The sequence below is a fragment of the Stenotrophomonas sp. genome, from assembly GCF_032061965.1.
GTDB lineage: Bacteria > Pseudomonadota > Gammaproteobacteria > Xanthomonadales > Xanthomonadaceae > Stenotrophomonas.
Genome location: NZ_DAMBEF010000012.1, coordinates 1 through 111,222, shown reverse-complemented (window position 1 = coordinate 111,222; position 111,222 = coordinate 1). Strand labels below are relative to the sequence as shown.

The following is a 111,222-nucleotide window of genomic DNA, read 5'->3' as shown; positions in this document are numbered from 1 at the left end:
AGAAGCTTTCCCGATAAACCCACCGGGTAGTGCCGAGCCATGCTCGGCAGAAGCTCTCCCGACAAACCCAACCGGGTATGCCGACCTAAGCCGCAGCCACCGCCTCACCGGCAATCAAGGCATCAAAGTAATCGCGCGTCAGCCGCAACTGGGCGTCCGCACTCTCCGCGGCATTCACTACCGCGCGGAACGCGGCATTCTCAGGGCGATCCTTGGCATACCAGCCCAGATGCTTGCGGGCGATACGCACGCCCTGCGGTTCACCGTAAAACCCGTGCAGGTCGTTGAGGTGACCGAGCAGGATGTCGCGAACTTCCTGTAGCGAGGGCGGGGGCAATTCCTCGCCGGTTGCCAGGTAATGCGCGATCTCGCGGAAGATCCATGGCCGGCCTTGCGCGGCGCGTCCGACCATCACCGCATCGGCGCCGGTGTGCTTGAGAACCTGCTCGGCCTTGCGTGGCGAATCCACATCGCCGTTGGCCAGCACGGGGATCTTCAGCATGGCCTTGATCCCGGCGATGGTGTCGTATTCGGCGACGCCGGTGTAATGCTGGTCGCGGGTGCGACCGTGGATGGCCAGCGCGGCAATGCCGCTGGCCTCGGCGATGCGGGCAATGGTCGGCGCATTGCGGACTTCGGCACACCAGCCGGTACGGATCTTCAACGTGACCGGTACATCCACCGCCTTGACCACGGATTCAAGAATGCGTGCGACCAGCGCTTCGTCGCGCATCAGTGCCGAGCCGGCCCAGGCGTTGCAGACCTTTTTGGCCGGGCAGCCCATGTTGATGTCGATGATCTGCGCGCCGTGATCGACGTTGTAACGCGCCGCATCGGCCAGTTGCTGCGGCTCGGTGCCGGCGATCTGCACGCTGATCGGCGCCGGTTCACCGGCATGGTCCATACGGTGGATGGACTTGCGGGTATTCCAGAAGCGCGGATCGCTGATCGTCATTTCCGAGGCAGCAAGACCCGCGCCCAGCCGTTTGCACAGCTGGCGGAAGGGCTTGTCGGTGACGCCGGCCATGGGCGCGAGCACCACGTTCGGTGCGATGGAGTAGGGGCCGATCTGCATGGCGCTATTGTAGTGCCGGGCCATGCTCGGCAGGGGAGACTGCCCAAGCGGAGCTTGGCTCCGCTTCATCCGGCTACCCGGCGCAGTCTTGCTGCGCCTTACAGGGCTTTTGCGTCGGCAGGCGTCATCCGCGGCATCGACACCGCAGCGCCTTCGCTTTCGGTCGAACGCGCCGCGTACTGGTTGGCAAAGCGCACGTGCTTGATGAACGACGCTTCCGGTGCCTGTGCCAAGGAGGCGGCGAGGGCACCATTGAAGGCATCGCCGGCACCGGTGGTATCGACCACCTGCACCGATTCGGCACCTACGCGGTAATACGGCTGGCTGTCGCCGCGCAGCTTGTCCTCGTCGTGCGAGACGAAAACGCCGACCGCACCCAGGGTCACCACCACGGTGTTGCCGGACAGCTTGCGGCACAGCGCATGCAGGCTGGCGCCATCCAGCGCGGCGACGTCATCGGCCTCCACGCGCTCGCCGACATGACGGCCGAGCAGGGCGGCAAACTCGGTTTCGTTCGGGGTCAGCACATCGGCCAGCTTGAGCAGGCTGATGGTGGACGGGGCATTGGCCGGTGCTGCGTTGAGCATGGTCAGCACCCCAGCCTCGCGGGCCTGGGCCAGTGCCGCCTCGATCGATTCCACCGGCGACTCCAGCTGCGCCAGCAACACTTTGGCGTTGCTGATCAGCGCCGCGTTGGCAGCCATGAAGTCGCTGCTCAGCGAGGCATTGGCGCCGGCGCCGATAACGATGGAGTTGCGGCCGCGACCATCGACGTAGATGCCGGCGGTGCCGGTGGGCTCGCTGCTGGCCTCGGCGACCAGCTGGATGCCGTCGTCGTTGGCCAACTGCCGGGCCAGGCTGCCGCCGGCATCGTCGCCCAGCGCGCAGACGAAGCTGATCTCAGCGCCGGCACGGCGGGCGGCCACCGCCTGGTTGAAGCCCTTGCCGCCGGGGCCGGTGCTGTAACGCCCGGCGATGGTCGCCCCCGGTGCGGGCAGGGCATCACAACGCCACACGTGGTCGACATTGAAGGAACCGGCAACGACAACAGAACTCATGGAATCTACGTCTCAAAGATGGCTAGGAATCAGCCGAAATGGGTCAGCACGCCAGCAATGGTGGCCGTCATCAAGGTGGCGATGGTGCCGCCCAGCACGGCGCGCAGGCCGAACTTGGCCAAGTCCTGGCGACGGTCCGGGGCCAGCCCACCGATGCCACCCAGCTGGATGGCAATCGAGCTGAAGTTGGCGAAGCCGCACAGTGCATAGGTTGCGATCAGGCTGCCTTCGGCGCTCAGGGACACGCCCGGTACCTGGCCGTTGATGATCTTGGACAGGTCCATGTAGGCGACAAATTCGTTGATCACCAGCTTCTGGCCAATCAGCGAACCCACCGTGGTGGCATCGGCCCACGGGGTGCCGATCACCCAGGCAATCGGTGCCAGCACGTAGCCGAAGATCGTGGCCAGGTTGGTCGGCTTGCCGATGGCGGCAGCCAGGCCGGTGATGTCACCCAGCCAGGTCAGCGGTGCATTGAGCAGGGCGATCAGGGCGATGAATGCCAGCAGCATGGCGCCGATATTCAGCGCCAGGCGCAGGCCGTCGGCAGCGCCACCGGCAGCCGCGTCGATGATGTTGGAGGCGGTTTTTTCCACTTCCATCTTCACCGTGCCGCGGGTCAGCGGGGTCTCGGTTTCCGGGACCAGCATCTTGGCGATCACCAGGGTGGCCGGGGCGGCCATGATCGAGGCGGCCAGCAGGTGCTTGGCATAGAAGGCCTGCGCCACCGGGTCGCCACCGCCGAGCATGCCGACATAGGCCGCCAGCACGCCACCGGCGATGTGGGCCATGCCGCCAATCATCATGGTGATCAGCTCGGACTGGGTCATCTTGGAGATGTACGGGCGCACGGTCAGTGGCGCCTCGGTCTGGCCGATGAAGACACTGGCGCAGACGCTGGTGGTTTCGGCGCCGGACACGCGCATCACCTTGGTGATGGCCCAGGCCATGACCTTGACGATGGCCTGCATGATGCCCAGGTGGTACATCACGCCCATCAACGCCGAGAAGAAGATGATGGTCGGCAGCACCTGGAACGCAAAAATGAAGCCGTACTTCGGCACATCCATCAGGCTGCCGAAAATGAAGTTGGAGCCTTCATTGACAAAGCTGAGGATCTTGACGAAGCCTTGGCCCAGCCAGTCGAACACGTCACGACCGCCCGGTACCAACAGGACCAGTGCGGCAAAGGCGATTTGAAGGGAGATGCCGGTGACGATGAGCTTCCAGTCCACCGCCTTCTTGTTGTTGGAGAAGAGCCAGGCGATGCCGAGCAGCACCACCAGGCCGAACAGGCCGAAGCCGATCCTGCCCAAACCTTCGACCATGAGTAATCCCCGGGCATGCCCGCAAAAGACGCAAGCCTAGTGCAGCGGCTGATGACGGGCAAGAATTACCGTTGCATAAGCCGGCATTTGCCGCGATTGCGCCGGTATCGGCAAGGTCCCCGCGCTTAACGCGACAAAGGCCGCGGTTACACTGTTGGGCCCGGCGCGCGACCTGCGCGGGCCGTTCATCTGGAGCCAGCCATGCAATATCGTCGTCTCGGGTCATCCGGCCTGCAGCTGTCCGCCCTGTCCTTTGGCGCCTGGGTCACCTTTGGCAGCCAGATCAGCCGGGATGAGTCGCGCAACCTGATTGCCGCGGCCTGGGACAACGGGGTCAACTTCTTTGACAACGCCGAGGGCTATGCCAACGGCCGCGCCGAGCAGGTGATGGGCGATGTGATCGCCGACCTGCGGTTGCCACGCGATGGCTACTGCGTCTCGTCCAAGGTGTTCTTCGGCTCTGCCGAGGACCCTGCGCCGACCCAGCGCGGCCTGTCGCGCAAGCACGTCACCGACGCCTGTCATGCCGCACTCAAGCGCCTGCGTGTCGATTATCTGGATCTGTACTACTGCCACCGCCCCGACGCAGAGACGCCGATCAGCGAGACCGTGCTGGCGATGGACGCACTGATCCGCCAGGGCAAGGTGCTGTATTGGGGCACCTCGGAGTGGTCCGGGGCGCAGATCGCCGAGGCGGTGGCGTACGCCCGTGCCAATCATCTGTATGCCCCGACCATGGAACAGCCGCAGTACAACCTGCTGCATCGCAAGCGGGTGGAGCAGGAATATGCACCGCTGTATGCCGATGCCGGGCTGGGCACCACCATCTGGTCGCCGTTGGCCTCGGGCCTGCTGACGGGCAAGTACAACGATGGCATCGCCGCCGACTCGCGGCTGGGCCAGCCCTCGCTGGAGTGGCTGCAGGGCGCGGTGCTGGGTGAAGCGGCCGATGACCGTCTGGGCAAGGTGCGTCGTTTCACCACGGTGGCTGCCGAACTGGGCGAATCGCCAGCGCAGTTGGCCATCGCGTGGTGTTTGCGCAACCCGCAGGTGTCGAGCGTGATCCTGGGTGCCAGCCGGGTGTCGCAGTTGGAAGAGAACCTGCGCGCGCTGGATGTGTTGGCGCGGGTGGATGAAGGTGCCTGGCAGAGGATCGAGACGATTTTCGGCTGAGCCGGCCTTGTTCCCTCCCTTGCGCTGAAGCTGTAGGGGAGGGGGCTTTGGGCCTGGGTGCATGTTGCCCGCTTCGCGGGTCCCTGTAGTGCCGAGCCATGCTCGGCATATATGCCTCCGATCAGGCGGATTGCCGAGCATGGCTCGGCACTACGAGGTCGGAGGTGTGGCCATGGCTGAAGCAGCTTTGACGCCGTGGCTCACGCCATTCCTGCTGGCGTATTGAAAATAGTTCTTGCATCGCTATTGAGAATCATTATCATCAACTCCGTCCCCAGCACGGAATCACGATGATGTCCGCTCAGCCCATCCTGCTACGCCCGCGTACCCTCCACCTGCCGCAGCGCCCGGCCCAGTTGATGTCGGCTGACGGTGTAATCGACAGCAGCGCCCTGCTCAAGGGCCAGCGTGAAGTGCTGATCCAGCACGGCGACAAGGTCTATCGCCTGCGCCATACCAGCAATGACAAGCTGATCCTGACCAAGTAATTCCTGGCCGCGTTCGCCCGCCAGCTGGCGCGTGCGCGCCGTGCCCGCCTGAATCGCAAAGCTCTCTCCCCCCTTGGCCGCGACCGGTCTGCAGTGCAGGCCGGCCGTCCCGCCAAGGGTTTTGTTTCCCCAACGATTCCAGGCTCCCATGATCCGTCCAACTGCCTTGAGTGCCGCCCTGTGGGTGGTGCTTTTTCCTGCGCATGCCGAAAGCGCGGCCGCGCCCGATGTCCACGACTTTGACCGAGTGCAGGTCACCGCGACCCGCACTGAGCGGGCAATCAGCGATGTTGCCGCCACCGTTGACGTGATCGATCGCCAGCAGTTGGACAAGCAGCTGGCCAACGATATCGCTGACCTGGTGCGCTATGAGCCGGGGGTGTCGGTAACGCGCAGCGCCACCCGTTTTGGCCTGGGTGGGTTCCGCATCCGCGGGCTGGATGCGAACCGCGTGCTGATCCAGACCGACGGCATCGCCATGCCGAAGAGCTTCGAGATTGGCAGCTTTGCCAACAGCAACCGCAATTTCACCGATCTGGAAACGCTCAAGCGCGTTGAGATCGTGCGTGGCCCGGCCAGTGCGTTGTACGGTTCCGATGCCCTTGGCGGGGTGGTGGCCTTTGTCACCAAGGACCCGGCGGACTATCTGAAGGCGGGCAAGGACAGCTATGTCGGCCTGAAGTTTGGTTATGACGGTGAATGGAAGGGGCTGCTCGGCAGTGTGACCACCGCGTTTGGCGGCGAGCGTTGGAGCGGCATGGTCAACGTCAATCACCATCAAGGCCAGGAAACCGACAACAAGGGTGACGTGCGCAGCCAGGACTACACCCGCACTGCCGCCAATCCGCAGCAGCGCAATGGCCGCAGCCTGTTGTCCAAGCTGGTCTACGCGCCGGATGAAAGCCAGCGCTTCCGCTTGACCGTGGAAGGCAACGAGGACATCACCGATACCGATGTGTACTCCTCGGTCAACGCCAACCATCCCGTCATGGCCACGCGTACCACCACCGACATGCGTGCACACGACAAGCAGACCCGTGCGCGGATCTCTTTCGGCCACGAAATGGATGCGCTGGATGCCGCGTTCGCCGACAGTCTGCAATGGCAGTTGTACCGTCAGGACAGCGAGACCACCCAGGTCACCAACGAAGGCCGGGGCAACGGCAGCCGACGCCACCGGGAATTCAACTTCGACCAGCGCGTTTATGGCGCGCAGGCGCAGTTCAACAAGGCCTTGCACGGTGGCAGCATCGAGCACGCGCTGACCTGGGGCTTTGATGGCGCCTGGACCGAGATCCGGCAGAAGCGGGATGGTTTCCAGGTGCTTGCCAACGGCACGGTCAGCAACATGATCATGCCGGATGACTTCCCGGTGCGCGATTTCCCGATCAGCAAGACCACGGAATTGGGCCTGTACGTGCAGGATGAAATGCGCTTGGCGGATGGACGCCTGTCGTTGGTACCCGGGCTGCGCGTTGACCAGTACCGTCTGAGTCCGGAGCTGGACACCATCTTCAGCGAGGACAACCCCGGCATGGCCGTGGCCTCGCTCAACAAGACCAGTGTGTCGCCCAAATTCGGCATGGTCTGGCGCTTCGATGAGCAGTGGTCGCTGTTCGCCGGTTATGCGCATGGCTTCCGCTCGCCGCCGTACAACGACGTCAACCTGGGCTTCACCAACCTGAGCTTTGGTTACACCGCCATCCCCAACCCGGACCTCAAGCCGGAAACCAGCAACGGCCTGGAGTTGGGCATCCGCTATATCAGCCCGGTGGCCTACCTCAGCCTGAGTGGTTACTGGAACGACTACCGGGACTTCATCGAGTCCCAGCGCTACGTCGGTCGCAACGCGGAGGGCTTGATGGTGTTCCAGTCGCAGAACATCGCCGATGCGCGCATCTACGGCAGTGAGCTGAAGGCCGGCGTCGACTTTGGCGAACTGTCGCCCGCGCTGGCCGGCTGGGGGCTGCGTGGTGCGGTGGCCTGGTCGCATGGTCAGAACCGCACGGAAGACCTGCCGTTGGATTCGGTGGATCCGCTGCGCGCCACGCTGGGGCTTACTTATGACCGCGAGCAGTGGGGCGTGGAACTGGCCGGCAGTTTCGCCCGCCGCAAGGACCGCGTGGCGGCGGATGACGCCTTCCGCCCGGCCGGTTACGGGGTGCTCGACCTGATGGCGCATTGGGAATTTGCGCCGGGAGCGAAATTCAATGTGGGTGTGTTCAACCTCGGGGACCGCAATTACATCGACTGGTCCAGCATCGGTTCGACGCTGGCGGCGAACAGCACCGTGATCGACCGTTTCAGCAACCCAGGACGCAGCGTGTCGGCCAGCGTTTCGGTGTCCTGGTAAGTACCCGGTTCCTCCAGGGGCCAGGCGATGGATCGCCAACCGGCCAAGGACGGCCTTCTTCCATTCGTAAAAGGAAACTTCCATGAAGTTGCTTTCTGCCAGCCTGCTGCTGTTGGGTGCCACCAGCGTCAGCGCCAGCGCTGCCCCGGCTGATATCGCCCGCGACCACGACAGCATCCTGAAGATGCAGGGTGAATACACCGTTGATTTCGCCTTCGATGAGACCGTGCTGCTCAAACCCGGCTACGAACGTGCGCCCGCCATGCGCAGCGGCGGCAACGAGGTGGTGATCGTGGTCGAGGACAGCCCGCAGCGCATTGTCCTGCAGCACCTGCTGGTGGATGCCAAGAGTGGGCATGTGACCAAGCATTGGCGCCAGGATTGGGTGTACGAGGCGCCGACCCGGTTCGAGTTCAGTGCCGAGCAGACGTGGCGCGTGCGGCCCATCCCGGCGGCATTGAACCAGGGCGCGTGGACCCAGTGCGTCTACGAGGTCAGCGATGCGCCCCGTTATTGCGGGACCGGTCTTTGGCGCTATGACAACGACGTAGCCACCTGGACCAGTGACCTGAGCTGGCGCCCCTTGCCGCGTCGGGAATACACCAAGCGCAGCGACTACAACGCGCTGGCGGTCGTGAACCAGCACACGCTCACCCCCAATGGCTGGACGCACGAACAGTTCAACACCAAGGTGCAGCGCAATGCCGATGGCAGCCAGGTGCAGATCGCGCGCGAGTTCGGTTTCAACGACTACATCAAGACCAACGAGGTGGACTTCAGCCCCGCGCGCAATTACTGGGCGGCGACAGCACCGTTCTGGGCGCAGGTGCGGCAGCGTTGGGATGGCTTTCTCGGCAAGGCGCCCGGCGTGCACCTGAAGACCAAGCTCGATGGCATGGCGATGATCATTCCGTTGTTTGAACAGGCGCAGGCAATCCAGGACGGTGCGGCGCTTGAACCGGCCAGGATCGACGCCGTGTTTGCCCAGTACGTGGAAGCAGCGAACTGAGTAGGTCCCGGCAGGAGTGGCGCAAGCCGCGGAGCCCACAAAGCGTCCGCTGACCAGGTTGGCAGCGATGTGGGCATTGGGGTTCCGCGACCGACGTTGTTCCTGCCGGCTTGACTCATTCCTTGAACATCAACAGTGCAGCCACCAGGATCAGGGCGAACGCCGCCCAGTGATTCCATTTCAGCGGCTGTCCCAGGTAAGTGGCGGAGAACACCGCGAACACCACCAGGGTGATGACCTCCTGCATGCCCTTGAGCTGCGGCGCTGAATACACCGCGCTGCCCAGGCGATTGCCGGGCACCTGCAGGCAGTACTCGAAGAAGGCGATGCCCCAGCTCACCAGGATGACGGTCACCAGCGGGGCGGACTTGTATTTCAGATGCCCGTACCACGCCACGGTCATGAACACATTGCTGGCGATCAGCAGGAGCACGGGGTACAGGTAGGCGGTGAAGGGCGCGGCAGGCATGTGCAGATTCGTCAGATCGGGCCGATAGGATAGGCGGCTGGAGGTGCTCCGTGCGGGTGCCTGGAGGGCAGTTGGTTTCACTGGAAATCAATGCTGCACAACAGTCTTCACATGATTTCTACTCCCGGTGGGGCATCTTTCACAAAGCTGAAGACTAGGAGGCGCCATGCGACAGACAAAGGAATCGGCAGGACTCGTGTTGGTTGTCGAAGACAACCGCAACATCTCCGAGATGATTGGCGAGTACCTGGAAGGCAAGGGGTTTGAGGTGGATTACGCGGTCGATGGCCTGGACGGCTATCGCCTGGCTGCCGAGAACAGCTACGACGTGGTGGTGCTGGACCTGATGCTGCCGCGCCTGGATGGCATCGAGGTGTGCAGGCGCCTGCGCAACGAGGCCCGCAAGTCCACCCCGGTGTTGATGCTCACCGCCCGCGACACCCTGGACGACAAGCTCACGGGCCTGGGCTACGGTGCCGACGACTATCTGACCAAGCCCTTCGCCATCCAGGAACTGGAAGCGCGCCTGCGCGCCCTGATCCGGCGTGAACGCCGCCAGGTGGGGGCCGAGGTGCTGAAGGTGGCAGACCTGGTGCTCGACCCGGTGAGCATGCGTGCTACCCGTGCGGGCAGCGAACTGCAGCTCTCGCCCATCGGCCTGCGCCTGTTGACCATCCTGATGCGCGAATCGCCGCGCGTGGTCACCCGCCAGGAAATCGAGCGCGAGATCTGGGGCAATGGCCTGCCGGACTCGGACACGCTGCGCAGTCACCTGTACAACCTGCGCAAGATCATCGACAAGCCGTTTGACCGGCCCCTGCTGCACACCGTACAGAGCGCGGGCTACCGGATTGCCGACATCGGCCAGCCGATGGGCTGAGCCGTTACCTGCGCGCCGAGAGCTGTGAAATCCGCCGCTGCCGGCCAGGCGTGGCGGCTTTCCTCAGCTGTACCCCCGCAACGGATGGCCCTGAATCCCTATAATTGCGCCAGCTTCGGGGGGGAGCGGAATGCCTTACGGGTTGCCGCGCAAATTAAAACGGGCGTTTATCGTGCAGGCGCTGCTGGCAAGTCTGGCAGTGCTGGTGGGCGGCTATCTGGTCGCCTTGGTGATCAAACACGGCCTGGTCAAGGAAGTGCTGCGCGAGGAAGCGGAGCACTACTGGCGCGCACGCGCCGAGAATCCGCACACGCCTGCGCCCGACACGCTCAACCTGCAGGGCTACCTGCAACCGGCAGGTGCGACGACCGCGCCGTTGCCGGCGCCCTTGCGGCCCCTGGCCCCGGGCTTCCATGAGCTGAAGGACGCAGGTCTTCTGGTCCTGGTGGACGAGCGGCCGGCCGGCCGTCTGTACCTGGTGTTTCAGCGCGCCCAGGCGCAGCGTGCCGCCTTCTGGTTTGGCGTGGTACCGGTATTGCTGGTGCTGCTGGGTATCTACGGCGCCAGTTGGATCACCTACCGGGCCTCGTGGCGGCTGGTGTCGCCGGTGGATTGGCTGGCGCGGCGGGTGGCGCAGTGGGACCCGCGCCACCCCGATGTGCATGAGCTCTCGCCCGAACGCCTGCCCGCCGACGTGCAGGGCGAAAGCCGGCAGTTGGCGCTTGCGCTGCATGCCATGGCCGGCAAGGTCAGCGAGCATGTGGCCCGCGAACGCAACTTCACCCGCGATGCCAGTCATGAGCTGAGAACCCCGCTGACCGTGATCCGCATGGCCAGTGACATGGGCCTGGCCGATCCGGCGCTTACCCCGCGCCAGCAGCGCAGCCTGCAGCGCATCCAGCGCGCAGGGCGCGATATGGAGGCGGTGATTGATGCCTTCCTGTTGCTGGCCCGGGAAGTGGATGTGGAGCCACAGTCGGAGCTTTTCGACGTGGGCGACGTGGTGCGCTATGAGGCCGCCAATGCGGCTGAGTTGCTGCAGGACAAACCGGTGCGCCTTCTGGTTTCGATCGAAGGCAGCCACCCGTTGGTCGCCCCGCCGCGGGTGATGCACGTGGTAGTGGCCAATCTGCTGCGCAATGCCTGCCAGTTCACCGATGTCGGCCAGGTCGAGGTGCAGGTTGGCGGGGGTAGGGTGGTGATCAAGGACACCGGCATCGGCATGAGTGCAGAGGCCTTGAGTCGTATCTATGAGCCATTTTTCCGCGCCGACCGTAATCAGGACCAGGGCGTGGGCCTGGGGCTGCCGATTGTCCGTCGCCTGTGCGAACGCTGCGGCTGGCGTATCGAGCTGGAAAGCAGTGAAGGCCAGGGCACCACGGCCACGCTCGTTTACAACTGAGCGCCCGGCATACCGCTGTAGCCGGTAAGCCACGGACAGATGTGGCAAAATTGACGATTGTTTATCCCACCGCTGGTAGCTGCCCGATGACGGTTCTCCCGATTTGCCCCTCCTCGCTCTGCCACGACACGGCAGCTGGCATGGTGTACCGTGGCTGATCAGACCGGGCATATGCCACGCGGACCGGGGCGCATCTTCAAGGCGGCGAAGTGGTCCTGGCAGGGCTTGAAGGCGGCGTGGCTGCACGAGTCCTCGTTCAGGCTGGAAGTGTGGCTGTTCGTGGTGCTGGCACCGGTGGCGATATGGCTGGGACAGACGCCGGTCGAACAGGTGCTGCTGATCGGTTCCATGTTGCTGGTCCTGGCCATGGAGCTGGCCAATTCCGCCATCGAGGCGGTGATCGAACGCTATGGCCCCGAGTATCACGTGCTGGCCGGGCGCGCCAAGGACATGGGCTCGGCGGCGGTGTTCGTGCTGATGATGAATGTGCTGCTGTGCTGGGGACTGATCCTGGTGCCGCGCCTGCTCTGATTTCAAACCGACGCCGGGTGGCGTGGGTGTCTGGTTTTACTGAAGGATTTTTCACATGTCTTTAGAGTTTCTGGCCGACCCGAATGTATGGGTAACCCTGTTCATGCTCAGCGCACTGGAAATCGTGCTCGGCATCGACAACCTGGTGTTCATCTCCATCGCCGTCGGGCGCCTGCCCGAACACAAGCGCCCATTGGCGCGCCGTGTCGGCATCGCGGTGGCCTGTATCACCCGCATCATGCTGTTGATCTCGCTGGCCTATCTGGCGCACATGGAGAACAACCTGTTCACCGTGGCGGGCATGGGTATTTCCATCCGTGACCTGGTCCTGATCGTGGGTGGTCTGTTCCTGCTCTACAAGGGCATCAAGGAAATCCGCGAGCTGGTCAGCGGTGGCGAAGATGCAGACCCCACCACGACCAAGGCTTCGGCCGCATTCGGCATGGTCATCGCCCAGATCGCGGTGATCGATATCGTTTTCTCGCTGGACTCGGTGATCACTGCCGTCGGTATCGCCGATCACATTCCGGTCATGGTCTGTGCGGTGTTGCTGGCCGTGGCGGTGATGCTGCTGGCGGCCAACCCGCTGGGCCGCTTCATCGATGCCAACCCAACCGTGAAGCTGCTGGCGCTGGCCTTCATCCTGATGGTGGGTGCGGTGCTGGTGCTTGATGGCCTGGATGTGCATGTGCCCAAGCCGTACATCTACGCAGCGATGGGCTTCTCGGTGCTGGTGGAATGGCTGAACCTGCTGATGCGTCGCAACGCCAAGGCGCACCACATCCCGGGTTCGGACAACTGGTAAGCGTGCAGCGGGCCGGCATTGTCGGCCGCTGACAGGACGCGAAGGGCCGGCTCTGCCGGCCCTTTGTCTTTTGTAGCCCGGGTAAGCGCAGCGCACCCGGGAGGTGGAGTGCCTGTTGTTATTACTGGCTCGCGGCGGCGGCCCCGGGTGCGCCGTGGTTACCCGGGCTACGCAGTGCTCCGGCCGACGACCCGATCCGCAGGGGGGCGCTGGCGTCGTTGCGTCTTTGCAGACCTTGAACGGGCAACGTGGCATGCTCGGCACTCCTGCCACCTAGGGCCCGACCCATGCGCCAGTACCTTCGCCTGATGTTGCTTGTCATCGCGGTGATTTCCATTTCCGGCTGTGGCTACAACGCCATCCAGCAGAAGGACGAGGCGGTCAAGGCCGGTTGGTCCGAGGTGGTCAACCAATACAAGCGCCGTGCCGACCTGATCCCCAACCTGGTCAATACCGTGCAGGGCTATGCCCAGCAGGAACGCCAGGTGTTGACCGAGGTCACCAACGCCCGCGCCAAGGTGGGCCAGATCCAGGTCAATGCGGACGACGCCGATTCACTCAAGCAGTTCCAGCAGGCCCAGGGCGAGCTGGGCAGCGCGCTGTCGCGGTTGCTGGTGGTCAGCGAGAACTACCCGACGCTGAAGTCGGACCAGAACTTCCGTGACCTGCAGGCACAGCTGGAAGGCACCGAGAACCGCATCACCGTGGCCCGCGGCCGCTACATCCAGCTGGTGCAGGACTACAACACCTATATCCGCTCGTTCCCGCAGGTGATCACCGCCAAGATGTTCGGCTACGCGGCCAAGCCCAACTTCACCGTCGACAACGAGGCGCAGATCGCGCAGCCGCCGGCTGTGAATTTCGGCACCCAGCCGGCCGCGCCGCAGCAGACCCCGCCGCAGCCCGCACCGGCACAGTGAGCCCGCAGCGTTGAACGCGCTGCTGCCACGGCTATGGTTGTTGCTGGTCTTGCTGGGCCTGGGCTTGCCCGGGACCTTGCTGGCCCAGCAATTGGCGCCGATCCCGCCGCTGGATTCGCCGGTGGTCGATACCACCGGCACCCTCGATGCGGCGCAGAAGCAGGCGCTGGAGCAGCAGGCACTGGCTCTGCAGCAGCGCAAGGGTGCACAGCTGCAGGTGCTGATCGTGCCGACGACGCAGCCGGAGGACATCGCCCAGTACAGCACGCGGGTCTTCGACCAATGGGCGATTGGTCGCAAGGGCGTGGATGATGCCGTGCTGCTGCTGGTGGCCAAGGACGACCGGCGGGTGCGGATCGAGCCTGGCTATGGTTTGGAAGGCGCCATCCCCGATGCCATCGCCAACCGGGTGATCCAGGAATACCTGGTGCCGCATTTCCGCCAGAACGACTACGCCGGTGGCATTACTGCTGCCAGCGGGGTGCTGGTGAAGATCATCGATGGTGAGGCGTTGCCGGAGCCGGTGAGCAGCAACCGCGGAAGTGGCGGCAGCGGCAGCGGTGACTCGAACTTTTTCTTCGCTGTCATGCTGGGCGTGTTCGCGTCCGCCATCATGCGCGCGTTGCTGTCAAAGCTGCCCCGGCCGGTACGCGGCCTGGTCGCTGGCCTGATTGCCGGTGCTGCGGGCTGGCTGCTGCTGTCCATGCTTGGCGGCGGTATTGCTGCGCTGGTGGCGTTCTTCCTGTCACTGGGCAAGGCCTCGCCGGGCGGCTTTGCCCGTGGTGGCGGCTGGGGCGGTGGCGGCTTCGGCGGTGGTGGATTTGGTGGAGGCGGCGGCTTCGGCGGCGGTGGAGGCGGCTGGGGTGGAGGCGGTGGGCGTTCAGGAGGCGGTGGCGCCTCGGGGAGCTGGTGATGCGCTGGTTGCGCCATCTGTTTGCGCCGGCGGCGCAGTCTGCCTTTCCTCCCGCCAGCCTGGATCGCATTGCCCAGGCCATTGCCGAGGGTGAACGCCGGCACGGTGGGCAGGTGATGTTTGCGGTCGAGTCGGACCTCTCGCTGGGCATGCTGTGGCAGGGGGTTAGCTCCCGCCAGCGGGCCGAGCATGCCTTTGCCGTGCTGCGCACCTGGGATACACAGGCCAACAACGGCGTACTGATCTATCTGCTGCTGGCCGACCACGCCATCGAGATCGTGGCCGATCGTGGCCTGCGCGTGCTCGTGGATCAGACGCAGTGGCAGCAGGTGTGCGATCACCTGCGCCAGCAGCTGAACGAACGGGGGCGCGAAGCCGCGGTGTTGGCGGCGGTGGCCGAGGTCTCGCAATTGCTGGCGGACCACTTCCCGCCTGACCCTGCGGGGCGCAGCGCCAACGAGTTGCCTGATCGGCCGCAGCTGCTTGGCTGAACCGGCTTGAGTAGCCGGGGTGCTGCCCCGAGAATAGGAGTTCGTTCGCTTGGCAGTGTCTACATGATCTATCTCCACGACATCGACCCCATCGCCTTCTCGCTGGGGCCGATCAAGGTGCACTGGTACGGCATCATGTACCTGCTGGGTTTTGCCGCCGCCTGGTGGCTGGGACGCAGCCGCATCCTCGCCGGACGCCTGCCGGGCGTGGGCATGAATGGTTTTTCCGACCTGCTGTTCTACGCCATGCTGGGTGTGGTGCTGGGCGGGCGTATCGGCTACATGCTGTTCTATGCCACTGCCGAGTTCCTGCACAACCCGTTGATCCTGTTGCGGGTATGGGAAGGTGGCATGAGTTTCCACGGCGGCCTGCTGGGTGTGCTGATTGCCGGTGCCTGGTGGACGCGCAAGCACAAGCTGCATTTCTTCGACACGATCGATTTCGTCGCGCCGCTGGTGCCGTTGGGCCTGGGCCTGGGTCGGCTGGGCAACTTCGTGGGCGGGGAGCTGTTCGGCAAGTTCACCAACGCTGGCTGGGGCGTGATCTTCCCGCATGCACCCCTGAAGGACATTCCGGCGGGCCTGCCCAGCATGCAGCAACTGATGTCGGCCGCGCAGATCCAGCAGGATTACGCCGCAGGCCTGCTGACCCAGTACGCGCGCCATCCTTCGCAGCTTTATGAAGCATTGCTGGAAGGCCTGGTGATGTTCGTGGTGCTGTGGTTCTACTCGATGAAGCCGCGCCCGCGTTACGCCGTGTCCGGCCTGTTCGCGCTGATGTATGGCAGCTTCCGCTTCCTGGTTGAGTTCGTCCGCATGCCCGACAACGGCGTGTATGTCGCGTTTGACTGGTTGACTCGTGGCCAGATCCTGAGCTTGCCGTTGATCGTGCTGGGCTTGGTCTTGCTGGCAATGTCGCGCCGCGCGCCGGTGTTGCAGCCGGTGCTTCCACTGGATGAAAAGGCATGAAGCAATATCTGGATCTGCTGCAGCATGTGATGGAGCACGGTACCGAGAAGTCGGACCGCACCGGCACTGGCACGCGCAGCGTGTTTGGTTGGCAGATGCGCTTCGACCTCAACCAGGGCTTCCCGCTGGTCACCACCAAGAAGCTGCACCTGCGCTCGATCATCCATGAGCTGCTGTGGTTCCTGAAGGGCGATACCAATATCGGCTACCTGAAAGACAACAAGGTCAATATCTGGGACGAGTGGGCCGACGCCAATGGCGATCTCGGTCCGGTCTACGGCAAGCAGTGGCGCAGCTGGGCCACCGCCGATGGCCGCGAGATCGACCAGATGCAATGGCTGGTGGAAGAGATAAAGCGCAACCCGGATTCGCGGCGGCTGGTGGTGAGCGCGTGGAATGTGGGTGAGTTGTCGCAGATGGCCTTGATGCCCTGCCACAACCTGTTCCAGTTCTATGTGGTCGACGGCAAGCTCAGCTGCCAGTTGTACCAGCGCAGCGGTGACATCTTCCTCGGCGTGCCGTTCAACATCGCCAGCTATGCCTTGCTGACGCATATGGTGGCGCAGGCCACCGGCTTGGGCGTGGGTGATTTCGTGCACACGCTGGGCGATGCGCATATCTATTCCAACCACTACGAACAGGCGCGCGAACAGCTGTCACGCACGCCGCGCGCGCTGCCCAAATTGTGGTTGAACCCGGAGGTCACCGACCTGTTCGGCTTCCAGTTCGACGACATCCGCATCGATGGTTACGACCCGCATCCGGCCATCAAGGCGCCGGTGGCGGTATGAATTCGGGGACGGCGATCGGGATTGGGGACGAGCGGGATGTGCAGGAGAAAAATGCGGCAGCACCTGCATCCCCAATCTCCAATCCCCAATTCCGGCTGTCGATGATCGCTGCGTTGGATCGCAATCACGGCATCGGCCATGAAAACGCGATGCCGTGGCATCTGCCGGATGACTTCAAGCACTTCAAGGCGCTGACCCTGGGCAAGCCGATCCTGATGGGGCGCAAGACCGCACAGTCGCTGGGTCGCGCGTTGCCGGGGCGAACCAACCTGGTGCTGACCCGCAGCGGGCAGGTGCCGTTCGCCGGCATGCGGGCGGTGGCTTCGCTGGATGAGGCGCGCGCGATTGCAGTCGGCGAAGGTGCTGATGAGTTGTGCGTGATCGGCGGCGGCGAGATCTATCGCTTGCTGATGGATCAGGCCACCGATCTGTACCTGACCCTGGTGGATGCCGAGGTGGTGGCTGATACGCATTTTCCGGATGTTGATCCGGCGCTGTGGCGTGAGCTGGACAGCCAGGTGCATGCAGCCGATGAGCGGCATGCGTTTTCTTTCCGGTTTGTGCATTACGTGCGGCGCTAAGCCCGTTTCGCGCTGAAGTTCAAAGCTTACCCCTCCCCAGCCCGCCCGGCCCGAAGGCATAGCCTTCGGTCGTTCATCAGGCCGCGCGCCAGTGGCGCGCAAGCAGCCTTCTTCACCCCCTTGGCTACGCCAAAGGGAGGGGGCGGATCTCGACGGCTGCACCATCCCGCGCAGCCAAGGCGGTAACCCCCTCCCTTTGGCGTAGCCAAGGGGAGGGCTGGGGAGGGGTTGCTCTTCGCTCTCAGCTCTCAGCCCTTCGCTGCAACCCAATCCCAACCATCAGCCCGGCATCCGGTAATGCCCGATGATCGTGTGCCGGAACAGCAGGTCCTGCTCCTGCGTGCCCTGTGCGATGTTGTGCAGTACCAGCGGCGTGCCATCGGCCAGGCGCCGATCCGAAACGATCCCCACGTGCAGCAGACCGTTGCCATTGAGCTTCCAGGCCACGATGTCGCCTGCGGCGTAGTCATCTGCGCGTGTGCTGATCGGCAGTTCCCAGCCTTGGCGCTGGAACCAGCGCATCTGGTTGGGGACGCGGCGGTGGTCGATGTTCCTGTCGGGGCGCGACAGCCCCCACAACTGCGGATAGGCGGCGAAATTCCCACGCATGTCCTCGTGGATGCGCTGCTGCAGATCCAGCTGCTGCGTGCGCAGCGCGCGGATCACCACATCGGTGCAGACGCCGCGATCCGGCGGCGGATCACCGTTGGGATAGGACAGGGAAAAATACGCCGGGTCGTAGTGGGTGGTTATTCCGATCTGCGTGCGGGCGGCCGCAACCAGCGGCGGCGAAGCGCGCGACAGCGCTGCCGGTTCGGGCGAGGGGTGTGTTTGCGGGGCAGCGTGGTTGCCTTCGCTTTGTGGGCGGCAGGCAGCAAGCAATGCGGTGGCCATCAGCAGCAAGGCTGATGGCCAGCGACTCACGCGGCAGGTCCGTTGCTGTCGGGCGAGGGCGCGCCGTTGTTGCCGTTCCTGCCACGTGGGCGGTGGCGACGCGGTCGGCGGCGCTGCTCGCCGCTGCGCTCGGGGCGCGCTGCTTCCGGCTTGGCTTCGGGCTTGGCGTCCGTTTTCGCTTCCGTGCGTGGCTTGCGCGGCGGATGCTGGCCTGGCACCGGTGCCGGCACATCGCGGCCGGGGACCTGCACGATGCGCAGGTCGTCACTGTCCAGCTGCAAAGCCGTGAGCTTGCCGCCCCACACTGCGCCGGTGTCGATGGCGTGCACGCCCTGGGTGATGGTCAGGCCCAGCGCCGACCAATGGCCGCAGACCATCTTCAGTTCACGCTCGACCCGCCCCGGTACTTCGAACCACGGATACATGCCCTGCGGCTGGGTGCCGGGCGTGCCCTTGTCTTCCATGCCGATGCGCCCACTCGGGGTGCAGTAGCGCATGCGGGTGAAGATGTTGATGATGGCGCGCGAACGGTCGTAGCCACTCAGGCCCGGCGACCAGGCCGGCTTGTCGCCATACATGTTGCGGAACAGCTTGCGGTAGCCATTGCCATGCAGCTGCTGCTCGACTTCGCGGGCGTGCTTCTCGGCCAGCGCCACGGTCCACTTTGGTGCCAGCCCGGCATGGAACATCATCCAGCCGAGCTCGCGGTCCACGTGTACCAGCTTCTGCAGGCGCAGCCAGTCCAGCAACACATCGCGGTCCTCGGCCAACACGATGCGCTGCAGGTCAGGGTTGACCTTGCGTTGCTCCTCTTCACTGCGGGCGCCAACGGCCAGCAACGAGAGGTCATGGTTGCCGAGCACGGTGATGCTGTGCTCCCGCAATGAGTGCACCAGCCGCAGTGTCTCCAGCGACTGGCCGCCACGGTTGACCAGGTCGCCGGCAAACCACAGTTTGTCCGCGGCAGGGTCGAAGTTGATCTTCTCCAGCAAGCGCTGGGTGACGTCGTAGCAGCCCTGCAGGTCGCCGATTGCCCAGGTCGCCATCAGTGCAGCGTCCTGGGAATGGCGAGTACGAACGGCGCGATCGGCGCGGAAAACTCGGTACCGTCGTCGGCAAGCATGTCGTAGTGGCCCTGCATGGTGCCGTGCTCGGTGCCGAGCATCACCCCGGAGGTGTAACGGAACTCTTCGCCGGGGCGCAGCCTTGGCTGTTCGCCGACGACGCCGTCGCCGTCCACGTGCTCGACCCGGCCTGCGCCGTCGGTGATGCGCCAGTGGCGGCTGATCAGGCGGGCCGGGACAGTGCCGCGGTTTTGGATGCGGATCGTGTAGGCGAACGCAAAGCGCCCGTCTTCAGGGGCCGACTGGTCGTCGATGAAACGAGGCGAGACCTCGATCTCGATCGCGTAGTGGCGGGTGTCTTCCATGGGGGGAGTGTAAGCAAAAGCAGGTGATCGGGTTGCGTGGATGCCGCGTTCAGTCACGCGGCAGGTTGGCAAGCCTGATGAAATCGGCAACTTCCAGCTGTTCGGCGCGGGCATCGCTGCGTACGTCGGCCGCTTCGAACTGCGCTTGGTCGATGACGCCATTGAGTGCATTGCGCAGTGTCTTGCGACGCTGGCCGAAGGCGGCTCGCACCACGTCGGCAAAACGCTTGCGGTCGTTGATGCCTACCGTGGCCGGATCGCGCGGGATCAGCCGGACCACGGCCGAATCCACTTTCGGCGGCGGCCGGAAAGCGCCCGGCGGCACCACGAACAGCGACCTGACCTCGCAGAATGCCTGCAGCATCACGCTCAGGCGGCCATAAACCTTGCTGCCAGGGCCGGCGGCCATGCGGTCGACCACTTCCTTCTGCAGCATGAAGGTCATGTCCGAGATCGCGGCGGCGTGGTCCAGCGCATGGAACAGGATCGGCGAGGAGATGTTGTAGGGCAGGTTGCCGACCAGGCGGATCTTGCTGCCGGCTGCCAGTTCGGTGAAATCAACGCGCAGCACGTCACTGTGAACGATGGTCAGCTCGCCCAGCGGGGCGGCGGCCTCGGTCAGCGGCACGATCAGGTCGCGATCGAACTCGATCACGGTCAGCTTGGGGTGGCGGCGCAGCAGCGGGAAGGTGATGGCGCCCTGGCCCGGGCCGATCTCGACCAGGCGGTCACCATCCTTCGGATCGACCGCCATCACGATCTTCTCGACGTAGTACTTGTCGGCCAGGAAGTGCTGGCCAAGCTGCTTTTTCGCCGGGGCGGTGAAGCCGGTGCGCAGGGAGTGTTCAGAATTCATTGGCTCATTTTACGTTGTGCAGCCAGTTGGGCGCACAGTGCGGTTGCGGCAAACAGGCTGGAAGGGTCAGCCAGGCCCTTGCCGGCGAGGTCCAGGGCGGTGCCATGGTCCACGGCGACGCGCGGGTAGGGCAGGCCCAGGGTGATGTTGGTGGCCTGTTCGAAACCGCTGTACTTGAGTACCGGCAGGCCCTGGTCGTGGTACATCGCCAGCACCGCATCGAACCCGGCCAGCTTGGCTGGCAGGAAGGCGGTGTCCGCGGGCAACGGGCCGATCAGGTGCATCCCCTCGCCACGCAACTGCTCCAGCAGCGGAATGATCAGGTCGAGTTCTTCACGGCCCAGATGGCCATCTTCGCCGGCATGCGGGTTGAGCCCGAGTACGGCGATGCGGGGCGCGGCCAGGCCGAAGTCACGCTGCAGGGCGGTGTGGAGGGTGCCCAGGACCTTGCGCAGACCGCTCGTGGTGATGGCATCGGCAACCTCCCGCAAAGGCAGGTGGGTAGTGGCCAACGCCACGCGCACGATGTCATTGGCCAGCATCATCACCACTTCGACCCCGGCCTGGTTGGCCAACAACTCGGTGGTGCCGCTATAGGCGATGCCGCCCTGGTTGATCACGGCCTTGTGCACCGGGCCCGTGACCACGCCATCAAGGCCGCCATCCAGGCAGGCTTGGCCAGCGCCGAGCAACGCATCGATCACCGCCCGCGCATTGCGCGGATCTGCCTGGCCGAAGTGCGAGGGGACGGCATTGCGGATTTCGCGCAGCCGCAAGTCGCCGGGTTGGCGGGCGTCAACGTGTTCGGGTAGCAGGCGCAGTGGCAGGTTCAACGCAGCGGCGGCGGCCTGCAGCGTATCCGGGTCTGCAAACGCCAACAGCCGGCAGTCACTGCGCGGCTGTTGGGCAAGACGAATGCAAAGTTCCGGGCCGATCCCGGAGGGCTCGCCCGGGATCAGAGCGAGCTGGGGAATCATCGGTCAGGGCTTGGCCGGTTCGGCCGGCGTGGTCGCAGTCTCGGCGTTGCCCTCGGCACGGTCGCCGCTGCGGAAGCTGACGTAGGCTTCGCCGCGCAGCTCCTGCAGGAAACGGTTGTACTCGTCGTCCAGCTTGCGGCGGCCGATCTGTTCACGGATCTGGGCACGCTTGTTGTTGTCGCTGACGTCGGTCTGACGGGTGGCCACGCGCTGCACGATATGCCAGCCGGCATCGGTGCGGAACGGGGTGCCTACGCCGTCGTCGGCCAGGCCTTCGACCTGCTTGCCGAAGTCGGGACCAAACGCGTCGGCCGGGAACCAGCCCAGGTCGCCACCCTGGCCGCGGCTGTTGGCGTCGTCCGAGGACTCCTTGGCAACGGTCTGGAAATCGGCACCACCGGCAATGCGGGCACGCAGGGTGTCGATCTTGGCCTTGGCGGCGGCATCATCCACCTGGTCGGTGACCCGCACCAGGATGTGGCGGGCGTGGTATTCGGTGACCTTCTGGCCATCACCACCACCGGCGCCGGCATCACGCACTTCCACCAGCTTCAGCAGCTGGAAGCCGCTCGGCCCACGGATCGGGCCCAGTACGTCGCCGGCCTTCATGCTCTTGATCTGGTTGGCGAACGCGTTGGGGATTTCATCGGCACTGCGCCAGCCCAGGTCGCCGCCTTCCAGCGCGTTGGGGCTGTCCGAATAACGGACGGCAGCAGCGGAGAAATCCAGCTCGCCCTTGTCCAGCAAGCCCTTGACGCCATCGACCTTGCTCTGGCCGGTCGCGATCTGTTCGGCGCTGGCACCTTCGGGCAGTGCGATCAGGATGTGGGCCAGGTGGAACTGGGTGCCGCCGGCATTCTGCTGGGCCAGCGCGGCATCCACTTCACCTTCGCTGACGCTGATGCGGCTCTGCGCGAAGCTCTGGCGCAGGCGCTGGGTGACGATTTCCTCGCGCACCGAGTTGCGGAAATCGGAGAAACCGATGCCGTCCTGGGCCAGGCGCTGGCGCAGGCCATCGACCGTGGTGCCGTTCTGCTGGGCGATGCTGTTGATCGCCTGGTTCAGCTCTTCGTCGCTGACCCGGATGCCACTGCCATCGGCACGTGCCACCTGCAGCTTGACCAGGACAAGGCGTTCCAGCACCTGGCGCTCCAGCACCGCTTGCGGCGGCAGCTGGGCTTCGCGGCCGGCGTACTGGGTCTTGATGTTGTTGACCGCGCGCTCCAGCTCACTCTGCAGGATCACGTCCTCATCGACGATGGCGGCGATGCGGTCCAACGGCTGGCTCTGCTGGGCAAAGGCCGGGGGGGCAACACCAGAAAACGCCAGCAAGGTGGCGAGGACAGCGGGAAGGGTCTTGGTCATGGAATCAGGTTGGGATCGTAGTCGTCATCGCTCGCCTCGATGTTGCTCGGGGGAACGAGGTACAGGTCGTCGCGGTTGTAGCCGAGAATAGCACGGCGCAAGGTGCGGTCCGTGTCCTGGCCAAAGGAGCTCAGGCCCTTGAGCTCGAACTCAACCTGGAAGGAGTTGTTCAGGTCGCCATCGCGGTTGCGCACATAGCGGCGGGCCAGGGCGCGTACGGTCAGGCAGCAGCTGTCCCACTGCACGCCGCCGATGATTTCCAGTGGCTTGCTGTCCTTGATGGAGTAGTAGTACCGGCCCACCACGCTCCAGCGCGGATTGATCGGGTACAGGAAAGACAGGTCGGCCTGCTCAAGCTGGTCGTTACCGTTGTTGGGGTTGCGACGGTAACGGTAGGCAAGATTGACCACGCCATCCTGCGGCATCAGGTAGCGCGCGCGGATGCTGGCCAGGTCTTCCTTGCGGTACTTCGGGTTCCATTGGTAGGTAGAGCCCAGCGTCCAGCGATCAGTGATGGCCCAGTTGACGTCCGCCACCCAGGCGGATTTGCCCTGCTCGACCGGAGCCTCGCGGTTGTTCAGGGTGACCAGGGAGTCTTCGAAATAGGTGATCTGGCCGATGCTGGCCGACAGCTTCTCGCGGCCGTCTTCCTGGCGGATCAGGCGCGTGGTCAGTGCGGTGGTCAACTGATTGGCGTCATTCTGACGGTCAGCGCCCGAATAGCGCGAGTCGCGGAACAGCTGGCCCCAGCTGAAAGTGAAGGCGCGGGTGTCAAACAACGGGATTGCCGACTGGTCGCGATAGGGCGTGTTCAGATAGAACACCCGCGGTTCCAGTGTCTGCAGGAAGGATTTGCCCTTGATGCTGGTTTCGCGATCGAAGAACAGCCCGGCATCGATGGTGGTGATCGGCAGGCTGCGGGTGGGGGTGCGGTCGCCCCCCAGGGTGGCCGCAAGTTCGCGGTCCAACTGGTAGGCGGTGTAGCGCCAGGCCAAGGTCGGGGTGATGTACCAGGAGGCGCCGCCCAACGGCATGGAGATATAGGGCTTGATGTCCAGGCGCGACCCGCCCGGCCTCTCAGTCACCACGCCGTTGCGAACGTATTCGCCATCATCGTCGATGCGCTTGCCGTGGATGTCATCATGGGTGAAACGTACCGCTTCGGCATACACGCCTGCCTCGAACCAACGGCCGAAATCTTCTTCCCAGGTCGCGAACAGGCGGGGTTCGCGGTTGTAGGGCAGGGCGGCTTCGGTCAGCGTGTAATCGGTGAGCTGGGCGTGATCGGCCATCAGCCCCGCGGTCCAGCTGCGACCGGTGCCGTAGATGCCTGCCGTGCTCTTGATGTTGGAGGAGGTGATACCCAGAAGACGGCTGGAAAAGTCTTCGGTATAGCGTTCGTCGCTGACCCAGTTGATGTTGGCGCGCGCCTGCCAGTTCTTGTTCAGGTTGTGGTGGCCCCGATACATGACCTGGCCGCGGTCCTTGTCGCGCAGCGAATCGTTTGGAAGATAGCTGGTGGTGAGCTCACCGCGACCACTGCCGTACAGGTAGCGGAACTCGTTTTCCAGCATCAGCCCGCGTTTGCTCATGTAGCGCGGGGTCAGGGTGTCGTCGAAATTGGGCGCCAGATTGAAGTAAATCGGCTGCGCATAATCGAAGCCATTGCGCCCGGACATGCTGAGCTTGGGAAACAGCAGGCCGGTCTGGCGGCGGTCGTCGATCGGGAACTTGAAGTACGGGGCGTACAGCACCGGGACCTTGCCGATGCGCAGCACAGCATTGCGTGCAGTGCCGAAGCCTTCCTCGTTGTCCACGTCGATCTGCGGCGCGATCAGCTTCCACAGCGGCTGCGAAGGGTCACAAGTGGTGTAGGTGGACTGATGCATCTGGCCGACCGAGCCCTGCAGGTCGATCGATTCCGCGCCACCGTTGCCACGACGCGAGACCAGTTGGTACTTGATGTTGCTGATCTTGTGCGCGTCCGATTCCTGGTTGCCCTCGGCCCGCTCCGCAACCACGCGGATGGAGGAGTCCGAATAGCGGACATTGCCCTCGGCGATGTAGTTGCCGGTTTCGGTGTCGATGCGCAGGTTGTCGGTGCCCATGAACTGGTCACCGCGCTTCAGGATCACGTTGCCCTGGTACTGGGGCACGGTGCTGGTCCCGCTGAGCTCGTTGCCCTCGACCTCGGTCGGGAGCTGTTCGCGCGGGGTGGTTGCATTGGGATCGGGTGGCGGGGCCTCGTCAAAGGCCGGCAGCGAGTCGGTAACCGGGCACAAGCCCCAGTTCACCGGCTTGTCACCCGCCCACGCCGGCAGGCAGATGGCAATACCCAAGGGAAGAGGTAGCAGGCGGAAGGCTCGGCGCACGCGGTTCAGATTCAGGGAAAACGGTCGCTAGCTTGCCGCATCACCTGCATGGGGGCAATGAAGACGCGCCCCTGGAGCCGGGTTGGGTTCATCCGTCAGGCGGTTGCCAGCAGCGCCTGGACATGGGCGACACTGCATTCGCGCAGGGCCTGCAGGTCATAGCCGCCCTCCAGCATGGACACCACGCGGCCGCTGCAATGGCGCTGGGCCAGCTTGACCAGTTCGGTGGTGAGCCAGCCGAAATCCTCGGTTTCAACCATCAGGTCGGCTTGTGGATCGCGCATATGGGCGTCGAATCCGGCCGAGATGAACAACAGCTGCGGCCGGAAGGCCTCGATCTGCGGCAGCATCTCGTCGGCCCAGGTATTGCGGAAGCGGAACCCGCCGCTGCCCGGCGGCAGCAGGATGTTGCAGATATTGCCGACGCCGCGTTCGCGCATGCTGCCGGAAAACGGGAACAGCCCTGACTGGTGGCTGCTGTAGTAGGCCACGTGCGGGTCGGTTTCGAAGATGGCCTGGGTGCCGTTGCCATGGTGGACGTCGAAATCGACGATGGCCACCCGCTCCAGGCCGTACTTGTCGCGGGCATAGGCAGCGGCCACGGCGATGTTGTTGAACAGACAGAAGCCCATCGCGGTATCGGCGGTGGCGTGATGCCCTGGTGGGCGTACTGCACAGAACACGTGCTGGTTGCCGTCTTCCAGCATTACCGCATCCACCGCGGCTACACCGGCCCCGGCAGCGTGCAGGGCGGCGCTGGCCGAGCCGGGCGAGGTGAAGGTGTCCAGGTCGATGCGCCGCAGGGGTGCGGTCTGCGCCTGCAGCATGGCGTCGATCAGCTCGCGGGTATGTACCCGCGCCAGCTCGCCGAGCTTGGCAGGCGGGGCGTTGCGCCATTCCAACTGGTCCGGAAATTCGGCACGCAGGGCTGAAATGACGGCGTGCAGGCGCTCCGGCGACTCGGGGTGGTCGATACCGGGATCGTGTTCAAGGCAGGCGGGGTGGGTGAATACCAGCATGGCCGCACTGTAACCGGCGACGCCGCGCAATGCGCGGCGTCGTATTGGGAGGAAGGGATCAGCCGTGGCGGCGTTCGTGGTTCCACAGTACTTCGCCATGGCCATCGGCCCGGGCGAGTACGCGTGACAGCACGAACAGCAGGTCCGACAAGCGATTCAGATAGCGCACCGCTTCGGCGCGGATATCCTCGACCCGTGCCAGGGCCACGGTTTCGCGCTCGGCCCGGCGCACGATGGTGCGGGCCAGGTGGCAGCGCGCCGCGCCCTCACCGCCGGCTGGCAGGATGAAATCCTTCAGCGGCGGCAGGTCGTCGTTGTAACGGTCCAGGTGCTGCTCCAGCGCGTCGATGTCGGCGGCATGGATGGCCGCATGGCCGGGGATGCACAGCTCGCCGCCCAGGTCGAACAGCTGGTGCTGGATGGTGGTCAGCAGGTCGCGGACGTCCTGCGGCAGGTCCACCGCCAGCAGCACGCCGATGGCCGAGTTGGCCTCATCGACAGTGCCGTAGGCATTGACCCGCAGCGAATCCTTGCCGGTGCGGCTGCCATCACCCAGGCCGGTGCTGCCATCGTCGCCGGTGCGGGTGTAGATCTTGGAGAGGCGGTTACCCATTGCTCGGCGCGCCCTTAGTGGGCAATACGGCCAGCGGCCGACTGCTTGCTGCTGGCCTCAACGGCAACCTGTACCAGCGCGGCGGCACCGATGTAGATGGCGGCGGTCTGCATGTAGGGCAGCAGCCAGTCGCTGTAGTTCTTGGCCCAGCCGGCGAAGCTCGGCTCGGCGACCGAGGCGCTGATCCAGTAGAAGCTGCCCTGCGCGATCAGGTGGCACAGCGCGACCGAACCGATCACGGTGGCAGCCAGCAGGCCCAGCGACTTGAGGCTGGCGCTGCGGTAGTAGCGACGCAGCAGCATGCCGCCGGCCCACATGGCGAAATAGGCCGGGACCAGCATCCAGTAGGCGGCCGAGACGCAGTAGTGCTGCCAGAAGCTCATGCCCTGGCTGGAAATCACCGCCCAGTCGACCACCACGGCCAGGCCCATCAACAGCGGGAACGCCCAGCGGGTCCAGTTGCGCAGGTAGAAACCACCGATGAAGAACACCGCCCACGATGCATCCGGGACCGGCGCGAAGTGGTTGATGCGGGTGCCGGCCATCAGCAGCACGAGCAGGGACAGGATGAAGGCACGTTGGGCGTTGGCGGTCATGGGTGGCGGTTTCCGTTAATCAGGCCGCCATTCTAGCCGCAGTGGGGGTGAACCTGCGGTTGCGCTGCGGCATGGGCCGGCGCAACCGTAGGGGTGATCCCCCGTATCATTGGCCCATGAGCAAGAACCATGACGTAGTGATCGTGGGTGGCGGGCTGGTCGGTGCCAGTCTGGCCATCGCACTGGACCGGCTGGGGCTGGACGTGGGCCTGGTCGAGGCGACCCCGGGCGGGGTGATGCCGGCGGTTTTCGACCAGCGCAACCTCAGCTTTGCCGCGGCCACGGTCAATGCCCTGACCGCGCTGGGGGTGATGCAGAAACTGTCCAACCCGGCCGGACCGATCCGCCGCATCCATGTCAGCCGCGCCGGCGATTTTGGCCGGGTGGTGATGCAGGCCAGCGACTACGGCCGTGAGGCCTTCGGCCAGGTGGTGGTGGCGCGCGATTTTGGCGAGGCGCTGGAAGCCCGGCTGGCCGAGCTGCAACACCTGACCCGCTACCGCCCGGCCCGCTTTGTCGGCCTGGGCGCAAGCCGCGATGGCCGCCGGGAGCTGATCATTGCCGACGAAACCGGCGAACAACGCTTGCAGGCGCGGCTGGTGGTCGGCGCCGATGGCACCCGCAGTGCGGTACGCCAGGCGCTGGGCATCGACGTCAGCGAGCACGATTACCAACAGACCTTGTTTGTGGCGCGGGTGCGCGCGGCGAAGGCACCGGATGGCAGCGCCTATGAGCGCTTCACCGATACCGGGCCCACTGCGCTCCTTCCACGCGGCGATCGCCATTACGGCGTAGTGCACGGTGTTGCCCGCGACCAGGCCGATGCGGTGATGGCGCTGGACGATGCCGCCTGGCTAGCGCGGCTGCAGGAGGCAGTCGGCTGGCGCGCTGGGCGACTGCTGGAAAGCGGTCCACGCAGCGCCTACCCGCTGATCCAGGTGCTGGCGCAGAAGCTGGTGGGCGAGCGTGCGTTGCTGCTGGGCAATGCCGCGCAGACCATCCATCCGCTGGGCGCGCAGGGCTTCAACCTGGGCCTGCGTGACGCGTTGACCCTGGCTGAGCTGATTGAAGATGGCGCACAGGATGCGGGCAGCGATGCACTGCTGCAGGCCTATGTGGCACGGCGCGGGCCGGACCGCGAGCAGACCTTGGCGTTCTCCGACGGGCTTGCACGTCTCACCAGCAATGCCACGCCGCTGATACGGCCGCTGCGCAGCCTGGGTTTTGTTGCCGCGGCGCAGGCTCCGGCGCTGCAGTCCTTCCTGGTGGGGGGCGCGATGGGCTTCCGTGGCCAGGTGCCTGAACTGTGCAGGAGCGAAGCGCGATGAGCCGACGTGGGCAATGGGATGCGGTGATCGTGGGTGGTGGTGTCGTCGGTGCAGCCTGCGCGCTGGCCTTGGCCCAGGAGGGCCTGCAGGTAGCGATGGTGGAAGGCCGCGAGCCGTCACCGTGGTCGCCGCAGAAGCCGGACCTGCGGGTGTTCGCCTTTGCCGCAGACAATGCTGCGTTGCTGGATGCCTTGGGTGTCTGGAAACAGGTGGACCAGGCCCGCGCGCACGCCTATCGGCGCATGCGGGTGTGGGATGCCGCCGGTGGTGGCGAGTTGAGCTTCGATGCCGACACCTTGGGCCGCCGCGAGCTGGGTTGGATCGTCGAGAACGGCCTGCTGGTCGACCGTCTGTGGGCGGCATTGCCGGCGGCAGGCGTGCAGTTGTACTGCCCGGCGCGGGTGGAAGCGATGGAACAGGATGCGCAGGGCGTGCGCCTGCGCCTGGATGACGGACGCCGTGTCGACGCATCCATTGCGATTGCTGCTGACGGTGGCGAATCCACGCTGCGGACCCTGGCCGGTCTGGAGGTCAGTCGTCACGATTACGGCCAGCGCGGCGTGGTGGCGTATGTGGACAGCACCTTGCCGAACGAAGACACCGCCTGGCAGCGCTTCCTTGATACAGGCCCGCTGGCGGTGCTGCCCTTCGAGCGCAACCGCAGTTCCATCGTCTGGACCCTGCCGGAAGCAGAAGCCGAGCGCGTGCTGGCGCTGGATGAGGACAGCTTCAATCGTGAACTGACCAATGCCTTTGCCGGCCGTCTGGGGGAGATGCGGCTGGCGTCTGCGCGCGCTGCCTTCCCATTGCGTCGGCAGTTGGCCAAGGCCTATGTGGCGGGGCGCGTGCTGACCTTGGGCGACGCTGCGCATGTGGTGCATCCGCTGGCCGGGCAGGGCGTGAACCTCGGTTTGCGTGATGTGGCTGGGCTGCGTGATCTGGTGCGTGCGGCAAAGCAGCGGCGTCAGGATTGGAGTGCCCCGCATCGGCTGCAGCGCTGGGCACGCACGCGCCGTAGCGAGAATGCCGTGGCCGCTTACAGCTTCGATGCGATCAACAAGGTGTTCTCCAATGACGAGATGCACCTGACCCTGGCACGCGGTGCGCTGCTGGGTTTGGCAGGAAAGATGCCGCCGTTGATGTCGATGTTCTGGAAGCGCGCGTCTGGGTTGTAACCCAGACGCGTCCAGAGCAACGCGATCCTGTAGTGCCGAGCCATGCTCGGCAGGCTTTCCGAGCCATGCTCGGCTACGGGTAACGCCCTTGCCGAGCATGGCTCGGCACTACAGGTGATGCTTCAGCGCAACCAACCGGCCAACTGCTCGCGTGACAGCTTGCCGCGACGCGCGGTGTCCAATGCATTGAACTCATCTGCCAAGGCCGGGTTGGCCTGCGCTTCGTCGCGGCTGATAAAGCCGTCTCCATCCACATCCATTGCGTCGAAATCGATGCGGTAGTTGCCGATCACGCTGTCCGGCTGGATCGAGCGCACGGTGACCTGCGCCTGGTCGGTCGGCATCAGGATCTGGGTGGAATGGGTGACCTTGCCCGTGGACAGAGTTTGTTCGCGCACGTTCACAGGCGCGTCGCCCAGCGGCATGCTCTCCGCAGGTGCAGGGCGCTGCACGGTCTGCGCGATGGCAGCGACAGGCAGCAGGCAGGCAAAGGCCAAGGGCAGGGTGAAACGTAGCGTGGGCATGGCACGGCTCATCATTGACGGAAGCGGCCCCGCCGAGGTGGTGGGGTGCCTGCGATGGTAGTGCGGCATGCCTGAACAGGCGAGCGCTCACCCCGGAATGAAGGGGAACACCAGTTTGAGCAAGCCCTTCAGGCCGCCTTCGGCGGTGGAGCTGATGGCTTTGGCGCCCAGGCTGTTGAGCGCACGGCGCAGATCGTCCCAGCGCAACTGGGTGACATCCTTCTTCAACAGGTCGGCGACTTCCTCCGAGGCCGGTGCCAGCTTCTTCAAGGCGTCGAGCGTAGCCTGCGGATCGGGTTGCAGGTAGTTCCAGCGTTCGGCGATCTTGAGCAAGGTGTCGAAACGCACCGCCACCACTTCACGGTTGCGCTCGTATACCGGGATGGCGCCGACATCCAGGATGGCCTGCTCGAAGCGCTGGGCATCGTCCGGGTGTTCGATGCGGATAGCGAGGAAGCCTTCCTTGCGGCTGCGCTCGGTGACGTGCTTTGCCCCTGAACGCAGGTTGGCTTCGGTGAGTACCGCCGCGACGATGCGCTGCAGGGCTACGTCGCCTTCCTCCGGCACCAGGGCGCGCCAGCGCGCATAGCCATCACGGCGCAGGCCCTTGACCTTGGCGGGGGTGACCCGCAATTGCAGGGCCACTGCCGCATTGGAGTCGCTGCGGTTGACCGCACCATCGCGTTCGAGCAGCACGAAGATCAGCAGTTCCAGGTCACGCTTGGTCAGCGACTGGAAACCCTGCATCAGGGTCAGCCGCAGGAACTCGGTGCCGAAGCCGGCCGGATCCTTCAGTTCGATGGTGTGCATTGCCTTCCTCCCATGGTCTACAGCATGCCTGATATGGATTGCAGGAGCTGAGACGGCTTGCCTCAGGGTTTGGCCGATGGCTGCAACCCGTATTCACGCCCTGGCCGATCGGCTTGGAAGGTCTCCACCGCGCCCCGGTCCTGCAGGGTGACGAAGACCTGACGGCCATCGCTACCACCGAAGGCGACGTTGCTGGGCTTGCGGCCCTTGAGCGGAACTTCGCGCAGCAGCGCGCCTTCCGGCGACACCACCGCAATCAGCCCGGCGTCGTAGCGGGCGATGTAGAGATTGCCATCGGCATCGCAACGCATGCCGTCCATGCCGTGGTCATCGAAGCGGATCAGCAGGCGCTTGTTGGCAAGGCTTCCGTCGTCCGCGAGGTCGTAGGCCCAGACATTGCGTTGCACGCTTTCATTGACGTACAGGCGCTTGCCGTCGGGGCTGACCTCGATGCCGTTGGTGGTGCCCATGCCGGATTCGAGCCGTTGTACCTTGCCATCGCGGTCGATGCGCCACAGCTGGCCTTGGTCGGTCTTGGTCCAGTTCGGGTCGCTGGCATAGAGCGAACCGTCGGGAGCAAGCGCGATGTCGTTGGGCTGATGGGCATCGGGCAGGTGGGCGAACACGCTGGCGCTGGTGCCGCCGGGTGCTACGCGCAGGATGTTGTGGCGTGCATAGTCGGCGATATACATCGTGCCATCAGCACCAAAGCGGATGCCGTTGCCGATGCTGCCTTCAGGCAGGGTCAGGAAGAGCGTCGCCTTGCCGTCTGCGTCGACGCGGCCGATGGTGCCGTCCTTGCCGAAGTTGACGACATACAGTGCGCCGTCCGGGCCGCTGGCGGGGCCTTCGATGCCGGTGGTGAAGGTGCCATCGCTGACGTGGTCGCGGGCGATGAAGTCATCAGTGGCGATGGCGGCGCTGCTTACGGCGATGAGCGCAGAGGCGGCGATGCGGGCAAGGGTGATCTGGCGGGCGATGGCGGCGGCCTCCGTGTTGGTGGAAGCGGGAGTGTGCCAGAGGGTTGGGGCGGAGCGGAGGGTGGTTGCTTGGGCAACCTTGGGGCGACGCAGGTAGTGTTGAGCCATGCTCGGTAGAGGCTTTACCGGTAAGGCCCATGCCGAGCATGGCTCGGCACTACAGGGAGTCCCTTGGCTGGAAACGGTGGCAGAAGCTGCCGCCACCCCAACCCCTCTCCCGGGAACGGGAGAGGGGCTTTAGGCAACAGCCTTATCGCCGCGGGGTCACAAACACCGTGATTTCCTCACGGTCGTGATACAGCTGCTTGGCACGGATGGTCAGCGGCTTGCCAGCCTTGTCGGCAAACAGGTCCAGGCACAGGCGGGTTTCATCCCAGCGCTTCTTCATCGGCAATTTCAGGTTGAAGATGGCGTGCTTGCACCAGCCCTCGCGCAGCCAGGTGGCCATGCGTTCGGCAACGCGGCGCGGCTGTTCGACCATGTCGCAGACCATCCAATCCAACCCCGTCTCCGGCTGCCAATGGAAGCCGTCAGCGCGCAGGTGCTCAACCAACCCCGTATCCAATACATGCTGCCGCAGCGGGCCGTTGTCGATGCTGCTGACGTGCACATGCTGGCGGGTCAAAACCCAGGTCCAACCACCCGGCGCTGCCCCCAGATCGGCTGCGCGCATGCCAGGTACCACCAGCGCCTCGCGCTCTTCCGGCGTCAGCAACGTCATCAGCGCTTCTTCCAGCTTCAATGCCGAACGTGACGGCGCATCCGGCAACAGCTTCAAGCGCGGGATGCCGAGCAGCCAGGGAGCGCTGTCGCGGGTATCGGCCACGCAGACGAAGGCATGCGTGCCATCCACAAACACCACGTGCAGGCGCGGCAGCTTGCCGTTGGGCTTGTCGGTGAGCAAGCCGGCCTTGCGCAAGGCCGGGCGCAGCGCATTGCCGAAGGCACGGGCCAGCCCGGCCAGTGGCTTGCCGGCGTCCGAATCGGGGTGCTCAACCCACAGGTCACCAAAGCGCTGCTGGCCTTCCAGCGCGGCAATGATCGGGGTGATGCGGTCGCTGGCATCGAGCTGCGGCAGCTCAGCCAGTACCCGCAGTTTCTGGCGGGCGAATATCAGCTCGCGCCAGGGCAGGCGCTGGTCCAGTGCTTCGGCCTCGTCGGTGACAAACATCACGTAGCCATCGTTGCGCTGGGTGCGGGCATAGCCGGCAATACCGGCCAAACCTGCCCGTTCGTTGAGTTCGCCGGCCAGTTCCGGTTCAAAGCCTTGGCGGCAGTAGCAGAGCAGGCCGGTCATGGAATTCCTTGGTGTGGAGCGGATTGGGTTCCTTCTCCCTGTTGGAGAAGAGCTTGTCCCCGCGAAGGCGGGGATGCACCGCAGGGTCGGATGAGAGTAGGTCACGGCTCGGTGGCAGAGAGCTTGAGGCCTGCCGGATCCTCACCCCAAGCCCCGCTCCGCGCCCCGGCCCTTGCGCTGGCGCTGGCGCAAGTGCGTTCGATGGGCAGCGAACCAATGGTTCGCAAGCTGCCCCTCTCACCCCGGAGGGAGAGGGGCTTTCAGAATCAGTAGTGTGCGCCGTCGTTCTTGCCGTAGCTGTGCAGCACCGCGCGGGCGTCGTCGCGGTGGATGCCCTGTACGACCTCGATGCCGCGCTTGTTCAGTTCACCGGCCCAGTCTGCCGGCAGCGGGCCTTCATCGAACGGGGTGAGTTCTTCCACGTCGGCGGCGCTGGCGCCGATCAACAGGCGGTCGATACCGGCCCAGACGGTGGCGCCATAGCACTGGCAGCAGGGCTGCGAGGATGTGGCCAGGGTAATCGGCGACAGCAGCGCGTTCAGACGCGGGGTGTTGAGCTTCTGCTGGGCCAGCATATAGGCCATGTTCTCGGCGTGGGCCAAGGAGGTGGCATGCGGCACAACACGGTTGACGGCGGCAGCAATCACCTTGTGATCCGGGCCGAACACCACCGCGCCGAACGGGCCGCCGCTGGCGTGTTCAACGTTCAGGCGCGACAGCTCGATCGCCAGCGCTACCTTGTCCGCATCGCTGGTATAGGCGCGGTCGGCGTCGACGGCGTCGTGGATCCAGACGGGGAGGGTGAGGTGAACCTGGGCGTGCAGCATGATGATGACCGGCGTTGTGGCAAAAAACGGCGGTCAGTTTAGCGGACTGGGGCGCTGGGGCGGGGTTGCTGGCGGGGGTTGTTCAGGTGTGGGAATCAGCCGCGCGCGCGGAACTGGAGCGGAGCCATGCTTAGCTCCCTCCCTTTCGCGCAGCGAAGGGGAGGGTTGGGGAGGGGTTGGCTGTTGTTTGTGACTTTTTCGGTTGATGCGAAGAGCACCCCTCCCCAACCCTCCCCTTGGCCTTCGGCCAAAGGGAGGGGGCCAGAGGCTTAAAACTCCGCACCTATCGTCATGAAGATCTGCCGCGGCGCACTGGCGTGGATCGCGTAACGGGTGCCGGTGGGATCGGTCGGGGCGAACGAACTCAGCTGGCCGGCGTAGCGTTTGTTGGTCAGGTTGGTCACGTTCAAGGACACCTTGACGTTCTGCAGGCCCAGCCCGGGGCCGAAGCTGTAGCCGCCGCCGGCGTCGAAAGTGGTCACGCCCGGCACCGACTGGTCGTTGGTATAGGTGTAGTAGCGCTTGCCGGTGTACTTGCCGCGCAGGCTGGCAAACCAGCCATCGCGGTTCCAGCTCAGCTCGCTGGAGGCCATGCGTTGCGGCGTGTCGACGGTGATCTTTCCGGCGACCGGCACCACCGCGCCACCGGAGACATAGTCGTCCTCATAGGTGGTCTTGTTCCACGACAGCGCGTTGTACCACTGCAGGCCATCGACCGGCTTGAAGATGAAGGTCAGCTCAGCACCCTGGCTCTTCACCGAGCCGACGTTGATGAAGCGGGTGATGCATTCCGGGCGCGTGCCCACTTCAATGCTGGTGCAGGGATTGAGCGAGAGCAGGCGGTTGTCGAACATCACATGGTAGGCCGCCAACGAGGCCTGGTACTTGTCACCGAAGCTGCGGAAGCCGGCTTCGAAGGTCTTGGACTTCTCCGGCTCCAGGCCGGCGCTGGCGGCAAAGGATTCCGGTGACACCTGCAGCGGGCCGCCGCTGCCACCACCGACGAAGGCGGCAATGTTTTCGGCATAGGACGCAAACAGCTCGTTGTTGGCATTGAGCTTGAAGCCGACGCCGAGCTGCGGCAGCAGTGATTCCTTGGCGGTCAGCGTGCCCGAGGCGAGCTTCTGCTCGGTGCCGGGTTTGGCGGTGGCGCGCATGCGGGTGTTCGGGCTCTTGATGCCGACATCCACGGTCAGGCGCTGGTCAAGAAAACGCATGCGGTCCTGCACGTAGAACTGGCGGGTGCGGATATCGAAATCCTGGTCGAACAGGCGCCGGTCCGGATTCTTCAGGTAGGTGTCGTCGAGGAAGGGTCCGTCGATGTAATAGAAGTTGCGCTCGACGTTGTGGTCGTTGTGCTCGAACCACAGCCCGGCCTCCAGCTCATGGATGCCGACGCTCCATGCGAGCGCGGCGGTGACGCCTTGCCGGTCGATGGTGTAGTTGGTGCTGCGGATGGAGATCGGCAGCATGCGATCAGTGCCAGGATAGGACGGCTGGCCCGGCGCCCACCAGTGGCCTTGGCCGCGGTTGTCGTGATGGTAGGCCAGCAGCTTGAGGTCGAGCGTGTCGGCCAGGCGCAGGTCGGCATCGATCGAGTACAGGTTGTCATCGCGCAGGGCGCGGCTCTGGTAGTAGGCATCGTCGATGCTGTTGACGCCGCCTGAGAAAGCGCAGCGATCCGCATCGAAGGTGGCGGGGGCGCAATAGGCCGCCGCCACGGCGCGGTCCCAATCCGGTGCGTAGATGTTCCAGTCATAGCCAAGTCCACGTTGCAGCATGCTCTTGGACAGATAGGCGTAGTTGGCCTGGCTGGCGCGCGAGGTCGCCACGAAGGCGCCGAAGCGATGATCGCCTACGTTCCACACCGCCTTGGCGTTGAACTGGCGCGTGGTCTGGTTCTGGTAGGGCGCGGCCCACATGTCGGCATCCTGGTGCACGCCGGAGACATAGGCGGAGAAGCCGTTGTGGTCACCTGTATCCACCCGCAGGTAGCCACGACGCTGGTTGTCGTCGCCGACGGTGACGCTGGCGCGGCCACCGAACACGCTGGAGGGATCCTGCGAGAAATACTGGATGGCGCCGCCGAGGTTGCTGGTGGAGGCCACACCCAGCGAGCCGATGCCCTGCGATAGTTCGGCGCCGCCCAGGTTCTCGGCGATGATGGCGCGGGCGATGCTCAGGCCGTTGTAGTTGCCGTAGCTGTTGTCGCCCAGCGGGATGCCATCAAGCGTATAGCCCAGGCGGGTCTTGTCGAAGCCGCGCAGGCTGATGGTCTGTGATTCCTCGTTGGCGCCGAAGGCGTCATTGGACTGCACCGATACGCCGGGCAGGCGATCAAGAATCTTCTGGCCGCTGCTGCCCGGTGGCAGCACCTGCTTGTCGATCTCGCCGATACGCTGCACCTGACGGGTTTGGCCCTGGCCAATCACCGAGATGGTGTCCAGTGTCTGGGCAGAGGTGCTGTCGGCTGCATCAGCCTCGGCATAGACGTGGCTGCTGCACAGGGCAAGCGAAATGGCGAGGCAGAGGCGTTTGCAATTCATTGTTCACCGGATCCATGGAAAGCCGGCGTGCGCCGGTCATGGAAGGGTGTCGCTGGATTGTTAAAGCTCCTTTACGGTTTTCCGTATTGCATGAAAGCGGCAGAACATCGATGGCATGAATACGCAGAACGCCGCGACACGGCGCGGCGTTCTGCAAACGATGCGCAGATTGTGATCAACCCATGTACAAGCCGCCGTTGACCGGATAATCAGCGCCGGTCACATAGGCCGCATCGTCGCTGGCCAACCACGCACATAGCGATGCCACTTCCTCCGGTTTGCCGAGGCGGCGGATCGGCACCGATGCCGCGAGCCTGTCCAATACGTCTGGGGGAAAGCTGCTGATCGCCTGGCTGGCGATATAGCCCGGCGAGATGGTGTTGACAGTGACACCACGCGCTGCGACCTCTGCGGCCAAGGCACGGCTGAAGCCATGCATCGCAGCCTTGGCGGTGGCGTAGTTGACCTGGCCAATCTGGCCCTTCTGCGCGCTCACCGAGCCGATGTTGATGATGCGGCCCCAGTTCTGGTTGGTCATGCCATCCACCACCTGCTTGCTCAGGTTGAACAAGGTATTGAGGTTGGAGTTGATCACCGCGCTCCAATCCTCGCTGGTCATCTGCCGGAACAGCATGTCGCGGCTGCCACCGGAGTTGTTGACCAGTACGTCCACCTCGCCAACCTCCGCGCGCACCTTGGCAAACGCGGCAGCGGTGGAATGCCAGTCGGCGGCGTTGCCTTCGGAGGTGATGAAGTCGAAGCCAAGTTCGCGCTGTTCGCGGATCCAGTTGGCCTTGCGGGGGGAGTCCGGTGCGCAGCCGGCCACCACGGTGTGGCCGGCGCGTGCCAGGGTCTGGCAGATGGCAGTGCCGACACTGCCCATGCCACTGGTGACGTATGCGATACGTAGCGTCATGCTGCTCTCCAATGCGTCAGGTAGGTGCCGCTCAGGCGGCCAGGGGATACAGGGCGAACAGCAGGCTGCCGGCCATCAGGATCAGCGAGATCAGCACCGCCCACTTCAAGGTGAACTTCTGGTGGTCGGCGAAATCCACCTTGGCCAGACCGACGAGCAGATAGGTCGAAGGCACCAGCGGACTCAACAGATGCACCGGCTGCCCGGCCAACGAGGCACGCGCCATTTCCACCGGGGTGATGCCGTAGTGGCCTGCCGCTTCGGACAGGATGGGCAGCACGCCGAAATAGAAGGCGTCGTTGGACATGAAGAAAGTGAAGGGCATCGATGCCAAGGCGGTGATAACGGCCAGATACGGGCCCCAGGCTTCCGGAATCACCGCAAGGAAGCCGCGTGACATGGCTTCGACCATGCCGGTGTTGGACAGGATGCCGGTAAAGATGCCCGCGGCGAAGATCAGCGACACCACCGACAACACATTGCCGGCATGGTTGACCACGCGGCGGCGCTGCTCGGCCAGGTTCGGGTAGTTGATCACCAGCGCGATGGCGAAGCCGACCATGAACAGGATCGGCATCGGCAACAGGCCGATCACCAACGCCGCCATCAAGGCCAGGGTCAGTACCAGATTGACCCACAGCAGCTTGGGCCGCTTGGTGTCCTCGGCATCTTCCATCGTAGGCAGCGCGTCGCTGTCGTCGGAGACGCTGGCATCCATCCACGAGCCGCCCTGTGGCAGGGCAACCACACCCAGACGGCGGCGTTCCTTCATGCCCAGGTACCAGGCCAGCGCGAGGATGCCGGCACAGGCCAGCACCATCGCCGGAATCAGCGGCACGAATACATCGGCCGGGTCCACATGCAGGGCGGTGGCGGCACGCGCGGTTGGGCCGCCCCAGGGGGTGAGGTTCATCACGCCACCGGCAAGGATGGTCACGCAGGTCATGCTCAGCGCGTTCATGCCCAAGCGCCGATACAGCGGCAGCATCGCCGAAACGGTGATCATGTAGGTGGTTGAACCATCACCGTCGAGCGAGATCAGCATGGCCAGTACGGCGGTGCCCATCACGATTTTCAGCGGATCGCCCTTGACGATGCGCAGGATGATGCGCACCAGCGGATCGAAAAGACCGGCGTCGATCATCACCCCGAAGTAGAGGATGGCGAACATCAGCATCACGCCGGTGGGCGCGATCTTCTTGATGCCGTCCAGCATCATTTCGTCGAGGCCGGCACCGAAGCCGCCAATCAGTGCGAACACAATGGGTACGGTGATCAGGGCGACCAGCGGCGACAGTCGTTTGCTCATGATGAGATACATGAACGTCAGGACCATGCCGAAGCCGAGGATGGTCAGCATCATCTGCAGACTCCTTGAAGGGGCGGAGTGGGGGACACGGGTTTAGAAATCGAACTGCAGGCGGCCCGTCACCGCGCGGGTACGGTCCAGCGTGATATCGGCAAGGCGGTCGCGATTGCGGCTTTCGATCAGGTTGAGCATGAAACGCAGGTTGTCGCGCAGGTACCAGTTGCCGGCCAGGGTCCAGCCTTCGGTGCTGCCGTTGCGCAGGTCGGGCTGGCCGTTCAGGTGCTGGCTGCCACGCATCTGGTCATACCGCAGGGCGAGCTCGAAGGCGCCGGCCTTGTGACGGATGTCCTTGATGCGGGCGAAGCGGCCGGTCTTGCGGTCGTAGCTGCGCGACTCGCCAGTGACGAACCAGCTGAGCATGCCGTAGGCAGCCATCACGTCGCCGCGCTGTGCGCCGTCATCGAAGGTGGCGCCACTGAACTCGCCCTGCCATGACAGCGGGCCGCGCACCTGCGCATATTCCAGCGACCACTTGTTGACATCGGTGTCGCGGCCGGCCGAGAAATCGACCAGCGTCAGGCGGCTTTCGTCGGACAGATGCCCGGCCGGGCGTGGGCGGATGCGCAGGGCTGGCACGCCATTCACGCCGGGGTTGTCGTAGGCCTCGCGCGCCAACGACAGGCCAAGGTGCAGTACGTCGCCCGCCGCCGGGCTGGGCGCCCAGCTAACGCGGCCGCCAGCGGCGCGGCCTTTCACCTGCCAGGCATCAATGCTTTCCAGGCTGTAGATGCTGGCCGCCCAGGTCATGTCGCCCGGATTGGCCTGCCAGGAAGCGCCCAACCGGTACAGCGGTGCCAAGGTGGTGCCGGCATTGCCGCGTTCCAGGAAGCTGCCGTAGTTGGAGCCGGTGCGGTCATCCAGCGAGTAATACTGCTTGAACTGGCCCACCGTCAGGCGGCCGGCATCGCCGAAGCTGCGGCTGATGTAGACATCCTTGGCCTCGGGGCGGTCGCCGGAAAAATCGGCCTCCAGCTTGTAGTCAACGGCGAAGAACTTGCCGGATACATCAAGCCAGGCGCGACGGATCTCGGTGTCATCCTTGTTGGGCGTGCCGCGGCCGTCATTGTGGAAACTCGCGAAATCCAGGTGGATGCGGCCACCTATCGTCGCGGTGACAGGTCCCTCGGACGCGGCCAGCAGCGGTGAGCTCAGGCTCAATAGAACTACCGCAGCAGTGCTGCGCTGAAGTAATACGCGTGAATCCACAAACCCTCCCAGGTACGCGCCGGGCGCGTGGCAATCGTGGGCACCTGCTGGTGCGTGGCCGCAGTCTGCAACCGCGAAGCTGTCATCCACCTGTCAGCGGCTTGTGCGTTGCCGCGAACAAGGCATCACTGCGCAGGCGACACGCTTCGCGTTAGCATTCGCGCATCCTTTGCCTGACACCTGACCGATGCGCCTGCTGCTGGTTGAAGACAACGCAGACCTGGCCGACGCCATCATCCGGCGCATGCGCCGTAGCGGCCACGCGGTGGACTGGCAGTCCGACGGCATGGGCGCTGCCAGCGTGCTGCGCTATCAGAGTTTTGATCTTGTGGTCCTCGATATTGGTCTTCCCAAGCTTGATGGCCTGCGGGTACTGGCAGGCATGCGCGAGCGTGGCGACAGCACCCCGGTGCTGATGCTGACCGCGCGCGATGGCATCGAAGACCGCGTGCAGGCGCTGGATGTAGGCGCCGACGACTATCTGGGCAAGCCCTTCGATTTCCGCGAGTTCGAGGCGCGCTGCCGGGTGCTGCTGCGGCGCGGTCGCGGTCAGGCCAGCGAAGTGGTGCAAATCGGCGGCTTCCTGTTCGACAACGCCGCGCACCGGGTCAGCCTGGACGGCGAGGTGATTGAGCTGCCCAACCGGGAATTCCGTCTGCTGGAGATCCTGATGGGGCGCGTGGGGCAGGTGGTCGGCAAGGATGAGATCGGCAAGGGACTGTTTGGTTTCGACGATGAAGCCGGGCCCAACGCGATCGAGCTGTACATCGGCCGGTTGCGCAGGAAGCTTGCCGCCGCGCCACTGCGCATCAGCACGGTGCGTGGCGTCGGCTACATGCTGGAGGCCGGCGACGGCAGCGCTGATGGCGGCTGAGGTCCGCGCCTCCGGTTCCTTGCGGCGCACCTTGATGCTGTACCTGGGGGCGTTGCTGGTGGTGTTTGCGGTGGTCCTGTTGTTTGCCGCCCGCGACTACGGGCAACGTGCCGCAAACCGCTCCTATGACCATCTGCTGGTGTCCTCGGCGCTTTCCATCGCCGATTCGGTGGCATTGGTCGATGGCCAGTGGCAGGTGGATCTCCCGTATGCGGCGTTGGATCTGCTATCCATGGCCGAGGAGGACCGGGTGTTCTACCGCGTCGCCGATAGCCGTGGCCGCACCATCACCGGTTACGAGGATCTGCCGGTGGCACCGCGCAAAGCGGGCAGGCAGCCACAGTTGTTCGACGCGGCCTATAGCGGCGAGACCGTGCGCTTTGTGGTGGTACGCCGCAGTTTTGCCGCGGCCTCGGCACAGGGAGAAGTGCAGGTGCAGGTAGGGCAGACGCGCCGCGCCCGTGCTGCCTTGGCGCAGGAAATGGTCAATCGCGCGTTGATCGCCATCGGCGTGTTGTCAGCCTTGCTGTTGGCCTTGGTGGCGTTTGGCGTCCACCGTGCGTTCCGGCCGCTGGTGCGGCTGGAGCGTGAGCTGTCGCGGCGCGAGCCCTCTGATCTGAAGCCGCTGGACACGCGCGTACCGCGTGAGATGGACCAGATGGTCGCGGCCTTGAACCGCTTCATGGCGCGCCTGTCGAGCAGCAATGAAACCCTGCGCGCGTTCATGGCCGAGGCGGCGCACCAGATGCGCACGCCCTTGGCTGCGTTGCGCGCCCAGGCACAGCTTGCGCTGGATGAAGAGGAGCCGGAGGACATGCAGCGCAGCCTGCGCGCGATCGAGCGCAATGCCAGCCATATGAGCCGTCTGCTCAACCAGCTGCTGAGTGACGCCAGCGTCATCCACCGGTCCAACCTGCAGCGCTTCGTGCCGCTTGACCTTGCTGAAACCGTACATCAGGCCTTGCATGAAGCGCTGCCGCAGGCAGGCCCGTTACCGCGCGTGCAGCTGGCAATCACCACCGGTGCGGTGCAGGTCAAGGGGGACGCGCTGTTGTTGCGCGAGGCAATCAAGAACCTGATCGACAACGCGTTGAAGTATGGCGGTGATGGCCCCCTGCAGATTGCCTTGACCGTGCAGCAGGCGCTGGCCGTGCTGACCATCGCCGACCACGGCCCGGGTATCAGCGCGGGCGATGCCGAGCGTGTGTTCGAGCGCTTTGGTCGTGGCGAAGACGCGCCAGCCGGTGGCGCCGGGTTGGGCCTGGCCATCGTCAAGCGCGTGGTCGAAAGCCATGGCGGCCGCATCGACTTGAGCAATCGTCCACAAGGTGGCCTGGTCGCCACCATCTACCTGCCGAGGCATGCCGCATGAGCCGCTGCTTGATCCTGTTGTGCGGGCTTCTGCTGGCGGCTTCGGTGAGCGCTGCGCCAGGCGATGTACAGCGCTTCCCGGCCAAGGGCGAGGCGACTGCGCAGCTGCGCATCCACGGCACCACCGATATCGAAGTGTTCGCCGTGGTGATCGCCGACTATCAGCGCCTGCATCCGGGTACGGAAGTGGTTTATGAGGACATCATCACTCAGGACCTGTACGCGCGCTTCCTGCGCGACCGCAACACCGCGGCGGCGCCGGACCTGCTCATTTCCAGTGGCATGGACCTGCAGACAAAGCTGGTCAACGACGGCAATGCGCTGGCGCATCGCTCGCCGCAGACCGAAGCGGTACCCGCATGGGCAAAGTGGCGCAATGAGGCGTTCGGCATCAGCTACGAGCCGGTGGTGATGGTCTACAACACCCGCGCCCTGCCGCAGACCAAGGTGCCGCATACGCGACGCCAGTTGCTGGATCTGCTGCGCGCCGACGACGCACCGCTGCGTGACAAGGTGGGCACTTACGATATCGAGCGCAGCAGTGTGGGGTACCTGCTGGCAACCCAGGACGCGCAACGTGGCAGCATTGCCGGCGCCTTGCTGGGCGCGTTGGGTGACAACGGCGTGGTACGCGAAGAACGCACCGGTGTGCTGCTGGACCAGGTGGGTAGCGGCAGGTTGTCGCTGGTGTACAACGTGCTCGGTTCCTATGCGCAGGCGCGTATCGATGCGGGAGCGCCATTGGGCGTCATCGAGCCGGAAGACTACACGCTGGTGGTGTTGCGCACGGCCATGATTCCGCGCACCAGTCCGCATCCGAACGAAGCCAAGCAGTTCCTCGACTACCTGCTATCGGCGCGTGGCCAGCAGGTGCTGTCGCGTGAGGCGAGGCTGATGCCGATCGTCCGCACCGGCGGTGATGGTGATCCCGGACAGAACCGGCGGCCGATCCAACTCGGGCCAGGTTTGCTGGTGTACCTGGATGCACTCAAGCGCCGTCAGTTTCTCGATGCCTGGCGCAGCAGCGTCGAGGCCAAGCAGCGCTGAGCCGGCTCAGCGCACCGGTGCCGGATTTTCGGACATTGGCTGGCGCAGTGGATTGGACGTGCCGGCCGCGGCGCATTTGCCCTGCACGCAGTACCGTAGCCCGGGTAAGCGTAGCGCACCCGGGAAAAGGATCTAGTTGTGATCTCTCAGGCGGTCTGCAGCCGGCCCCGGGTGCGCTGCGCTTACCCGGGCTACGCGACTGCACTTGCTGCGCAACGCCCTGCATTTCCAGCTGAAGCAGGGTGCTGATCAGCCGCCGCGCCAAGCGTGTTCAGCGCACTGGCGCAGGATTCTCCGTCATGGGTTGGCGCAGTGGATTACTGCTGCCCGCGGCGGCGCACTTGCCCTGCACGCAGCTGCAGCCCTGGATCTCCGGGAAGCCACAGACGCTCATCATGCCCTTGGCCTGGCAGCTGGCCTGCACGCCAGCCGGGTCGGTGGCGCTGTTGACGTTGACGCAGGACGGGTAATAACCGCAGCAGTTGCCAACGTTCTTCACCGTGCAATCGGCGTCAACCTTGCAGCTGGTATCGACCACGACGGGCGGGGTGGCAGGTTTGGCGGGGGATGTCTGCTCGGTGACCGCAGCAGGGGGAGTCGATTGCGCGCTGACTGGCGCGGTCGCGGCGGGAGCCGTACAGGCGGTCAGGGCGAACAGCAGGCTGAGCAGCAGTGACAGACGGAGCATGGGTCAATCCTGATCTGGGCACGCGGCCATGGTAGCCGCGTTGCCCGTGAGCAGGGGGTTATCGCGCTGTCAGCCGATAACCCCGACCGTCCTGATCAGGCCGACCAGGTATCGCGCAGCGTCACGCTGCGGTTGAACACCGGCTTGGCCGGGGTGTGGTCGCGGCGGTCGGCGACGAAGTAGCCGGTGCGCTCGAACTGGTAGCTCTGCTCCGGTGCGGCGGCAGCGGCAGCCGGTTCGACATAGCCGGTGACGACCTTGCGCGATTCCGGGTTCAGGTAATCGCGGTAGGTCTTGCCTTCGGACTCGTCGTCCGGGTCGGCCACCGAGAACAGGCGGTCGTACAGGCGCACTTCGGCTTCCACCGCGTGCTGGGCGCTGACCCAATGGATGGTGCCCTTGATCTTGCGGTTGGCGCCTTCCATGCCCGGGCGCGATTCCGGGTCCAGCCAGCCACGCAGCTCGACCACTTCGCCGGCGTCGTTCTTGACCACTTCATCGACGCGGGCAATGCCGGCACCGCGCAGGCGCACTTCGCCGCCCGGCACCAGGCGCTTCCAGCCCTTGGGCGGTACTTCGGCGAAGTCTTCGCGCTCGATCCACAGCTCACGTGCGAACGGCACTTCGCGGGTGCCGAAGCTCTCATCCTTCGGGTGATTGCTGAAGGTGAGGGTTTCTTCGTGGCCCTCCGGCAGGTTGGTCAGCACCAGCTTGATCGGGTCGATCACCGCCATGCGGCGGGCAGCGGCACTGTCCAGGTCTTCGCGCAGGGCGCCTTCCAGCACGCTGAAATCGATCTGCGAGTTCTGCTTGGAAATACCCACGCGCTCGGCGAACAGGCGCATGGCGGCCGGCGTGTAACCACGGCGACGCAGGCCCTGCAGGGTCGGCATGCGCGGGTCTTCCCAGCCATCGACCAGGTTTTCGGTGACCAGCGCCATCAACTTGCGCTTGCTCATCACCGTGTAGTTGATGTTCAAGCGCGAGAACTCGATCTGGCGCGGCTTGGCGGCTTCACGCGGCAGGCCGCGATCGACCAGCGGCTGGGTCAGCGCGTTGTCGTGGGCGAAATCGACGTTGTCCACGCACCAGTCGTACAGCGGGCGGTGGTCTTCGAATTCCAGCGTGCACAGCGAGTGGGTGATGCCTTCCAGCGAATCGCCCAACGCATGCGCGAAGTCGTACATCGGGTAGATCGGCCAGGCGTTGCCGGTGTTCTGGTGCTCGACGTGCTTGATGCGGTACAGCGCCGGATCGCGCAGGTTGATGTTGCCGCTGGCCATGTCGATCTTGGCGCGCAAGGTGCGGGCACCGTCGGCGAACTCGCCGGCGCGCATGCGTGCGAACAGGTCCAGGTTTTCCTCGACGCTGCGGTCGCGGTACGGCGACGGGCGGCCCGGCTCGGTCAGGCTGCCGCGGTAGGCGCGCACTTCTTCGGCCGACAGGTCGCAGACATAGGCCTTGCCGTCGCGGATCAGCTTCTGTGCGGCCAGGTAATAGGCATCGAAGTAGTCCGAGGCGTGGCGCAGCTCGTTCCACTCGAAGCCCAGCCAGCGCACGTCGTCCTGGATGGCATTGACGTACTCGGGGTCTTCCTTGGCCGGGTTGGTGTCATCGAAGCGCAGGTTGCAGACGCCGCTGAATTCCCCGGCGATGCCGAAGTTCAGGCAGATCGACTTGGCGTGGCCAATGTGCAGGTAGCCGTTGGGCTCGGGCGGGAAGCGGGTCTTGATGGCCGTGTGCTTGCCGCTGGCCAGGTCCTCACGGACGATCTGGCGGATGAAGTCGCGCTTTTCAGGAGCGGTATCCGGCGTGGCAGCGGCGGCAGGCGTGTTCTCGGACATGGGGGACGCAGCGTATTGAAGTAAACCGCAAGTTTAGCCGAGCCGGGCCGAGGCTGCCCGGAGGGGGCTATGCTGGGGTTCTTCCGCCCCGTGGATCGTGCCGATGGACCGTCCCGTCCTGGTGATAGGCAACAAGAACTACTCCTCCTGGTCGCTGCGCCCGTGGCTGCTGCTGCGCCATTTCGGGGTGGCGTTCGACGAAGTGCGGCTGGCCCTGGACACGGCGGACTTTGCCAGCCAGGTGCGGCAGCATTCGCCCACCGGCAAGGTCCCGGCCCTGCGCGACGGGGCCCTGCAACTGTGGGATTCGCTGGCGATCTGCGAATACGCCAACGAGCGCTGGCTGGACGGACATGGCTGGCCGGCCGATCTGGCGCAGCGGGCGCGGGCCCGGGCTGCGGCGGCGGAGATGCATTCAGGTTTCACCGCGCTGCGCACTCAGCTGCCGATGAACAGCCGGCGCCAGCCCGGTGGCTACCGCTGGGATGCGGCCGCGCAGGCCGATATCGATCGGGTCTGTGCCTTGTGGGGCACGTTGCGCGGCGACCATGGCGCGGGCGGGGACTTCCTGTTCGGGCAATTCGGCATTGTTGATGCGATGTATGCGCCGGTAGCGATACGTTTTGATGGCTATGGCGTGATGTTGGAGGGCGAAGCCGGGCGCTATCTGCAGGCGCTGTTGGCGCTGCCTGCTGTGCGTGAGTGGCGCCAGGCCGGGGCCGGGGAAAGCGAACAGCTTGCCGCCACCGACGCGCTGCGCAAGCCGCTGTGAACGGAGAATACTGATGCAGCTGATCTACCAGACCAACAACCTGTTCGACGCACACCTGGTCAAGCATGCGCTGGAGGCGGCCGACATACCGGCCTTCGTGTTCGGCGAATCCCTGCTGGGCGCGGGCGGCGAACTGCCGCTGTTCGGCCTGCTGCGGGTCTGCGTGCCGGATTCGGCCAAGGCCGAGGCCGAAGACATCGTGGCCGCGTTGGGCTTGGACGAGGGCGGCGATGCCCCCATCTTGGATGACGATGAAGCGCCGGGATTCCTCCCGGCCTGAGGAACTGACCATGTTGGGAATCGGCCAAGGTATTTTGGGTATCGGTGCATTCAAGCAGCGCCTGCCGCGCCCGGAAGAAGCATTGCCGGGGCGGGACACGCCGCTGCCGCTGCACAACGTGCATTTCGTCAACGGCCAGCCCTTGCAGGGCGACTTCGCCGGGCTGCAGGTGCTGGATGTGGGCCTGGGCTGTTTCTGGGGCGCCGAGCGCAAGTTCTGGCAGCTGCCGGGCGTGGTGACCACGGCGGTCGGCTACCAGGGCGGTGTCACCCCGAACCCGACCTACGAAGAGGCCTGTTCCGGGCTGACCGGCCATGCCGAAGTGGTGCGGGTGGTGTTTGATCCGACACAGGTAACACTGGACACCGTGCTGCGCACCTTCTGGGAAAACCACGACCCCACCCAGGGCATGCGCCAGGGCAACGACACCGGCACCCAGTACCGCTCCGCGCTCTATTGCCATACGCAGGAACAGTACGACGCGGCCATCGCCAGTCGAGATGCTTACCAGCAGCAGCTGTCAGCGGCGGGCTACGGCGAGATCACCACCGAGATCATGTTCCCGGCGCCGCCGTTCTACTACGCCGAGGATTACCACCAGCAATACCTGGCCAAGAATCCGAATGGCTATTGCGGCATCGGCGGTACCGGCGTGAGCTGCCCGATTGGCCTGGATGTCTGAGCCGTGAGTGCCACATCGCGCCGTCTGCTGGTGGTGTGGCACAGCATTACCGGCGCTACCGAAGCGATGGTGGGCGCCTTGCTGCAGGGCGCGCATGCGGCAGCCGGTGATGCCGTGCAGGTGAGCGCAGTGCGCGCTGCCGATGCAGTTGCCGACGATGTGTTGATGGCCGATGCGGTGGTGTTTGCCACCCCGGAAACGCTGGCCTCGATGAGCGGTGCGATGAAGGATTTCTTTGATCGCAGCTACTACCCCTTGCTGGGGCGCTGCGAGGGCAAGCCGTATGCGCTGCTGGTGTGTGCCGGCTCGGACGGTCATCCGACCATCGCGCAGTTGCGGCGGGTAGCCTTGGGTCTGCGATTGAAAGAAGTGGCCGAGCCGCTGCTGGTGTGTACGCAGGCGCAGACGGCGGAGGCGATTCTGGCGGCGAAAACAGTGCCGGAGGCAGAGTTGGCAAGAGGCCGCGAGCTGGGTGCGCTGCTGGCAGCAGGGCTGGAACTCGGGGTGTACTAGCTTTTGCTTCAGCTTAAGCCCCTCTCCCGCATGCGGGAGAGGGGTTGGGGTGAGGGCGCTCTTAAAGCACGTGGAGCAAAAGCTTTTGAAGCTCCCCTCATCCGCCCCTTCGGGGCACCTGCATTCGGCACATCCATGTGCCTCACCCTTCGGGCGGCTTCGCCGTGCAACCCGGCAATCCTGCCGGGTTGTCGTCCCGCAGGCGGGAGAAGGGAGACATCAGGCATCAGCTTTTGCTGTCAGCCGCCCAGCTCATCCGCAATCCGCTGACGCAAGGTCTGCAGATCCTTGGCAAACGCTTCGATACCGGTAGCCAGCTTTTCCGTGGCCATCGGATCCGCTGCCATATCCGCATCAAACTTGGCTTCATCAATCGCAGCCACGTTCACCGCTTCGGCGGCACCGGCTACCAGCTTGCGCGGCAGCTCGCCGAAATCAGCGTCCAGCTTCTCCAGCAGGTCCGGCGAAATCGTCAGACGATCACAACCGGCCAGCGCTTCGATCTGCGCGGTCGAACGGAACGAGGCGCCCATCACCACGGTGTTGGAACCCCGGCGCTTGAACTCGGCAAAAACGCCGCGCACGAATTGCACGCCCGGGTCTTCGTCGATGCTTGCCGGGGTCTGGCCGTTGGCCACGTACCAGTCCAGGATGCGGCCGACGAACGGCGAGATCAGGAAGGCACCGGCTTCGGAGCAGGCCAGGGCCTGGGTCGGGTTGAAGATCAGGGTCAGGTTGCAGTCGATGCCCTCGGCCTGCAGCACGCGGGCGGCTTCCACGCCGGCCCAGGTGGCGGCGATCTTGATCAGCACCTTGTCGCGCGGCACGCCGGCCGCTTCGTACATGGCGATGAATTCGCGCGCCTTGGCAATCGTCGCCTCGGTGTTGTGGGCCTGGTCGGCATCCACTTCGGTGGACACGCGGCCCGGCACCAGCTCGGCCAGCATCGTGCCGACGCCAACGGTCAGGCGATCAACCACGGCGTTGGCAACCGCCTGCCTGTCACCGGACTGGGCCCGGCCCCACTGCAGCTCGCGCTCGATCAGGCCGGCATAGACCGGCAGGTCGAGGGCTTTCTTCACCAGGGTCGGGTTGGTGGTGCAGTCGACCGGGCGCAGGCGCTTAATGGCGTCGTAATCACCGGTATCGGCGACGACGACGGACAGTTCACGCAGCTGGGCGAGCTTGGAGTGGGCCTGGGTCATTACGGTTTCCTGTGGCAGGGGCAGCGCGGGGCGCGCTCAGCGGTGGAAGTCACCAGCCGCTTCAGGCTGGTAGTGGACGGCGGTGACGCGCAGGCGCAGCTGGCGGCCGCCGGGTGCGGTCCAATCGATGGTCTGGCCAACCGACAAGCCCAACAGGGCACTGCCAACCGGCGCCAGGATCGACACGCGGCCCTTGTCGAAATCCGCTTCGTGCGGATAGACCAGGGTCAGGGAATGTTTTTCGTTGTGCAGTTCGTCTTCGCAGTCCACACGGGAATGCATGGTGACGATGCCAGCGGGGATTTCTTCCGGCGGCAGCACCTGCGCGCGCTCAAGCTCCTGCGCAAGGGCAACGGCGGCCGGGTGGCGGCTCAGCGCCGGGGAGTCCAGCAGGGCCTCAAGGCGGGCCATGTCGCGGGTGGAAACAATGATGGATGGCGGCAGACCGCTGTGGCTGGTCATGGGAATTCCTTATCTGATTGAAGAACAAGCAAAAGGCGACGCTTGTTCGGCGCCGCCCGGGTTTCTATTGTGCTGGTGAAGCGGGCCGTAGGCGACCCTGTGAAGATCATGGGGCCGGTGCGGCCCGGATGCAATGTGGGGCAGGGGAATGTTCAGGTTTTGGGCTGCTGCGCGCGTAGCGGTCGGCAAGCTGCTTTTCCCTTCTCCCCTTGCGGGACTGCAGCCCCCTTCTTGGGGGAAGGTGCCCCGAAAGGGGCGGAAGAGGGGAGCGCAAGGCGTGCTTTTGGAGCTTTTCCAGTCCAAGTGGAGGTTCCAAGCCTCTGACTTGGTTTGCCCGCTCCCCAACCCCCGCTCCGCGCCCCGGCCCTTGCGCTGGCGCAAGGGCGCTCGACAAGCCGCGAACCGTTGCTTCGCAATGCCTCGTCCCTCCACAGGGAGAGGGGCTTAGTCCGCTCGCGCCTCAGCTTGACGGGGTTGAGCCGCATCCGCCGTCAACAAACCCACCGGCAGCTGTTTGAACAACTGCGCGAACTGTTCCAGGAAACTGCCCATCGCCGAGCTGCGGCGCCAGACCATGGCAATGCGGCGATTGGGATGCGGGTCACCTTCGAACGGGATCAGCCTGACGTTCTCCGAACGCGCCACCGGCGGCTTCACCGCCAGCATCGGCAGCAGGGTGACGCCGACATTGGCGGCTACCATCTGCCGCAGGGTCTCCAGGCTGGTGGCCTGGAACTCGGATTTCTCCAGCGCGCCGGCCATATGGCAGACGTCCAACGCCTGGTCGCGCAGGCAATGCCCGTCCTGCAACAGCAGCAGGCGCTGGTCGGACAGGTCGTCCAGGGTCAAGGAGGATCGCGCGGTCAGCGGGTGGCCCTCGGGTGCAGCCAGCACGAAGGGTTCCTCGAACAGGAACTCGGTATGCAGCTGATCATCGGCCACTGGCAGTGCCAGCAGCGCAGCGTCGAGCTGGCCATTGCGCAGCTGCGCCAGCAGCACGTCGCTCTTTTCTTCGACCAGCAGCATTTCCAGCTGCGGAAAGCGCTGGCGGATCGCAGGCACCACATGCGGCAACAGATACGGGCCGAGGGTGGGGAAGATGCCCAGCCGCACGGTGCCGGCTTCCGGGTCACGCGCGCGGCGCGCGGCTTCCTTCATCTGGTCCACTTCGGCCACGATATTGCGCGCGCGCGCGGCTGCCTCGCGTCCTGCCGGGGTCAGCATCACCTTGCGTGGGGCGCGTTCGACCAGCGGTACGCCCAGCTCTTCTTCCAGCTTCTTGATCTGGGTGGACAGAGTGGGCTGGCTGACAAAGCTCGCCGCTGCGGCACGGCCAAAGTGTTTGTGCTCGGCCAGCGCTACCAGGTATTTCAGATCGCGAAGATTCATGTCGGGCCTTTGAAGCTGGGAACGTAGAGGTCAGGAACCAGGAACGTAGCGGTGAGTTGACCAACATCTGCGTTGGCCCTTACTGGTTTCTGGTTCCTCACCACTGGTTTCTACGGCGGTAAGTGCGGTCAAATCAAAGCCCCGCAATGCGGGGCTTTGAGGGCTTCAGGCGGTTTCTTCCACTGCCGCCTCAGGCTGCAGCACCGGTGTGCGGATCAGGTGATCAAACGCGCTCAGTGCGGCGGTCGAACCGGCGCCCATGGCGATGATGATCTGCTTGTACGGCACCGTGGTGCAGTCACCGGCAGCAAACACGCCCGGTACATTGGTCTGGCCGCGATCATCGATGATGATTTCGCCGCGACCGCTGAGGTCCACCGTGCCACGTAGCCATTCGGTGTTCGGCAGCAGGCCGATCTGCACGAAGATGCCTTCCAGCTCGACCCGGTGCGAATCGCCACCGACGCGGTCGGTGTAGACGATGCCGTTGACCTTCTGGCCGTCGCCCAGCACTTCGGTGGTCTGTGCGTTGAGCACCACCTTCACGTTGGGCAGGCTGTTGAGCTTGGCCTGCAGCACCTGGTCGGCACGCAGCTTGCTGTCGAACTCGAACACGGTGACGTGGCTGACGATGCCGGCCAGGTCGATCGCCGCTTCCACGCCGGAGTTGCCGCCGCCGATCACCGCCACGCGCTTGCCCTTGAACAGCGGGCCGTCGCAGTGCGGGCAATACGCCACGCCCTTGTTGCGGTACTCGTTCTCGCCCGGCACGTTCATCTGCCGCCAGCGTGCGCCGGTGGACAGGATCACCGTCCTGGACTTCAGCGAGGCGCCGTTCTCCAGCTGCACTTCGACCAGGCCATCGGCACCGGCCGGCACCAGCTTGGTGGCGCGCTGCAGGTTCATGATGTCGACCTCGTACTCACGGACGTGGGCTTCCAGTGCGGCGGCCAGCTTCGGGCCTTCGGTATGCTGCACCGAGATGAAGTTCTCGATCGCCATGGTGTCCAGCACCTGACCGCCGAAACGCTCTGCGGCCACGCCGGTGCGGATGCCCTTGCGTGCGGCATAGATCGCCGCCGCCGAACCGGCCGGGCCACCGCCCACCACCAGCACGTCGAAGGCATCCTTGGCCTTGATCTTCTCGGCCTCACGCGCGGCGGCACCGGTGTCCAGCTTGGCCACGATCTGCTCCAGGCTCATGCGGCCCTGGTCGAACACTTCGCCATTGAGGTAGACGGTCGGCACCGACATCACCTGGCGCTGCTCGACCTCATCCTGGAACAGGGCGCCGTCGATGGCCACATGGGTGATGTTGGGGTTCAGCACCGCGGCCAGGTTCAGCGCCTGCACCACATCCGGGCAGTTCTGGCAGGACAGCGAGAAATAGGTTTCAAAGCGGTACTCGCCCTTCAGGTCACGGATCTGCTCCAGCAGCTCGGCCGATTCCTTGGACGGATGGCCACCAACCTGCAGCAGGGCCAGCACGAAGGAGGTGAACTCGTGGCCCATCGGCAGGCCGGCGAAGCTCAGGCCGATGTTCTGGCCCGGGCTGTCCAGGTCGAAGGACGGCACGCGGCCCTGGCCATCCCGCTTCACGTCCAGGGTGATCTTGTCCGACAAGGTCACCAGCGTGTTCAGCAGCTCCATCATCTCCTGCGACTTTTCGCCGCCATCGGCGTGCGCGGTGATGTGGATCGGGCGGGTTACCCGTTCCAGGTAGGCCTTGAGCTGGGTCTGCAGGTTGGCATCCAACATGGACAATCTCCTAAGTGGCGATACGTCGTGGTCGACGTTGAGGCAATACGGGGGAGTGACGTCGCTGCGCGGGGCAGGTCGCCTTGGAAAGTAGGGGTGAACCGCAGCCTGCTTGCTCGGCTTGCTGGCGCCGTGCTGGCTGGCGTCAAACACGCTGCGGTTCACCCCCACACCCGCCGCGAGGCGGGGTGGGGAGTGAGGCCAATCACTTATCAACAGTCGCTGGAACCCAGCAGTTTTTCACTGGTTCCGGTGTTGCTGATGACGGGCTGTTGGCAATTAGATCTTGCCGACCAGGTCCAGCGACGGAGCCAGGGTCTTTTCGCCTTCCTTCCACTTGGCCGGGCACACTTCGCCCGGGTGGCTGGAGACGTACTGGGCAGCCTTGACCTTGCGCAGGGTGTCGGCGGCTTCGCGGCCGATGCCTTCAGCGGTGATTTCCACCGACTGGATCACGCCCTGCGGGTCGATGATGAAGGTGCCGCGGTCAGCCAGACCGGCCGGACGCAGGACTTCGAAGTTCTTCGAGATCTGGTGGGTCGGGTCGCCGATCATGGTGTACTTGATCTTGCCGATGGCAGCCGAGGTGTCGTGCCACGCCTTGTGCGAGAAGTGGGTGTCGGTGGAAACCGAGTACACCTCAACGCCCAGCTTCTGGAACTGCTCGTAATGCTCGGCCAGGTCTTCCAGCTCGGTCGGGCAGACGAAGGTGAAGTCAGCCGGGTAGAACACAACGACGGACCACTTGCCCTTCAGGTCGGCGTCGCTGACCTTGACGAACTGGCCGTTCTTATAAGCATCGGCCTCGAACGGCAGGATTTCGGTATTGATGACGGACATCGTTTTTCCTCTAGTGGAAGGGGTGGGTGGAAAGTGATGGAGCGACATTAATAGGCGCTGCCTAATAAAACAAATGAATTGGATGCATCGTATCAATAGGCTTTGCCTATCAATCGCCCCTCGGAAGGGGTTGCAAGGCTTGATATCGGGTGTTTTGGAGGTTTTCCAAGCGAGCCGTGTCTAACCTGAACGGTTTTAAATAGATGGGATTAATCCCAGGCAAAGGCGTGGCGGTAGGCAGGGACGGGCGCGGTGACTATCCTCGCCGTCCTGGAAATACGCCGCGATGAGGTAGTGAAGTGTCCATGCTGAAGGTTGCCGAGCTGTTGCGGGAGGCCGCTGCACGCCTGCCGGGCGACGATGCCCGCCATGAGGCCGAGCAGTTGCTGCTGCACGTGCTGGGGGTGGAGCGGGCGTGGCTGTTCGCCCACGCCACCGACGCCGTGGACGCCGAGGCCCGGGAACGCTTCGAGGTACTGCTGGCCCGTCGCATCGAAGGCCACCCGTTGGCCTACCTGGTCGGCCGGCGCGGATTCTGGACCCTGGACCTGCAGGTCAACACCGCCACCCTGATCCCGCGCCCGGAGACTGAGCTGCTGGTGGAGTTGGCTTTGGCGCGTCTGCCCGACGACGACATGCTGCGGGTAGCGGACATGGGGACAGGCAGCGGTGCGATCGCCCTGTCGATTGCCAGCGAGCGTCCCTTGGCCACGGTGATGGCCACCGACGTGCTGGGTCCTGCGCTGGCGGTGGCGGTCAAGAACGCACAGGCGCATGGATTGGAAAACGTCTGGTTCCGTCGCGGGCACTGGTATGCCGCGTTGGGTGCGGACCGCTTCGACATGATCGTCAGCAATCCGCCGTATATCGCTGCGGGTGACCCACATCTGGCGCAGGGCGATCTGCGCTTCGAGCCGCCGCCGGCATTGGCCTCGGGCGCGGATGGACTGGACGCGATCCGAGAGATCGTCGCGGGGGCGCACGAGCATCTGGTACCAGGCGGCTGGCTGCTGATGGAGCATGGCTGGGACCAGGGCGTGGCGATCCGCGCGTTGTTGCAGCAGGCCGGGTTTGCCGAAGCGCAGACGGTTCAGGATCTTGAGCAGCGGGATCGGGTGACCCTGGGACGTTGGTTGGGCTGAAGGGCGTTTGCTTGGCTGCTTGTCTGTTTGGCTTTGTTGTAGTTGTAGCTGTTGCTGTTGCTGTTGCTGTTGCTGTTGCTGGTGCTGGTGCTGGTGCTGTTGCTGTTGCTGGTGCTGGTGCTGGTGCTGGTGCTGTTGCTTTTGCTGTTGTCGTTGTCGTTGCCGTTGCCGTTGCTTTTGGCTTTGTTGTTGGCCGTCATTCCCGCGAAGGCGGGAATCGCTCTGGCTCTGACTTTGCTTCTACTCTTTGCCGTCATTCCCGCGAAGGCGGGAATCGCTTTGGCTTTGTTTTTGCGTCCACAGTGGACTCATCCGGCAATGTGGCAGTGGCAGCAAGACTGAGAGCCAAAGCAAGAGCAAGAGCGATTCCCGCCTTCGCGGGAATGACGGCTTAAAAAGCCACGGCAACAAGCAAGAAGCAACAGCCCAAATCCCCAATCCCTAATCCCCAATCCCCAATCCCCAATCCCCAATCCCTCACCCCCCCACGCCCCAGCACAAACAAGATCAAAACACCGCTGCGCTAAACTAACCGGCCTGTTACCACCGAGGCAGCCATGCGCACGCTCTACCCCGCCATCGAGCCCTACGACACCGGCACGCTTGCCGTCGATGATCGTCACACGCTGTACTTCGAACAATGCGGCAACCCCGATGGCAAGCCGGTGGTGATGTTGCATGGTGGCCCGGGCGGCGGGTGCACGCCGAAGATGCGTCAGTTCCACGACCCGGCCAAGTACCGCATCATCCTGTTCGACCAGCGTGGCTCCGGCCGTTCCACCCCGCATGCCGATCTGGTCGACAACACCACCTGGGATCTGGTCGCCGACATCGAAAAGCTGCGCGAAAAGCTTGGCGTCGAGAAGTGGCAGGTGTTCGGCGGCAGCTGGGGTTCGACCCTGGCGCTGGCCTATGCCGAAACCCATCCGCAGCGTGTCACCGAGCTGGTCCTGCGCGGCATCTTCATGCTGCGCCGCTGGGAACTGGAATGGTTCTACCAGGAAGGCGCCAACCGCCTGTTCCCGGATGCCTGGGAGCATTACCTCAAGCCGATCCCGCAGGTGGAACGGCATGACCTGATCTCGGCCTTCCACCGCCGCCTGACCAGCAACGACGAGGCCACCCGCCTGGCCGCCGCCAAGGCGTGGAGCGTTTGGGAAGGCGCCACCAGCTTCCTGCACGTGGATGACGACTTCATCAACAGCCACGAAGACCCGCAGTTCGCACTGGCCTTCGCCCGCATCGAGAACCACTACTTCGTCAACGGCGGCTTCTTTGAAGTGGAAGACCAGTTGCTGCGTGACGCACACAAGATCGCCGACATCCCAGGCGTGATCGTGCATGGCCGTTACGACGTGGTGTGCCCGCTGGCCAATGCCTGGGACCTGCACAAGGCGTGGCCGAAGGCACAGCTGCAGATCAGCCCGGCCTCGGGCCATTCGGCATTCGAGGCCGAGAACGTGGACGCACTGGTGCGCGCCACCGACAGCTTCGCCTGAAAGCTGCAGCGGTAGCAGCAGCGTAAGCCGCCAAACCGGCTGATTGTGAGCCCCGGTCGTTGCAAGAACGGCTGGGGCTTGCTTGTTTCTGGGCAGGTGCCGGGGATGTTGCCGAGCATGCTGCGGCGCCGCCTTGTCCGGGTTTGTGTCAGGGCCGACAAGCACCATCGCGTTGAAGCGCGCAGCATCTGTTCGGATTACCGATCAGGGCTTTGGCATGTCATTACGCCGCTATCACTACTGTCTCGGCTTGTCGTGGCTGCTTCTGGCTGCGCCCTTGGCCGCTCAATCCCAGGCCGGAGACGCGCCGGTTGCATGGCGTGCCGATGCCTCCACCAACAAACAGGCACAGAAGGCGGCGGAAAAGGCCGCCGAGAACGCCATGCCGCCACCCGCCAAGGGCGCGCCGCCGGACCGTGCCGGTGCGCCCCCGCGAGGTGGCGGTCCGGGCGGGCAGGGCGGGCAGGGCGGTCCACCATCGGGAGGCATGGGCGGCGGACCGGATGGCGGTGGTCCTGGCGGCAAGGGGGGGCCGGGAAGCCCTGGGGGGCCATCCGGGGAACGCTTCGAACGCGCCTCGCCAGCCTCCATGCTGCGTCCCGAGATGGCGTTCGCCGCGCCGTTGGAGAACACCTTGGTGTTGTACCGCAGCCGCGAGTCGGTGTTGTTCGGCAGCAAGGACAGCTCGGCAGTCACGATCCTGCCCCTGTCCGGTGCCGCAGTGGCCGTAGCGCCAGGCGTTGAAGCATCCGTGCATGAGGATGCCGGCGGCTTACGGGTAGAGGTAGTGACCTCCAACGCGATCAAGGTGACGTATCGGTATCACGACGATGCGGTTGGCGTGTTGCGTGTGGATGTTGTGGCGGAAGGCCCGGTACCCCATCCGGGCAGCCGGTTCGAGGTGACGCGCCGCTACACGGCCGAAGCCGCACACTGAGCGGCGTCCAGGGAAGAACGAGGGAAGCCGCGGAGCACGCTCCGCCAGATGGCAGGCTGAGCGAGGTTGGCCTCGCTACCTTGGGGCCAGTCCTGCCGCCACGGGGCGGGCCTCGGTCCGATCGCCGTAGCAGGATGGTCAAAAAATGGCCATCGTCCGGAAAGCCGCACTACGCAACGGTTGTGCGCGCTTATCCACAGCTTGTCTAACTGGCAGGTCACAGCCTGTGTGGACAACCGATCAAGCAGATCAACGCGGGCGCCGAGCGATGCTCCCGCAGGCACTTTTTGCAACGCGCCGGCTGGATCATTGCTTGATGAGCGCCCCCAGGCCCCGCCTATCTGCGTCTGCTGGGTTGGGTCTTTCACCACTCGCCGGCCAACAGGGCATCGGCCAGCACCTTCAACTTGGGCGATACCTGCCGCGAGGGCGGATAGACCAGTGACAGCGCGCGGTTGCGCCCTTCATGGGCCTGCAGCACGCGCTGCAGCTGCCCGGCAGCCAGCGCATCAGCGACGGCGAAGTCCATCACCTGGACGATGCCTGCCCCGGCCAGTGCCGCTTCCACCAGGGGATCGCCGCTGTCGAAGACCATCCGCGCCGGCGGCGTGAAATCGCGCATGCGTCCGTCCAACTCACGGAACTGCCAATCCACCAGGCGTCCGCTGCGCAGATTGCGCACCGCCATGCATGCATGGCGGTGCAATGCGTCCACCGATTCGGGTTCGCCGTGGCGGGCAAGGTAGTCCGGTGCGGCAACCGTCACCCAGCGCAGCGGCCGCAAGGGCCGCGCGACCATCCGTACATCGCTGATCGGGCCGGTGCGCAGGGCGGCGTCAAAGCCTTCTTCGACCAGATCGACCAAGCGATCATTGAGCACCAGCTCGAACTGCAGCTGCGGGTGATCGGCAATCAGCCGTGACGCCAAGGGAACCAGGACCTTGCGTCCGAACATCGAGGGGGCAGTCAGCTTGAGTACGCCCGATGGCACGCAGGGACGGTCTCCCAACTGGCGCTGTGCGTCCTCCAATCCACACAGCAGCGGCTGGCAATGGTCGACGAACTGGCGCCCGTCGGGGGTCAGGCTGACGTTGCGGGTATTGCGATGGAGCAGGCGCACGCCCAGTTCCTGCTCCAGGCGGCTGATCGCCCGCGACAGGCCTGACTGGCTCAGTCCCAGCTGTCCGGCCGCCAGCGTGAAGCTGCGGGCCTCGGCTACCTGTACCAACATGCGCACTGCGTTGAGATCCATAGTGTCCATTGATGCAGATCCGCATTACAGATATGCGTCTATCCTGATTTATCTGCAGACCGTCATCAATAAGACTGTGCCCCCCGGTACCAGGATCTTCCGATGGCGATTTCCCTTTCCCCCGCGCAGGCCACACCTCGCCTTGCCTTGGCGCTGCTGGCGATGTCCCAGCTGATCATCGCGATGGACGCCACCATCATCTTCGTTGCCCTGCATGAGATGGGCGTGCAGCTGCACATCAATGCCCAACAGCTGCAATGGGTGGTGAGCGGCTACACCGTGGCATTTGGCGGCTGTCTGCTGTTGGGCGGCCGGGCAGCCGACCTGCTGGGCCGGCGCCGGATGTACAGGCTGGGAATGCTGGTGTTCGCGCTGGCGTCGCTGATCGGCGGCTTCAGTACCAATGCCGGTCTGTTGGTTGCTGCGCGGGCGGCACAGGGCCTGGGGGCGGCTGTGCTGTTCCCGGCAACGCTGGCGCTGATCAACACGCTCTACGCCGAGGGCGCACAGCGCAACCGTGCACTCGCGATATGGAGCATGGCCAGCGCGGGCGGCCTGGCCTTGGGGACGTTGCTGGGCGGGGTGCTGACCCAGCTGCTGGGATGGGCTTGGGTGCTATGGGTGCTGGTGCCGCTGGCGGCGGGATGTGCATGGCTTTCCGGCTATTGGTTGCCACGTGACGGTGCCCGGCCTGCGGCACGTTCGTTTGATCTTTGGGGCTGCCTGAGCGTGACATTGGGTGGCAGCCTGCTGGTGACGACCTTGGTGCAGGGGCCAGAGTGGGGGTGGATCGCGCCCGCCACCCTGGCGTGTCTGGGTTTGTCGTTGGTGCTGCTGGCGGCGTTCGTGGTGATTGAAAAGCGCAGCGCCGACCCGCTGATGCACTTTGCATTGCTGCAGGTGCCAGGGCTGCGTGCATCGATAGGCCTGACGATGTTGTTCATGAGCAGCTTTGGCGTGCAGTACTACTTCCTGGCCCTGTATTACCAGGATGGCTACGGTTGGAGTCCGCTGCAGGCGGGCCTGGCGTTCCTGCCCCCCACCCTGGTCTGCACGTTCGGCATCCGCATCGCTGAGCGCATGTTGATGACGCGGCCACCTCGGCAAGTGCTGACCTGGGGATTGGCCGGCGGCGCGCTTGGCATCGCCGCGGTGGCGGTGGCATTGCCGCATGGGGCTGCGTACTGGCCCTTGTTGCCGGGGATCGTGCTGCTCAGCCTCGGCCAGGGCATGACCTGGACGGCGATGTGGATTGTGGCCGGGCAAGGTGTTCCTGCCGCTCAGCAAGGCGTTGCTTCGGGCATGGCGGCAACCGCCCAGCAGATTGGCGGGGCGTTGGGGCTGGCGGTGTTGGTGATGGTGGCCAATGCGGCGCGCGGCACGACGGCAGCTGACAGTGCGCAGGCCCTGCAGGGGCTGGTCAATGCCCAGTACGGCGCAGCCCTGTTCGCACTGTTGGGTGTGGTCGTCGCGCTGCGCCTACGGCAGGCGCCGCTAGACTGCGACTCCCCGCACTGCCTGCCCAGCGACGCATGATCGAATTGATGGATCTCCGCCAGACCTTGGACAGCATTGCCAGCTGCAACGATGACGGCGAGGTGTGGGAGCGTTACGGATGGGTGCACGCCACCGATGGCGGTGCGTTGACGGCCCATTTCTGGCTGCCGGCGAGCGAGGAGGAGGCATTCGACGAGGATGCGCTGCCCGCGGCGGCTCGCGCCCTGGGGCTGTCCAGCTTTCTGGAGCCGGCTAGCTTCGCTGACGTGCTGGAGGTGCAGAAGCGTCAGCGCCCCCTGTCCAGTCTGCAGGACTATGCGCAGGCCCTGGATTACTACGCCGAGTACGATGCGTTCCTGCAGGTGCCCGGGATTGATGAAGCACTGGGCGAGGCGCCGGCAGCGGCGCAGGCCGCTGCGCGTGAGGCCGGCGTTGGCCCCGGCATCTTCAATAGTTTTGATGTCGTGCTGGCGGCATGCCCGCCGCCGCAGCTCAAGGATGCAGCGCGGCAGGTGGCGCTGCACCTGTCCTTGTCGATTGCCGAGGCGCATGCACGTTGCCAACGCCTGCCGCTGTGCTTGGGCGAGCAGGTGGACGGCAGGCGTGCTGCTGCATTGGTAGCGGCATTTGCCGCAGTGGGGATACCGCTGCAGGTGCGGGGCTTCGGCCCGTTCCCGTGGTCAGCCGAGCCAAGCGTGCAGTGATGATCCCAGCCAGCGTGCTGCAGCGGCTGGAAGTCGTGTCTGGTGCGCAGCCTACGTCGCTGCAGCCGCTTCCAGCAGCTTGGGTTGCAGGCTGCGGAACACACGCTCCAGGCGCTCGGCCCAGGCGTGTTGGCCGGCCGCATCGGCAATCAGGTCCTGGCGGATTTCCAGCTCCACATGCACCAGGCCACGCCCTTCGCCATGTACTGGCACGGCGTAGTCGCTGCTGCTGTTGACCGAATAGGGCTGGTTGTCGCCGACCACCAGGTCGCCTTCGGCATGCAAGGCCTGCAGCAGAGCGTGGGCGAAGCGGGTGTCCTGGTGGTAGAGCACGCCGGCATGCCAAGGGCGCTCTACGCCGGCCATCGCCGGGGTGAAGCTGTGCATCATCACCAGCAAGGTGGGCTGGCCGGCATCACGGCGCCGGTCAAGCTCGGCATCGATACGCGCGTGGTAGGGCGCGTGGATCGCGTCGATGCGCTGCTGGCGCTGCACCGGGTCCAGCGCGAAATTGGCGGGAACCGGCGTGCCATCGCTGATCTCGGGAATGAGCGTGGGCGAAACCAGGGGGCGGTTGCAGTCGATCAACAGGCGCGAATAGGTTTGCTCGATCGCCCACGCGTCCAGGCGTTGGGCCAGCGCGCGGGTGGTGCCGGCGATGCCGATATCCCAGCCGATATGCCGGTCCAGTTCGTGCTGCGGCAAGCCCAGCGAGTGCAGCGCGGTGGGTATCTGCTGGCCTGCATGGTCGGCCAGCAACAGGAACGGCGAGCGCCCGTGTTGGTTGTGCAGGCTGAAGACCGCAGGGTCATCGGCGCCGAGCAGCGGCGGCAGCGGGTGGCTACCCGAATCAGCCACGGCGGCGCCCGTCCAGATGGTGTTCGATCATCCACAGGCCGGCCCACAGCTTGGCATCCAGCGCATAGCCTTCGCCCATCTTTTCCACCAGCCAGGCAGCGGCGCGCTCGCGCGGGATGCTGTGCACGGTGATGTCCTCGCTGTCGTCACCGCCGCCATTGCCGACCTTGCGCAGGCCGGTGGCGCGCACAAAGGCGATCTTCTCGCTGCTGGCGCCGGAGGAGGTGGGGCCGATCATCAGCACTTCGGCGTGATCGGCGGTCCAGCCGGTTTCTTCTTCCAGCTCACGGATGGCGGAGTTCTCGATGGATTCGCCGGCATCGATGTCGCCGACCAGCCCGGCCGGCATCTCGATGGTGCGTGCCTGCAGCGGAACGCGGAACTGTTCGACAAACAACACCTCGTCCTGCGGGGTGACGGCAATGATGATCGCCGCCAGGCCGCCGGCATGGGTGCGCTCGCTATATTCCCAGGTGCCGCGCACCACCATGCGCTGGTACTTGCCTTCGTAGACGACGCGGGGTTCGGCGGTGTTCTGGCTCATGCAAACTCGCTGGCAGGAGGGGTGGGGGATTGCAGACCCGCGGCGGTCAACAACCGGCGCCGGGTCATCGGGCCGAAGCGCAGCGCCTCGCACAGCCCGCCGAGCATGTCGCCGTCACCGTTGCCGCGGACAAAGCCGGCGTCGGCATTGTGCAGCGGCGCGTTCAAGGCCACGGTCGTCAGCTGGCGGAACAACAGCGCCTGCTCGCGCTGCTCACGCAGGCGGCTGGCGATGGTGGCGGCACCGCGCAGGCGCAGGAAGGGTACTTCGTCGATGCGTTCGAGCAGGGCATCAAGCGTGCCGAAATGGGCAAGCAGGACTGCGGCAGACTTGGCGCCGATGCCCGAGACACCGGGGATGTTGTCCACCGCGTCGCCGCTGAGGGCCAGATAGTCGGCAACCTGGTGCGCGTGCACGCCTTGCCGGGCTTTCACCCCGCTTGCGCCCCAACGCTGGTTACGGGCGTAGTCCCATTGCTCGTCATGTTCCAGCAGCAGCTGGGACAGGTCCTTGTCTGCGGAGACGATGACGCCACGCAGGCGGCCACGGCTGGCGTGCAGGGCGCTGCCGATCAGGTCGTCGGCTTCGTATTCGCGGTCGGCCAGTACTTCCAAACCCAGCGCGGCGCACAAGGCCTTGCAGTGGGCGAATTGGCGGCGCAGTTCTTCCGGTGCCGGGTCGCGGTTGGCCTTGTACGACGGATACAGCGCGTGGCGGAAGCAGCTGTCCAGCGCCTCGTCGAATGCAACCGCGATATGGCGGGGGCGTTCGCGTTCCAGCAGGTCCAGCAGGAAACGGGCAAAACCGTGAACTGCGTTGACCGGCCAGCCCTGGTTGTCCTTGAACTCGTCCGGCATCGAGTGCCAGGCGCGGAATACGTAAAGGCTGGCGTCGATCAGGTAGAGCGGCTGCAGCGGTGCGCTGGTTGCGCTCACGGCTGCCAGTCCTGCAACAGCGTCGCCGGGTCCGGGCGGTCACGGTCCGGGACGGCGATCTTCGGCGTGCCGATATGGATGAAGCCGACGATGCGCTCATTGGCGGCCAGGCCCAGGTGGGTGGCCACGGCCGGGTCTTCGCTCATCCAGGCGGTCAACCATTGCGCGCCGAAACCGAAGCCCTGCGCGGCCTGCAACAGCGCGAAGCAGACGCAGCCGGCGGTGAGCAACTGTTCCTGTGCGGGCACCTTGGGGTTGTCACGCAGGTGGGCGATGACGGCGATCACCAAGGGCGCATGGGAGAAGCGCTGGCGGTCCTTCTCGACCGCCGCCTCGGCCGCGTGCGGGTCGCGTTCGCGACTGCGCTGGGCCAGGAACTCGCCCAGGGCGTGGCGTGCATCGCCCTGCAGGCGCAGAAAACGGAACGGCACCATCTTGCCGTGGTCAGGCACGCGTACGGCCGACTGCAGCATGCGCAGCAAGGTGGCGTCGTCAGGGGCGGGGGCGCCCAGTTGCAGGGAGGGGACCGAGCGGCGCTGGTCCAGCGCCTGCAGGAAGCAGTTGTCCGACATGGGTCACGGGCAGGGAAAGCGGCTATTGATTATAGACGCCGGGGGGTGACGGCCCGCTTGCAGGATGGCAGGAGGCGATTTGTGCGCTCGGTCCGGGGGCCTGAATAGCGTTACGGTCGCCAAAAAGCCCCCGCGCGCTTAGCATGTCGGCCACGCCGGGCGGTTGCATGTGAGGTATGAAGTGCGCACTGCATCACTTACCCTGTTCAGCTTCTCGGCCTACCATGCAGGGGCGGAAACAGGGGCCGCGCCTGCATCAAACCATCCTTTCATTAGAAGTCCAGCGCCTAACAGGGTGCGGAGCCTTTGCGCATGATGTCCAATCCGCATCCCGCCGGTCCCGGTCGCAACCAAAGCCTGTTGTCGATGGCGCGCGAATCCGCGTTGCCGTCCCTCTCCAAGGCCTTCGACAAGGTGTTGGGGGGCTTTGATGACGTGCTGTTCGACCGTGCAGAGTCGGCGGGGGCATCGCAGCTGGTGTTCCTGGATGGCATGCGCGAGCTACGCCGTCGCCGTGAAGAAATCTCGCGTCGCTTCGCCAGCCACCTGCAACAGGCATGGGCGGCATTGGAATCAGGCACCCCGTTGTCGGCAGAAAGCGCGCTGGCCGGGCAGAGCGAGGGCGGGCTGAGCCTGGTGCCCGAGCACGTGCTGGAATCGCGGCTGGCGGTACGCAACTTCGCCACCGTGCTGTTGCGTGACTGGAAACAGGTATTGCAGCGCATCGACCACCGCCTGGCATGGATCGCAGGCGTGCCGGCGCTGGACGCCGATACCAACCCGATCGGGCCCGAGCACATCGCCGTAGCGGTGCACGAGGCCTTCTATACCTGCGAGCTGGCCGTGGAAGTGCGGCTGGTGTTGTTCAAGCTGTGTGAGCGTGAATTTGCCGCCGGCATCGGCAAATTGTACGAATCGGTGGATGCGCGCCTGGCCGAGGCTGGCGCTGCGCCCGAAATCGCCGCACCGCGCCGTGCCACGCCGCAGCGGCCGGCAACCCAGGCCCCTGCCGATTCAGACGAAGGTGATGGCGATCCTGGCCACGCGCCGATGTGGGCACAGCGCTTTTCCGAGCGCTGGAGCCAGCGGCGCAGCAGCATGGCAGGCGGTGCCGGTATGGACGGCCCTGCGGGCGGCGGCTTTGACGGTGGCGCGGCCGCCTACGGTGGTGATTCGCAGAACATGGTGCTCGAGGCCCTGCACGAACTGCTGTCGCAGTCCCGGCAGGCGCGGGAGGGCGCGGCTGCCGCTTCGCCGCAATCGGCCACGGCCGGCGGGCAGCACCGCGCGCTGAACCAGCGCGAGATGATGTCGGTGCTGTCGTTGCTGCAGGCCACCCCCAGCGCCACCCTGCGCGCGGCGGTGGGCGAGGAAGGGGAGTCACTGGCGCAGCGGCTGAAGAGCGAAGTGCTGTCCGGTGCCACCCGCCTGGGCGTGGACCCGGCCGAGGCACGGCTCGACCCGCAGGACGAGGACGCCATCGACCTGGTCAGCATGCTGTTCGACGTGATGCTGGACGAGCGAGAGCTGGAAGGACGCTCGCGCGAGCTGATCGGGCGTCTGGTGGTGCCGTTCGTCAAGGTTGCGATGCTCGACCGCCGCATGTTCGTGCAGAAGACCCATCCGGCGCGCAAGCTGCTCAACTCGCTGGCCGAGGCCTGCGAAGGCAATGCCGGTGAAAGCCAGGCCGAGCGCGCGCTGATGGGCAAGGTCGAGGAGATCATCGAGCGCCTGACCGCCGAGTTCAATGAGAACCTGGCCATCTTTCTGACCCTGGAAGAAGAGTTCCGCGAGTTCCTGGCCCAGCACCGTCGCCGTATCGAGATCGCCGAGCGTCGCGCAGCCGAAACCCAGCGCGGCCAGGAAAAACTGGAAGTGGCGCGTGCCCGCGCCGCGACCGAGCTGGACAGCCGTATCAACGGGGTCGCCTTGCCCAAGGCGATCGAGGATTTCCTGGGTCAGCCCTGGAACCACCACCTGACCTTGACCCTGCTGCGCGAAGGCGACGAAGGCGAAGGCGTGGTCGAAACCTTGAAGCTGGCCGATGCGATGCTGGAAGAAGTGGCCGAAGCACGCCGTCACATCGTCGGCAAGCCATGGCTGCAGGCCTGCCAGCCGGCGCTTCGAAAGGTGTTCGGCAGCGTGGGCCTGCACGGCGATGGTGGCAGTGCGGCCATCGATGCCTTGCATGACACCTTGCAGTCCATTGCCGAGGCCCGTCCGGAACTTGAGCGCGCGCTACCGGAATTGCCGCAGGTCGCCTTGCCGATGCCGCCGGTGCAGGAAGCGCCTGCCATCGAGTTCGGCAGCGCCACCAAGGCCGAGGACTTCGATGACAGCGATGCCGAACGCTTCCGCAAGATGGAGATCGGCACCTGGCTGGACTTCATCGACAAGGAAGGCAAGCTACAGGCGGGCAAGCTGTCCTGGATCAGCCCGATTTCCTCGCGCCTGCTGTTCGTCAACCGCCGCGGTATCCGCTTCTGCGTGGCCTCGCCGGAGGAACTGGCGGTGATGGTGCGCCTGGGCAGGCTGCGCGCGCATGTCGATGACGGTGCGTTCGACAGTGCCATGCAGGGCGTGCTGGACCGGCTGGAGCCGCAGTTCTCCCCGGTCTGATCACTGCGCGCGGGCTGCCGCGCCGTTTTGGTCCATGGCTTTGCTACGATCCGGTCGTTGATCCATCGTGCATCGAGGACTGGAATGGCCGTTGATGTCTGCGTAGTAAAGGAAGCCGCTGAGGGTGAGCGGCGTGTTGCCGCCACGCCGGAAACAGTGAAGAAGCTGGTGTCCGCTGGTGCGCAGGTACATCTGCAGCCGGGCGCGGGAACTGCCGCTGGATTCCCCGACCAGGCCTATGTGGATGCCGGGGCCAAACTCGGTGACGGCTTGGAACAGGCGGATCTGGTGCTGTGTGTACAGGCACCGCCGCCAACCACGCTTGCCCGCCTCAAGGCCGGCGCGGTGCTGGTTGGCAGTCTGCACCCGCAGGCTGACGCCGAACGCGCCGCCACCATCCAGGCGCGCCAGCTGCAGACCTTTCCGCTGGAGCGCCTGCCGCGTACCACCCGCGCCCAGGCCATGGACGTGCTGAGCTCACAGGCAGGCATGGCCGGTTACAAGGCCACCTTGATCGCTGCACAGTTGGCGCCGCGTTTCTTTCCAATGCTGACCACAGCCGCCGGCACCATCCGCCCCTCGCGGGTGCTGGTGGTGGGTGCTGGTGTGGCGGGCCTGCAGGCCGTTGCCACCGCCAAGCGCTTGGGCGCTGCGGTGGAGGGTTTCGACGTTCGGCCGGAGACGCGCGAGCAGATCGAGTCGCTGGGCGGCAAGTTCCTGGACCTGGGCGTCAGTGCTGCAGGCGAGGGCGGTTATGCCCGGCAGCTGACCGAAGAAGAGCGTGCCGAACAGCAGCGGCGCCTGGGCGAGCACCTGAAGAACGTGGATGTGGTGATCTGCACTGCCGCGGTGCCGGGCCGGCCTGCGCCCAAAATCGTGACGGCGACGATGGTGTCGGGCATGCGCCCGGGCAGTGTGATCGTCGACCTGGCCGCCGAGACCGGCGGCAATTGCGAGGCCACCCAGCCCGGACAGACCATCGACGTCGGCGGCGTCACCGTGGCCGGGCCGCTGAATCTGGCCAGCATGGGCGCGGTACACGCCAGCGAGATGTTCGCGCGCAACGTGTACAACTTCGTCGCGCTGTTCCTCAAGGACGGCAAACTGTCATTCGACTGGAATGACGAGCTGTTGGCCAAGACGGTGTGGCCACCGCGTCCAGCCGGCGGCGAGATCCCGCCGGTCTAGTGCTGCTACCCCGCGCAGAGCGGAGCGATGCTCTGCTGCTGGGGCCTCGGCGCGGGTGAATGCTCTCCAGCGTCGGGGCAACTCGCAGCACAGGCCTGGTGGGCAGGTCGGTAATGCGCCTGCCCCTGGATCAAGGTGACGGACGCGCCGCCGGTGGATTGGCATCCACCCACTGGCGGCGCTGTTCCGGGCTCATCTTGTTCCATTGGTCCCGCAGCTGCTGGCGCTGGTCCTTGTCCATGCCGCGCATCTTGTCGAACAGCGCCTGTGCGTCGCGGCGCTGGCTGGGTGACATGTTCTCGAAGCGATGCATGCCACGGCGGGCTTGTTCGCGTTGCTCCGGGGTCATCTGCTGCCAACCGCGTGCGTGCTCATACATGCGCTGGCGGCGCTCGGGCGATGCATTCCAACGGTCACGCATCGGCGCGATCAGGGTTTCGCGTTGGGCCGGTGTGAGCTGGTCCCAATCGGGCAGGGGGGGCGCTTGCTGCGCCAGGGCAGGGGCGCAGGCCAGCAGCAGTGGCAGCAGCAGGGACAAGGATCGGGTGTGCATGGTCATCATTCCATCGCCAGAGTGTCCGAGCCCAGCCACAGGTACAGCTCCGGGCTTTCGTCGAACAGCAAGGTGTCGTCGTCCTGCGCGAGGTCGGCGACCGTTGGGGTGGGTGCCGGCGGCACGCTGTTGTTGTTGAACTGCAGGCCCAGCGCCACGGCCAGGACAGCCGAGCAGGCCGTGGCCAGCATCCAGCCACCACGCCGCCAGGGCGATGTACGCGGGGCAGGCGCGCTGGCCTGCTGACGGGCTTGGCGCAGGCGCGCCAGCGTGGCCGGGGGCAGGGCGGCATCGGCATGCTGCTGCAGTTGCCGCAGCGCGTTGTCGAAACCTTCGGGGTTGTTGGGTAGGCGGCTCACCGCACATCCTCCAGTTGCTGCATCAGGGCGTCGCGCGCGCGCGACAAATGGGTTTTTACCGAGCCTTCCGAGCAGCCCATCGCCTTGGCGGTGGTGGCCACGTCCAGCTCCTGCAGCACGCGCAGGCTGAAGGCCTCGCGTTGCCGGGCGGGCAAACGGCGCAGTGCTTCCACCAGCCGTGTGTATTGCGTCTGCTGCTGGTGGCGCTCGGCCGGGCCGGGGGTTTCGTCGGCCCAGTCGATGGCGCTGTCCTGGTCCTGGTCTTGCTGCGGTGCCCAGAATTTCAGGCGGAAGTTGCCGCGCCGCTGCAGGTCGATGATGCGCCGGCGCAGGATGCTCCAGAACAGCGGTGTCCACTCGGCGGGCGGGTGGTTGCGGTAACCCAGCATGCGCTCCATCGCATCCTGAACCGCGTCCAGGGCGTCCTCGCGCTGCCGCAGCCCGGCTTCGGCAAAACGGTAGGCGCGCGGCCCAATACCCGCCAGGAAGGCATCCAGCGAGGCGGGTACAGGATCAGCTGTGGTCGACAGGGGCGGGCTGGTCACCAGCACAGGGTAACGGTTCCAGGGGATCTCACCGGTGATAACGCACCAGTGCGTGATCGGTTGACAACGCAACCGTCGCATCCGCTTTGCCGGCATGGTTATGATGCCGGGCAGGCGTTTGCAGCCTTCGGAGAGAACAGCAATGGGCGACGGGTTCGTAGCGTTATACATCTTCATGCTGGCAGCCATTGCCGGCCATGTGATCATTTCGCGGGTGCCGGTGATCCTGCACACCCCGCTCATGTCCGGTTCCAACTTCATCCACGGCATCGTGCTGATCGGTGCGATGGTGGTATTGGGTCACGCCGACACCACGCTGGAGAAGGTCATCGGCTTCATCGCGGTGGCGCTTGGCGCAGGCAACGCCGCCGGCGGCTACGTGGTGACCGAGCGCATGCTGGACATGTTCAAGAGCTCCAAGAAGCCCGAAGGGAAGGACAAGTGAGCAAGCCCGCCGATCCCGCGCCGCTTGGCGCAAGGCAGTTGTTCCAGTGGCTCAGCTACCTGCAGTACCCGGCATTGCTGGTGGCTTTCGCCTATGCGGCGCGGCCCTTGTTCAACGGCATGGAGGGCATGCTTGATGCCTACAACAGTGCATTGCTGTACGCCGGCGTGGGTGTCGGCATGTCCTCGCTGCAGGATCCGTCCAAAACCCAGAACAAGGTGTCCAAACGGGTATGGCAGGACCCACGTAAAGGTCGCTTGATGCTGTGGCTGATCAGCGCGCAGGCGCTGTTGCCCATCGTGCTGGGGTTGGTGGGCGCCGCACTGGCCACGACCACGGCGCTGTCGCAGTTGGCGCTGGGTTTGGTGGCCTTCGGCCTGGGCATGATCGGCCTGTTGAAGACCGCCATTGAAATGCGTGAACACCATCGGCTCGACAAGGACGCCAACCGTGGCACCGATCCGGCTCTGGAGGCCGCTGCATGAGCATATCGATACTGGTCAATACGAGTTATCTGGTTGCAGCCACGCTATTCCTGCTGGGCTTGCAGCGCATGGCCTCGCCCAAGACCGCGCGCAGCGGCATCCAGTGGGCGGGCGCGGGCATGTTGATCGCGACGGCGGCGACGTTCTTCCTGCCGGGCCTGCACAACATCGCGCTGATCCTGGTGGCCTTGGTGCTTGGTACTGGCCTGGCCTGGGTATCGGCCAAGAAGGTGGCCATCACCGATATGCCGCAGATGGTTGCGCTGTACAACGGCATGGGCGGTGGTTCGGCCGCGGCCATCGGTGCGGTTGAGCTGCTGCGCTTTTCCGAGCTGGCACAGCGCGATACCAGCCATTGGAGCGCGCAGGCGATTGCCGACCTCGCCGCACGGCAGCCGTCCACGACGGTACTGGCCTTGGCGGTAATCGGGTCGGCCATCGGCGCGGTGTCGCTGTCGGGTTCGATCATTGCCTGGGCCAAGCTGGACGGTCGCCTGGACAAGCGGGTTACCTTCCCGGGGCAACAGGTCTTCAATCTGCTGGTGGCCGTGGCGATGGTGGCGTTGGGCATCTGGGCGGCGATCAGCCTGCAGCCAGTGGCCATCATCAGCTTCTTTGTCGTGGCGTTGGCTTTGGGTGTGCTGATGACGTTGCCCATTGGTGGCGCCGACATGCCGGTGGTGATCTCGCTGTACAACGCGTTCACCGGCTTGGCGGTGGCGTTCGAGGGCTATGTGCTGGGCAACGAGGCGCTGATCATCGCCGGCATGATGGTGGGCGCGGCCGGCATTCTGTTGACCCGCTTGATGGCCAAGGCGATGAACCGGCCGATCAGCGGCGTGCTGTTTTCCAATTTTGGCGGCGGCGGGCAAAGCGCCGAGATATCCGGCAGCCAGAAGCCCATCGAGGCCGCCGACGTGGCCGCGATGATGGCGTTTGCCGAGCGCGTGGTGATCGTGCCCGGCTATGGCTTGGCGGTGGCGCAGGCCCAACACAAGATATGGGAACTGGCGCAGCGTCTGATCGAGCGCGGGGTAAAGGTGAAGTTCGCCATCCACCCGGTGGCTGGGCGTATGCCCGGGCACATGAACGTGTTGTTGGCCGAGGCCGGCGTGCCGTATGACCTGATCGCCGACATGGATGACATCAATCCGGAGTTCGCCAACACCGATGTGTCGCTGGTGATTGGCGCCAACGACGTGGTCAATCCGGTTGCCAAGACCGACCCCGGCAGTCCGATCTACGGCATGCCTATCCTGGATGTGGTCAATTCAAAGAACACCATCGTGATCAAGCGTGGCAAGGGTACCGGTTTTGCCGGTATCGAGAACGCGCTTTTCTACGCTGACAACACGCGCATGCTGTACGGCGATGGTGCCGAAGCGGCCAGCACCCTGGTCAGTGAGCTCAAGGCGCTGGACGGCGGGCATTGATTCGCGCGGCTGTCAGCAGGCAGCCGCTGCGTATTCGTGTTGCACCCGCGGCTGCTTCACCAAGGGCCTGCGGAGTTCGGAGACTGTTGCCTTCTGCTTGCGGCGAGCAACGGTCGTGGTGCAGCCAAAGTTGTGCTTGAACGCGCGGCAGAACGCGCTTTCGCTCTCGAACCCGAGCTGTTCGGAAATCTCGCAGATCGGCGCGTTGGTGTCACACACCAGCTCCCAGGCGCGTTGATTGCGCAAGCGCGCGGCGTATTCGCTTGGGGTTTCGCCAAAGACTTCACGATAGACGCGGATCAGGTGGGTCGGTGAGTAGTTGGCAGCTGCGGCCAGACTGGTCATTCCCAGCCGGTTGTCCACGTTGCATCGGATCAGGTGTTGCACGCGTAGCAGGCGCAACAGCGTCTGATGGCGGCGCAGCGCAGTACGCCCACTGCAGCGCTCCAGTTGGCTGTACAGGGGGCGCTGACGTTCGATCAATGCCTCACGCAGCCCGCCCAGCATGTCGCTGGCATGGTGGCTGCCAGCGCCCTTGAACCAACGCGGACGGCACAGCTGTACCATGATGCGCGCCAGTTCGACGTCGCACTTCAGTTCGCGCGGGATCAGATTGCTGATGATCGATGCCATGCTGCGCAATGGACGCTGCCACAACGCGGCGGGTGCGGCCACGCACAGCCACCAGCACGGCTGCGGACTGAACTGCCGCAGGCTGCCATCGGTCCAGAGTTGGATGTGGCGTGTGGACAGCTTCCAGGGTGTTGTCCCGTTGATCATGTCCACAGTGCCATCCAGTACCAGGGTCACGCTGACCCAGCCTGCGGGGATGGACAGGCGGCCGCCCCGACCGCGACCGCTGATGGCGTGAATGCGGTCGCCGAGATGTGTCGATAGGTCCAGGCTCTGCGAACCTTGGATGACGTGGTGTTGAATGCTTGCTTGCACAGGCAGGCTCCTGACAATCTGAGGAACAGGACGGCACTGGGAGCGCCGGCCCGCAGCGGTTCGGGGGGTCTGTTGATCTAGACGCAGGGACAGCCGAACACCTCACCTGTACTTCGTGATCCAGAAGGACGCGCCCGGTCAGCGCTCGCCGAGACCTTGGCGCGCCACTCTGCGGGCCCCACCGGTAGTCATGCCGAAGGCCTGTTTGAACGCGCGGCAGAAGGCGCTTTCGCTTTCGAAGCCGAGGGTGGAGGAGATCTCGCCGATCGACATGGATGTGTCGCGGACCATCTCCCACGCGCGTTGCTGGCGCAGCCGAGCGGCGAACTCGCTGGGCGTTTCCCCAAAGACATCGCGGTATACGCGGATCAGGTGGGTCGGCGAGTAGTTCGCGCTGGCCGCCAACTGCTGAAGGTCCAGCCGCTGCCCTGTGCCATGGCGGATGAGATGCTGCACCCGGAGCAGGCGTAGCAGGGTGTGGTGGCGTCGGGCGGGGGTGCGGCCGGCGCAACGCTGCAGGTTCTCCCGCAGCAGATGCTGCTGCGCGAGAAGGGCAACGCGCAGTTGCCCGAGCTGCGCGATCTTCTGCGGTGATTTGTGGTTACTCGGCGCCAGCGGGCGAACGGTTTGTACGAACTGCCGGATCAGTCGTGGCGAAGCACGGAACTCACTGGGCAGCAGGACGTTCGGGGTGAGGTGGACGGGCACAGGAATGCGCTGCCACAAGGCGCTTGGAGCGGTGATGCACAGCCAGCATCCACTGGTACGTAGGGACGCTCGCAATCGACCATCGACCCACACCTGGCAGTGTCGGTTGGCAAGCGTCCAGGCGGTTTGTGTGCTCTCCATGACCAGCTGTCCGGATAGCACCAGCACGATGCTGTGCCAGCCGGCGGGCATCAATGCACTGCTGTGGCGGCCCTCGCAGATTGAGAAGTGGAAGCTGTCCCCTGCCAATGTGCCAACGTCGAGTGTCTGGCTGGCATGGAGGAAGTGTTGCCTGAATTTCACCGTGACTCCTTGCGGTGGACCCATTTCTAGGTCTGACACGCAACGCGCGGCCGTGAGACGGGCGCGCTGACCGTTGCGATCTCCTTCAGGTAGAGACGCAGGATGGGAGCATCAGCTCAGCTGCAGCAGGTGAGCGGCAACACTGGGTTCGGCGGGGTGCGCACCATCGTGAAGTGACAACGCTGGTGTGTGGCTCGTTGGAATCAGGCGTGACTCAATATCGGGGGAGTCAGTCGAGTGCCCCACAGATTCCGCAGGGACGCTTGGAATCAGGCGTGACTCAATATCGGGGGAGTCAGTCGAGTGCCCCACAGATTCCGCAGGGACGCGGCGCCCGGGCCGAGCGCCCTGCGTAACTCAGCAGACGACGGTCAATAGTTGACCATCGGCGGTGGTTGAACCCTTGGACGTCGGGCAGGATGCCACTTTACTGTCGAGATTCTGGCGGCGGGCTTGGCTGGCGGTACATCCGAATGACTGTTTGAAGGCTCGGCAGAATGCACTCTCCGTCTCAAACCCGAGCGCATCGGCAATCTCGCATATCGACAGCCTTGTAGTGCAGGCCATGTTCCAGGCCCGCTGCAGTCGGAGACGTGAGGCAAACTCGAACGGCGTCTCGTCAAAAACGTCGCGATACACCCGGATCAGGTGGGGTGGCGAGTAATTGGCCACCGCGGCGAGGTGGTTGAGATCCAGTCTGGCGTCCACATTGCAGCGGATTAGATGTTGAACCCGTAGCAGTCGCAGCATGGTTTGATGGCGGCGCTGCGCGGTACGGCCACTGCAGCGCTCAAGGTAGTCGCGCATGGTTTGCTGGCGCTCGACCAGCGTGTCGCGTAGGACCATCATGCCGTCCTGGATGGCAGCGTTGTTGGCGGTATTCCGAAAATTGCATCGACGTGCAATGTGCAGAATGGTGCTGGCGAGCTCGCGATCGCAACGAACCTCATGTGGGATCAAAAGGTTCGTGACCGAAGGCGATCTGGGGATTTGATCCCAAACCGAGGCGGGAGCTGCAATGCAGAGCCACCAGGCAGGTGCGCGATTGGTATGACGTAGCCCGCCGTCCAGCCAGACCTGCAGATGGTGGCTGAAAATCTGCCAGGGTGCATCGCCACTGTTTAGTTCCAAAACACCGCTCAATACCAGCGTCACGCTTATCCAGCCAAGAGGAACGAGCAGGCGGGCACCGCGGCCACATCCCATGGCAACGTGCACGTCTGTGGCCGGCAGGCTGGCGAGGTCCAACGCCTGGGAGCCATGGATTGAGTGGTGCTGAATTCCCATTTCGTCTCCAACCCCGACCTTGGTCGAGGTGCTCTGAAGTGTCGGAAAGCACTGCATGGGGACGCGTCTGGGGGAAAATCGCACGCCAATCCAATTCCCGCAACGAGAATGAAAATTTCATATTTCGCTCAGGAAAAAAGAAACCCGGCAGTTGCCGGGTAGATTCGGGCTGACCCGCTTGCCCAGTGATTTTGGGCTGAGTAAGGTCGGACTTGCAGAGAGAGAGAATGGGTTTTACCAAGCCCCCGAATGGCACCATCCTGCGCTCATTCCCAGGAGTGGCCAGTGCCGTACTTTGCAGTTGAATTGTCGAAAATTGCGATTCTGCTCGATGTTCTGTGGATTCATTTGAAACTATCTGGAGCGGTGATGCGAGCAGAGTTGCAGCAGGCATTGACGGAGATGGCCCATGGGCGCCAGCAACGTGCAGAGACGATGATGCGCGCGTGTTTGGCTCGGGAGCCAGGCTTTGTGGCGGGCATGGAAGTACTGGCCATGGCGTTGGCACAACAGGGGGCCGCATCGGAAGCGAGGATCTGGTTTGAACGAGCAGCACACTTGCAGCCGCAGATATCGGCAGCGTGGATGAACCTGGGCAATGTCTGTCTTGAGTGCGAGGACGCCGATGCAGCCGCAGTCGCCTTCCAGCGCGCCCGCGCCCTGGGTACCCACGATGTCGCATGGCTGCTGGGATATGGGTTGGCGCTGCTTGGTAAAGCCTGCTTTGTCGAAGCGCATCGCCACCTTGAGGCCGCCTTCTTGCTCGAGCCGGAGGCGGTGGATGTGCGTTTGGCGTATGCCCAGAGCCTGGCCGAGCTCGAATACTTCGATGTGCTATCGGCATGCCTGGATGGACTGCCGGAGCCGCCGTGCATCACTACCCAGCGCAGGGCACTCGCGTGGCTTTTGGCGCAGGCGGGAAAAGACCGGGAGGCGGTGCGGCTCTACGCGCAGCTGCTGAGTGAGGTCCCGCATGAGGTTGAACTCCGCGCTCAGTATGCGTTGTTGCTTGAGAGGCTCAACCGGGTAGAGGATGCGGCCGAGGTGCTGGATGGCATGATGACCGAAAACGCCGGGAAAGCAGCGGGACTGGTGGCATTGGCGGCGGCACGGGTAGCTCGGCGTCAGCGGCGGCCCGCGGAAGCGATCACATGGGTGCAGCGTGGTCTGCAGACATTGCAACCCGCGGCGATGTTGGCGCAACTGCAGTTCGAACTGGCCCGCAACTACGATCTTCTGGCTAACCAGGATTCAGTAATGACTGCTCTGGAACAGGCCCATCTGGCGGCAGGAAGAGCCTTTGGACAGCGGTCCAGAACGGAGGCGAGCGGGGTGCTTGCCTGGTTGGATCAGCGGCTCATGCGGCCGTTGACTGCGCCACTGGCAAAAGCATCTGACCGTGTTGATATGCCTGAGGACCCTGTCTTTCTGGTCGGGTTCCCGCGTTCAGGCACTACCTTGCTGGAACGCATGCTGGATGCGCATCCACAATTGGCAGCGCTGGACGAACGCCCCGCGCTGGAGGCGGTGATAGACAGATTGCGATCAGCACCTGGCTGGCGCGACGATGATCTCGATGCGTCGCTGGCCTCAATGGGGATGGCTGAGGTCGTGGCGGCAAAGCAGCACTATTGGGATGAGGTTGGCCGATACGTCGCGGTCGAAGGGCGATTGGTGGACAAGTACCCGTTGACGATGACTCGGCTGCCCTATGTTGCGCAGTTGTTTCCCGCTGCCCATTGGCTGCTGCTGCTGCGACATCCTTGCGATTGCGTACTCAGTTGCTACATGCAGGCATTTGGTTCGAACGGAGGTGCATTGGCGTTTGGTTCGCTTGAATCTACTGCGCGTACCTATGCAACCATCATGGCGTGGTGGCAGGAGCAGAGCGTGCAGGTCTCGGCAAACGTCCACATCCTGCGTTATGAAGACTTGGTCAGCGATCCGGACAGGGAGTTGAATGAGGTGATGAGTTTCCTGTCGCTGTCCATGGAGCAGCAGCAGCGTTCTTTCGACGAAGAGGCCAGGCGGCGCGAAGTCAGAATCAATACACCAAGCTATGCACAGGTGGCTCAGCCCCTCAATTGCAATGCGGTGGGTCGCTGGCGCAACTATCGAAAGTACTTCACCCAGGATGTGCTCGATGTTCTGGCGCCTTGGGTCCATCGCTACGGCTACACGCTGGACTGACGTTGGGGAAAGCGCAGGTAGGTGGAAAGGATGTACTTGTCCTGCTCTGGTGACGCTTCGCCCTGATGTGCGTACATCCAGTACGGTGGGAACATCAGCAGCCTGCCGCAGCGTGGCGCAACGCCTGTGTTCAGGCCGGGAAACCAGGTGCGGCCGCCAGTTTCGACATCGTTGAGATACCAGAGAAACACCAGATAGCGATCACAGACGTCATTGATCGAGTCAAAATGTGTCTGGAACTTTTCCTGGCTTTCTGCCAGGTAGCGCTTGAGGATGAGCGGGCTCAACAAGGGGCTGTCAGGAATGGCGATAGGCAGGCCGACATCCGCGTTGTAGCGCTGCAACGACTGACTGATGAGTTGGCGGAAGAAGCCCAGGAAGTTTCCGTCTGCCAAGCGACTGACATCCAGCTCGGTCCAGGCACTTTCGTCGAGGCCGGCGCGGATGCCACGGCCATTGCGTTGCTGGAACCGGGATAGCGTATTGAATGAATCTATGAGTTTTCCGCACATCTCTGGCGGCAAACTTTCGTCGTAGCTGCGGATGTAGTGGCGCAGGTCGCTGCCCGTCGCATCCGCTGCGGCGTTGGCCGCAGCGGATGCATCAGCGGTATCAGAAGCGGGCAGTCCAGCGCATCCAGTAGAAACGGCCGATTGCATCGTAGGTCCGCATATCCGTAGAGGCGTTGAAACCAGAATAGATCAATGGCGGTTGGCGGTCAGTAAGATTGCGCACGCCAATCTGGATGGAGCTGTTGTTCAGATCCTCGAAGCGATAGCCAATCTGCAGGTCGGTCTGGGTGAAGGAGGGGACCTTGCGTTTGGCGACGTAACCCGGGTCGCTTACGTCGGCCACATCCGGCGCTTCGTAGACATGGTGCACATAGCGGGTGGTGAGGCTGGCACTCAGGTTGCCTCGTGACCAGCTGATGTCATTGAGGGCGCGCCAGCGGGCCATGTTGCCGAAGCCGGATGAGGCGTTGTCGACGAATGTCCCGGCCAGTCCGCTGCTTTGGGGAATGCCGGGGAACGCGCCGACGTTGCTGCTCGGGTCACCCGAAAGCAGTTGAACGTCGTACTGGGCCAGGTAGGTGGTGTCCAGGTTCCAGCTGAATTTTCCCCACGCGCCTTCCGGGAACAGGTAGCGGAAGCCAAGGTCCATGCCAGCGGTCTTCAAGGTACCGAAGTTGCCGGTGACGTTGGTCATCTGGGCGACATCACCTGCATCATCGCGGACGAACGTGTCGCAGAACCGGCCAAAGTTGTAGCACTGGTTCAACAAGACGTTTTCCGGCAGGTTGGTGATGAACTTATCCAGCTTCACCCGCCAATAGTCGGCCGTGACACTGAAGCCCTCCAGCCAGCCGGGGCTGTAAACGAAGCCGTAGGTGAGGACGTCGCCTTCCTCAGGCAGCAGGTCGGGATTGGCGACCTGGAACGATGTCACCTGATTGTTGCTTTGGCGGAATGACCCATCTGTAGGTACCCCCGAGCAGGCATTGGGGTTGCCACCGGTGTAACCGTTGCATGGGTCGGTATAGGTACTTGCGCTCGGCACCGTCGGGGCATACAGGTCACCAATGGTCGGTGCGCGGAAGACATCGGCATAGGTGGCGCGGACCAGAAGATCGGAGAACGGCTTCCATTCGAGACCGATCTTGGAGTTGGTGGTACCGCCGAAGTTGGAGTAGTCCGAATAGCGCGTTCCCAGGGAGACGTTGAGCTTTTCGGCGAAGGGCATATCTGCGAGCAGCGGAATCAATGCCTCGGCATAGATTTCGTTGACATCGAACTTTCCTGATATGTCACCAAACGTACAAGCTTCCTGGGTGATCAGACAGACCGTTTCGCCTGGCGGGATGATGGTAAGGAAGTCGCTGCTAGACGTTGCAGACTCTTCGCGGCGCTCCACACCGACTGCGAGCGATACGGCCCCGGCGGGCAGCTGGAACAGATCGCCCGTCACGTTGGCGTTGAAGACCTTCAGGTCGTTTTCGCTGCTGCTGTGGATGGTGGGGTTGATCAGCTCCAGAGCAGCCAGCTGAGCCTGGCCGGCAGGCGTATTCGGATCCGGTGGCGGGCCCAGGAAATTGACTGGCAGGCAGCCGGCGATGGCGGTGGCCGGATCGCCGGGCGTGCGTACGCAGATGGGATTGCCGGAGGCCGGGTCGATCATGGATGGGCCCAATGCATCTGTCAGGCCAGGGCTGTAAAGGTAACCCCGCACGGCCGTCGTCTGAGGGGTCCGGCCATAGCCATAGGATGCGTCCCACGACCAACTGCTGTCGCCAAATGCGCCACGCAGCCCGGCAGTGATCTGGTAGGTCTCTGTTTCAAAGCGTGTCGTGCGTGTAGGGATGAAGTCCCGTAGGCGCAGGCGAGCATCTGTAATGTCCACGCCAAATGGGTTGTACATGCTGTCGGCGCTGATCGGCACATTGTCTACTGCCGCACGTCCGTCAAACGGCAGCGGTGCAATGAAGAACGAGGATTCGGTGCGTAACCACGACCCCAGCAAGAATCCTTCAATATTGTCGGTGAGCTGATAGTTGCCGCTCATGAACAGTGAGGTACGTTCCTGAGGGGTGAGATTCAAGTTGCCATCGGCCTGGAAGTTATAGACGTCGGTAGCGGGGTTGAAGCAGCGGAAGTCTGACTGCGACGTCCCGGGGCGGCCATCAATCCGGGTGAGCGTGACGTTGTCGCCGCTGCCGCAATTAGGGTCGGTCAGGTCAACGCCACCTGCTGAGGCACGCGGTACCACGTAACGCCCGGTCAGGATGCGGCTGGTCCCGCCGATACCTTTCTCGCCCGCATACAGTTGATAGGGCTGGCTGGAGTAGCTGCGATCCGCGGCGCTGACCTGATCCTCCTTGTCATAGCTCGCCCCCAGCATCAGCCGACCCTTGTCATTGGCGATGCCGAAGGTTGCGTCGAAACGTTGGGTGTCCGCATCACCCCGGGAAGAGGTGCCGTAAAAGGCGCTGGCTTCCAGACCTTCGAAATCCTTGCGCAGGATGAAGTTGACCACGCCGCCGATAGCATCGGAACCATAGATGGCGGAGGCGCCATCCTTCAGCACTTCAACCCGCTCGATGAGGGCCATCGGGATGGAGTTGACGTCCACCGCGCCGTTGGCGTTGGAGATGGTGCCGATCCAGCGCTTGCCGTCCACCAGTACCAGGGAGCGGTTTACGCCCAGCCCGCGCAGGTCGACGGTGGCTGCGCCTGCACCGCCGCCATTGTTGACCTGGGGATTGGTCGCGGCACCCGCAATGGCCGGGGTGCGCTGGAGGAATTCGCCCACCGTCGCAGCACCGGAACTTTCGATGTTCTGTCGATCAATGGTGAATACGGGACTGGATGTTTCCAGGTCGGCACGCTTGATGCGCGATCCGGTGACCTGGATTCGGTCCAGATTGGTGGCGTCCTCCTTGGGAGGTGCATCCTGCGCGAGAACGGTGCCGGCTGCCCCAAACGCCAAGGCAGCGGTGGAAACAGGTAGCAGGGCAAGGCGAACTGCGTGACTGAGGGGTTGGATACTCACGGGTGGCTCCGCAATGTGGTGCAGGGGAGCCTTGAAATTACGAATTATTAACCCGCGTGAATGTGCGGATAACATCCGTGAGGATGTGCAAAAACTTGCATTTGGGTGCTTCCGGGGGGCTGAGTTGGATTCAGCGCGCCGCGTACCAGCCCACCACCAGCGCAATCCCCAGCCAAACCGCCTCGGCCACGCCATTGGCCAATGAAAGCAGGGTCCAGGCCAGGTGTGGGCCCATGCGCAGGGCCGACTCCCAGGGAGCCAAGCCCATCGGGCCGCCGATATAGGTGGCTGCGATCGCCCAGTTGGCGGCCACGGCGATGATGAGGGTGGCAAGCAGGGTGAGGATCACCCGGCCGCTACCGGCACGGAAGGCGCCAAGACGCAGCATCCACGCCGCTTCCAATGCCGCGACCACGGCCATCCAGCCCGCCTGGGTGCCAGTGGCAAGGGCGGCGAGCAGCCACGCAACGGTGATGGTGATGCTTCCCAGCAGCAACAACACGAGCCAAAGCCAAGGGGCGGGGCGCTTGGCGGGTGAAGAAACTGGCGACATGGGTATTCCCGAACAGATTCCGCAGCATAGCGTTTCAGCGGCGAGTGCGCTCAGTCGGATAAAATGTCCGTATTGCGGGTAGCCACCGCGTCCCCATATCGATCCACATGTACTCGCGTAGCAGTGAACCAGTTCATTTTGAGCGTGATTGCCCGGCCGTGATGGTGCCGCAGGGCGACAGCGTGACCCTGCCTGCCGGCAGTTACGGCTATATCACCCAGGCCCTGGGTGGCAGCTATACCGTGTTTGTCGAGGGCAACCTGTTCCGCATCGCCGGCAAGGATGGCGATGCAATCGGCAAAGAGGCGCCGGCGGGGCTGGAACTGCCTGAGAACGCTGGCGACGAGGACGTCGAAAAGCTGGTCTGGGAGCAGTTACGCACTTGTTTTGACCCCGAAATTCCGTTCAACATCGTTGATCTTGGGCTTATCTACGAAGTTGACATCAAGCACCTGGACGACGGCCAGCGCGAGATCGACGTCAAGATGACCCTCACTGCGCCGGGTTGCGGCATGGGTGAGATCCTGGTGGACGACGTGCGCAGCAAGCTGGAGATGATCCCGACAGTGGCCCAGGCCGATGTCGAGCTGGTGTTCGACCCGCCGTGGGGGCGTCACATGATGTCCGAGGCGGCCCGGTTGGAAACTGGCATGCTGTAAGGCCACGCCGGCCAGGCCGGTGCTGGTTTGTGTTGCACCCCGATGCCGCGGTGGTATCGGGGCTGTCCCATCCCGCAATCTGGAAGGAATTATCCGGTGTCCCAGTCTTCCCTGAGCTTCGATGTCACCCGTTCGGACCACCCGCGCAGCGCCGAGGAGCGCGCCAAGATCCTGCAGAAGCCGGGTTTTGGTGTGTATTTCACCGACCACATGGTGGCCGTACGTTGGGACAAGGACGCTGGCTGGCACGATGCGGCGGTAATGCCGTACGGCCCGATTTCGCTGGACCCGGCGGCTGCGGTGCTGCATTACGGTCAGGAAATCTTTGAAGGCATCAAGGCCTATCGGCATGCCGATGGCTCGGTGTGGACCTTCCGTCCGGAAGCCAATGCCGCGCGCCTGCAGCGTTCGGCGCGGCGCCTGGTGCTGCCGGAGCTGCCGGCCGAGATCTTTGTCGAGTCGCTCAAGCAGTTGGTGGCGCTTGACAAGGACTGGGTGTCCGACGCTGACGAGGCCAGCCTGTACTTCCGTCCGTTCATGATCGGCGATGAGGCATTCCTGGGTGTGCGCGGCGCACACAAGGCCACCTACTACGTGATCGCCAGCCCGGCTGGCCCGTACTTCGCCAAGGGCGTGGCACCGGTGGCGATCTGGTTGTCCACCGACTTCGCACGTGCGGCCAAGGGCGGCACCGGTGCAGCCAAGTGCGGTGGCAACTACGCTGCCTCGTTGCTCCCGCAGCAGCAGGCGCAGGCGCAGGGTTGCTCGCAGGTGCTGTTCCTGGATCCCATCGAGGGCAAGTACCTGGAAGAGCTGGGCGGCATGAACGTGTTCCTGGTCTATGGCAAGGAAAACAAGCTGGTTACCCCGGCGCTGTCGGGCAGCATCCTGGAAGGCATCACCCGCGAATCGCTGCTGCAGCTGGCCCGCGATCGTGGCATGACCGTGGAAGAGCGCAAGGTCACCATCGACGAGTGGAAGCAGGGCGTGAGCTCGGGGGAGATTACCGAAGTGTTCGCTTGCGGTACCGCTGCGGTGATCACCCCGATTGGTCAGCTCAAGGGTGAAGACTTCTCGGTAGGCGACCTCAATGCGCCGGCCGGCGAAGTGACCATGTCGCTGCGCAAGGAACTGACCGATATCCAATACGGCCGTCAGCCCGACCGCCATGGTTGGTTGGTGCGCCTGGACGCCTGAGCTGCCCAGGTACGTGTTTGAGCAAACCCGTTGCGGCGCCTGCCGCAACGGGTTTTTCTTTGTCCGAACAAGCCATGTCCGGGACATGCGCAACCGTACGGTTTGACGCCCAAACGTCAAGGAATAAGCTAATTCCCTTTACGAATCACTCACTTATGTAAACGTGACTTGCGCGACAGTTTCGACTGCAACCTGCTTGTCATGGGTTCAGTTGCCGTTTACTGTCCGCCAACGGATCGGTAACAGGGGACTGGTTCGGGTAGTTCTACCCGGGCAGCAACCTCTTCAATCTGGCAGGGCCCCGGGTAGGACTGGCGCCGCGCAAGCGGCTTCCTCTCAATGTAGAAGGGCTCATCAATGTCTTCCAAATCGCGCCGTACGTTCGTTCGTGGGTTGGTTGTTGTTGGCACTGCTTCGTTGTCCTCCCTGCTCTTGTGCGCGCCCGCCTGGGCGGGTGATGTTCATCTGGCGGGCCTGGATTCGGCCCCCACCAACCAGCGTTTCATCATCAAGTACCGTCAGGACACCCGCCAGGCCGCGGGCGAGACGGCCCTGAAGCAGACCCTTTCCTCCGCCGCGCGCGCGTTGCCGGCGCGCGCCGGCAAAAGTGTCGGCGTACAGCACATGCGCCGCTTGGCGGTAGGGGCGGACGTGGTCCGTGCCGATGCCAGGCTGGACCGCGCCGACGCTGAAACGCTGATGCGCAAGCTCGCCGCCGACCCCAACGTCGAGTACGTGGAAGTCGATCGTCTCAACACCATCAGCCTGACACCCAATGACACCCGCTACAGCGAACAGTGGGGATACTCGGGCACCTACGGCATCAAGGCGCCGCAGGCGTGGGACAGCGCCACCGGCACCGGCGTGGTGGTGGCGGTGTTGGATACCGGCATCACCAGCCATAGCGACCTCAATGCCAATGTGCTGCCAGGCTACGACTTCATCGCCGACACTTCGGTGTCCAACGATGGCAACGGCCGCGATGCTGACGCCAGCGACCCGGGTGACTGGGTGGCGGCCAACCAGTGCGGTGGCACCCATGCCGCGCAGAACTCCAGCTGGCATGGCACCCATGTGGCCGGCACCATCGCCGCGGTAACCAACAATGCCAAGGGCGTGGCCGGTACCGCCTTCAACGCCAAGATCCTGCCGGTGCGCGTGCTCGGCACCTGTGGCGGTTACGACTCCGATATCGCCGACGCCATCATCTGGGCCTCTGGTGGCACGGTCAGCGGTGTACCGGCCAACGCCAACCCGGCTGAAGTGATCAATCTCAGCCTGGGTGGTTCGGGCAGTTGCGGTACCACCACCCAGAACGCCATCAATGCGGCAGTGGGTCGCGGCACGACCCTGGTGATCGCCGCTGGCAACAGCAATGTCAACGTGTCCACCGCATCACCGGCCAACTGCAACAATGTCATTGCCGTGGGTGCCAACGACAGCGCCGGCAAGCGCTCCATCTGGAGCACCAGCCAGCAGTCCAACTTCGGCACTCTGGTGGACGTCTCCGGGCCGGGCAGCAACATCCTGTCCACGCTCAACAGCGGCACCAAGGGCCCGTCTGCCGAAAGCTACGCGTCGTATGGCGGCACCTCCATGGCCACCCCGCATGTAGCTGGCGTGGTGGCGTTGGTGCAATCGGTGTCCAATCCCATCAAGACCCCGGCGCAGGTTGAGGCCCTGCTCAAGAGCACGGTGACGCCGTTCCCGGCAACGCCGGACAAGGCGATTGGTGCCGGTATCGTCAACGCCCAGGCAGCAGTGGCAGCGGCGCTTGGTGGCACCAATCCACCGGATCCGGGTACCGGTGGCACGGTGTTGACCAATGGTGTGCCGCTGACCGGCCTCACCGGCGCAACCGGTGCCAGCACCTTCTACACCGTGCAGGTACCGGCCGGCGCCACCAACCTGGTCATCGCCAGCTCCGGCGGCACGGGTGATGCGGACTTGTACGTGCGCGCGGGCAGCCAGCCCACCACCTCCACCTACGATTGCCGTCCGTACAAGAGCGGCAATGCGGAAAGCTGCAGCTTCGCCACCCCGGTGGCCGGCACGTACCACGTCATGTTGTCTGCATACGCCGCCTATTCGGGCGTGAGCCTGCAGGCCAGCTGGAGCACCGGCAGCAGCGGTGGCGGCAGCCAGACCTATAGCAGTAGCGGCGCGGTGAACATTGTCGACAATGCAACCGTGGAAAGCGCAGTCAGCGTTTCCGGTCGCAGCGGCAATGCCCCGGCGTCCACGCCGGTGGCGGTGGACATCAGCCACACCTGGAAAGGTGACCTGAAGGTGGACCTGGTTGCGCCGGATGGCAGCGTCTATGTGCTGAGCAATTACGCCGGTGGCAGCGCAGACAACATCAAGCAGACCTTCACCGTGAACCTGTCCAGCGAGGCCCTCAACGGCAACTGGAAACTGCGCGTCAACGACAAGGCCAGTGGTGACACGGGCACCCTCAACAGCTGGTCGATCACGTTCTAAGCCGCGGGTAACCGCGTAGCAGACATGCAACGTCCCAATGGGCCCCTGGCGGTATTGCCAGGGGCCCATTGTCTTGTGCCCGGTGGGAGCGACGTAAGCCGGGATGCTGCGACTGCATCCGCGACAACTACTCCGGCCGCGGATAAAACGACGATGTCACGGCAGGCGACTTCCTGGAACGAACCTGGCACGCAGGGGCCATCTTCAGCGAGTTCCATACAGCGCAAGGTGCGGACGTAGGCGACATTGGAGAGCGTCGTATCACGGTGCTTCTTCTCCGACAGATAGCCGCGCAGTAATCGCCGCGAATTGGCGCCCCGATAGAGCCCGACTCTGATGGGCTGGGTTGCAGGAGCGGCTTACTGTCCAGCAACGGATCGGCGATGGGGGCCGGTCCAGACAGCTGGGTCCGGCGACGGCGTCAAACGGATGGGCACCGGATGCAGCACCGGCCGCGTAGGCGGCATTCTCATCGAAGAGGGTGCATCAATGTCATCAATATTGCACTGTGCGCGTGGCTGCCGGCGGTTTGCGGCCGGCGCGATATCGCTTTGTCTGCTGCTTCCCTTGCAACAGGCAGGTGCTGCCGAGGTAATACTGGATGGGCTGTCATCGGAGCGAACCCATCAGCGTTTCATCATCAGATATCGCGAGGATGGCAGTTCGCCCCGGGATCGGCTTTTGCTGCACACGCGCCTTGCCAAAGCGGCGGCCGCATTGCCGGCACGCAGCGGTAGAGCCGTCACCGCAAAACCGCTTCGTCATCTGGCGGCAGGGGCAGAGTTGGTGCAGGTGGACGTACCGCTGGATCGGAGGGACGCCGAGACCTTGATGCGGCGGCTGGCCGCGGAGCCCGATATCGCGTCCGTCGAAGTCGACCGACGTTTCACGATTGCTGCGACGCCCAATGATCCGCGATTCGCCGATCAATGGGCGTATACCGGCACGTATGGCATTCGCGCCGCACAGGCGTGGGATCAGGCCGCTGGCGCAGGTGTGGTGGTTGCCGTGTTGGACACCGGCATCGCTGCGCACAGCGATCTGGATGCCAACGTACTGCCCGGCTACGACTTCATCACCGATCTGGCGATGGCCAACGACGGTGACGGCAGGGACGCGGATGCGCGTGATCCTGGCGACTGGGTGGAAGCCAATCAGTGCGGCGGCAGCCATGCGCCGGAGGCATCGAGTTGGCACGGCACGCATGTCGCCGGCACGGTGGCAGCGGTAAGCAACAATGGTCGGGGTGTGGCAGGCACCGCGCCGGCGGCACGTATTCTGCCGGTGCGTGTGCTGGGGACCTGCGGCGGCTATATGTCCGATATCGCGGACGCGCTGGTGTGGGCCGCAGGTGGTTCGGTCGCAGGTGTCCCGGACAATGCGCATCCGGCCGAGGTGATCAACCTCAGCCTTGGCGGGAAGGGGACGTGCAGCAGCCTCTTGCAGGGGGCCATCGATACTGCGGTTGCCCGTGGTGCCACCATCGTCGTCGCGGCAGGCAACAGCAATGCCAACGCGAGCAATGCATCGCCAGCCAACTGCCAGCAGGTGATCGCTGTCGGCGCCAACGACAGCGCCGGAAAGCGTTCGATCTGGAGCGCGGTTCAGCAGTCCAACTACGGCGCGGTGGTGGATCTGGCTGCGCCGGGCAGTGACATCCTGTCCACGCTGAACACCGGCAGCAAAGAGCCTTCGGCGGAGAGCTACGCCTATTACGGCGGCACATCGATGGCGGCGCCGCATGTTGCGGGCGTGGTGGCCATGGTGCAGGAAGTCTCCGAGCCGACGCGCACGCCCGCGCAGGTGGAAGCATTGCTGAAAGCAACGGTGACGCCGTTCCCCAAGGAGCCGGATCGGGCGATTGGGGCAGGTATCGTCAACGCGCAGGCGGCAGTAGATGCTGCAATCAACGGTACGCTGCCACCCGCACCTGAGCCCGAACCAGACACCGAGCTGCTCAACGGGGTGGTGCTTGGTGGGGTGGCGGGGGCCAAGGGCAGCAACCGCTACTACCACCTCCAGGTACCGGAAGGCGCCTCCAACCTGCTGATCAGCATCGCTGGGGGCTCGGGAGACGCAGACCTGTACGTGCGGGCAGACGCCAGGCCAACAGCGAGCGCCTATGATTGCCGGCCGTTTCGCGGTGGCAATGGCGAGAGTTGCAGCTTTCCGAAGCCACGCGCCACCCGCTATCACGTGATGCTGAGCGGCTATAAGACATATGCCGGGATCAATCTGAAAGCCAGTTGGAGCAACCAGCCATCGCAAATCTACGCCAATGGTCAGCGCATCGATATCGCCGACTACGCGACGGTTGAAAGCACCATCCATGTCGCTGCGCGCGATGGCAATGCGCCTGACGCCACGGCGGTAAGCGTGGACATTGCTCACCCGTGGCGTGGTGACCTGAAGCTGGAACTACTGACGCCTAGCGGGCGCGCCCATCTGTTGAGCAACTACGAGGGCGGAAGTGCCGACGACATCCGGCAGACGTTTGAGGTGGATCTGTCCGCTGAACAGCTGCAGGGCGACTGGACCTTGCGCATCCATGACAAGGCCAGTGGCGATACCGGCTGGTTGAATGGATGGACGATCACCTTCTGACGGCGCGTCGCCTGTTGTGCACGGGCCAGCACGGAGTACAGGTGCGGAACCAGGCTGCCATGACACGGTGGTGGACGGGGACCTGCTGCGGGGCACCGTCAAATTTCTGAAGCAACAAGGCCTTTGACATACGCTGCCATGCCAACAATGGGCAGCGTGCCACGGCATCGACGGGAGACAGGTTGTCCGCAGGCAGCGGCACGGCAGGAAGATTGCGGCAGCGATGCCGCGATCAGCTCACGCTTCGCAGATGTCAGTGTGGTCGGCCTGCAGGACCTGCAGTGCCATGGCTGGGGCGATGTCCAGCAAGAGCCCGCGCTGGCCGGCATTGATGTACAGCGTTTCATGCTGCTCGGCGCTAGTGGCGAAGACCACCCTGGCCGGGCGCTGCTGGGCAAAAGGGGTGATCCCGCCAACTTTGTAGCCGCTGCGTTTCTCAGCCTCGGCCACATCCATCATCTGTGCGTGCTTGCCGCCGCAATGGGCGGCAAGCTTTTTCAGAGAAAGCCGCTGGTCGGAAGGAATGACCGCGATCACGGGTTGTTTGTCGACCCAGGCCATCAAGGTCTTGAACATCCGCGCCGGGACAATGCCCAAGGCCTGCGCCGCTGCCAATCCCTTGCTATCCACATCTGCCGAATAGTCGTAGGCATGCAGGCCGTAGCGGATGCCAGCCTTGTCCAGGGCGGCGGTGGCGCGGGTGCTTTTGGCCATTACGCCGATTCGAAGCGATTGGCGTCCACGTTCTTGCGGACTTTTTCCGGATTCCAGATCCGGCCGTTCATGGCGATGTAGACGCCTTCCGGCAGCGATTGCACGGCGCCGATGGCGCAGCCGATATTGAACTCGGCATCGGAGCCACGGAAGCGGGCTGGGCTCAGCGCGCCGGTCATCACGATGGTCTTGCCAGGGATGGTGCTCAGCACCTTGCCGGTGGCGACCATCGAGTCGGTGCCATGGGTGACCAGTACATGGCGGGTAGGTTGCGCGGCGATGGTGGCGCGGATCAGCTCGCGATCATCGTCGGTGATATGCAGGGAGTCCTTGCGCAGGATCGGAATCACATTGAAACGGAAGGTGACGCCGAGCTCGCGCAGGATCATGCCGATCTGCGGGTCGCCGATCTGGTAATCGGATTTGTCGTCGAAATAGATCTTGTCGATCGTGCCACCGGTGGTGACGATCAGGAGTTCTTCCATCATTGCGGTAAATCCTTGCGGTGACTGCCAGCGGCCAGGGCCACGATGCTGCGAATGATAATGCCCCCGCAGGAGCGGCGTAAGTCGCTAGCGCTGTAGCCGGTCGGCTCGAAACTGTAGCAGCGCCGGGGCCTGCCAGTTCCGCCACTCACGCAGCCCCAGCCGGTGCAGACGCTGGCTCCGCAGCGTGCAAGGGGAATGTCGCGGCGATTGGATCCCTTCCTTTGCGGTCGCCAGGGGGCAGGGGATGCAAGGCTTCCGCAGCACAGCCGGCTGCGTCGGCTCGCACCACTCCTAGCGTGAAGTCTTCCCGCGCGCGAAACGCGCCCGCATGCCGGGCACACTGACCAGCGCCACGATCAGCAGGGCCAGTGCGATTTCGGCCCAGGCGTACAGGGCGGTGTCGCGGTGGCTCCAGGCGCTCATCACGCCATGGCTGAACCAGAACAGCGCCAGCACGCCCGCCCAGAACCGGGCAGACGCGCGCTGCGCCAGCACCCCCAGCAACAGCAACACTGGCGGCGCAACGAAGACCAGCAGCACCGCGACCAGATGACGATCAGCCCGGAACCACCAGCCGTACAAGCCGGCCAGCAGCGCCAAGGCAAGAGCCAGCAGCAGATCCCTGGCGCGCAGGCTCATTGGTCCAGGCGCCTGGCGATGTCGGCAACGCGTCGGCCCAGCACACGCGCCAGATGGGCTTCGTCATCCGTGGGTTGCGGATCACCCTCGGTGCCGGAGACATGGCTGGCGCCGTAGGGGGTGCCGCCGCTGCGGGTGTGGCTCAGAGCAGGTTCGGTGAACGGGATGCCGACGATCAGGCAGCCGTGGTGCAACAGCGGCAGATGCATCGACAGCAAGGTCGATTCCTGCCCGCCGTGCATCGAGGCGGTGGATGTAAATACCGCCGCCGGCTTGCCGGCCAGCGTGCCATTGACCCATTCAGCGCCCAGGCCATCCAGGAAGTGCTTTATCGGCGCGGCCATGTTGCCGAAGCGGGTAGGGCTGCCCAATATAATGCCGCTGCATTCGGCCAGGTCGTTGATCTCGACGTAGGGCGCGCCTTCTTCCGGCACCGGCGGCGCACTGGTCTGGGTGACCGCCGCGACCGGCGGCACGCTGCGCAGGCGGGCGCTCATGCCCGGCACTTCGCCGATACCGCGGGCGATCTGCCGCGCCAGCCGGGCCACCGAGCCGCCACGGCTGTAATAGAGCACCAGAATTTCCGCCATCGCACTGTCCACTCGTCCACCAGGAACCGGCAGTATCGACGATGCGGGGTACGCTTTGCATCGGGTACCCTTGGCCCATGGAGCCATTGGATTCGCTCAACCTATGGATGGAACGCCTGCGTGACCGCGCGCGCGTGACCACCTTTGCTCGCTTCCTGTGGAAGCGCTTCATCGATGACCGCCTGTTCCAGGCAGCCGGTTCACTGGCCTACACCACGGTATTTGCGCTGGTGCCGCTGGCGATCGTGGTATTCGGGGTGCTGTCGGCGTTCCCGATGTTCGACCGCTGGAGCGAAGCGCTCAGCGATTACGTGTTCTCCAATTTCGTGCCCTCCGCAGCGCGCGCGGCCGAAGGCTATCTGAAGCAGTTCTCGGCCAGCGCCGGGCAGCTGACCGCCGCAGGCTTCATTGCGTTGGTGGTGTCCCTGCTGATCACCCTCAACAGCGTCGAGCAGACCTTCAACCGTATCTGGCGCGTGGCCTCGGCGCGGCCCAAGCTCACCCGCTTCCTGGTGTACTGGACGGTGCTGACGCTGGGGGCACTGCTGGCCGCTGCATCGCTGGCGGTATCGGCCAAAGTGCTGTCGCTGCCGCTGTTCGGCACCACCGAGGGCCGCTGGCTGGCCGACATCGGCCTGCGGCTTACGCCGGTACTGATCGAGTTCGTCTGCGTCATGCTGATCTTCCGGGTGGTGCCCCACCACGTGGTGAAGTGGCGTCATGCGGTGCCTGGCGCCTTGCTGTCGGTTGTGCTGCTGGAGCTGGTGAAATGGGGCATGGGCCTGTACCTGGGCAGCTTCCAGTCGTACCAGAAGCTTTATGGCACGGTGGCCTTCGTGCCCATCCTGCTGCTGTGGATCTACCTGAGCTGGGTCGCGGTGTTGCTGGGGGCCTCGCTGGCATCGTCGATAGCCGCGTTCCGCTACCAGCCTGCGGCGTTGCGCCTGCCACCGGGCTGCGAGTTGTATGGCCTGCTACGCCTGATCGGTCGATTCCGGGAAGCGCGGGCGCTGGGCCAGAGCCTGGACGAAGAACAGATCCTGCAACTGGAGCCGATGCTTACCGATTCGCTGCTCCAGCAGTTGCTGGAAGTGATGGAGCGGATCAATCTGCTGCGCCGTGACGAACTCGGCCAATGGCTGCTGTCGCGTGACCTGGACAGCATCAGCCTGGACGAGATCTATGTCGGCTCGCAGCTGCGCATTCCGGTGGGCGAGCAGTACCTGCCGCTGCGCGATGACAGCCTGGGCAGGGCGGCCTGCCGAGCACTGGATGAACTGCGCGTGCCGCTGCGCGAGCTGCTCAAACGTCGCGTCGAAGATATTTACGCTACAAACGGAGAGACCTGATGAATTCCAAGTTGCTTCCGCTGGCGTTGCTGGCCTTGTCCCTGGCCGCCTGCAAGGCGCAGGCGCCAACCCCGGCACCGGCCGCGCCTGCCCCTGCAGCGGCGCCGACCACGGCGGCAGCCCCCGCCGATGATGGCCAGGCCACGGTTGTGCAGCAGACCGCAGAGCTGCCGCAGCTGCAGGTGCCAACGGTGGACGGCAAGACCTATGACCTGGCCAGCCACCGTGGGCAATGGGTAGTGGTCAATTTCTGGGCGACCTGGTGCGCGCCGTGCCTGCAGGAAATGCCGGAACTGTCGGCCTTGCACGTCATGCGCAGCAACGTGGAAGTGGTTGGCCTGGCCTACGAGGACATCGAGCTTGACGAGATGCAGACGTTTCTCAAGGAGCATCCCGTGGCCTACCCGATCGCCATCATCGATACGTACAACCCACCCAAGGATTTCGCCACCCCGCGTGGGCTGCCGATGACCTATCTGATTGCCCCGGATGGCAAGGTGGCCAAGCAGTTCCTGGGCCCGGTGAATGCCCAGGAGATCGAGCAGGCCATCGTGGCTGCAGGCGGCAAGGTGGCTTGAGGTCGCTGTTGTGGGTCAGCTATGGCTGTCGTCGCCGCCTCGTTGCTTGTTCAGACCACGTCCACAGGATCGCCGCAAGGCCGCATAGGGTGAGCGAAGCCAAGGGGCGGATAGGGGAGAGGTGAGCCTGGGTCTTCCGGCACTGCCAGTGTCGCAGTTGATGGCGCTCCCGCCGTAGCCCTTGCCGCGCATGGCTCGGCACTGCCGCAGCTCGTTCAACATGGCCGGTGGCTTCTGCCGAGCATGGCTCGGCACTACCTCAGCTCTTTCAACATGGCCGGTGGCCTCTGCCGCGCATGGCTCGGTACTACCTCACCTCTTTCAGTATGGCCGGTGGCTTCTGCCGAGCATGGCTCGGCACTACAGCCAGGAACGGGGTTATGGCTTGGCTGTATCCTCATCCAGCGCAAACGCCGGGATCGGATTCACGACACCGTACTTCTCCTTCTTCGGCTTGCCCGGCAATGGCGGCAGCTCGATCAGTGGCTCGTCGATGTGGGTATCGGGCAGCCGATCCAGCAGATCACGGATCAGCGTCAGGCGGCCCAGCTTCTGGTCGTTGAAGTCCACCAGTGTCCACGGTGCATGCGTGCTGTGGGTAGCCTCCAGCATGGCTTCGCGGGCCTTGCCGTAGTCGGCATAGGCCTGGCGTGACTTGAGATCCACTGGTGACAGCTTCCAGCCCTTGAGCGGATCTTCGCGACGTTCGGCAAAGCGCTTTTCCTGCTGGTCCTGATCCACGCACAACCAGTACTTGAACAGCAGGATGCCATCGTCCACCAACAGCTTCTCGAATATCGGGGCCTGTTTCAGGAAGGCCTTGTACTGCGCATCGGTGCAGTAGCCCATCACCTTCTCGACGCCGGCGCGGTTGTACCAGCTGCGGTCCATCAACACGATCTCACCGGCGGCAGGCAGGTGCGCGACATGGCGCTGGAAGTACCACTGGCTGTCCTCGCGTTCGCTTGGCTTGGGCAGGGCGACCACCCGGCACTGGCGCGGGTTGAGGTGTTTGGCAATGTCCTGGATCACGCCGCCCTTGCCGGCGGTATCGCGGCCTTCGAACAACGCCAGTACGCGTTGCCCACTGTGCTGGGCCCAGCGTGCCATGTTGGCCAGTTCCAGCTGCATGGGTTCCAGCAGTTGTTCGTATTCCTTGCGTTTGAGCTTGCCCATGGTCACTCCCGGTAGGAGCGTCGAGCGTAACGCAGCCGTGTGTCAGCCCGCGTCTACATCACCATCCTGCCAGCCGTGGCGGTGGGCGAGCTGCTGCAACAGATGGCTGAAGTCACCGGCGAATCCCTCCATGTCGAACAGCCCGCTCTGGTCCCGGGCGTGTTGCACGCGTACGCGCAGCGCTTGCAACGCGGCAGGGTCGTTGCCCAGGGCAATGGCGCGGGCGACAAAGGCAGCGTCGTCGGCCATGTTCATGTCTTGCAGGCCCAGGTGGTGGTTGAGGCTGCCGGCCACGCGAGCGGCAAAGGTTGCACCGGGCACGGTCAGCACCGGGCAGCCTGCCCACAGGGCATCGGAAGCCGTCGTGTGGGCGTTGTACGGGTTCGTGTCCAGGAACAGGTCGGCGTGCCCATAGCGGGACAGGTAGTGCGGATGCGGCAACTTGTCCATGAAGACCAGGCGGGCGGGGTCTACCTGTTGCTGGCGGGCCGCCTGGCGCAGGCGCTGGTCGGCGTTGCCTGGCCCTGCGAGCAACCACAGTACGCTGCCGGGCACGCCTTGCAGCACCTGCAACAGGCGCCGGACGCTGCGCGGGTTGAGTTTGTAGCTGTTGTTGAAACAGCAGAACACCACGCCGGTCCCGGGCAGGCCGCAGGCCTCACGCGGTGGCGGCGGTTCGATCTGGCGGGTGTTGTCCGAGGGCTGAAAGGCGCGCGGCAGGCGCAGTACCTTCTCGCTGAAAGCGGTCTCCAGTGCCGCCGGCAGCACGAAGTCATCGGCAAGCACATAGTCCATCCACGGCGCGCCCGAAGTGCCGGGGTAGGCCAGCCAGTTCAGCTGCAGCGGCGCCGGACGCATCGCCAGTACCTCCGGGGTGCCGCCACCGCCCCAGCCGCGCAGGTCGAACAGGATGTCGATACCCGCAGCACGGATGCGCTGCGCGATCTGCGCATGGGTTTGTTCGCTGACATCATGCACGCGCGCCGCCACCTGCAAGCGTTGGCGGATAGCGCTGCCGTCGTCGGCGTTGAGGGCGAACAACTGCACCTGCAAGCGTGGATGCGCGCGCAGCTGTTCGAACAGGGCCGCGGTCAACAGGCCGGTGGGGTGGGCCCCAAATCCGTTGGATAGAAAGCCGATCTGCAACGGCCCCTGGGTGCGGATACTGGTGGCAGGTAGCCGCCGAATCGATTGCGCAAGCACCCTGGCGCGCTGCCGCGCACAGGCCAGTTGCTCGCCCGCACTGGCGTCCTCGCTGAGAAACGCGAAAGGCTCGACCGCCGGATTGCCTTGTGCCACCGCACGCCGTACCTGCGCCGACAAGGCATCAAGGTCGCGCCAATCACACAGGCGGCGTTGCCAGTTCAGGCGCTGCGCGGCCATGTAGGCCTCATCCGGCGCCAGCGCATGGGCGCGTCGATAGGCATCGGCTGCCGCTTCGGGTTGCCGTGCATCTTCCAGTACATGGCCCAGCCACAGCGCCATGCCCGGATGCTGCGGCGCCAACTGGCAGGCACGCTGCAGCAATGCAGCGGCGTCGTCATGACGACCTTGCATCCAGCGGGCGCGGCCGAGCCTGGCCAGCGCTTCGGGGTGCTGTGGGCGCAGCTGCAATGCGTGGTTGGCCGCGCTTTCACCGGCGGCGATGTCACCGGCTCCGAGTTCGGCATCGGCCAGCATCACCCAGGCAATGAAGTCACCGGGCTGGCGGCTGACGGCAAGGCGGAGTTGGTCGCGTTCGCTGAGGGCGTGGGTCATGGTCTGGCTTTGCTCCCTCCCTTGTACGCAGCTCGGGGGCCGGCTGGGCAGGGATAGATGTTGATTCTGCTCTGGGCTGGCGACCAAGGCCAAATCCAAAGGCAGCAGCGAAGTCCAACGCCAGCCGTCTCCGATCCGTCCGGCACGAAGGCCTGCGGTCGGTCATCAGGCGGCGCGTCGGTGGCGTGCAAGCAGACCATCTTCACCTGCTGCGCTGTGCGCAAGGGAGGGAGCGAAGCCTGCGCCCTCCGCAAGGTTGGGCGAAGTGAGCCTTCAGGTCCCTTCAGCCAACCGTGCCAGCTCATCCACCTGGTGCTCGTGCTGCAGGCGCGCAACCAGATCGTCCATCGCGCCTTCGATGATGTTGGGCAGGTCGTACAGGGTAAGGCCCTCGACGCGGTGGTCGGTGATGCGGCCCTGCGGGAAGTTGTAGGTGCGGATACGCTGGCTGCGGTCGCCGCTGCCTACCTGCAGGCGGCGCGACTCGGCCTGCGCCGCGGCCTGCTTGCTGCGTTCGGCATCCAGCAACTGCGCCTTGAGGCGCTTCATCGCCTTGTCGCGGTTGGCGTGCTGGCTGCGCTCGGTCTGGCATTCCACCACCACGCCGCTGGGGACGTGGGTGATGCGGATGGCCGATTCGGTCTTGTTGACATGCTGGCCACCGGCGCCGGAAGAACGGTAGGTGTCCACCTTCAGATCCGCCGGGTTGATCGTCACGTCCTCGACATCATCGGCTTCGGGGATGATCGCCACGGTCGCCGCCGAGGTATGGATGCGGCCCTGGGATTCAGTGGCCGGTACGCGCTGCACGCGATGCGTGCCCGATTCGAATTTCAGCCGCGAATACGCACCACGCCCCACCACGCGCGCCACGACTTCCTTGTAGCCGCCATGCTCACCGGGGTTGTCCGATTCGATCTCCACCTTCCAACCCTGGCGCTCGGCGTAGCGGGCGTACATGCGGAACAGGTCGCCGGCAAAAATCGCCGCCTCATCGCCGCCGGTGCCCGCGCGTACCTCCAGGAACAGATTGCCTTCGTCGCGTGGATCGCGTGGCACCAGCAGCAGGGCCAGTTCCTCGTCCAGGAGCTGCAGGCGCGCTTGGGCAGCGCTGATTTCCTCTTCGGCCAGCTCGCGCAGCTCCGGGTCGGCGCGCATGGCCTCGGCCGAGGCAAGGTCGGCCTTGGCGCGGGCCTCGTCAGCCAGCGCGGTGGCGATGGGTTCCAGTTGTGCGAACTCGCGGGAGAAGTTGCGGAAGCGCTCGTTGTCGGCGACCACGTCGGGGTCGGAAAGCAGGCGTTCCAGTTCTTCACGGCGCTCGGCCAGTGCCAGCAGCTTACGGCGCAGGGTCGGCGTCATCGGTCCTCGCAACAGGGTGGTGATACCCGGGGATAGCCGGGAACAGGCGCTCGGCGGCGCGGGTTGTCTCAGTATCGCCTTCCAGCGCGGCCTGGCGAAGGGCTGCGGTAGGCGGATGCAGCAGGCGGTTGGTCAGGCCATGGGCCAGTTGCTCCAGCACTTCCTCGGCGGGCTTGCCATGGGCCAGTTGCTGGCGCGCCTTGGTCAGCAGTTCGGCACGGGTGGCCTCGCCGAACGCGCGCAGCTGCCGCATCGGTGCCTGCAGCTGGGTAGCGCGCAGGTTTTCCAGGTAGCGGGTGACCTGCAGATTGATGATGGCTTCCGCTTCGGCGGCGGCTTCGCGGCGGCCACGGCGGTTCTCTTCCACCGCCCGTTCCATGTCGTCCACCGTGTACAGGTAGGCATCGCCCAGGGTGGCTACGCTGGCTTCGATATCGCGCGGCACCGCCAGGTCGAACAGCAGCATCGGCTTGTGCCTGCGGTTGCGCAGGGCGGCGGCGACTTGCTGCCGCGGGATCACCGGCTCGCGTGCGGCCGTGGCGGAAAACACCACGTCGGCTTCGCCCAGGTGACGCTCCAGCTCGGCCAGGGGCAGCGCCACGCCACCGTGGCGGGAGGCCAGGTCCTGGGCATGGGCGAGGGTGCGGTTGGCGATCAGCAGGCGCTTCACCCGCGCATCGCTCAGATGTTTGGCGACCAGCTCGATGGTCTCGCCGGCACCTACCAGCAGAACGGTGGAGTCTTCCAGGCGGGCAAACGAGTCCTGGGCAACCCGCACCGCCGTAGAGGCGACCGAGATCGGGTTGGCGCCCACGCGGGTATCGGTTCGCGCCCGCTTGGCGACCGAGAAGGTCTGCTGGAACAGGCGGTCGAGCTGCTGGCCGATAACCCCACGGTCATGCGCCAGCGCCCAGGCATCCTTCACCTGGCCCAGGATCTGCGGTTCGCCCAGCACCATTGAATCCAGCCCGGTGGCTACCCGGAACAAATGCCGGACAGCCTCACCGTCGGCATGCTGGTACAGGTAGCCATCAAGCGTGCCGGCGTGGTCTTCCAGCCAGCGGGTCAATGCCGCGCCATCCTCGGCGACCGCGTACAGCTCGGTGCGGTTGCAGGTGGACAACAGCACGGCTTCAGCCAGTTGCGGTGACTGCCGCAACGATTCCATCGCGCGCGGCAAAGCGTCACCGCCGAAGGCAGCGCGCTCGCGCAGGTCTACCGGCGCGGTCTGGTGGTTGAGTCCAAGCACCCAAAGGGTCATCTGTTCAGTTGCTTGCGATAAGCTGCTGGCTGTTGAAGGCCGCCATTTTACGGCCCGGTTGCGCCAGATGCCCGTATTCCATCGCATATGCACCGTTCTGTTGCTTTCCCTGCCGGTTTTGCCGGTGCTGGCGGCGCCGTCCAGGCCCGTCGAAGCGCCGTTGGCAGCCCCTCCTGCGCCGCCGCTCGAGCCCATGCTGGCGGGGGAATTTTCCTTGCAGGCCGGTAAGTTGGCCGAGGCTGCGCGTTGGTACCTGCAGGCCGCCCAGCAGGCGCAGGGAGATGTAGGCCTGGCTGAACGGGCAACCCGCATTGCGATGATTGCCGGTGACGATGCCCGTGCCAACGAAGCCTTGGCGCTGTGGGCGCAGCGCGACCCGGGCGCGGTGGCGGTGCGCGCCACCCGCGCATCGCTGGCCATGCGCAAGGGCGATGCAAAGCAGGCGCGCAAGGAACTGCTGGCGGTGCTGCAAGCGCCGGAGCCCCTGGCCTGGCGCTATGCGGTGCTGGCCTTGGCCACCGGTGGCCGTGATCCGGCGGTGCCGGCGCAGGTGCTGGGCGAACTTGTGGATGCCAACGCCATCCCCGAAACCCTTGATGCCTGGCAGGAATTTGGCCGTCTGGCGCTGCGCATGGACCGGCCGGAGCTGGCCCAGCGCATGGTTGCCGAGGTGGTCCGGCGCTTCCCGGAGGAGCCGCGGGTCGTGTTGCTGCATGCCACCCAGCTCAACCAGGCGGGCAAGAAGGATGAAGCGCTGGCGCTGCTCAAGGGCATCGAGTCCAAAGCGGCCGCCGATGAGGAGCTGCGCAACGCGCTGGCCTTCGCCTATGACGCCCTGGGTGCGACCGAGCCGGCCGAACGGGTGATGGCGCAGGGCCCGCAGAACCTGCAGAGCTGGGGCATGCGCGCCTCGTTGCTGGCCAAGCAGAAGGACGACGCGGCATTGCTGGCGCTGTACCAGGACATCTCCGCCAAGGCCAGCAAGCCCGACCCCGAGCAGCGCCTGTTGCTGGGCAAGATTGCCGAGTACCTCAAGCGCTACCAGGAGGCCGTGGAGTGGTATCACGGCGTGCCCGGTGGCGAGCAGCGTGGCGAGGCCAGGCTGCGTGCGGTCAATGCCTTGCACCTGATGGGTGACAAGCAACGTGCCAACACCGAAGTGCATGCCGTCCAGGCCGATGCCGCCCTGGACGACGACGTGCGCCGCGATGCCTACCTGCTCGAAGCCGAGCTGCAGCAGCGCGATGGCAGCAGGGCCGAAATGGATGTGTTGACCCGTGGCCTGGCCGCTTTCCCGGATGACGGGGCGCTGCTCTATGCGCGCGCGCTGGCCTGGGAGCGCAATGACGACGTGCCGCGCGCCGAGGCCGACCTGCGCAAGATCCTGGTCGCCGAGCCCGAGAACGTGGCTGCACTCAATGCCCTGGGTTATACGCTGGCCGACCGTACCCATCGCTACCAGGAAGCACTGGAGCTGATTGATCGCGCGCGCGTCGCCGAGCCGGACAACGCCGCCATCGTCGACAGCTACGGCTGGGTGCTGTATCGCCTGGGTCGCAATCCGGAAGCGCTGGAGTACCTGCGTCGCGCCTGGGGGCTGAACAAGGACCCGGAGATCGCCGCGCACGTGGGCGAGGTTCTGTGGGTGCTGGGGCAGAAGGATGAAGCGCGTCGTTTCTTCGACGAGGCGCGCAAGCTGGATCCGGACAATCGTGCCTTGCAGCGGGCGATCGAAAAGTTGGGTGTATGAACAAGACGCGGATGTGGCAGGCGCCGGTGGCGCTGTTGATGGTGGGTGCGCTTGCGGCCTGTGGTTCGGTGCCCAAGCGCCAACAAGCGCCGGTGGCAGCTGAAGTTGCCGAGGTTTCCGCGCAGGCCCAGGCGGCCGAACAGGCGCGTCAGGCGGCATTGCGCAGTGAGCGCAACTGGTCTTTCCAGGGCCGGGCGGCGATCAGCAAGGGGCGTAACGGTGGCAATGGCCGCATCGACTGGGCACAGCAGGGTGAGGCGTTTGAAGTCAGCCTGGCTGCGCCCGTCACCCGTCAGAGCTGGCAGCTGACCGGCGGGGCAGGGCAGCCGGTGCGACTGGACGGGCTGGAAGGCGGGCCGCGCACCGGTGACGATGCGGGGCAGGTGTTGCTACAGGCCACCGGTTGGGAAATACCGGTGGAGCAACTGGCACAGTGGGTGCGGGGGCTGCCTGCCAACGCCGGTGCGCCGGACCATCTTGGCTTCGATGCCGATGGCCGGCCGCGTGTGTTGCGCCAGCAGGGCTGGCAGATCGATTACCTGGACTGGTACCCGGCGGAAGAGGGGAAACCCTCGTTGCCGCGACGGATCGAGGCGGTCAATGGCGATGCCAAGGTGCGACTGATCGTCGATGCCTGGGGTGCGGCAGAGCAATGAGCAATCCGGTTGTGAACGATGGTTGGTCGTATTGGCCAGCCCCGGCCAAGCTGAACCTGTTCCTGCATATCACCGGGCGCCGTGCCGACGGCTATCACCAGTTGCAGACGGTATTCCGCCTGCTGGATTGGGGTGACCGCATCGGCCTGCGCCTGCGGACAGACGGCCAGGTGCGCCGCGACGGGCCTTCGGTGCCGGGCGTCGCCGAGGCCGATGATCTTGTGGTTCGAGCGGCCATTGCCCTGAAAGAGGCGGCCAACTGCGCTCAAGGTGCTGATATCCGCGTTGAAAAGCGCATTCCGGCCGGTGGTGGCTTTGGCGGGGGTTCTTCCGACGCGGCGACCGTGCTGGTGGCGCTCAATGCCTTGTGGGGCACGGGCCTGGACGAGGATGCGCTGGCGGCGCTGGGTGTGAAGCTCGGGGCGGACGTGCCGGTCTTCGTGCGCGGGCGCAGCGCCTGGGCCGAAGGCGTGGGCGAAGTATTGACCCCGATCCGCCTGCCGCCGGCCTTTTACCTGCTGGTCGACCCGGGCGTGCATGTGCCCACCGCTGAACTTTTCCGTTCGCCGGATTTGACTCGGGATGCCAAGCCCGTGAAAATAGCGGACTTCGCTTCCGGGACCGTCCTCGGGAATGCGTTCGAGCCGGTGCTGCGGCGTCGGGAACCTGCCATCGAGGCGGTGTTCCAGGCATTGGAAGGCACCGGTCGGGCACGGCTCACGGGGTCGGGAAGCGGTTGTTTCGTTGAGTTCGCCACGCGCGTTGCCGCAGAGCAAGCCCTGGCGGGGTTGCCGGAAGAACTGCGGGCATGGGTAGCTGCGGGCGTTGATCGCTCGCCACTGCTTGATGCGCTGGAGACGACGGGAAGTGTTTGATGCAGGGGCGTCGCCAAGAGGCCCAAGGCACCAGGTTTTGATCCTGGCATTCGTAGGTTCGAATCCTACCGCCCCTGCCACATCCTTCTCCACGCAATAAGCGCAACGGATGTGCGCAACCTGAAATGCGCCGTCTCTGCAGTAATCACATTCCTTCGCTACTCGCCCCCCGCCCGAGAGAGCTGTCATGCAAGATTCCCCGAACCTGCTGGTCTTTTCCGGCAATGCCAACAAACGCCTTGCGCAGAGCATCTGCAAGGAACTTGGGGTGAGGCCGGGCAAGGCGCTGGTTTCCAAGTTCTCCGACGGCGAAGTACAGGTCGAGATCCAGGAAAACGTGCGCAAGCAGGACGTGTTCGTGGTGCAGCCGACCAGCGCCCCGAGTGCGGAAAACCTGATGGAGCTGCTGGTGATCATCGACGCGCTCAAGCGCGCGAGTGCCGCCTCCGTCACCGCGGTGGTGCCGTACTTCGGTTACGCCCGCCAGGATCGCCGCATGCGCTCCTCGCGCGTGCCGATCACCGCCAAGGTTGCGGCCAAGATGTTCTCGGCCGTGCACACCGACCAGATCCTCACGGTCGACCTGCACGCCGATCAGATCCAGGGCTTTTTCGACATGCCCGTGGACAATGTTTACGCGTCACCGCTGCTGCTGGCCGACATCTGGCGCGCCTACGGCACCGATAACCTGATCGTGGTCAGCCCGGACGTCGGCGGCGTGGTACGCGCCCGCGCCGTGGCAAAGCGTTTGGATGATGCCGACCTGGCCATCATCGACAAGCGTCGCCCGCGTGCCAACGTCGCCACGGTGATGAACATCATCGGTGACGTGGAAGGCAAGACCTGCGTGATGGTCGACGATATCGTCGACACCGCCGGCACCCTGTGTGCTGCCGCTGCTGCCCTCAAGGCGCGTGGCGCGCTGAAGGTGGCCGCGTACTGCACCCACGCCGTGCTCTCGGGCCCGGCGGTGGACAACTTGAACAATTCCCAGCTCGACGAGCTGGTGGTGACCGACACGATCCCGCTTTCCGAAGTGGCCCGCGTCTGTCCCAAGATCCGCCAGATCAGCGTGGCCGAGATGCTGGCCGAGACGATGCGCCGCATCGCCTTCGGCGAGTCGGTCAGCTCGATGTACGTGGATTGAGTTTCCGGTCCCCGGCTTGCCGGGGATCACAGCGGGCTCTTCTGGTCGCGGAAGAGTCTTTACGCAGCGCCGCGAGGCGGTGCATCAACCTAGAGTAGTCAACAATGGCAAAGTCTCACGAAATCAAAGTCGTCCGTCGTGACGTGCAAGGTCAGGGTGCGAGCCGCCGCCTGCGTCATGCCGGCGTGGTGCCGGGCATCGTTTACGGTGGTGATCGCGAACCGGCAATGGTTCAGTTCAACCACAACGAAATCTGGCTGGCCCAGTTCAACGATTGGTTCTACTCGTCGATCATCGACCTGAACCTCGACGGCACCATCCACAAGGTGCTGCTGCGTGACATGCAGCGCCACCCGTTCAAGCAGCTGGTCATGCACCTGGACTTCCAGCGCGTGAGCGAGAACGAAGTGCTGCACGCTTCGGTGCCGCTGACCTTCATCAACGAAGACACCTCGCCGGCTGGCAAGGCTGCCGACGTGCTGGTCACCCACGAACTGAAGGAAGTGGCGATTGCCTGCTTGCCGAAGGACCTGCCGCAGTCGATCGAAGTCGACCTGGCTGACCTGAAGGCTGGCGACATCATCTACCTGTCGGGCCTGAAGCTGCCGGCTGGCGTGGAAATCCCGGCGCTGAAGCTGGGCAAGGGCCATGACGACGCCGTTGTCATCGCCAAGACCGCCGCTGCTGACGAAGAAGCAGCTGCCGAGTAATCGGTAATGTCGCGCCCGCCTTTCGGGGCGGGTGCGGCAGATGTATCTGACTGATGACTGGCTTGCGATTGATCGTTGGTCTGGGCAACCCCGGACCCGAACACGCCCGAACCCGGCATAACGCTGGGTTTCATTTCGTTGAGGCCCTTGCACAGCGGCAGGGCGCGCGCTGGGCGCTGGAAAGCAAATTGTTTGGCGAAGTCGCCAAGGTCGACATTGCCGGGCAACCGGTATGGCTGTTGAAGCCGGCCACCTTCATGAACCTCTCTGGTAAATCGGTCACCGCCGCACAGCGGTTCTGGAAGATCGAGCCGGAGCAGACCCTGATCGCGCACGACGAGCTGGACATGCCCCCTGGCGTGGCACGGCTCAAGTTCGACGGTGGTCATGGCGGCCAGAACGGCCTGCGTGACACCATCCGCCTGCTCGGTCATGGCAAGTTTCACCGTCTGCGTCTTGGTATCGGCCATCCCGGTCACAAGGACCGTGTGGTGGGTTGGGTGCTGGGGCGACCCTCGCCGGATGATGCGGTGCTGATGGAGCGCGCCATCGACGCGGCCATCGACGTGCTGCCGTTGGCAGTGGCAGGGGATTACAACGAAGCCATGAAGCGGCTGCATACCGGCAAGGCGTGATTGGGGATTGGGGATTGGGAATTCGCAGGAACGGCATGGCCGCGACCGAATTTCCAGTCCCGAATCCCAAATTGCCGGGGTCCGGAGCTGACGGTTGAGTGGTGCATTTCCTTGCACTTGCGAATCCCGAATCCCGAACCCCGATATCTCCCTCACCGAATCATCAATTTCCGGATTTAGACCATGGGTATCAAATGCGGCATCGTCGGTCTGCCCAATGTCGGCAAGTCGACCCTGTTCAATGCGCTGACCAAGGCGGGTATCGCTGCGGCCAACTTCCCGTTCTGCACGATCGAGCCGAACACCGGCGTCGTGCCGGTGCCGGATCCGCGCCTTGATGCGCTGGCGGCAATCGTCAAGCCGGAGCGGGTGATCCCGACCACGATGGAGTTCGTCGACATCGCTGGCCTGGTTGCCGGCGCGTCCAAGGGTGAAGGCCTGGGCAACAAGTTCCTGGCCCACATCCGCGAGACCGATGCCATCGCCCACGTCGTGCGCTGCTTCGAAGACAGCAACGTCATCCACGTTGCCAACAAGGTTGATCCCATCGCCGATATCGAGACCATCGATACCGAGCTGGCGCTGGCTGACCTGGAGTCGGTATTGAAGGCGCTGGACCGTGCCACCCGCGCGGCCAAGGCCAACGACAAGGACGCGCTGGCTCGCAAGCCGGTGCTGGAGAAGCTGTCGGCTGCGCTGGATCAGGGTCGTTCGGCACGTTCGGCCGGCCTGGACGCTGACGAAAAGGCGTTGATCCGTGACATGTTCCTGATCACCCTCAAGCCGCTGATGTACATCGCCAACGTGGCCGAGGATGGCTTCGAGAACAACCCGCTGCTGGACGTCGTGCGCGCCCGGGCTGAAGCCGAGGGTGCCGAAGTGGTGCCGGTATGTGCAGCGATCGAAGAAGAAATGGCGCAGCTGGACGATGCCGACCGCGATGAATTCCTGAAGGATCTCGGCCTGGAAGAGCCGGGCCTGAATCGCGTGATCCGTGCCGGCTACAAGCTGCTGGGCCTACAGACCTACTTCACCGCTGGCGTGAAGGAAGTGCGCGCATGGCAGCTGCGCGCCGGCTCCACTGCGCCGCAGGCAGCGGGCGTGATCCACACCGACTTCGAGCGCGGCTTCATCCGTGCCGAAACCATCGCCTATGACGACTTCATCAATCTCAAGGGTGAGCAGGGCGCCAAGGAAGCCGGCCGCCTGCGCCTGGAAGGCAAGGATTACATCGTCAAGGAAGGCGACGTGCTGCATTTCCGCTTCAACGTCTGATTCCTGCGACGTTGCTGCAGCCACAAGGCCCCGCGTTGCGGGGCCTTGTCGTATCTGCGGTTCGCGGCTTGGTCAAATTTTCACCACATTTTTGAAACCCTTGTCGTGCAAGGGTTGTGCAGGCTTGTCCACAGCCTTCTCCATCGATTGCGCACAGTCGTTGTGGAAAAGGTGGCCGGTCGTGGGAGTGGCGTCAGCCACGATGCTGGCATTCCTGAAGCCCAAGGCACTTATGCAACCTGGAGATGCTCCAGCTTCGCGGCTGACGCCGCTCCTGCAAAAATTCGCCTGCTTGTATTTTGGTGCATTGGTGAAAAATTCACCACCTATTTGAAAGCATTGCAGCCCAAGGCGTGCACGCACTTGTCCACAGCCTTCTCCATCCATTGCACACAGCGGTTGTGGAGAAATACCGCAACAACGTAGCCCGGGTAAGCGCAGCGCACCCGGGGGATGATCGATGCGAACAAGTGCGGGTGCCAGCCGAAACCCCCGGGTGCGCTGCGCTTACCCGGGCTACGCCCGTTGTGGAGAAGCGTTGCCACCGTGCGTGACCGGCGGCGCTGCGCTCCAGCTTCTGCCGGCATGCGCAATCCACACAAACAACAGCGTCCGCCATTGGCGGGCCTTGTGTGAATCCAAACAAGCAACGTAGCCCGGGTAAGCACAGCGCACCCGGGGTTCAATCGAAACGGACAGATATCCGAACGAAGAACGGCGGGGTGATCACTTCCTCGCTACAGAAGCCGCGCAGTGGTTGAGGAAAAGGGCACAAACGACAAGGCCCGCCATTGGCGGGCCTTGTCGGTGCTTCAAGGGCAGGCGATTACAGTGCCTTGCCGCCCAGTTTCCAGGTGACCTGTACGAAGTAGCTGCGCCCGATGGCGTCAAACCAGGACGTGTTGTAGTACGGATACGCCGCCCAGGTTGAGTCTTTCGGCGGCATCTTGTCGAACAGGTTGTTGACGGTCAGCGATACACGCAGGTGGTCGGTGATGTCATAGCGTGCACCTGCATTGAAGCGCCAGGTGGCTTCGGTCCAGGCATCGTTGTCGTAGTTGGCAACGCGGCCCAGGTAGGTGCCGAACAGGCTGGCACCCCACGCGCCCTTGTCCCAGCTCACGCCCAGGTTGGACTTCACACGCGGCAGGGTGGTGTCGCTGAAGCTCACGTCCAGCATGTCTTCGGTCGGGTCACCCGGATACAGCTGGCGGGTATGGCGGTGGGCCCAGGTGTAGGTGCCGGTGAAGTTGAAGTTGCCAGCCGCGGCAGTTTCCAGCCGGTAGTTGCCGGTGACGTCGATGCCGGAGGTTTCCTCGCGAGCGATGTTGATCGGTGCGAAGTGCACACTGGTGATCGTGCCATCGGCATCGCGGATCACGCGGGCCAGGGCATCCACGCAGGTCGGCGAGTTCACGTCCACCGCTTGGCCGGTGTCGGTGACGCCGAGCCGGCAGTTGGCCTCGGTGATGCGCAGCAGTTCGCGGTCCTGCGACTGCACCTGGTTCATCACCTTGATCTTGTAATAATCCACGGCGAGGTCGAAGCCGGCCACCGGCGACCAGACGAAGCCGGCAGTGAACGACTTGCTCGTTTCCACATCCAGCTGCTTGTTGCCGGCATAGATGTCCAGGGTGTTGGTGTCCCAATCGCCCTCATCCCAGCATTCGCCATTGCTGAAGCCCGGCTCGTCCTGGCGGCACTGGTAGTAGTCCGTGGAGACCTTGCGGTAGTAGTCGTCACCGGCAAACAGGTAGTGCATGTCGGGAGCACGGAAGCCGGTGCCATAGGAGCCACGCACCAACAGCGTATCGAGCGGGCGCCACTCCAGGCCGGCGCTGTAGGTGAACTTGCCCGGGTGGCGGTTACCGAAACTGTAGCGGTCATAGCGACCGGCCAGGCTGGCCTGCAGGTTGCTGGCCAGTGGCAGGCGCAGTTCGCCTGCGGCGCTCCAACGATTGCGGCTGCCACTGCCATCGCCGTATTGCGGGCCGTAGTAGGCTGCAGCGGTGGTGGCCAACGGATCGGGGTTGATGTCGTAGGACTGGCGGCCAAACTCCAGCACACCTGCAAAACCGGCATCGCCGGCAGGCATCGAGAACAGTGCCGGTGTGTCGGCGGTGAAGCTGATATTGTCGTTCTTCGCTTCCGGGTGGAAGGTCGACATGGCCAGGAACGAGGCGGTTTCCGCCGGCGTCAACACCGAGAACAGGCGGGTCGGGTCGGCGTTGTAGATGGCATAGCCGTCATCGTCGTAGCCAAGCCGCTCGCCCAGGAAGAAGCGGTTGGCCGCAACGGCATCGATGCGTGGCATTGCCACGTCCGCCTTGTACTGGGAGTGGTTGTAGGCTGCTTCCCAGTTCCAGTTCTCGCCGAAGGCGCCCTTGAAGCCGGTGGTCAAGGCCAGCGTCTTCTGGGTGGTGGTGTTCATGCGGTTACGCAGGCCGCCCACTTCCTCGGGGCTGAACTGCCGCTGCCAGATCTCATAGCGGCCGCTGGCTTCGTTGTAGAAGATCTTGTCGACGTTATCGGTCGATGCGGGGTCATGGAATTCCCAGCCCATGTTGTCGCTCGGGAACGAGTTGCCACCGTTGCCAGTCATCAACTTGACCTTCTGGTGTCCCAGCTGAGCGTCCGCGAACCAGGACAGGTTGTCGTTGAAGCGGTACTCGAACGAGCCGTAGGCAGTCGCGCCTTTGCGTTCGTTCTGAATCGTGCGATAGGCGGCGATACGGTCACTGCCGCAATAAGGCTCGCCGTAACGATCCTCGGCAAGCACCGTGGTGCCATCGTTGAGGCCTGCCAGGCCCGCGCAATCGCCGACCGGCGCTACCGCTACGTCCTCATCCCAGTCGTACAGGCGTGCCACCAGGAAGGGCAGGCGGCTACGCGAGGTCGGGGCGTCGAGCGTGGAATCCTGCACGCCGCGGCGGGTGCCCCAAAGTGGCCGCTGGTTCTGCAGTTCCACGCCGACGATGCCGCTGAAATTGCCCTGTTCAAAACCTGTGGTCAGCGTCAGGTCATGAGATTCACCACCGCCGCGGCTGGTGTCGCCGTAGCGGTAGTCGACGGTGGTGCCGTCGGTCGACTTTTTCAGGATGAAGTTGATCACGCCAGCCATGGCGTCGGAGCCATACACGGCCGAAGCACTACCGGTGAGCACCTCGATGCGGTCGATCATGCCCAGCGGGATGTTGCCGACGTCGGTGAAGTTGCTCTTGCCGTTGAGTGGCAGGGGGAAATCCGCGGTACGGCGGCCATTGATCAACACCAGGGTGTGATTCGGGCCAAGGCCGCGCAGGTCGACGGCCTGTGCGCCGGGTGTGGATTGCGCGCCCGTGGTGTTCTGCTGGCCTTGGGTATAGCCGTTGTTCTGGCTCAGGCCGCGCAGCACATCGGGCACGCTGGTGAAGCCTGCGGACTTGATGTCTTCGGCTGTCACCACCGTCACCGGTGCCGGACCCTCCACCTGCGCGCGCGGAATGCGCGAGCCGGTGACCTGCACCGTATCCAGTTGTTGGGGTTGATCCTGGGCAGACTGCGCCAGGGCGGGGGCGGCCATCGACAACAGGGCCAGTTGGATTGAACACACCATTGCGTGTTTACGCATGAATCAGCTCTCTGATGAAAAGTGGTTCTGGAGTTGTCCCTCCGGCATGTGGGGAAATGCCGGCCGCCCCTGTCTGAAATGTGCAGGGGTTCACTGCATCTAACACCTTTTTTACACGGTTGACCACTGTGGGAAAGTCTGGCATTACGGCCATGAGCCATTGACCGGAGTGGGCATTAACGTGCTGAAACGTAAGAGTTCCTGGCAGCGACGACTGTTGCTTGCTTTCACCCTGCTGGTGGTTGCAGGTGTTACCAATGCAGCACAGCCGGCGGGCGCTACCGGCGCCGGGTACGAGTACTACGAAATCGGCGACCTCAAGGCTGCCCGTCCGGGCAGTACCCAGGCCGCGATGTTGCTGATGGGCGGCGGTGATTGGGTGCCCGAGGCCTTCCATTGGTGGGTGGAGCGTGCCGGCCATGGCCGCGTCGTGATCCTGCGTGCCTCCGGCGATGACAACATGCAGAAGGAGCTCTACAACGACATCGGCGGGGTCACCGCCGTGCAGACGTTGGTGTTCCATGACCGCAAGGCGGCGGACGATCCGCAGGTGCTGCAGATGGTGCGTGATGCGGATGCCATTTTCCTGGCGGGCGGCGACCAAGCGCGTTATGTGCGCTTCTGGAAGGGCACGGAGTTGAACAAGCTGCTGGACGCCCATGTGCGCGCTGGCAAGCCGATTGGGGGGACCAGTGCTGGCCTGGCTGTTCTGGGTCAACATGCCTACGGCGCGTTGGACGGCGGAAGTGTCGACTCCGAAACCGCGCTGGCCGATCCGATGGGTAGCGAAGTCACCATGGATCACGGCTTTCTGACCATGCCATTCCTGTCCAATGTTGTAACCGACACGCATTTCGCCCGGCGTAATCGGCTCGGGCGGCTGATCGTGTTCGTCGCGCGTGCGGCGCAGACCGCGGGCAGCAACGACATCATTGGCCTTGGTGTGGACGAAGATGCCGCCCTGTGCGTCGAGGCAGATGGGCGCGGAAGGGTCTACGCGCTGGGTGACGGATATGCCTGGCTGGTGCAGCCGCGTCATTCCCCGCACCGCCTGATTGCGGGCCAGGCACTGGACTTCAAGGCCGTGCCGGTGACGGCGGTGGGCAAGGGCAGTGTGCTGCACCTGGATAGTTTCAAAGTCGACAACCCCGCGTTCACGGCCGTAGCCAACGTGGTCGATGGCCATCTGCAACTGCTGCCGAACTAACGGCCCCGTGCCTTGCAGGCGGAGGCGTGTTGTCTGAGCGCCCTGGCCAGGTAGGGCGCTGTGCTGTTCAGTCAGCCACGGCCATGCCTAGAATCAAGAATCCATTCGGAGTGATAAAACATGAAGCTGACTTCTGCGGTATTGCTGGGCCTGGCGTCGATGTCTGCCGGGAGTGCGATGGCCACCACGGTGTCCCCGTTGCTGGTGATCCACGGCGGTGCCGGTGTCGAGCGCAAGGACTTCAGTGCCGAGGAAGAGCGCGCCGCGCGCGCGGCGATGACCGAGGCGCTGCGCAAGGGGCATGAGGCGCTGTTGGCTGGCAAGCCAGCGTTGGATGCAGTCACTGCCGCCATCACTGTGCTGGAGAACGATCCCACCTTCAATGCCGGCCGCGGCGCGGTATTCACCCACGATGGCAAGAATGAGCTGGATGCCTCGCTGATGGATGGCGCTACCCTGCGCGCAGGCGCGGTCGCCGGTGTGCACACGGTGAAGAACCCGATCCTGCTGGCGCAGGCGGTGATGGAGCATTCCCCGCACGTGATGATGGTGGGGCAGGGCGCCGAAATGTTTGCCGCCGAACAGAAGATCGAATTGGTCGATCCTTCCTATTTCCGTACCGAAAAGCGCTGGCAGCAGTTGCAGCGGGCATTGAAGGAAGAGGCTGCGGGCCAGGCGCATGTGGACCTGGAAACGGCCAAGCATTTCGGTACGGTCGGTGCAGTAGCGCTGGATAGCCAGGGCAAGTTGGCTGCGGGTACTTCGACCGGTGGCATGACCAACAAGCGGTATGGGCGCGTGGGCGATTCGCCGATCATCGGTGCCGGCACCTATGCCAGCGACCAGTGCGCGGTATCGGGTACAGGTTGGGGGGAGTTCTACATCCGCCTGGCCGCTGCGCACGAAATCTGTTCGCGCATGAAGTACCTGCAGGAAACGCCTGCGCAGGCCGGCGAAGAGGTCATCGTCAAGCGCGTCCCCGAGCTGGGTGGCGATGGCGGCGCCATCGTCTTGTCGGCAGACGGCAAGGCGGCGACGCCGTTCAACACGGAAGGCATGTATCGCGGCTGGATTGGTGCCGACGGCGTGCCGCACGTTGCCATTTTTGCCGACGAAAAGCTTAAAATGCCGGGCGAGTGATGCGCTGTTGATGGGTATCGCCGGCGCTGAAAAAAAATTTTCATCGAAATGAAGATTTCTGTTGACAGCATCGGCACTCATCACCAAAATAGCGGGCTCACCCACCCCTGACCGGCAAGGCCGCGGTCCTCGACAAGGGAGTGGAATGGAGGGATACCCAAGCGGCCAACGGGGGCAGACTGTAAATCTGCTGGCTTACGCC

At 64.4% G+C, this 111,222-nt stretch carries 104 protein-coding genes, 1 tRNA gene and 1 pseudogene; 52 read left to right on the top strand and 54 right to left on the bottom strand.

What is annotated here, in order from left to right:
• Nucleotides 1–85: 85 nt before the first annotated feature.
• The 3 genes from dusB to RT460_RS08740 all read right to left on the bottom strand — a co-directional run bounded on the left by dusB (nt 86) and on the right by RT460_RS08740 (nt 3,461).
• Entirely contained in the window at nt 86–1,075 is a 990-nt protein-coding gene (dusB, locus tag RT460_RS08750; protein ID WP_313318439.1) for a tRNA dihydrouridine synthase DusB, read from the bottom strand.
• Between the two features lie 98 nt (nt 1,076–1,173).
• Entirely contained in the window at nt 1,174–2,133 is a 960-nt protein-coding gene (locus RT460_RS08745) for a ribokinase (RefSeq protein WP_313318437.1), read from the bottom strand.
• A gap of 29 nt (nt 2,134–2,162) precedes the next feature.
• Nucleotides 2,163–3,461 carry a nucleoside transporter C-terminal domain-containing protein gene (locus RT460_RS08740; RefSeq protein WP_313318436.1) on the bottom strand — a complete coding sequence of 433 codons (1,299 nt, stop codon included), beginning with the start codon at nt 3,459–3,461 and terminating at the stop codon, nt 2,163–2,165.
• Nucleotides 3,462–3,662: 201 nt separating this feature from the next.
• Between RT460_RS08740 and RT460_RS08735 the strand changes: the two genes are divergently transcribed.
• The 4 genes from RT460_RS08735 to RT460_RS08720 all read left to right on the top strand — a co-directional run bounded on the left by RT460_RS08735 (nt 3,663) and on the right by RT460_RS08720 (nt 8,484).
• Nucleotides 3,663–4,634 carry an aldo/keto reductase gene (locus tag RT460_RS08735; protein WP_313318434.1) on the top strand — a complete coding sequence of 324 codons (972 nt, stop codon included), beginning with the start codon at nt 3,663–3,665 and terminating at the stop codon, nt 4,632–4,634.
• 293 nt (nt 4,635–4,927) lie between these two features.
• Nucleotides 4,928–5,122: a hemin uptake protein HemP gene (locus tag RT460_RS08730; protein ID WP_313318432.1), complete on the top strand. Its 195-nt coding sequence runs from the start codon at nt 4,928–4,930 to the stop codon at nt 5,120–5,122.
• Between the two features lie 148 nt (nt 5,123–5,270).
• Complete coding sequence (locus tag RT460_RS08725; protein ID WP_313318431.1) at nt 5,271–7,475, top strand: TonB-dependent hemoglobin/transferrin/lactoferrin family receptor; 2,205 nt, start codon at nt 5,271–5,273, stop codon at nt 7,473–7,475.
• A gap of 82 nt (nt 7,476–7,557) precedes the next feature.
• The gene (locus tag RT460_RS08720; protein ID WP_313318430.1) at nt 7,558–8,484 is read left to right on the top strand and encodes a DUF6607 family protein; all 927 of its coding nucleotides are present in this window, start codon (nt 7,558–7,560) and stop codon (nt 8,482–8,484) included.
• A 115-nt stretch (nt 8,485–8,599) separates the two neighbouring features.
• Here RT460_RS08720 and RT460_RS08715 read toward each other — a convergent pair whose 3' ends face one another.
• Nucleotides 8,600–8,953, bottom strand: a complete 354-nt coding sequence (locus RT460_RS08715; RefSeq protein ID WP_313318429.1) for a DMT family protein — start codon at nt 8,951–8,953, stop codon at nt 8,600–8,602.
• 166 nt (nt 8,954–9,119) lie between these two features.
• On the opposite strand from RT460_RS08715, the gene RT460_RS08710 reads away from it, so the two are divergent.
• The 10 genes from RT460_RS08710 (at nt 9,120) to RT460_RS08665 (ending at nt 17,236) form a co-directional block, all read left to right on the top strand.
• Nucleotides 9,120–9,833 (top strand): response regulator transcription factor, encoded by a 714-nt coding sequence (locus tag RT460_RS08710; RefSeq protein WP_313318428.1) that lies wholly within the window; start codon nt 9,120–9,122, stop codon nt 9,831–9,833.
• A 130-nt stretch (nt 9,834–9,963) separates the two neighbouring features.
• Nucleotides 9,964–11,235 carry a HAMP domain-containing sensor histidine kinase gene (locus RT460_RS08705; RefSeq protein WP_313318427.1) on the top strand — a complete coding sequence of 424 codons (1,272 nt, stop codon included), beginning with the start codon at nt 9,964–9,966 and terminating at the stop codon, nt 11,233–11,235.
• Nucleotides 11,236–11,385: 150 nt separating this feature from the next.
• Nucleotides 11,386–11,766, top strand: coding sequence for a diacylglycerol kinase (locus RT460_RS08700; protein ID WP_313318426.1), 381 nt, complete (start codon nt 11,386–11,388; stop codon nt 11,764–11,766).
• Between the two features lie 55 nt (nt 11,767–11,821).
• On the top strand, nt 11,822–12,571 hold the full coding sequence (locus RT460_RS08695) for a TerC family protein (protein WP_313318424.1): 750 nt from the start codon (nt 11,822–11,824) through the stop codon (nt 12,569–12,571).
• A gap of 287 nt (nt 12,572–12,858) precedes the next feature.
• A complete protein-coding gene (locus RT460_RS08690; RefSeq protein ID WP_313318423.1) occupies nt 12,859–13,491 on the top strand; it encodes a LemA family protein in 633 nt (210 codons plus the stop codon).
• Nucleotides 13,492–13,531: 40 nt separating this feature from the next.
• Complete coding sequence (locus RT460_RS08685; protein ID WP_313318452.1) at nt 13,532–14,404, top strand: YgcG family protein; 873 nt, start codon at nt 13,532–13,534, stop codon at nt 14,402–14,404.
• The gene (locus RT460_RS08680) at nt 14,404–14,895 is read left to right on the top strand and encodes a TPM domain-containing protein (RefSeq protein WP_313318422.1); all 492 of its coding nucleotides are present in this window, start codon (nt 14,404–14,406) and stop codon (nt 14,893–14,895) included. Before RT460_RS08685 ends, RT460_RS08680 begins: the two co-directional genes overlap by 1 nt.
• A gap of 63 nt (nt 14,896–14,958) precedes the next feature.
• Entirely contained in the window at nt 14,959–15,864 is a 906-nt protein-coding gene (gene lgt, locus RT460_RS08675) for a prolipoprotein diacylglyceryl transferase (RefSeq protein ID WP_313318420.1), read from the top strand.
• Entirely contained in the window at nt 15,861–16,655 is a 795-nt protein-coding gene (locus RT460_RS08670) for a thymidylate synthase (protein ID WP_313318419.1), read from the top strand. The genes lgt and RT460_RS08670 overlap by 4 nt, the downstream gene beginning before the upstream one ends.
• A 101-nt stretch (nt 16,656–16,756) precedes the next feature.
• A complete protein-coding gene (locus tag RT460_RS08665) occupies nt 16,757–17,236 on the top strand; it encodes a dihydrofolate reductase (RefSeq protein WP_313318418.1) in 480 nt (159 codons plus the stop codon).
• A gap of 279 nt (nt 17,237–17,515) precedes the next feature.
• Here the strand turns inward: RT460_RS08665 and RT460_RS08660 are convergent, their stop codons facing one another.
• The 10 genes from RT460_RS08660 to RT460_RS08615 form a co-directional block, all read right to left on the bottom strand.
• The gene (locus tag RT460_RS08660) at nt 17,516–18,130 is read right to left on the bottom strand and encodes a DUF1287 domain-containing protein (protein ID WP_313318451.1); all 615 of its coding nucleotides are present in this window, start codon (nt 18,128–18,130) and stop codon (nt 17,516–17,518) included.
• Nucleotides 18,131–18,156: 26 nt separating this feature from the next.
• The gene (locus RT460_RS08655; RefSeq protein WP_313318417.1) at nt 18,157–19,176 is read right to left on the bottom strand and encodes a symmetrical bis(5'-nucleosyl)-tetraphosphatase; all 1,020 of its coding nucleotides are present in this window, start codon (nt 19,174–19,176) and stop codon (nt 18,157–18,159) included.
• Entirely contained in the window at nt 19,176–19,559 is a 384-nt protein-coding gene (gene apaG / locus RT460_RS08650) for a Co2+/Mg2+ efflux protein ApaG (RefSeq protein WP_313318416.1), read from the bottom strand. Before apaG ends, RT460_RS08655 begins: the two co-directional genes overlap by 1 nt.
• Nucleotides 19,560–19,608: 49 nt before the next feature.
• Nucleotides 19,609–20,397: a 16S rRNA (adenine(1518)-N(6)/adenine(1519)-N(6))-dimethyltransferase RsmA gene (rsmA, locus tag RT460_RS08645; protein WP_313318450.1), complete on the bottom strand. Its 789-nt coding sequence runs from the start codon at nt 20,395–20,397 to the stop codon at nt 19,609–19,611.
• Between the two features lie 14 nt (nt 20,398–20,411).
• Nucleotides 20,412–21,392, bottom strand: coding sequence for a 4-hydroxythreonine-4-phosphate dehydrogenase PdxA (pdxA, locus tag RT460_RS08640; RefSeq protein ID WP_313318415.1), 981 nt, complete (start codon nt 21,390–21,392; stop codon nt 20,412–20,414).
• A 3-nt stretch (nt 21,393–21,395) separates the two neighbouring features.
• Nucleotides 21,396–22,757: a peptidylprolyl isomerase gene (locus RT460_RS08635; protein ID WP_313318413.1), complete on the bottom strand. Its 1,362-nt coding sequence runs from the start codon at nt 22,755–22,757 to the stop codon at nt 21,396–21,398.
• Complete coding sequence (gene lptD / locus RT460_RS08630) at nt 22,754–25,129, bottom strand: LPS-assembly protein LptD (protein WP_313318412.1); 2,376 nt, start codon at nt 25,127–25,129, stop codon at nt 22,754–22,756. The genes RT460_RS08635 and lptD overlap by 4 nt, the downstream gene beginning before the upstream one ends.
• 95 nt (nt 25,130–25,224) lie before the next feature.
• Nucleotides 25,225–26,148 (bottom strand): histone deacetylase family protein, encoded by a 924-nt coding sequence (locus tag RT460_RS08625; RefSeq protein ID WP_313318411.1) that lies wholly within the window; start codon nt 26,146–26,148, stop codon nt 25,225–25,227.
• A gap of 58 nt (nt 26,149–26,206) precedes the next feature.
• Nucleotides 26,207–26,761 carry a cob(I)yrinic acid a,c-diamide adenosyltransferase gene (locus RT460_RS08620; protein WP_313318410.1) on the bottom strand — a complete coding sequence of 185 codons (555 nt, stop codon included), beginning with the start codon at nt 26,759–26,761 and terminating at the stop codon, nt 26,207–26,209.
• Nucleotides 26,762–26,775: 14 nt separating this feature from the next.
• Nucleotides 26,776–27,357: a hypothetical protein gene (locus RT460_RS08615; RefSeq protein WP_313318409.1), complete on the bottom strand. Its 582-nt coding sequence runs from the start codon at nt 27,355–27,357 to the stop codon at nt 26,776–26,778.
• 116 nt (nt 27,358–27,473) lie between these two features.
• On the opposite strand from RT460_RS08615, the gene ubiH reads away from it, so the two are divergent.
• Nucleotides 27,474–28,685 (top strand): 2-octaprenyl-6-methoxyphenyl hydroxylase, encoded by a 1,212-nt coding sequence (ubiH, locus tag RT460_RS08610; RefSeq protein ID WP_313318408.1) that lies wholly within the window; start codon nt 27,474–27,476, stop codon nt 28,683–28,685.
• Entirely contained in the window at nt 28,682–29,860 is a 1,179-nt protein-coding gene (locus RT460_RS08605) for a UbiH/UbiF family hydroxylase (RefSeq protein ID WP_313318407.1), read from the top strand. Before ubiH ends, RT460_RS08605 begins: the two co-directional genes overlap by 4 nt.
• Nucleotides 29,861–29,982: 122 nt before the next feature.
• Here RT460_RS08605 and RT460_RS08600 read toward each other — a convergent pair whose 3' ends face one another.
• From RT460_RS08600 to RT460_RS08560, 9 genes are all read right to left on the bottom strand, one after another.
• Complete coding sequence (locus RT460_RS08600; protein WP_313318406.1) at nt 29,983–30,399, bottom strand: EF-hand domain-containing protein; 417 nt, start codon at nt 30,397–30,399, stop codon at nt 29,983–29,985.
• Between the two features lie 72 nt (nt 30,400–30,471).
• The gene (locus RT460_RS08595) at nt 30,472–31,194 is read right to left on the bottom strand and encodes a hypothetical protein (protein WP_313318405.1); all 723 of its coding nucleotides are present in this window, start codon (nt 31,192–31,194) and stop codon (nt 30,472–30,474) included.
• Between the two features lie 62 nt (nt 31,195–31,256).
• Nucleotides 31,257–32,282 (bottom strand): SMP-30/gluconolactonase/LRE family protein, encoded by a 1,026-nt coding sequence (locus RT460_RS08590; protein WP_313318404.1) that lies wholly within the window; start codon nt 32,280–32,282, stop codon nt 31,257–31,259.
• A gap of 142 nt (nt 32,283–32,424) precedes the next feature.
• A complete protein-coding gene (gene rlmM / locus RT460_RS08585; protein ID WP_313318403.1) occupies nt 32,425–33,471 on the bottom strand; it encodes a 23S rRNA (cytidine(2498)-2'-O)-methyltransferase RlmM in 1,047 nt (348 codons plus the stop codon).
• Nucleotides 33,472–33,737: 266 nt separating this feature from the next.
• The gene (locus RT460_RS08580) at nt 33,738–34,298 is read right to left on the bottom strand and encodes a nucleoside deaminase (RefSeq protein ID WP_313318402.1); all 561 of its coding nucleotides are present in this window, start codon (nt 34,296–34,298) and stop codon (nt 33,738–33,740) included.
• Between the two features lie 269 nt (nt 34,299–34,567).
• Nucleotides 34,568–36,844 (bottom strand): TonB-dependent receptor, encoded by a 2,277-nt coding sequence (locus tag RT460_RS08575; RefSeq protein ID WP_313318401.1) that lies wholly within the window; start codon nt 36,842–36,844, stop codon nt 34,568–34,570.
• 175 nt (nt 36,845–37,019) lie between these two features.
• Nucleotides 37,020–37,760 carry an acetoacetyl-CoA reductase gene (gene phbB / locus RT460_RS08570; protein WP_313318400.1) on the bottom strand — a complete coding sequence of 247 codons (741 nt, stop codon included), beginning with the start codon at nt 37,758–37,760 and terminating at the stop codon, nt 37,020–37,022.
• A 31-nt stretch (nt 37,761–37,791) separates the two neighbouring features.
• Nucleotides 37,792–39,120, bottom strand: a complete 1,329-nt coding sequence (locus tag RT460_RS08565; RefSeq protein WP_313318449.1) for a CitMHS family transporter — start codon at nt 39,118–39,120, stop codon at nt 37,792–37,794.
• Nucleotides 39,121–39,162: 42 nt separating this feature from the next.
• Complete coding sequence (locus tag RT460_RS08560; RefSeq protein ID WP_313318448.1) at nt 39,163–40,287, bottom strand: porin; 1,125 nt, start codon at nt 40,285–40,287, stop codon at nt 39,163–39,165.
• 235 nt (nt 40,288–40,522) lie between these two features.
• Between RT460_RS08560 and RT460_RS08555 the strand changes: the two genes are divergently transcribed.
• The 3 genes from RT460_RS08555 to RT460_RS08545 are packed head-to-tail and all read left to right on the top strand — an operon-like array spanning nt 40,523 to nt 43,627.
• On the top strand, nt 40,523–41,209 hold the full coding sequence (locus RT460_RS08555; protein WP_313318398.1) for a response regulator transcription factor: 687 nt from the start codon (nt 40,523–40,525) through the stop codon (nt 41,207–41,209).
• Nucleotides 41,199–42,581 carry a sensor histidine kinase gene (locus RT460_RS08550; RefSeq protein ID WP_313318397.1) on the top strand — a complete coding sequence of 461 codons (1,383 nt, stop codon included), beginning with the start codon at nt 41,199–41,201 and terminating at the stop codon, nt 42,579–42,581. Before RT460_RS08555 ends, RT460_RS08550 begins: the two co-directional genes overlap by 11 nt.
• On the top strand, nt 42,578–43,627 hold the full coding sequence (locus tag RT460_RS08545) for an ABC transporter substrate-binding protein (protein ID WP_313318396.1): 1,050 nt from the start codon (nt 42,578–42,580) through the stop codon (nt 43,625–43,627). The genes RT460_RS08550 and RT460_RS08545 overlap by 4 nt, the downstream gene beginning before the upstream one ends.
• A 271-nt stretch (nt 43,628–43,898) precedes the next feature.
• Here the strand turns inward: RT460_RS08545 and RT460_RS08540 are convergent, their stop codons facing one another.
• Together RT460_RS08540 and RT460_RS08535 are read right to left on the bottom strand one after the other, a co-directional pair.
• Nucleotides 43,899–44,315 carry a hypothetical protein gene (locus RT460_RS08540; protein WP_313318394.1) on the bottom strand — a complete coding sequence of 139 codons (417 nt, stop codon included), beginning with the start codon at nt 44,313–44,315 and terminating at the stop codon, nt 43,899–43,901.
• Between the two features lie 95 nt (nt 44,316–44,410).
• Nucleotides 44,411–46,159 (bottom strand): glutamine--tRNA ligase/YqeY domain fusion protein, encoded by a 1,749-nt coding sequence (locus RT460_RS08535; RefSeq protein ID WP_313318392.1) that lies wholly within the window; start codon nt 46,157–46,159, stop codon nt 44,411–44,413.
• 103 nt (nt 46,160–46,262) lie between these two features.
• Here RT460_RS08535 and RT460_RS08530 point away from each other — a divergent pair, with 103 nt between their 5' ends.
• Genes RT460_RS08530 through RT460_RS08515 form a run of 4 tightly spaced genes read left to right on the top strand, consistent with a single transcriptional unit; the run spans nt 46,263 to nt 48,406 of the window.
• The gene (locus RT460_RS08530) at nt 46,263–46,931 is read left to right on the top strand and encodes a glutathione S-transferase family protein (RefSeq protein WP_313318390.1); all 669 of its coding nucleotides are present in this window, start codon (nt 46,263–46,265) and stop codon (nt 46,929–46,931) included.
• Nucleotides 46,932–46,944: 13 nt separating this feature from the next.
• Nucleotides 46,945–47,211: a DUF2007 domain-containing protein gene (locus RT460_RS08525; protein WP_057630354.1), complete on the top strand. Its 267-nt coding sequence runs from the start codon at nt 46,945–46,947 to the stop codon at nt 47,209–47,211.
• Nucleotides 47,212–47,242: 31 nt separating this feature from the next.
• The gene (gene msrA, locus RT460_RS08520; protein WP_313318447.1) at nt 47,243–47,893 is read left to right on the top strand and encodes a peptide-methionine (S)-S-oxide reductase MsrA; all 651 of its coding nucleotides are present in this window, start codon (nt 47,243–47,245) and stop codon (nt 47,891–47,893) included.
• A gap of 3 nt (nt 47,894–47,896) precedes the next feature.
• Nucleotides 47,897–48,406, top strand: a complete 510-nt coding sequence (locus tag RT460_RS08515; RefSeq protein ID WP_313318387.1) for an NAD(P)H-dependent oxidoreductase — start codon at nt 47,897–47,899, stop codon at nt 48,404–48,406.
• Between the two features lie 239 nt (nt 48,407–48,645).
• Here RT460_RS08515 and RT460_RS08510 read toward each other — a convergent pair whose 3' ends face one another.
• The 5 genes from RT460_RS08510 to ahpC form a co-directional block, all read right to left on the bottom strand.
• Nucleotides 48,646–49,611 carry a transaldolase gene (locus tag RT460_RS08510; RefSeq protein ID WP_313318385.1) on the bottom strand — a complete coding sequence of 322 codons (966 nt, stop codon included), beginning with the start codon at nt 49,609–49,611 and terminating at the stop codon, nt 48,646–48,648.
• Between the two features lie 36 nt (nt 49,612–49,647).
• Nucleotides 49,648–50,073, bottom strand: a complete 426-nt coding sequence (gene rnk / locus RT460_RS08505) for a nucleoside diphosphate kinase regulator (protein ID WP_313318384.1) — start codon at nt 50,071–50,073, stop codon at nt 49,648–49,650.
• Nucleotides 50,074–50,517: 444 nt separating this feature from the next.
• Nucleotides 50,518–51,462: a LysR substrate-binding domain-containing protein gene (locus tag RT460_RS08500; protein ID WP_313318382.1), complete on the bottom strand. Its 945-nt coding sequence runs from the start codon at nt 51,460–51,462 to the stop codon at nt 50,518–50,520.
• A gap of 165 nt (nt 51,463–51,627) precedes the next feature.
• Nucleotides 51,628–53,220 carry an alkyl hydroperoxide reductase subunit F gene (gene ahpF / locus RT460_RS08495; RefSeq protein WP_313318381.1) on the bottom strand — a complete coding sequence of 531 codons (1,593 nt, stop codon included), beginning with the start codon at nt 53,218–53,220 and terminating at the stop codon, nt 51,628–51,630.
• Nucleotides 53,221–53,499: 279 nt separating this feature from the next.
• Nucleotides 53,500–54,060 (bottom strand): alkyl hydroperoxide reductase subunit C, encoded by a 561-nt coding sequence (gene ahpC / locus RT460_RS08490; RefSeq protein ID WP_313318378.1) that lies wholly within the window; start codon nt 54,058–54,060, stop codon nt 53,500–53,502.
• 305 nt (nt 54,061–54,365) lie between these two features.
• Between ahpC and prmC the strand changes: the two genes are divergently transcribed.
• The 4 genes from prmC (at nt 54,366) to RT460_RS08470 (ending at nt 57,638) form a co-directional block, all read left to right on the top strand.
• Entirely contained in the window at nt 54,366–55,202 is an 837-nt protein-coding gene (prmC, locus tag RT460_RS08485) for a peptide chain release factor N(5)-glutamine methyltransferase (protein ID WP_313318446.1), read from the top strand.
• A gap of 51 nt (nt 55,203–55,253) precedes the next feature.
• Complete coding sequence (locus RT460_RS08480; protein ID WP_313318377.1) at nt 55,254–55,544, top strand: hypothetical protein; 291 nt, start codon at nt 55,254–55,256, stop codon at nt 55,542–55,544.
• Nucleotides 55,545–55,759: 215 nt separating this feature from the next.
• On the top strand, nt 55,760–56,701 hold the full coding sequence (gene pip / locus RT460_RS08475) for a prolyl aminopeptidase (protein WP_313318376.1): 942 nt from the start codon (nt 55,760–55,762) through the stop codon (nt 56,699–56,701).
• A 277-nt stretch (nt 56,702–56,978) separates the two neighbouring features.
• On the top strand, nt 56,979–57,638 hold the full coding sequence (locus tag RT460_RS08470; RefSeq protein ID WP_313318375.1) for a hypothetical protein: 660 nt from the start codon (nt 56,979–56,981) through the stop codon (nt 57,636–57,638).
• Between the two features lie 364 nt (nt 57,639–58,002).
• On the opposite strand, the gene RT460_RS08465 is transcribed toward RT460_RS08470, so the two are convergent.
• Nucleotides 58,003–58,890, bottom strand: a complete 888-nt coding sequence (locus tag RT460_RS08465; protein ID WP_313318445.1) for a LysR family transcriptional regulator — start codon at nt 58,888–58,890, stop codon at nt 58,003–58,005.
• Between the two features lie 102 nt (nt 58,891–58,992).
• On the opposite strand from RT460_RS08465, the gene RT460_RS08460 reads away from it, so the two are divergent.
• Both RT460_RS08460 and RT460_RS08455 read left to right on the top strand, forming a co-directional pair.
• Nucleotides 58,993–60,426 (top strand): MFS transporter, encoded by a 1,434-nt coding sequence (locus tag RT460_RS08460; protein WP_313318373.1) that lies wholly within the window; start codon nt 58,993–58,995, stop codon nt 60,424–60,426.
• A gap of 8 nt (nt 60,427–60,434) precedes the next feature.
• Nucleotides 60,435–61,091 carry a hypothetical protein gene (locus RT460_RS08455; protein WP_313318372.1) on the top strand — a complete coding sequence of 219 codons (657 nt, stop codon included), beginning with the start codon at nt 60,435–60,437 and terminating at the stop codon, nt 61,089–61,091.
• A gap of 51 nt (nt 61,092–61,142) precedes the next feature.
• Here the strand turns inward: RT460_RS08455 and RT460_RS08450 are convergent, their stop codons facing one another.
• Genes RT460_RS08450 through RT460_RS08435 form a run of 4 tightly spaced genes read right to left on the bottom strand, consistent with a single transcriptional unit; the run spans nt 61,143 to nt 64,000 of the window.
• On the bottom strand, nt 61,143–61,949 hold the full coding sequence (locus RT460_RS08450; protein ID WP_313318371.1) for an N-formylglutamate amidohydrolase: 807 nt from the start codon (nt 61,947–61,949) through the stop codon (nt 61,143–61,145).
• Complete coding sequence (locus RT460_RS08445; RefSeq protein ID WP_313318370.1) at nt 61,942–62,493, bottom strand: NUDIX hydrolase; 552 nt, start codon at nt 62,491–62,493, stop codon at nt 61,942–61,944. The genes RT460_RS08450 and RT460_RS08445 overlap by 8 nt, the downstream gene beginning before the upstream one ends.
• Nucleotides 62,490–63,428 carry a 5'-3' exonuclease H3TH domain-containing protein gene (locus tag RT460_RS08440; protein ID WP_313318369.1) on the bottom strand — a complete coding sequence of 313 codons (939 nt, stop codon included), beginning with the start codon at nt 63,426–63,428 and terminating at the stop codon, nt 62,490–62,492. Before RT460_RS08440 ends, RT460_RS08445 begins: the two co-directional genes overlap by 4 nt.
• Nucleotides 63,425–64,000, bottom strand: a complete 576-nt coding sequence (locus RT460_RS08435; protein WP_313318367.1) for a nitroreductase — start codon at nt 63,998–64,000, stop codon at nt 63,425–63,427. Before RT460_RS08435 ends, RT460_RS08440 begins: the two co-directional genes overlap by 4 nt.
• A 312-nt stretch (nt 64,001–64,312) precedes the next feature.
• Between RT460_RS08435 and RT460_RS08430 the strand changes: the two genes are divergently transcribed.
• Together RT460_RS08430 and RT460_RS08425 are read left to right on the top strand one after the other, a co-directional pair.
• The gene (locus tag RT460_RS08430) at nt 64,313–66,619 is read left to right on the top strand and encodes a DUF1631 domain-containing protein (RefSeq protein ID WP_313318366.1); all 2,307 of its coding nucleotides are present in this window, start codon (nt 64,313–64,315) and stop codon (nt 66,617–66,619) included.
• A gap of 84 nt (nt 66,620–66,703) precedes the next feature.
• Nucleotides 66,704–67,807 carry an NAD(P) transhydrogenase subunit alpha gene (locus RT460_RS08425; protein ID WP_313318364.1) on the top strand — a complete coding sequence of 368 codons (1,104 nt, stop codon included), beginning with the start codon at nt 66,704–66,706 and terminating at the stop codon, nt 67,805–67,807.
• Nucleotides 67,808–67,937: 130 nt separating this feature from the next.
• On the opposite strand, the gene RT460_RS08420 is transcribed toward RT460_RS08425, so the two are convergent.
• From RT460_RS08420 to RT460_RS08410, 3 genes are read right to left on the bottom strand one after another with little or no spacing between them, the layout of a single operon-like run.
• Entirely contained in the window at nt 67,938–68,366 is a 429-nt protein-coding gene (locus RT460_RS08420) for a DUF3106 domain-containing protein (RefSeq protein WP_313318363.1), read from the bottom strand.
• Nucleotides 68,366–68,677, bottom strand: coding sequence for a hypothetical protein (locus RT460_RS08415; protein ID WP_313318443.1), 312 nt, complete (start codon nt 68,675–68,677; stop codon nt 68,366–68,368). Before RT460_RS08415 ends, RT460_RS08420 begins: the two co-directional genes overlap by 1 nt.
• Before the next feature lie 38 nt (nt 68,678–68,715).
• On the bottom strand, nt 68,716–69,270 hold the full coding sequence (locus tag RT460_RS08410) for an RNA polymerase sigma factor (protein ID WP_313318362.1): 555 nt from the start codon (nt 69,268–69,270) through the stop codon (nt 68,716–68,718).
• A gap of 136 nt (nt 69,271–69,406) precedes the next feature.
• On the opposite strand from RT460_RS08410, the gene RT460_RS08405 reads away from it, so the two are divergent.
• Genes RT460_RS08405 through RT460_RS08395 form a run of 3 tightly spaced genes read left to right on the top strand, consistent with a single transcriptional unit; the run spans nt 69,407 to nt 71,627 of the window.
• A complete protein-coding gene (locus tag RT460_RS08405; RefSeq protein ID WP_293707626.1) occupies nt 69,407–69,709 on the top strand; it encodes an NAD(P) transhydrogenase subunit alpha in 303 nt (100 codons plus the stop codon).
• The gene (locus RT460_RS08400) at nt 69,706–70,194 is read left to right on the top strand and encodes a hypothetical protein (RefSeq protein ID WP_313318361.1); all 489 of its coding nucleotides are present in this window, start codon (nt 69,706–69,708) and stop codon (nt 70,192–70,194) included. The genes RT460_RS08405 and RT460_RS08400 overlap by 4 nt, the downstream gene beginning before the upstream one ends.
• Nucleotides 70,191–71,627 (top strand): NAD(P)(+) transhydrogenase (Re/Si-specific) subunit beta, encoded by a 1,437-nt coding sequence (locus RT460_RS08395; protein WP_313318360.1) that lies wholly within the window; start codon nt 70,191–70,193, stop codon nt 71,625–71,627. The genes RT460_RS08400 and RT460_RS08395 overlap by 4 nt, the downstream gene beginning before the upstream one ends.
• 12 nt (nt 71,628–71,639) lie before the next feature.
• Here the strand turns inward: RT460_RS08395 and RT460_RS08390 are convergent, their stop codons facing one another.
• From RT460_RS08390 to RT460_RS08380, 3 genes are all read right to left on the bottom strand, one after another.
• Entirely contained in the window at nt 71,640–72,575 is a 936-nt protein-coding gene (locus RT460_RS08390) for an AraC family transcriptional regulator (protein ID WP_313318359.1), read from the bottom strand.
• 138 nt (nt 72,576–72,713) lie between these two features.
• Nucleotides 72,714–73,586, bottom strand: coding sequence for a helix-turn-helix domain-containing protein (locus RT460_RS08385; RefSeq protein WP_313318358.1), 873 nt, complete (start codon nt 73,584–73,586; stop codon nt 72,714–72,716).
• Nucleotides 73,587–73,943: 357 nt separating this feature from the next.
• Complete coding sequence (locus RT460_RS08380; RefSeq protein WP_313318357.1) at nt 73,944–74,873, bottom strand: AraC family transcriptional regulator; 930 nt, start codon at nt 74,871–74,873, stop codon at nt 73,944–73,946.
• Nucleotides 74,874–75,158: 285 nt separating this feature from the next.
• Between RT460_RS08380 and RT460_RS08375 the strand changes: the two genes are divergently transcribed.
• Complete coding sequence (locus tag RT460_RS08375; protein ID WP_313318356.1) at nt 75,159–77,063, top strand: sulfotransferase; 1,905 nt, start codon at nt 75,159–75,161, stop codon at nt 77,061–77,063.
• Here RT460_RS08375 and RT460_RS08370 read toward each other — a convergent pair.
• The 3 genes from RT460_RS08370 to RT460_RS08360 are packed head-to-tail and all read right to left on the bottom strand — an operon-like array spanning nt 77,048 to nt 81,162.
• Nucleotides 77,048–77,722, bottom strand: a complete 675-nt coding sequence (locus tag RT460_RS08370; RefSeq protein WP_313318354.1) for a 2OG-Fe(II) oxygenase — start codon at nt 77,720–77,722, stop codon at nt 77,048–77,050. The genes RT460_RS08375 and RT460_RS08370 overlap by 16 nt on opposite strands.
• Nucleotides 77,676–80,774: a TonB-dependent receptor gene (locus RT460_RS08365; RefSeq protein WP_313318353.1), complete on the bottom strand. Its 3,099-nt coding sequence runs from the start codon at nt 80,772–80,774 to the stop codon at nt 77,676–77,678. The genes RT460_RS08370 and RT460_RS08365 overlap by 47 nt, the downstream gene beginning before the upstream one ends.
• The gene (locus tag RT460_RS08360) at nt 80,740–81,162 is read right to left on the bottom strand and encodes a hypothetical protein (protein ID WP_313318351.1); all 423 of its coding nucleotides are present in this window, start codon (nt 81,160–81,162) and stop codon (nt 80,740–80,742) included. Before RT460_RS08360 ends, RT460_RS08365 begins: the two co-directional genes overlap by 35 nt.
• A gap of 107 nt (nt 81,163–81,269) precedes the next feature.
• On the opposite strand from RT460_RS08360, the gene sufT reads away from it, so the two are divergent.
• The 5 genes and pseudogenes from sufT (at nt 81,270) to RT460_RS08335 (ending at nt 88,103) form a co-directional block, all read left to right on the top strand.
• Complete coding sequence (gene sufT / locus RT460_RS08355; protein WP_313318350.1) at nt 81,270–81,821, top strand: putative Fe-S cluster assembly protein SufT; 552 nt, start codon at nt 81,270–81,272, stop codon at nt 81,819–81,821.
• Between the two features lie 96 nt (nt 81,822–81,917).
• Nucleotides 81,918–83,018 (top strand): branched-chain amino acid aminotransferase, encoded by a 1,101-nt coding sequence (locus RT460_RS08350; protein ID WP_313318349.1) that lies wholly within the window; start codon nt 81,918–81,920, stop codon nt 83,016–83,018.
• Between the two features lie 357 nt (nt 83,019–83,375).
• Nucleotides 83,376–85,133, top strand: a pseudogene (locus tag RT460_RS08345) (S8 family peptidase); the annotation flags it as partial.
• Nucleotides 85,113–85,499 (top strand): proprotein convertase P-domain-containing protein, encoded by a 387-nt coding sequence (locus tag RT460_RS08340; protein WP_313318442.1) that lies wholly within the window; start codon nt 85,113–85,115, stop codon nt 85,497–85,499. The pseudogene RT460_RS08345 and the gene RT460_RS08340, both read left to right, overlap by 21 nt.
• 786 nt (nt 85,500–86,285) lie before the next feature.
• Entirely contained in the window at nt 86,286–88,103 is a 1,818-nt protein-coding gene (locus tag RT460_RS08335) for a S8 family serine peptidase (RefSeq protein ID WP_313318348.1), read from the top strand.
• A gap of 237 nt (nt 88,104–88,340) precedes the next feature.
• Here RT460_RS08335 and ybaK read toward each other — a convergent pair whose 3' ends face one another.
• The 4 genes from ybaK to wrbA form a co-directional block, all read right to left on the bottom strand.
• Nucleotides 88,341–88,817, bottom strand: coding sequence for a Cys-tRNA(Pro) deacylase (gene ybaK, locus RT460_RS08330; protein WP_313318347.1), 477 nt, complete (start codon nt 88,815–88,817; stop codon nt 88,341–88,343).
• The gene (locus RT460_RS08325) at nt 88,817–89,302 is read right to left on the bottom strand and encodes an asparaginase domain-containing protein (RefSeq protein ID WP_313318441.1); all 486 of its coding nucleotides are present in this window, start codon (nt 89,300–89,302) and stop codon (nt 88,817–88,819) included. The genes ybaK and RT460_RS08325 overlap by 1 nt, the downstream gene beginning before the upstream one ends.
• 294 nt (nt 89,303–89,596) lie before the next feature.
• The gene (locus tag RT460_RS08320) at nt 89,597–89,944 is read right to left on the bottom strand and encodes a DUF2069 domain-containing protein (protein ID WP_313318346.1); all 348 of its coding nucleotides are present in this window, start codon (nt 89,942–89,944) and stop codon (nt 89,597–89,599) included.
• Nucleotides 89,941–90,534: an NAD(P)H:quinone oxidoreductase gene (gene wrbA / locus RT460_RS08315; RefSeq protein WP_313318344.1), complete on the bottom strand. Its 594-nt coding sequence runs from the start codon at nt 90,532–90,534 to the stop codon at nt 89,941–89,943. The genes RT460_RS08320 and wrbA overlap by 4 nt, the downstream gene beginning before the upstream one ends.
• A 77-nt stretch (nt 90,535–90,611) precedes the next feature.
• Between wrbA and RT460_RS08310 the strand changes: the two genes are divergently transcribed.
• Both RT460_RS08310 and RT460_RS08305 read left to right on the top strand, forming a co-directional pair.
• Nucleotides 90,612–91,883: a YihY family inner membrane protein gene (locus RT460_RS08310; protein WP_313318343.1), complete on the top strand. Its 1,272-nt coding sequence runs from the start codon at nt 90,612–90,614 to the stop codon at nt 91,881–91,883.
• Nucleotides 91,883–92,461 (top strand): TlpA disulfide reductase family protein, encoded by a 579-nt coding sequence (locus RT460_RS08305; protein WP_313318342.1) that lies wholly within the window; start codon nt 91,883–91,885, stop codon nt 92,459–92,461. Before RT460_RS08310 ends, RT460_RS08305 begins: the two co-directional genes overlap by 1 nt.
• Nucleotides 92,462–92,839: 378 nt before the next feature.
• Here RT460_RS08305 and ppk2 read toward each other — a convergent pair whose 3' ends face one another.
• The 4 genes from ppk2 to hemA form a co-directional block, all read right to left on the bottom strand.
• Nucleotides 92,840–93,637 (bottom strand): polyphosphate kinase 2, encoded by a 798-nt coding sequence (gene ppk2 / locus RT460_RS08300; protein ID WP_313318341.1) that lies wholly within the window; start codon nt 93,635–93,637, stop codon nt 92,840–92,842.
• Nucleotides 93,638–93,679: 42 nt separating this feature from the next.
• Nucleotides 93,680–95,395 carry a tetratricopeptide repeat protein gene (locus RT460_RS08295; RefSeq protein WP_313318340.1) on the bottom strand — a complete coding sequence of 572 codons (1,716 nt, stop codon included), beginning with the start codon at nt 95,393–95,395 and terminating at the stop codon, nt 93,680–93,682.
• Between the two features lie 273 nt (nt 95,396–95,668).
• The gene (prfA, locus tag RT460_RS08290) at nt 95,669–96,754 is read right to left on the bottom strand and encodes a peptide chain release factor 1 (RefSeq protein ID WP_313318339.1); all 1,086 of its coding nucleotides are present in this window, start codon (nt 96,752–96,754) and stop codon (nt 95,669–95,671) included.
• Nucleotides 96,732–98,015 (bottom strand): glutamyl-tRNA reductase, encoded by a 1,284-nt coding sequence (gene hemA / locus RT460_RS08285; protein ID WP_313318338.1) that lies wholly within the window; start codon nt 98,013–98,015, stop codon nt 96,732–96,734. The genes prfA and hemA overlap by 23 nt, the downstream gene beginning before the upstream one ends.
• 67 nt (nt 98,016–98,082) lie before the next feature.
• On the opposite strand from hemA, the gene RT460_RS08280 reads away from it, so the two are divergent.
• The 8 genes from RT460_RS08280 (at nt 98,083) to ychF (ending at nt 105,063) form a co-directional block, all read left to right on the top strand.
• Nucleotides 98,083–99,765, top strand: a complete 1,683-nt coding sequence (locus RT460_RS08280) for a tetratricopeptide repeat protein (RefSeq protein WP_313318337.1) — start codon at nt 98,083–98,085, stop codon at nt 99,763–99,765.
• Nucleotides 99,762–100,421, top strand: coding sequence for a lipoprotein insertase outer membrane protein LolB (lolB, locus tag RT460_RS08275; RefSeq protein ID WP_313318336.1), 660 nt, complete (start codon nt 99,762–99,764; stop codon nt 100,419–100,421). Before RT460_RS08280 ends, lolB begins: the two co-directional genes overlap by 4 nt.
• The gene (gene ispE, locus RT460_RS08270; RefSeq protein WP_313318335.1) at nt 100,418–101,296 is read left to right on the top strand and encodes a 4-(cytidine 5'-diphospho)-2-C-methyl-D-erythritol kinase; all 879 of its coding nucleotides are present in this window, start codon (nt 100,418–100,420) and stop codon (nt 101,294–101,296) included. The genes lolB and ispE overlap by 4 nt, the downstream gene beginning before the upstream one ends.
• 3 nt (nt 101,297–101,299) lie before the next feature.
• A tRNA-Gln gene (locus RT460_RS08265) sits at nt 101,300–101,376 on the top strand.
• 107 nt (nt 101,377–101,483) lie between these two features.
• Nucleotides 101,484–102,443, top strand: a complete 960-nt coding sequence (locus tag RT460_RS08260) for a ribose-phosphate diphosphokinase (protein WP_293713910.1) — start codon at nt 101,484–101,486, stop codon at nt 102,441–102,443.
• A 104-nt stretch (nt 102,444–102,547) separates the two neighbouring features.
• The gene (locus RT460_RS08255) at nt 102,548–103,153 is read left to right on the top strand and encodes a 50S ribosomal protein L25/general stress protein Ctc (protein WP_313318333.1); all 606 of its coding nucleotides are present in this window, start codon (nt 102,548–102,550) and stop codon (nt 103,151–103,153) included.
• 53 nt (nt 103,154–103,206) lie between these two features.
• Nucleotides 103,207–103,788: an aminoacyl-tRNA hydrolase gene (gene pth / locus RT460_RS08250; RefSeq protein WP_313318332.1), complete on the top strand. Its 582-nt coding sequence runs from the start codon at nt 103,207–103,209 to the stop codon at nt 103,786–103,788.
• A gap of 183 nt (nt 103,789–103,971) precedes the next feature.
• Entirely contained in the window at nt 103,972–105,063 is a 1,092-nt protein-coding gene (gene ychF, locus RT460_RS08245; RefSeq protein WP_313318331.1) for a redox-regulated ATPase YchF, read from the top strand.
• Between the two features lie 72 nt (nt 105,064–105,135).
• On the opposite strand, the gene RT460_RS08240 is transcribed toward ychF, so the two are convergent.
• Nucleotides 105,136–105,450 carry a hypothetical protein gene (locus RT460_RS08240; RefSeq protein ID WP_313318330.1) on the bottom strand — a complete coding sequence of 105 codons (315 nt, stop codon included), beginning with the start codon at nt 105,448–105,450 and terminating at the stop codon, nt 105,136–105,138.
• A 439-nt stretch (nt 105,451–105,889) separates the two neighbouring features.
• Nucleotides 105,890–108,673 (bottom strand): TonB-dependent receptor, encoded by a 2,784-nt coding sequence (locus RT460_RS08235; protein WP_313318329.1) that lies wholly within the window; start codon nt 108,671–108,673, stop codon nt 105,890–105,892.
• 232 nt (nt 108,674–108,905) lie between these two features.
• On the opposite strand from RT460_RS08235, the gene RT460_RS08230 reads away from it, so the two are divergent.
• Complete coding sequence (locus tag RT460_RS08230; RefSeq protein WP_313318440.1) at nt 108,906–109,880, top strand: cyanophycinase; 975 nt, start codon at nt 108,906–108,908, stop codon at nt 109,878–109,880.
• 120 nt (nt 109,881–110,000) lie between these two features.
• Nucleotides 110,001–111,020 carry an isoaspartyl peptidase/L-asparaginase gene (locus RT460_RS08225; RefSeq protein ID WP_313318328.1) on the top strand — a complete coding sequence of 340 codons (1,020 nt, stop codon included), beginning with the start codon at nt 110,001–110,003 and terminating at the stop codon, nt 111,018–111,020.
• The last annotated feature ends 202 nt before the right edge of the window (nt 111,021–111,222 follow it).

What these genes read in the sequence shown, in the direction of transcription:
- RT460_RS08620 (WP_313318410.1), bottom strand. Translation starts at nt 26,761, where the DNA reads ATGGGTAACCGCCTCTCCAAGATCTACACCCGCACCGGCGACGATGGC.
- prmC (WP_313318446.1), top strand. Translation starts at nt 54,366, where the DNA reads ATGCTGAAGGTTGCCGAGCTGTTGCGGGAGGCCGCTGCACGCCTGCCG.
- RT460_RS08740 (WP_313318436.1), bottom strand. Translation starts at nt 3,461, where the DNA reads ATGGTCGAAGGTTTGGGCAGGATCGGCTTCGGCCTGTTCGGCCTGGTG.
- RT460_RS08225 (WP_313318328.1), top strand. Translation starts at nt 110,001, where the DNA reads ATGAAGCTGACTTCTGCGGTATTGCTGGGCCTGGCGTCGATGTCTGCC.
- wrbA (WP_313318344.1), bottom strand. Translation starts at nt 90,534, where the DNA reads ATGGCGGAAATTCTGGTGCTCTATTACAGCCGTGGCGGCTCGGTGGCC.
- RT460_RS08635 (WP_313318413.1), bottom strand. Translation starts at nt 22,757, where the DNA reads ATGACCAAGACCCTTCCCGCTGTCCTCGCCACCTTGCTGGCGTTTTCT.
- RT460_RS08715 (WP_313318429.1), bottom strand. Translation starts at nt 8,953, where the DNA reads ATGCCTGCCGCGCCCTTCACCGCCTACCTGTACCCCGTGCTCCTGCTG.
- RT460_RS08745 (WP_313318437.1), bottom strand. Translation starts at nt 2,133, where the DNA reads ATGAGTTCTGTTGTCGTTGCCGGTTCCTTCAATGTCGACCACGTGTGG.
- RT460_RS08525 (WP_057630354.1), top strand. Translation starts at nt 46,945, where the DNA reads ATGCAGCTGATCTACCAGACCAACAACCTGTTCGACGCACACCTGGTC.
- pth (WP_313318332.1), top strand. Translation starts at nt 103,207, where the DNA reads ATGACTGGCTTGCGATTGATCGTTGGTCTGGGCAACCCCGGACCCGAA.
- RT460_RS08510 (WP_313318385.1), bottom strand. Translation starts at nt 49,611, where the DNA reads ATGACCCAGGCCCACTCCAAGCTCGCCCAGCTGCGTGAACTGTCCGTC.
- RT460_RS08445 (WP_313318370.1), bottom strand. Translation starts at nt 62,493, where the DNA reads ATGAGCCAGAACACCGCCGAACCCCGCGTCGTCTACGAAGGCAAGTAC.
- lolB (WP_313318336.1), top strand. Translation starts at nt 99,762, where the DNA reads ATGAACAAGACGCGGATGTGGCAGGCGCCGGTGGCGCTGTTGATGGTG.
- RT460_RS08235 (WP_313318329.1), bottom strand. Translation starts at nt 108,673, where the DNA reads ATGCGTAAACACGCAATGGTGTGTTCAATCCAACTGGCCCTGTTGTCG.
- RT460_RS08325 (WP_313318441.1), bottom strand. Translation starts at nt 89,302, where the DNA reads ATGGAAGAACTCCTGATCGTCACCACCGGTGGCACGATCGACAAGATC.
- rnk (WP_313318384.1), bottom strand. Translation starts at nt 50,073, where the DNA reads ATGACCAGCCACAGCGGTCTGCCGCCATCCATCATTGTTTCCACCCGC.
- RT460_RS08500 (WP_313318382.1), bottom strand. Translation starts at nt 51,462, where the DNA reads ATGAATCTTCGCGATCTGAAATACCTGGTAGCGCTGGCCGAGCACAAA.
- RT460_RS08430 (WP_313318366.1), top strand. Translation starts at nt 64,313, where the DNA reads ATGATGTCCAATCCGCATCCCGCCGGTCCCGGTCGCAACCAAAGCCTG.
- phbB (WP_313318400.1), bottom strand. Translation starts at nt 37,760, where the DNA reads ATGACGCTACGTATCGCATACGTCACCAGTGGCATGGGCAGTGTCGGC.
- RT460_RS08310 (WP_313318343.1), top strand. Translation starts at nt 90,612, where the DNA reads ATGGAGCCATTGGATTCGCTCAACCTATGGATGGAACGCCTGCGTGAC.
- RT460_RS08555 (WP_313318398.1), top strand. Translation starts at nt 40,523, where the DNA reads ATGCGCCTGCTGCTGGTTGAAGACAACGCAGACCTGGCCGACGCCATC.
- ahpC (WP_313318378.1), bottom strand. Translation starts at nt 54,060, where the DNA reads ATGTCCGTCATCAATACCGAAATCCTGCCGTTCGAGGCCGATGCTTAT.
- RT460_RS08565 (WP_313318449.1), bottom strand. Translation starts at nt 39,120, where the DNA reads ATGCTGACCATCCTCGGCTTCGGCATGGTCCTGACGTTCATGTATCTC.
- RT460_RS08320 (WP_313318346.1), bottom strand. Translation starts at nt 89,944, where the DNA reads ATGAGCCTGCGCGCCAGGGATCTGCTGCTGGCTCTTGCCTTGGCGCTG.
- ispE (WP_313318335.1), top strand. Translation starts at nt 100,418, where the DNA reads ATGAGCAATCCGGTTGTGAACGATGGTTGGTCGTATTGGCCAGCCCCG.
- RT460_RS08595 (WP_313318405.1), bottom strand. Translation starts at nt 31,194, where the DNA reads ATGCACACCATCGAACTGAAGGATCCGGCCGGCTTCGGCACCGAGTTC.
- RT460_RS08255 (WP_313318333.1), top strand. Translation starts at nt 102,548, where the DNA reads ATGGCAAAGTCTCACGAAATCAAAGTCGTCCGTCGTGACGTGCAAGGT.
- RT460_RS08240 (WP_313318330.1), bottom strand. Translation starts at nt 105,450, where the DNA reads ATGGATGGAGAAGGCTGTGGACAAGTGCGTGCACGCCTTGGGCTGCAA.
- RT460_RS08295 (WP_313318340.1), bottom strand. Translation starts at nt 95,395, where the DNA reads ATGACCCACGCCCTCAGCGAACGCGACCAACTCCGCCTTGCCGTCAGC.
- RT460_RS08380 (WP_313318357.1), bottom strand. Translation starts at nt 74,873, where the DNA reads ATGGGAATTCAGCACCACTCAATCCATGGCTCCCAGGCGTTGGACCTC.
- RT460_RS08705 (WP_313318427.1), top strand. Translation starts at nt 9,964, where the DNA reads ATGCCTTACGGGTTGCCGCGCAAATTAAAACGGGCGTTTATCGTGCAG.
- RT460_RS08690 (WP_313318423.1), top strand. Translation starts at nt 12,859, where the DNA reads ATGCGCCAGTACCTTCGCCTGATGTTGCTTGTCATCGCGGTGATTTCC.
- RT460_RS08720 (WP_313318430.1), top strand. Translation starts at nt 7,558, where the DNA reads ATGAAGTTGCTTTCTGCCAGCCTGCTGCTGTTGGGTGCCACCAGCGTC.
- RT460_RS08260 (WP_293713910.1), top strand. Translation starts at nt 101,484, where the DNA reads ATGCAAGATTCCCCGAACCTGCTGGTCTTTTCCGGCAATGCCAACAAA.
- RT460_RS08360 (WP_313318351.1), bottom strand. Translation starts at nt 81,162, where the DNA reads ATGTCGCCAGTTTCTTCACCCGCCAAGCGCCCCGCCCCTTGGCTTTGG.
- RT460_RS08535 (WP_313318392.1), bottom strand. Translation starts at nt 46,159, where the DNA reads ATGTCCGAGAACACGCCTGCCGCCGCTGCCACGCCGGATACCGCTCCT.
- RT460_RS08420 (WP_313318363.1), bottom strand. Translation starts at nt 68,366, where the DNA reads ATGACCATGCACACCCGATCCTTGTCCCTGCTGCTGCCACTGCTGCTG.
- RT460_RS08605 (WP_313318407.1), top strand. Translation starts at nt 28,682, where the DNA reads ATGAGCCGACGTGGGCAATGGGATGCGGTGATCGTGGGTGGTGGTGTC.
- pdxA (WP_313318415.1), bottom strand. Translation starts at nt 21,392, where the DNA reads ATGATTCCCCAGCTCGCTCTGATCCCGGGCGAGCCCTCCGGGATCGGC.
- ppk2 (WP_313318341.1), bottom strand. Translation starts at nt 93,637, where the DNA reads ATGGGCAAGCTCAAACGCAAGGAATACGAACAACTGCTGGAACCCATG.
- RT460_RS08680 (WP_313318422.1), top strand. Translation starts at nt 14,404, where the DNA reads ATGCGCTGGTTGCGCCATCTGTTTGCGCCGGCGGCGCAGTCTGCCTTT.
- RT460_RS08540 (WP_313318394.1), bottom strand. Translation starts at nt 44,315, where the DNA reads ATGCTCCGTCTGTCACTGCTGCTCAGCCTGCTGTTCGCCCTGACCGCC.
- apaG (WP_313318416.1), bottom strand. Translation starts at nt 19,559, where the DNA reads ATGGAAGACACCCGCCACTACGCGATCGAGATCGAGGTCTCGCCTCGT.
- RT460_RS08725 (WP_313318431.1), top strand. Translation starts at nt 5,271, where the DNA reads ATGATCCGTCCAACTGCCTTGAGTGCCGCCCTGTGGGTGGTGCTTTTT.
- RT460_RS08465 (WP_313318445.1), bottom strand. Translation starts at nt 58,890, where the DNA reads ATGGATCTCAACGCAGTGCGCATGTTGGTACAGGTAGCCGAGGCCCGC.
- RT460_RS08710 (WP_313318428.1), top strand. Translation starts at nt 9,120, where the DNA reads ATGCGACAGACAAAGGAATCGGCAGGACTCGTGTTGGTTGTCGAAGAC.
- lgt (WP_313318420.1), top strand. Translation starts at nt 14,959, where the DNA reads ATGATCTATCTCCACGACATCGACCCCATCGCCTTCTCGCTGGGGCCG.
- RT460_RS08425 (WP_313318364.1), top strand. Translation starts at nt 66,704, where the DNA reads ATGGCCGTTGATGTCTGCGTAGTAAAGGAAGCCGCTGAGGGTGAGCGG.
- RT460_RS08405 (WP_293707626.1), top strand. Translation starts at nt 69,407, where the DNA reads ATGGGCGACGGGTTCGTAGCGTTATACATCTTCATGCTGGCAGCCATT.
- RT460_RS08395 (WP_313318360.1), top strand. Translation starts at nt 70,191, where the DNA reads ATGAGCATATCGATACTGGTCAATACGAGTTATCTGGTTGCAGCCACG.
- RT460_RS08530 (WP_313318390.1), top strand. Translation starts at nt 46,263, where the DNA reads ATGGACCGTCCCGTCCTGGTGATAGGCAACAAGAACTACTCCTCCTGG.
- ahpF (WP_313318381.1), bottom strand. Translation starts at nt 53,220, where the DNA reads ATGTTGGATGCCAACCTGCAGACCCAGCTCAAGGCCTACCTGGAACGG.
- RT460_RS08600 (WP_313318406.1), bottom strand. Translation starts at nt 30,399, where the DNA reads ATGATGAGCCGTGCCATGCCCACGCTACGTTTCACCCTGCCCTTGGCC.
- prfA (WP_313318339.1), bottom strand. Translation starts at nt 96,754, where the DNA reads ATGACGCCGACCCTGCGCCGTAAGCTGCTGGCACTGGCCGAGCGCCGT.
- RT460_RS08665 (WP_313318418.1), top strand. Translation starts at nt 16,757, where the DNA reads ATGATCGCTGCGTTGGATCGCAATCACGGCATCGGCCATGAAAACGCG.
- pip (WP_313318376.1), top strand. Translation starts at nt 55,760, where the DNA reads ATGCGCACGCTCTACCCCGCCATCGAGCCCTACGACACCGGCACGCTT.
- RT460_RS08455 (WP_313318372.1), top strand. Translation starts at nt 60,435, where the DNA reads ATGGATCTCCGCCAGACCTTGGACAGCATTGCCAGCTGCAACGATGAC.
- RT460_RS08550 (WP_313318397.1), top strand. Translation starts at nt 41,199, where the DNA reads ATGGCGGCTGAGGTCCGCGCCTCCGGTTCCTTGCGGCGCACCTTGATG.
- RT460_RS08735 (WP_313318434.1), top strand. Translation starts at nt 3,663, where the DNA reads ATGCAATATCGTCGTCTCGGGTCATCCGGCCTGCAGCTGTCCGCCCTG.
- RT460_RS08625 (WP_313318411.1), bottom strand. Translation starts at nt 26,148, where the DNA reads ATGCTGGTATTCACCCACCCCGCCTGCCTTGAACACGATCCCGGTATC.
- dusB (WP_313318439.1), bottom strand. Translation starts at nt 1,075, where the DNA reads ATGCAGATCGGCCCCTACTCCATCGCACCGAACGTGGTGCTCGCGCCC.
- ychF (WP_313318331.1), top strand. Translation starts at nt 103,972, where the DNA reads ATGGGTATCAAATGCGGCATCGTCGGTCTGCCCAATGTCGGCAAGTCG.
- RT460_RS08305 (WP_313318342.1), top strand. Translation starts at nt 91,883, where the DNA reads ATGAATTCCAAGTTGCTTCCGCTGGCGTTGCTGGCCTTGTCCCTGGCC.
- RT460_RS08580 (WP_313318402.1), bottom strand. Translation starts at nt 34,298, where the DNA reads ATGCTGCACGCCCAGGTTCACCTCACCCTCCCCGTCTGGATCCACGAC.
- RT460_RS08545 (WP_313318396.1), top strand. Translation starts at nt 42,578, where the DNA reads ATGAGCCGCTGCTTGATCCTGTTGTGCGGGCTTCTGCTGGCGGCTTCG.
- RT460_RS08730 (WP_313318432.1), top strand. Translation starts at nt 4,928, where the DNA reads ATGTCCGCTCAGCCCATCCTGCTACGCCCGCGTACCCTCCACCTGCCG.
- RT460_RS08460 (WP_313318373.1), top strand. Translation starts at nt 58,993, where the DNA reads ATGGCGATTTCCCTTTCCCCCGCGCAGGCCACACCTCGCCTTGCCTTG.
- sufT (WP_313318350.1), top strand. Translation starts at nt 81,270, where the DNA reads ATGTACTCGCGTAGCAGTGAACCAGTTCATTTTGAGCGTGATTGCCCG.
- RT460_RS08615 (WP_313318409.1), bottom strand. Translation starts at nt 27,357, where the DNA reads ATGACCGCCAACGCCCAACGTGCCTTCATCCTGTCCCTGCTCGTGCTG.
- RT460_RS08575 (WP_313318401.1), bottom strand. Translation starts at nt 36,844, where the DNA reads ATGAATTGCAAACGCCTCTGCCTCGCCATTTCGCTTGCCCTGTGCAGC.
- RT460_RS08670 (WP_313318419.1), top strand. Translation starts at nt 15,861, where the DNA reads ATGAAGCAATATCTGGATCTGCTGCAGCATGTGATGGAGCACGGTACC.
- RT460_RS08280 (WP_313318337.1), top strand. Translation starts at nt 98,083, where the DNA reads ATGCCCGTATTCCATCGCATATGCACCGTTCTGTTGCTTTCCCTGCCG.
- RT460_RS08370 (WP_313318354.1), bottom strand. Translation starts at nt 77,722, where the DNA reads ATGCAATCGGCCGTTTCTACTGGATGCGCTGGACTGCCCGCTTCTGAT.
- RT460_RS08590 (WP_313318404.1), bottom strand. Translation starts at nt 32,282, where the DNA reads ATGGCTCAACACTACCTGCGTCGCCCCAAGGTTGCCCAAGCAACCACC.
- ybaK (WP_313318347.1), bottom strand. Translation starts at nt 88,817, where the DNA reads ATGGCCAAAAGCACCCGCGCCACCGCCGCCCTGGACAAGGCTGGCATC.
- ubiH (WP_313318408.1), top strand. Translation starts at nt 27,474, where the DNA reads ATGAGCAAGAACCATGACGTAGTGATCGTGGGTGGCGGGCTGGTCGGT.
- RT460_RS08655 (WP_313318417.1), bottom strand. Translation starts at nt 19,176, where the DNA reads ATGGCGACCTGGGCAATCGGCGACCTGCAGGGCTGCTACGACGTCACC.
- RT460_RS08660 (WP_313318451.1), bottom strand. Translation starts at nt 18,130, where the DNA reads ATGGCCACCGCATTGCTTGCTGCCTGCCGCCCACAAAGCGAAGGCAAC.
- hemA (WP_313318338.1), bottom strand. Translation starts at nt 98,015, where the DNA reads ATGACCCTTTGGGTGCTTGGACTCAACCACCAGACCGCGCCGGTAGAC.
- RT460_RS08435 (WP_313318367.1), bottom strand. Translation starts at nt 64,000, where the DNA reads ATGTCGGACAACTGCTTCCTGCAGGCGCTGGACCAGCGCCGCTCGGTC.
- RT460_RS08695 (WP_313318424.1), top strand. Translation starts at nt 11,822, where the DNA reads ATGTCTTTAGAGTTTCTGGCCGACCCGAATGTATGGGTAACCCTGTTC.
- rlmM (WP_313318403.1), bottom strand. Translation starts at nt 33,471, where the DNA reads ATGACCGGCCTGCTCTGCTACTGCCGCCAAGGCTTTGAACCGGAACTG.